The organism is Rhizobium halophilum, assembly GCF_021648825.1.
GTDB lineage: Bacteria > Pseudomonadota > Alphaproteobacteria > Rhizobiales > Rhizobiaceae > Neorhizobium > Neorhizobium halophilum.
Map to the genome: position 1 here is coordinate 113,395 of NZ_JAKJHS010000003.1, position 112,030 is coordinate 225,424.

Below are 112,030 nucleotides of genomic sequence, written 5' to 3' on the forward strand. Positions count from 1 at the left end.
TCGCTCCCTGGGTCGCCATCTCGCCGGCCTTAGATCCTTTCTGCGCCACCTCGAGAGACAGGGGCTGGTAAATGCCGCCGCGGCCGGCGCCATCCGGGCGCCAAAGCAGGGCAAGTCTCTGCCAAAACCGCTGACCGATCGCCAGGCGCTCAGGGTCACGACAGCGGATTCTCAACTCCATGACGAGCCGTGGATTGCGGCACGGGATGCCGCAGTCATGACACTCCTCTACGGATGCGGGCTTCGCATCTCCGAGGCGCTCGAGCTGACGCCTGCAGACATCCCTTCCCATGCGACGTCCCTGCGCATCACGGGTAAGGGCGGTAAAATGCGCATTGTCCCGCTGTTGCCGGCAGTGCACGTATCTGTGGACGCCTATAAGAGGCTATGCCCTTACGTGCTCCCGGCAGGCGAGGTGCTTTTCCGCGGGGCGCGGGGCGGCGCGCTGCAGCCCGCAATCATTCAAAGAGCCATGCAGAAGCTGCGCAGCGCCCTCGGCCTGCCGGATACCGCCACCCCTCACGCCCTTCGCCATTCGTTTGCGACACATCTTTTGGCAGGCGGCGGCGATCTGCGCACGATCCAAGAGCTGCTCGGTCACGCCAGTCTCTCCACCACGCAAATCTACACCGGCGTTGATTCCGCACGGCTGCTCGAGGTCTACGATCGCGCCCACCCGAGGGCATAGGACTGCCTTAACCATGGTTCTTAATCTGCCGTCTATGCCACGCCGACTAAGGTCTGCGTAAATCCTCGAGAGAACCCATGATCAGCCAGTCCTCCTTCCCCCTGCTGCCTGTACGACTGCTGCGCCGGCTGTCCGAGGTCTCACTCTGGCTCCTGGCTGGGCTTCACCTCCTGGTGTTGATGTCGCTGCTGCTGATTCTGGCTGCGATCTCTCCCGCCAAGGCCGCTGACGACTGCCGCGGCGAAGATCTGCTGGCAAAGCTTAAGCAGGAGGATCCGCAGCGTTACGCCGCAATCCTGGAGGAAGGACGGGCTGTCCCCAACGGGCAGGGGCTATTCTGGATGATCGAGCATCCGGGTGTCCGGCCCTCCTACCTCCTCGGAACCATGCACGTGACGGATCCGCGCGTTCTCAGGATGCCACCAGGTGCCGCCGAGGCACACGCCTCCTCACGCACGTTCGTTATCGAATCCGACGAGATCCTCGACGAGAAGAAGGCGACGGCGGCCATCCTGGCAAAGCCGGAGCTCACCATGTTCACCGACGGGCGCTCGATCGAGACGCTGTTGTCGACGGAGGATCGAAAGGTTCTGGAGGACGGACTACAGAAGCGCGGCCTCGCTCTGTCGGCAGTTTCCCGGATGAAGCCCTGGATGCTGGCAGGTTTCATTGCCAGTTCCGCCTGCGAATCCGCGCGCAAGGCCGAAAATGCGATCTTTCTCGACAAGAAGATTGCGGCGGACGCAGTGGCCGCCGGCAAGCCTGTAAAAGGTCTTGAAACGCTTGCAGAGCAACTTACCGCGATGGCCGCAATGCCCATCGACTTCCATCTTCAGGCGCTTGTCGAGACGGTGAGGTTAGGCGACGAGATGGACGACGTCGTCGAAACGATGACCCAGCTCTACCTCAACGGCGAAACTGGTATGACCATCCCCGCGCTGAAGGCGCTCACTCCGACCCATAGCGATGAAGACAAGAGCGCCTACGCCGCTTTCGAGGCTGCCGTCATCTCTGAACGCAATCATCGCATGGCCGAACGTGCCGCACCGATTCTTGCAGATGGCGGTGTCTTCGTCGCAGTCGGGGCACTGCACCTGCCCGGCAAAGAAGGTCTGATCGAGCTCCTGCGCCGGCAGGGCTTCACCGTCACACGCGTGGGCGGCTAGACCACCGTCATTCGCCGAAGCACATTGGTCTTCCAGTAGAACTGGTGAACCAGCACGCCGAGCACGTGAGCGACGATCACCAGCCACAGAAGCAGTTTCAGTGGACCGGCGTGGATCTCGCCCGCCTGCTCATTGCCGAAGTAGTAAGCGCCGATGCCGGTGAAGGGGAGCGCGATCGTCAGCAGATAAAGCAGGACATGGGCGATCTTGCCGCCAGGCGAAAAAATGGCGGTTCCTGGGTCGGTAGGGCCGGGCTCTTCATCGTCAGCCTCAACACGAGGCGACAGAGCGTCAGCACCAGGATCGCGATCCCGGCATACGCATGGAGATTGGCGCTCGCCAATTGCTCGGCCGTTGCCGCACCGCTGTGCTCGACGGCTTCCTTCCACTCCTCCATCCCGTCGGGGAGCAGAAGGTTGAAGAACACCAGCAGGACGACCAGCCAGTGCAGGATGCGTTGCGATGCGGAATAGGAGACGGTGTCGGAAGCCATGGTCCTGCCTTTCCTCGGTCTCTGAACGGCAGTTGCTCCCAAACGATAAAGGCCGCAGCTTGGCTGGCAAGCTGCGGCCTGGAAGATGAAGAAGATTTAATCCTGTTCTTGCGATTCTAGATGTGGATCGGCTTGAAGAAGGTCCCCAGCGCCGCTTCCTTCACCGCTTCCGACATAGTCGGATGCGCATGGCAGGTGCGGCCCAAGTCCTCCGAAGAACCACCGAATTCCATCAGTACCGCGATCTCATGGATCATTTCGCCGGCGCCGAAGCCGACGATATGGCCGCCCAGCACCCGGTCGGTCTCCTTGTCTGCGAGGATCTTGACGAAGCCGTCTGTCGCCAACATGGCGCGGGCACGGCCATTCGCAGTGAACGGGAACTTGCCGACCTTGTAGGCGATACCCGCGGCCTTCAGTTCCTCCTCGGTCTTGCCGACAGAAGCCACTTCAGGCTGCGTGTAGACGACGCCTGGAATGACGTCGTAATTCACGTGGCCATGCTGACCGGCGAGGATCTCTGCCAGGGCAACGCCTTCGTCTTCCGCCTTGTGGGCGAGCATCGGCCCCTTCACCACATCGCCGATGGCGTAGATGCCCTCGACATTGGTCTTGAACTGACCGTCGATCTCGACGCGGCCTCGATTGTCGAGGGCAACGCCTGCCTCTTCCAGCCCGAGGCCTGTAGTATAGGGCTTGCGGCCGGTGGAGATCAGCACCACATCCGCATCGATCGTCTGCGCCTCGCCGCCCTTCACGGGCTCAAAGGTCACCTTGGCGCCGTCGCCACTCTTCTCGACACCCGTGACCTTGGCTCCAAGATTGAAGGTCATACCCTGCTTGGCGAGCATCCGCTGGAACTGCTTGGAGACCTCGCCGTCCATGCCGCCGAGGATATTGTCCAGGTACTCGACGACCGTGACCTTTGCTCCAAGGCGCATCCAGACGGAGCCGAGCTCCAGACCGATCACACCGCCGCCGACGACCACCAGGTTCTGCGGCACCTTGTCCAGCGCGATAGCGCCGGTGGACGAGACGATCACCTTCTCGTCGATCTCGACATTGACGCCTGGGATGCCAGCGACGTCTGAACCCGTGGCAATGACGATGTTCTTCGTCTCAAGCTCCTGCGCTTTGCCGTCATCCCCCGTCACCGAGACCTTGCCCGCCGAGACGATCTTGCCGGTGCCCTGGAAGCCGTCGATCTTGTTCTTCTTGAACAGGAACGAAACGCCGTCGACGTTCGACTTTACCGTCGCATCCTTGTGCGCCATCATTTTTTCGAGGTTGAGCGTGGGTGCAGCAACCTCAACGCCGAGAGCGTCCATACCATGAGCGGCCTGATGGAACATCTCGGAGGCGTGCAGCAGCGCCTTCGAGGGGATGCATCCAACGTTGAGGCAGGTTCCGCCGTAGGTCGAGCGTTTCTCGACAACTGCGACCTTCAGGCCGAGCTGGGCCGCCTTGACGGCACAGACATAGCCGCCGGGGCCGCTTCCGATTACGACGAGATCATAAGCCATGGACAAATCCTTCTTGCTGAGCCCTGCGGGTCAGGCGAACAGGCCGAACATCATCATCAGGAGACCGACGATGCTGACGAGCCAGACGAGCGAGCGAATATAGGGGATACCGCTGAGATAGAGCGGGATGTAGATCACCCGCGCCACCAGCCAGAGGCTGGCGCCGAACAGTCCGACGCCGGAGGTGTCGCCGGCAAAGGCGAGCCCGAGCAAGAGACCGACGAAGGCGGGATAGGTTTCCTGGAAGTTCTTCGACGCGCGGGCCGCACGACCGGCCTGCGCACTCTGGGGCTCCCGCCCCTCGTCCCTTGGCCCCGCATTCCATGCGGAGCCGAGTTCCTTGGTGGCCAGCATGCCCTGCAGCCCGATATGAACGAGCAGCAGGACGACGCTCAGCGAAAGCAGCGTCAGGAGATAGGTGGCATCCGCCGAAGCAAGCTCCATGCTGCTCTCCCGTGCTTAGAGGTCGAGGACCAGGCGCTCCGGATCTTCCAGGCTTTCCTTGACGCGAACGAGGAAGGTGACGGCTTCCTTGCCGTCAACGATCCGGTGGTCGTAGGAGAGCGCAAGATACATCATCGGGCGGATGACGATCTGGCCGCCGACCACAACCGGGCGCTCCTGGATCTTGTGCATGCCGAGGATACCCGACTGCGGGGCATTCAGGATCGGCGAGGACATCAGCGATCCATAGACGCCGCCATTGGTAATCGTGAAGGTACCGCCCTGCATGTCGGCCATGCTGAGCGAACCGTCACGGGCAGCCTTGGCGAGACGCCCAAGTTCCTTTTCGATTTCCGCGATCGACATCTGGTCGGCATCACGGATGACCGGGACGACGAGGCCCTTGTCGGTACCGACGGCCATGCCGACGTGGCAGTAGTTCTTGTAGATGATGTCGGTGCCGTCGATCTCGGCATTGACCGCCGGCAGTTCCTTCAGCGCATGCGTAATCGCCTTGGTGAAGAAGCCCATGAAGCCGAGCTTCACACCGTGCTTCTTCTCGAAGACATCCTTGTACTTGGTGCGCAGGTCCATCACCGCCTTCATGTCCACCTCGTTATAGGTGGTCAGCATGGCGGCGGTGTTTTGCGCGTCCTTCAAGCGCTTGGCGATCGTCTGGCGCAGGCGCGTCATCTTCACGCGCTCTTCGCGCGCTGCGTCGTCGGCCGAGGAGACCGGGCGCGGTGCAGCCGGTGCGGCAGCAGGAGCGGCTGCCTGCGCAGAGGTACCCTTGGCAACGGCCGCCAGCACATCACCCTTCAGCACCTGACCGCGCTTGCCGGAGCCTTCGACGTCGGATGTGGAGATGTTGTTGTCTGCAGCCACCTTTGCGGCGGCCGGAGCCGGCGGCATTGAAGACCCGCCCGCTGCCGCGGCAGGTGCAGCCGACGGTGCAGGTTCTGCGGTCTTGGCCGGAACGGCGGCTTCAGCCGGCTTGGCGGCGGGAGCTGCCGTGCCTGCACCGGCGCCACCTTCAGTGATCTGGCCGAGAAGGGCATCCAGGCCGACCGTCTCGCCGTTCTGGGCGACGATCTCCGAAAGAACGCCCGAGGCCGGTGCCGGCACTTCGACGGTCACCTTGTCGGTTTCGAGCTCAACCAGCGGCTCGTCGGCCTTGACCGTGTCGCCGACCTTCTTGAACCAGGTGCCGACGGTTGCCTCGCTGACGGACTCGCCGAGTGTAGGGACGCGGATTTCGGTGGCCATGATCTGTTTCCGTGTTTGTCAGATTTCGTTTCGACTGAAAAATGAGCGGCTGACGATCAGCCGCCGAGTGCGTCTTCGAGGAAGGCTTCGAGCTGGGCCAGATGCTTTGACATAAGGCCCGTTGCCGGCGAGGCCGCTGCCGGACGACCGGTGTAGCGAACCCGCTGGTACTTGGCATCAATGTGAGCCAGCACCCACTCCAGATACGGATCGATGAACGCCCATGAGCCCATATTCTTAGGCTCTTCCTGGCACCAGACCATCTCCGCATTGCGGAAGCGCGAAAGCTCGTTGATCAGAGCTTTGGCCGGGAAGGGATAGAGCTGTTCGATGCGCAGCAGGTAGATATCGTCGATGCCGCGCTTTTCGCGCTCTTCGAGCAGATCATAATACACTTTGCCCGAGCACATCACCACGCGGCGGATCTTTGCGTCCTTCTGCAGCTTGATCGGTCCGTCCTTGATGACTTCGGCATCATCCCACAACAGCCGGTGGAAGGAGCTTTCGCCAGCCATTTCGGCAAGCGTGGAGGTCGCGCGCTTGTGGCGCAGCAGCGACTTCGGCGTCATCAAGATCAGCGGCTTGCGGAAGTCGCGTTTGACCTGGCGGCGCAGGATGTGGAAGTAGTTGGCCGGCGTCGACACATTGGCGACCTGCATGTTGTCCTCGGCGCACATCTGCAGCCAGCGTTCAAGGCGTGCGGACGAATGCTCCGGTCCCTGTCCCTCATAACCGTGCGGCAGAAGGCAGACGAGGCCCGACATACGTAGCCACTTGCGTTCGCCGGACGAAATGAACTGGTCGAAAACGACCTGCGCGCCGTTGGCAAAGTCGCCGAACTGAGCTTCCCACAGCGTCAGCGCATTGGGACGAGCGAGAGAATATCCATACTCGAAGCCGAGGACAGCTTCTTCAGAAAGCATCGAGTTTATGACTTCGTAGCGAGCCTGGTTCGGCGCAAGGTGGGCGAGCGGCACATACCGCTCTTCCGTTTCCTGATCATAGAGAACCGAATGACGCTGCGAGAATGTGCCGCGTTCGCAGTCCTGTCCGGACAGGCGGATCTTGGTTCCTTCAACCGCCAGCGATCCGAAGGCCAGTGCCTCGGCCATGGCCCAATCGATCCCCTCGCCGGTTTCGATCATCTGCGCCCGGTTGTCCATGAAGCGCTTGATCGTGCGGTGAGCGTTGAAGCCCTCCGGAATGGTTGAAAGCTTCCGACCGATCTCCTTCAACTGCTTCATCGGCATAGCCGTCTTGCCACGGCGCTGCTCATCGGCGTTGTCGGCGGAGCGGAGCCCGGACCAGACGCCGTCCAACCAGTCGGCCTTGTTCGGCTTGTAGCTCTGCCCTGCCTCGAACTCCTGCTCGAGGTGCGCGCGCCAGTCCGCTTTCATCTTTTCGAATTCGCCGTCGCTGATCAGGCCTTCTGCGATTAAACGCTCTGCATAGATCTGCGCCACCGTCTTGTGGCCACGAATGACCTTGTACATCTTCGGTTGCGTGAACGCCGGCTCGTCGCCTTCGTTGTGGCCGAAGCGGCGGTAGCAGAAGATGTCCAGAACGACCGGCTTGTGGAACTTCATCCGGTATTCCGTAGCGATCTTGGCGGCGTAGGTCACCGCCTCCGGGTCGTCGCCATTCACGTGGAAGATCGGCGCCTCGATCATCTTGGCCACATCCGACGGATAAGGCGAAGAGCGCGAGAAGGCCGGATTCGTCGTGAAGCCGATCTGGTTGTTGATGATGACGTGCATCGTTCCGGCGACGCGGTGACCGCGCAAGCCGGAAAGACCGAGAATTTCGGCTACAACGCCCTGGCCGGCGAAAGCAGCATCGCCGTGGAGAAGCAGCGGCAGTACCTTCGAGCGCTCCGCGAGTGGCACGATACCATCCTTGTCGGCGGTCTTTGCCAGCATGTCCTGCTTGGCGCGCGCCTTGCCCATGACAACAGGGTTGACGATTTCCAGATGAGACGGATTGGCGGTCAGGGACAGGTGAACCTTGTTGCCGTCGAACTCGCGGTCCGAGGAAGCACCGAGGTGGTACTTCACGTCGCCGGAGCCCTCGACGTCGTCAGGCTTGAACGATCCGCCTTTGAACTCGTGGAACACAGCCCGGTGCGGCTTGCCCATGACGTTGGTCAGCACGTTGAGGCGACCTCGGTGTGCCATGCCGAGCACGATCTCCTCGAGCCCATCCTGACCGCCGCGCTTGATGATCTGCTCCAGCGCCGGGATCAGCGACTCGCCGCCATCAAGGCCGAAACGCTTGGTGCCCTTGAACCGAACGTCGAGGAACTGCTCGTAGCCTTCGGCCTCGACCAGCTTCTGAAGGATCGCCTTCTTGCCGTTCGCCGTGAACTCCACACCTTTGTCCGGACCCTCGATCCGCTCCTGGATCCAGGCCTTTTCCTCCGGATTGGAGATGTGCATGAACTCGACACCCATGGTCGAGCAATAGGTACGCTCGAGGATCTCGATCATCTCGCGGATCGTCGCGTATTCGAGCCCGAGCACGTTGTCGATGAAGATCTTGCGATCGTAGTCGGCTTCCGTGAAGCCGTAAGCCGTGGGCGACAGCTCGTTGTAATCCTCGACGGGGATGGCAAGGCCCAGCGGGTCGAGCTTAGCGTGCAGGTGACCGCGCATGCGATAGGCGCGGATCATCATGATGGCACGCACGCTGTCGCGCGTCGCCTGCAAAACGTCGGTCTCGTTAACCGGTGTACCGCTTGCCTTCGCAGCGGTCTCGGCCTTCGCCTTGACCTTGCTTTCGATGGCCTTCTCGACCACCGGCCAATTGCCGTCGAGTGCAGCGACGAGATCGCCTGCCGGGGAAAGCGGCCAGTTCTTACGCTGCCAAGACGCCCCCTTGGCCGCCTTCTTCACGTCATCCGGATTGTCGGCCAGCGCCTTGAAGAACGACTGCCACTCGGCCCCGACCGAGTTGGGATCATCCTCGTAGCGCGCATAAAGCTGCTCGATATAGGAGGCATTTGCGCCATCGAGAAAGGATGTGATGAGGAACTGCTCGTTGGCTTCTTGCCGTGCCATGATTTCTTGCGGGTTCTAAACCCGCCTCCTGACGTAACTGAAGGCCGGAAGATCAGCGCCGGCCGCCGCCTTTGGTCACTCGCATCTGGCGCCGCCTTTGCTGCGCGCCAGCGCCGCTCAAGGCTGAACCCGGGAAGGCAAGAGGGGGTTCCGTCCTGCTTGCCGGAAAGGCCGACCGGCATGTGCCGGGCGGCCGACTTACGTGGCTTCAGCCCTTGAGAACTTCAACCAGGGTTGTGCCGAGACGAGCTGGGGACGGCGATACCTTGATACCGGCAGCTTCCATGGCCGCGATCTTGGACTCCGCGTCGCCCTTTCCGCCGGAAACGACAGCACCGGCATGACCCATGGTGCGGCCCTTCGGCGCGGTCCGGCCGGCGATGAAGCCGGCCATCGGCTTCTTTCGGCCCTTCTTGGCTTCGTCGATCAGGAACTGCGCTGCATCTTCTTCAGCCGAACCGCCGATTTCACCGATCATGATGATCGAGGTTGTCGCTTCGTCGGCGAGGAACATCTCCAGCACATCGATAAACTCGGTTCCCTTGACCGGGTCGCCACCGATGCCGACAGCCGTCGTCTGGCCGAGACCTTCGTTGGACGTCTGGAAGACGGCCTCATAGGTCAGGGTGCCGGAGCGCGACACGATGCCGACCGAGCCCTTGCGGAAGATCGAGCCCGGCATGATGCCGATCTTGCACTCTTCCGGTGTCAGGATACCCGGGCAGTTCGGTCCAAGCAGGCGCGACTTCGACTTGTCGAGCTTGGCCTTGACCCGCACCATGTCCATCACCGGGATACCCTCGGTGATGCAGGTGATGAAGGGGATTTCCGCGTCGATCGCTTCGATGATCGCATCCGCGGCACCTGCCGGCGGGACGTAGATCACGGTCGCGTCGGCGCCGGTCTTTTCCTTGCCTTCGGCAACGGTTGCGAAGATTGGCAGGCTTTCGCCCTTCGAGCCGGTCCAGGTTTCGCCACCCTTCTTCGGGTGGATGCCGCCGACCATCTGTGTGCCGTAGTAGGCGAGCGCTTGTTCGGTATGGAAGGTGCCGGTCTTGCCGGTCAGGCCCTGAACGAGGACCTTGGTGTTCTTGTTTACAAGAATAGACATCAGTTAGGTCCCTCAGATTAGCCGTTGATCGCCGCAACGATCTTCTTGGCAGCGTCGTCCAGATCGTCCGCTGCAGTGATCGCGAGCCCGGACTCGTTGAGGATCTTCTTGCCAAGCTCGACATTGGTGCCTTCGAGACGCACCACCAGGGGAACCTTCAGACCGACTTCCTGGACGGCCGCCACCACGCCTTCAGCGATGACATCGCACTTCATGATGCCGCCGAAGATATTGACGAGGATGCCTTCGACCTTCGGATCAGCCGTGATGATCTTGAAAGCAGCTGCCACCTTCTCCTTGCCGGCGCCACCGCCGACGTCGCAGAAGTTTGCCGGCTCCTTGCCGTAGAGCTTGATGATGTCCATCGTCGCCATGGCAAGACCGGCGCCATTGACCATGCAGCCGATATTGCCGTCGAGGGCAACATAGGCGAGGTCCCATTTGGAAGCCTCGATCTCCTTGGCGTCCTCTTCGGTCTCGTCGCGCAGCGCCTTGACGTCGTCGTGCCGGAAGATTGCGTTGCCATCGAAGGACATCTTCGCGTCAAGAACGCGAAGGTGACCGTCCTTCATGACGATCAGCGGATTGACCTCCAGCAGAGCCATGTCCTTCTCGCCGAATGCCTTGTAGAGCGCGGGGAACAGCGACTTGGCATCTTCGGCGGCAGCACCCGAGAGCTCGAGCGCCTTTGAGATTGCCGCAACGTCCGCATCCGTGACGCCGGCTTCCGGGTCGATTGCGATCGTGTGGATCTTCTCTGGCGTGTCGTGGGCCACAGCCTCAATGTCCATGCCACCTTCCGTAGAAACCACGAAAGCCACGCGCCCGACCGACCGATCCACCAGAAGCGAACAGTAAAGCTCCCGCTCGATATCGGCACCGTCTTCGATGTAAAGGCGATTGACCTGCTTGCCGGCATCACCCGTCTGCGCCGTTACCAGAGTATTGCCGAGCATGTCCTTGGCGTGAGCCACGACTTCCTCGATCGACTTCGCCAGGCGTACGCCACCCTTGGCGTCAGGTCCAAGCTCCTTGAACTTGCCCTTGCCGCGGCCGCCGGCGTGGATCTGGCTTTTGACCACGTAGAGCGGACCCGGCAGGGACTTTGCAGCTGCCTCGGCCTCCTCGACCTTCATGATCGCCACACCTTCGGCAACCGGAGCGCCATAACCCTTGAGCAGAGCCTTGGCCTGATATTCGTGGATGTTCATCAGCGTTTCCTTGGATGTAGCTGGCGCGATTACTTCAGCGCAGGAGCGATGTTGATGCAGGCTTCGCAAAGCCCGGCGACTGCGCCGACCGACTTCTGGAAGGCGGCCTCTTCGTCCTTGTTGAACTCGACCTCGATGACGCGCTCGACGCCGCCAGCACCGATGACGGTCGGAACACCGACATACATGTCCTTCACGCCATACTGGCCGGAGAGGTAGGCGGCGCAGGGAAGAACGCGCTTCTTGTCCTTGAGGAAGGACTCGGCCATCTCGATCGCCGAGGCGGCCGGAGCATAGTAGGCGGAACCGGTCTTCAGCAGGCCGACGATCTCAGCGCCGCCGTCGCGGGTGCGCTGGATGATTTCTTCAAGGCGCTCCTTGGTGCACCAGCCCATTTTCACGAGGTCGGTGAGGGGGATGCCGCCGACGGTCGAGTAGCGGGCGAGCGGCACCATCGTGTCGCCGTGGCCGCCAAGAACGAACGCGGTAACGTCTTGGACGGAGACGTCGAACTCTTCTGCGAGGAACAGCCGGAAGCGGGCGGAGTCGAGAACGCCAGCCATGCCGACGACCATGTTCTTCGGTAGCCCGGAGAACTTCTGCAGCGCCCAGACCATCGCATCAAGCGGATTGGTGATGCAGATGACGAAGGCATTCGGTGCATATTTCTTGATGCCAGCTCCAACCTGTTCCATCACCTTGAGGTTGATACCAAGCAGGTCATCGCGGCTCATGCCGGGCTTGCGGGCGACGCCGGCGGTGACGATGCACACATCTGCGCCTTCGATAGCGGAATAGTCGCTGGCGCCGGTGAGCTTCGCGTTGAAGCCTTCGACCGGAGAGGACTGTGCGATATCAAGGCCCTTGCCCTGCGGAATGCCGTCAGCGATGTCGAACAGGACGATGTCGCCGAGTTCCTTCAGACCGGCCAGATGCGCCAGCGTGCCACCGATCATGCCAGAACCAATTAGTGCGATCTTCTTGCGCGCCATCGAATAGCTTCCTCTCCAGATCATAATCTGCGGCAGAGGTCCGCTCGGCCGCCAAAGTCCCAACCGCCTTAGCCGAGATGGGTCAAAATAGCAATCGCTTCTTTTCAAAGTATATTTTTCAATCGGTTAGATATAAAATATCTTACGTAAAGGTAAGAACATCTGCGTCAGGAATTGTACTTCTGGCGATGCAGGGCCGCATAATCCTGGCTCTGCATCTCGAACAACCGCGACACTGTCCGATCGAATTCGAAGCCTTCCGTGCCACGCCGCTCCGTCAGAAGGTCCTCCGGCGCCACTGCCGCCGAGATGTAGACTCGGATGGCATTGTCATAGAACGTATCCACGAGATTGATGAAACGTTTCGTCTCGTTCCGCTTTTCCGGACCAAGCGTCGGCACGTTCTCAACAAAGATGGAGTCGTACCGCTTCGCGATCGCGAGGTAATCGGCCGCTCCTAGAGGCTTCTCGCAGAGATCGGCGAAGCCAAAACGCGCAACCCGCTCCGTCGCCGCTGGCACTGCAATCGTTCGACCTTTCCGCGGCACCTCCGCCGGCCCAGCCCGATGCCCATCTGTCACCTGATGCCAGGTCGCTTCCATCACAGCGTCAGCCTGCGGCCCAAGGGGTGTAATGTAAACCGGCAGATTGGCGAGCTTCTCCATCCGGTAATCCGTCGGTGAGTCCAGCGTCACCGTATCCACATGTTGCCGCAGTATCTCGATGAACGGAAGAAACAGGCCACGGTTGAGGCCATCCTTGTAAAGGTCCCCAGGCTCGACATTGGAGGTGGCGACCAGGGTGCAGCCAAGGGAGAAAAGTTCGTTAAACAATCGCGCGAGGATCATTGCATCGGTGATGTCCGTCACCGAGAATTCGTCGAAGCAGAGGAGTTCGGCGTCGGCAAAAAGCGCGGCAGCGACAGGCGGAATGGGATCGGCTTCCCGGGTGTCGCCGTTCTTGAGCCTCACCCGATGCTCATGAACACGTGAATGAACGTCGGCCATGAACTCATGGAAATGTGCCCGCCGCTTCTTATCGGTGGCGGCCTTCTTGAAGAACATCTCCATGAGCATGGTCTTGCCACGCCCGACACTGCCATGGATGTAGAGACCACGGACCGGCTCCGGCCGCGCGCCGCTTTTGGCAAAGAGCCACCCGAGCGCGCTTTTCTTCTTTGCCGGCCGTCGGTCGCGCAAATCACTCAGAACGCGATCAAGTTTGGACGCAACCTCCAACTGCCCTCGGTCCGGCGTCAACCGACCGCTCTCCGTCAGCGTCTTCAACTCTTCGACGACGCTGTGGGTATAGTTTGGGACAGCTTCCATGAAGGTGGAGGCGCTCCTTGGCGATCGGCTGCTTTGGATCGATCAGCGGCTCAGGCTGACGGGCTGACCAGAGTTCGTCGTGCCGTCAAAGCGGTTCTCTGCTGTCTTGTAGACCCGTCCGATGACGTTGCCCGCACGGTCCTTGAACTGCACCATCTTTCCAGAGACCTCCCAGGACCCCATCGCGGTCAGTTCGCCTGCACAACCACGGGTTCCTCCACGCGATCCACTGCCGAGGTTGGTGAGCGTCAGGAACATGTCGCAGGATGCGCCGGCATTGGACACACGCCAGTTTCCGACCATCTGCTCCTTGGTAACGTCCAGAGCCGACGTAGGTGCGGCCGAAGCATTGGGGTCAAGCGACGCGGTTTCCTGCGCCGGAGCGGTTGGGAACTGGCTCGCGCCCGCCGCCGGCGGCAGCTGACCCGACTGCACCGAAGGAACCGGCTGCGCCTGCAGCGGTGCGGGCTGCGACGGAAGATCGTTGTACGGATTATAAGAGGTGCGCTGGCAACCGGCGAGGGAGACGGCGACCATCAAGCCGGCGGCGACATACCTGAACTGCATCATCTACTCCGATCGTTTGCTGCACCCGGTGCTAGTGATGAAAGACGGCGGAATTATCGCGCAAGGCTGCGCCGAATCAACCGTGTAGTGTTCCCCGTCCTAGCATCACCTGCTTACGACGGCAAAAATGGTACAGCCGGCACCGACATCAACCGCGGCGGTACCGGAAATTCACTATACGCGGCGCTCGACCATCATCTTCTTGATCTCGGCGATCGCTTTGGCCGGGTTAAGGCCCTTCGGACAGGTCTGCGCGCAGTTCATGATCGTGTGGCAGCGATAAAGCCGGAAGGGATCCTCGAGATTGTCGAGGCGCTCACCCTTGGCTTCGTCGCGGCTGTCGATCAGCCAGCGGTAGGCCTGCAGCAGGACGGCGGGTCCGAGATAGCGGTCGCCGTTCCACCAGTAGCTCGGACAGGACGCAGAACAGCAGGCGCAGAGAATGCACTCGTAGAGGCCGTCAAGCTTCATGCGATCTTCGTGGCTCTGCTTCCATTCTTTAGCCGGCGGCGGCGACACGGTCTTGAGCCACGGCTCGATCGAGCGGTGCTGCGCGTAGAAGTTGGTCAGATCCGGCACGAGGTCCTTCACCACCGGCATGTGCGGCAGCGGATAGACCTTCACCGTCCCGTTGATGTCGTCCATGCCCTTGGTGCAGGCCAGCGTGTTTGCCCCGTCGATGTTCATCGCGCAGGAGCCGCAGATACCTTCGCGACAGGAGCGACGCAGCGTCAAGGTCGGGTCGATGTTGTTCTTGATGTAGAGAAGGCCATCGAGAACCATCGGGCCGCAGTCGTCGATATCGACATAGTAGGTGTCGATCCGCGGGTTCTGGCCATCGTCCGGATTCCAGCGATAGATCCGGTACTCGCGAACATTCTTCGCGCCTTCCGGCTTCGGCCAGACCTTGCCCTCAGTCATCTGAGAGTTCTTGGGAAGAGCGAGTTCAACCATGTCCGGTTCCTCTCAAAATCAGTAGACGCGGGCCTTGGGCTCGATCTTGGCGGGATCGATGCCTTCCGCAATGAGATCGGTGTGAACCGGGCGGTAGTCCAACTTCACGTCGCCCGCCTCGTTGACCCAGGCTAGAGTATGCTTGCGCCAGTTCACGTCGTCGCGGCCGCCGAAGGGACCCTCGGTGTAGTCCTCGCGGGCATGCGATCCACGGCTTTCCTTGCGCGCCTCGGCGCCGTAGACCGTGGTGATCGCGTTCGCCATCAGGTTTTCCAGCTCGAGCGTCTCGACAAGGTCGGAGTTCCAGATCATCGAGCGGTCTGTGACCTTCACGTCCTTCAGTTCGCCCCAGATCGCCGACATCCGCCGACAACCGGACTCCAGCGACTCCTGTGTGCGGAACACCGCTGCGTCTTCCTGCATGGTCCGCTGCATCTTGTCACGCAGCACAGCCGTAGGAGTGCCGCCATTGGCGCTCCTCAGGCGGTCGAAGCGGTCCATGATCTTGTCGCAGGCGGCGGTGTTGAGCGTCGGGACGGGTGCCGCGCGGTCGATGACCTGGCCGGCGCGTATCGCAGCCGCACGGCCAAAGACCACGAGGTCGATCAGCGAGTTTGACCCGAGGCGGTTGGCACCGTGAACCGATGCGCAGCCGGCTTCGCCGACAGCCATGAGACCCGGCGCGATCCGCTCCGGGTTGTCGCTGTCCGCATTCAGCACTTCACCCCAGAAGTTGGTCGGGATCCCGCCCATGTTGTAGTGAACGGTCGGCAGAACCGGGATCGGCTCGCGGGTCACATCGACGCCGGCGAAGATCTTCGCGCTTTCGGAAATGCCGGGCAGGCGCTCGTGCAGAACCGCCGGATCCAGGTGATCCAGATGCAGGAAGATGTGGTCCTTGTTCTTGCCGACACCGCGGCCTTCACGAATTTCCATCGTCATGCAGCGGGACACCACGTCACGCGATGCGAGGTCCTTCGCCGAAGGTGCATAGCGCTCCATAAAGCGCTCGCCTTCGGAGTTGACGAGATAGCCTCCCTCGCCGCGCGCACCTTCCGTGATCAGACAGCCTGAGCCGTAGATCCCGGTCGGATGGAACTGAACGAACTCCATGTCCTGCAAGGGCAAGCCGGCGCGGGCAATCATGCCGCCGCCGTCACCGGTGCAGGTGTGCGCTGAGGTTGCCGAGAAGTAGGCGCGGCCATAACCACCGGTCGCCAGCACCACCATCTTTGCGGCGAAGCGATGGATCGTGCCGTCGTCGAGGTTCCATGCCACGACGCCGGTGCAGCGGCCGTCTTCCGACATGATCAGGTCGAGCGCGAAATACTCGATGAAGAATTCGGCGTTGTTGCGCAGCGACTGGCCGTAGAGCGTGTGCAGGATCGCGTGGCCCGTGCGGTCGGCGGCAGCACAGGTGCGCTGCACCGGTGGGCCGGCGCCGTAGTTCTGCATGTGGCCACCGAACGGCCGCTGGTAGATCTTGCCTTCCTCATTACGCGAGAAGGGCACGCCGTAATGTTCGAGCTCGTAGACCGCCTTCGGCGCTTCCATGGCGAGATATTGCATGGCATCGACGTCGCCGAGCCAGTCGGAGCCCTTGACGGTGTCGTAGAGGTGCCACTGCCAGCTGTCCGGCGTCATATTCTGCAGCGAGGCGGCAATGCCGCCCTGAGCCGCCACCGTGTGCGAACGTGTCGGGAAGACCTTCGTGATGCAGGCCGTCTTGAAGCCCTGTTCGGCCATCCCGAGCGTTGCTCGAAGCCCGGCCCCACCGGCGCCCACGACGATCACGTCGTAGGAATGGTCGACATAGGTATAGGCCTTGCCGGCCTGAGATGTCCCTTGGGCGATGGGAGTGATCGATGCCATGGCGGGATTATCCTGCGAATGCGATTTTCAGGACGGCGACGAGACAGAGACCGCCGATCAGTAGCGAAAAGAAGGCGTTGAGCACGAGGCAGAGCAGCTTCATGCTTTCCGAATGGACGTAGTCCTGGATGACCTCTTCCATGCCGAGACGCATGTGGATCACGCTCGCGATCACCGTCAGCGCATTGATCGTCGCGACGAAGGGATTGGCAAGCGCGCCGACGACTTCTGCGTAGGGCCGTCCGACATACATCACCAGGAAGACGACGTAGAAGAGAAGCAGCGGAACAAGGGCGACGGAGGTGGTCCGGACTTTCCAGAAATGATCCGTTCCGCTTTTGGCTGAACCGAGACCACGGACCTTGCCGAGGGGTGTGCGCATGTCCATGACTGTTCCTCCTCAGCGAACCACGAGAACAACGATCCAGACGAGGATCGTAAGGCCGACGGATGCGGCAAGATTGGCCTTGGCGAGCATGGTGGAGAATTCCTTTTCGAAGCCATAGCCGAGGTCCCACATGATGTGGCGAAGGCCGCCGAGAAGGTGGTGAAGCAGCGCCCAGGTGTAAGCGAACAGGATGATCTGCCCGACCAGCGACCCGAAAAGTCCGTTGACCTGGTTGAAGCTTTCCTCACCGGAGGCAGCGGCAATCAGCCACGCCGCAACAAGGACCGTGCCGAAATAGAGTGCCGCACCAGTGATGCGGTGCATGATCGACATGGCCATGGTGGGGATGAATTTGTAAACCTGCAGATGCGGCGACAGGGGCCGGTTTTTTGTCACGTTCGCCATCAGGACCTCACGGCTTCGAAGCGTCTACGGGCCTTCTACCCGTCATGCCGAAGAAATGTGCATTGCATCAATCGGCGTGTGTAAAGCCCGATATACACTACGACAAGCGATTTCAAACGGATTTCAAATTTAAATCGATTGGGGTCGAAACCTTCAATCTCCACCTCTTCCGCCCGGCGGTTAACCAAACTCCGGATTCGCCCCACAGCCATGAGGACTTCCTAGAGTCACTGTGTTAACCTTCCGTTAACGCTTGAGCTGGAGGTCATGATGACCGGAAAACCATTCATCGTGGGTGCACTGGCATCCGCAGTCGCGCTGGCCGCGGCCTATCCCGTTTTTGCCGGAAACGGCTGGAACAGCTCCTCGCATGGTTTCGGCTACCGCCACTACGACGGGGGTGGCTCTTCCGTTGGCTATTCCGGCCCCGTCACCCATGTTCGCCGCGTTGGCACGTTCAGTCGTTCGGTCTGGGTGTTTCATCGCGACCGGGCAAGAGTGCCCGCACCGGTTCTCGCGCCAAAGGCCACCATCACCCACGTCGACAGCAACCTGAGGGTTCAAGGTGCGGCAAGTGCGTGTTCCTACGAAGCTGGCGTCTGCGTTATCCGCGGCAACTAGCTGAACTGCCACACCGTGGTCTTCTTGACCTCGCTGTCTTCAAGGGCACGCGTGACCGGCACCTCATAGGTCGCAGCCACCTTCAAGCAGTTTTTCGGAAGATAGCTCCGTCCGGGATCGCCAACCAGGACAACCACGTCTTGTCTCGCCAGTTGCTGGAACCATGGCACGAGCAGATCGGCGAGACTACGGTCATAGAACACGTCGCCGGCAAGAACTACGTCTGCCTCCACGGCGCGGCCAATCCAGTTCTCCGACCTGAACTCCACTGTCACCGCATTCGCCGCCGAATTCAAGGAGACGGCATGGGAGCTCCAGGGATCGATATCCGCCCCGAAAACCTTGGCTGCCCCTGCCAGGCACGCCGCTATCGCGACCAGCCCCGAGCCGGTCGCAAAGTCCAGCACACGCTTTCCTCGCACCGTTTCCGGATGATCGAGGATGTATCGGGCCAACCCTTGGCCGCCGGCCCAGGCAAACGCCCAGAACGGCGGCGGCAGACCGATTGCCTCCAGTTCCTCCTCTGTCTTATGCCAGAGGTCATGCGCCTCGTCGGCGAGATGCAGCCGGATCTCCGGCACATGCGGCGGCGCCTGCAGCGTGGTATTGGCAAGGATGAAGCTGCGCGGATCCGTCTTCACCAAAGCTCATTCCGGCGAACGAGGCGGGTTCTCCAACCCACCGAGGCGGCAGATCTCGAGGTATTCTTCATCCGTCACCGGCTGTACAGACAGTCGCATGGATGTCACCAGCGACATCGCCTCGAAGTTCGGGTTCGCCTTGATGTCCTTCAGCGTCACCGGCTTCGGCATATCGCATACGGCTCGAATGTCGACACAGTCCCAGCGCGCGTCATCCCCCGCGGTCGAATCTGGATGGCTGAGCGCGCAAACCTCAACGATCCCCACGATCTCCAGCCCCTCGTTCGAGTGGTAGAAGAAGCCCTTGTCGCCAAGCTTCATCGCGCGCATGTTGTTGCGGGCCTGATAGTTGCGGACGCCCGTCCACTCCTCGCCGGCGTCGGCTTTCGCCTTCTGCATTTCCCAGGACCAGACATTCGGCTCGGACTTGAAAAGCCAGTATGCCATCGCTTCAGGCCTCCGGCTTGTTGAAGACCCAGTTGTAGGGCTTCACCTCGACCTTCTCGAAAAGGCCCGCCTGATAATATGGATCCGCCTCGGCAAGCGCTCTCGCGGCAGCCATGTCTTCCGCTTCAACGATCACGAGGCTGCCGTTCGGCTTGCCGTCGTCGTCCAGGAAGGGTCCCGCCATCTTCAGCGTACCCTCGGCATTGAGCCTGTCGAGGTGATCGAGATGCGCCGGACGCGTCTCCATCCGCACGCTCAGATGGCCGGGCTTATCCGTGCAAAGGAAGGCAAAAAGCATTGAATCGTCTCTCCTTGAACTATTCGGTCGTGATCGGGCGCGTCATCAACTGCTCGACAGCGGCTTGGATGGAAAGCTTACCGCCAATGATGTTGGCAACAGCATTGGTGATGGGAAGATCGACGCCCTGCCTCTTCCCGAGCTCGGCTGCAATCGACGCCGCGAAGGCTCCCTCGACCAGATCCGGGCTTTCCCCAGCGTCCTGCCTGCCCAGTGCGATCCCGTAACGGAGATTGCGCGACTGATGACTGGTGCCGGTCAGGACGAGATCGCCAAGCCCGGAGAGCCCGCGCACCGTTTCTGCCCGTCCTCCCATGCGCTCCACGAGACGCGACATTTCGGCCAGTCCACGCGAAACAAGTGCCGCCCGCGCAGATTCACCAAGCCCTGCCCCTTCGACAATCCCGCAGGCGATCGCCAGCACGTTTTTCAGCGCCCCCCCCAACTGCACGCCGCTTCGATCATCTGAGGGATAGAGCCTGAACGTCCGGGTCGAAAGGGTCTGCGCAAGCGTCTCCGCAACGCTGGCGTCCTTGGCGGCAATCGTCATTGCCGTCGGCAGCCCTCGAGCGATGTCTGCGGCAAATCCCGGACCACTCAAAGCTGCTGCAAAATGATGCGGAAGCTCTCGTTCGAGCGCCTCTGTCAGAAGTAAGCCGGACCCGCGCTCCAGTCCCTTGGCACAGGTGATGACGGCCGCGTCGTCGGCAAGGTAAGGTCCATAATAGCGAGCAGCATCCGACTGCGCCTGGGAGGGCATGGCAAAGAGCACGAATCCTGCTTCGGAAACAACGTCCGGTTCCGCCGAAAACTCAAGTGCGTCCGGCAGCGGCACGCCCGGCAGCGCCGCATCGTGCGTTCGCAGGTCGCGTAGGTCGGCCATCAGAACTGGGTTGCGACCTAAAAGAATTACTTGCAGGCCGTCCTGCAGGGCCATGACCGTGGCAAGAGCGGTGCCGAAGGCCCCTGCTCCGATGACGACCACGTTCTGCCGCTTCCTCATGCCTTCGCTCCCCGCTTTCCCGACCCGAGGACGGTCTGGGCGCTGCTGTCCAGCGGCCAGCGCGACCGTGGCTGCACGTCCAGCGGATCCGGTGGAAGCTCGCCCGCCATACGCTCGAGCCCCGCCCAGGCGATCATCGCTGCGTTGTCCGTGCAAAGCCGCATGGGAGGTGCGATGAACCGGAAGCCATGCTCGAGGCACAGCGCCTGCAATGTGCGGCGGATTTCCTGGTTGGCGGCAACCCCACCGGCGACCACGAGCGCCGGCTGCACATCGACAGCCGCATATTCGGTGCGGAAGCGCGCAAGTCCTCGGCCGATCCGGTCCTGCAGCGTCCGCGAGATCGCCTTCTGAAAAGATGCGCAGATATCGTCGACGTCCTGATCGCTCAGCGGGGCGATTGCCGTGGCAGCTTGCCTCACGGCCGTCTTGAGCCCGGAGAAGGAAAAGTCCAGCCGCGCCTCGCCCACCAGCGGCCGCGGCAGCTTGAACCGATCCGGGTTGCCACGCAGTGCCGCCTGCTCGACGGCCGGACCTCCCGGATACGGCAGTCCCAGCAACTTGGCCGTCTTGTCGAAAGCCTCGCCGAGCGCGTCATCGATGGTCGTCCCCCAGCGTTCATACTCCCCGACCCCGCGCACCAGGATGAGTTGCGTGTGGCCACCGGAGACGAGCAGCATCAGGTAGGGAAACGCAAGTCCGTCAGTCAGTCGCGCGGTTAGCGCATGGCCCTCGAGATGGTTGATCGCGAAGAGAGGCTTGCCGGTGACCCGGGCGATCGCCTTGCCGGTCATCAGCCCGACGAGCAGCCCGCCGATCAGGCCGGGCCCGGACGTGGCGGCCACGGCATCGATTTCCGACAGGGAGACCTTCGCCTGCACCAGCGCCTCCTCGACCAGCCCATCCAACGCCTCCACATGCGCTCGCGCAGCGATCTCCGGTACTACGCCGCCGAAGGCGCTATGCTCCTCGAGTTGCGACAAAACGACATCCGAGAGGATCTCACCTCGCCCGTCGGCGTGCCGGCATACTACGGCGGCTGCAGTTTCGTCGCAGCTTGTTTCGATCCCGAGAATGCGGAGAAGGGACGCCATGAGCCTATCGTTGATTGCGGGAGTGGACAAAGCCGGTTACCAAGGCCTCCGGTTAACAATGGACGAAAGCGGATGCAAACGAAACCTTTCCGGATCGGTACGCGCGGTAGCCCGCTTGCTCTGGCGCAGGCGGCGGAAACGCGGGCACGGCTGATGGCCGCCCACAACCTGCCCGAGGAGATGTTCGAGATCGTCGTCCTGTCCACCACGGGCGACCGCGTGGTCGACCGGCCACTGAGCGAGATCGGCGGTAAGGGTCTTTTCACCCTTGAACTGGAAGAGCAGCTGACATCCGGTGAACTCGATTTCGCGGTTCATTCCTCCAAGGACATGCCGACAGTCTTGCCGGAGGGACTGCACATATCGGCATACCTACCGCGCGAGGATATCCGGGATGCCCTGATCGGGCGCACGGCACCCAGTCTAACCGCCCTTCCCGACGGCGCGACCGTGGGCACAGCTTCGCTTCGCCGGCAGGCCCTCGTCCGCCGGATCCGGCCGGACATCCAGGTGACCATCTTCAGAGGCTCGGTCGGCACGCGGCTGCGAAAGCTCGATGAAGGTCATGTCGATGCCACATTGCTTGCCTTCGCCGGGTTGAAACGGCTGGCGAGGGAGGAGGTGGTGACCGAACTGCTTGACCCGACAGAATTTCCGCCGGCACCGGCACAAGGCGCAATCTGCATCGAGAGCCGCATCGGCGACAAACGGATTGATGCCCTGCTGGAGGCCGTCAACCATCGACCGACCTATGACGCCGTAAGTTGCGAGCGCGCCTTCCTCCTCGCACTAGACGGTTCCTGCCGCACTCCGATCGCGGGCTATGCGCTTTGCGAAGGGGACAAGCTCCGCGTTTCCGGGTTGATCCTGACGCCTGACGGGCAGCAGGAATATGCGGTGGAACTGGAGGGTGAGCGTGCCGACGCCGAACGCATCGGCCGGCGGGCCGGCGAGACCGTCCGCACAGCCGCTGGACCCGGTTTCTTCGAAACCTGGACCTGACCCGCGTGCGCGTTCTTGTCACGCGTCCGCAACCGGCGTCACAACACACCGCGGGGCGCCTCTCGGCCCTTGGTCATGCGCCGGTCCAGTTGCCTCTGACGCAGGCCGAACACCATCCGGACGAGGTGTTGGAAGGGCTGCGGCTCCCCCATGCGGCGATCGCAATCACCAGCGCAGAAGCCGTGCGAGTGTTGCAGTCGCTGGGAACACGCATCCATGCATACTTGAGCGAACCCGTCTTTGCAGTTGGGGACGCGACGGCGACGGCCGCTCGGGAGGCAGGATTCACGTCCGTAGAGGCGGCGGATGGGACAGCGGTCAGCATGATCGCGCTCTTCGGCGACAGACTCCGCCAGCTCACGACCGATCTCCCCGTTGTTTACATTGCCGGCCGTCCCCGCAGCTCGACTTTCGAAGATGGCCTTGCAAAGCTTTGCATCCCCGCTGTCACGGTAGAGGGTTATCGGATGGAACCGATAGCTGTCGATCAAGCCACACTCTCGGCCACCCTCGGGCAGCAGCCGGTGGACGTTGTCCTGTTCCATTCACGAGCGACTGCGGATTGTTTCTTCGCGCTGCCACTCCAAGAGCGTGAACTGGATGTTCTGAGCCGAGCCCGCATTCTCTGTCTCAGCCCGAATGTGGCGCAAGCCGTGCCAGTTTCGTTGCGGGGCCGGGTGGCAATTGCAGAGCATCCGGACGAAGACAGCCTGTTTGCCCTCCTTTAGTCGGCCTCAACGGGTCAAATTGGCCCGCACCTCTTCCCATGATCAGTCTCGGCCCCTAGTTTCGGTCTATGAAGTTGCAGAACGAGGTCTCGATGGTCACGGATAAGCCGCCCCGCCGCACGAAGTCCAATAAGGAGCCTCTGACGATCGACGCGACCACCTCTGAGTCAGAGGCGGTTGCCGAACCTGTGCGGAGCAACGACACCGACAACATTTCGGACGCTGCGGTCGATGCCCAAGGTCTAGAAGCGCCGCCCAATGTCCCGGCAGAAAGCACCGCGGACGAAACATCTGAATCGACGGCCGAGAACATACCGGCGGGGACGCCGCCGTCGCCAGCCGAAGAAACCATTGCAGATGAGGCTCTTCCTCCATCAGAAAGTGGCTCCGCTGCTTCTCCCTCCACTCATCCAGACGAAGAGACAACCACGCATCCGCCATCAGCGGCGGGACAGGCGCGGCACGGGCCGGCCATCTCCACGCTTGTAGCGTCAGGCATCTTCGGCGGCATCGTCGCGCTCGCACTCGCCGGCAGCATGCAGTACGCGGGCTATCTACCGGGAGGAAGTGCGGAATCCGGCGCGTCGGAAGAGATCGCGGCCCTGCGCCAGCAAGTCGAAGCCTTGGGCCAGGACCAAGGGCCGGATCCAGACCTTCAGGCAAGGGTCGAAGCGCTGGAGACCGCAGCAGGAGAAAGCACGAGCGACGATACGCCCGAGCGAGTATCAACCCTGGAGCAAGACGTGCAGGCGATCCGCTCGACCGCCGAAACGGCATCCACTGAAACGGCAAGCCGGCTCGATCAGCTCCAGCAACGTCTCGACGCGCTGGAGGAGCACGTGAACCAGCCCGGCCCGGAGCAGGCTGCCGCTCGTGCCATCACGGCCGCGGCTTTGAAAGCGGCGGTGGACCAGGGCGGCGCCTTTGAAGGAGAGCTCGAAGCCTTCGCCGCGACAGCGCCAGACGACCCGGCCGTGGCTCAGTTGCAGCCCTACGGGCCGGAGGGCGTTCCGACGCAGGCAGAGCTCGCCGCGCGCTTCTCCGAAGTCTCGTCCGCAATCCTCGAGGCCGTCGATCAGCAGGACGACGAGGCGGGCATCGCCAGCCGGCTGATGTCGAGCGCCATGTCTGTCGTCAAGGTCAGACGCACTGGCGAGGTTGAGGGCGACAGTGCGGAGGCAACCGTTTCCCGCATCGAGACCGCCCTTAAAAGCGGAAATCTGCAAGCCGCGGCCTCTGCCTGGGAGACTCTTCCCGAGGAAGGCAAGACGGCTTCGCAGGACTTTAAGCAGGCGCTCGATGCGCGCATCGCAGTAGATGCGCTCATTGCCGATACGGTCTCCCGCGCCGTCAGCGAAACAACCCAGCAGAACTGAAGGAGGGCAGCATGATCAGATTGTTTGCGTTCATCCTTGTCGTCCTTGCACTCGGTTGGGGCTTTGCCTGGCTCGCCGACAGGCCCGGCTCGATTTCCATCGCTTGGCAGGACTACCTGATTGAGACCAGCCTCATTGTGGCGGCCACCGCCGTCGCCGTTCTCATCGGCGCGGTGATGTTGCTTTGGTGGTTGATCCAATTGATCTGGACCTCTCCCCACTCGGTCCGGCGTTATTTCCGCAGCCGTAAGCGGGACCGCGGCTATCAGGCGCTGTCCACAGGACTGATAGCGGCAGGGGCCGGCAATGCCACGCTCGCCCGCAAGATGAGCCTGCGCGCGCAGGGCTTACTGCGCGCCGACCAGGAACCCCTTCTGCAACTGCTCGACGCCCAGGCCGCCCTGATCGAAGGAAGGCACGACGATGCCCGGGCAAAGTTCGAGCGTATGGCCGACGACCCGGAGACGCGCGAGCTCGGCCTGCGCGGGCTCTACGTGGAGGCTCGCCGCCTGGGCGCCGACGGGGCTGCCCGTCAGTATGCCGAGCGCGCGGCCGAAAATGCCCCCTATCTCCCATGGGCGGCACAAGCAACATTGGAATACCGCTGCCGCGCTGGCCGCTGGGACGATGCTATCCGCCTGCTCGACCAGCAGCGGATCGCAAACGTCATCGAGAAGAAGCAGGCGGAGCGCTGGAAGGCGGTTCTGCTTACGGCAAAGGCCGGCGAGCGGCTGGAGGCTGATCCGAAAGGAGCGCGTGACGACGCTCTGGCTGCACTCAAACATGCAAAAGACCTTGTTCCCGCCGCTATCATCGCCGCCAAGGCCTATCTGCGCGAGGACAACATCCGCCGCGCTGCCTCCGTTCTCGAAGGCGTCTGGAAGACGGCACCGCATCCGGAGATTGCAACCAGCTACGTGCGGGCCCGCAGCGGCGACAGTGCTGTGGATCGGCTGAAGCGGGCAGAGAAGCTTGAGGCGATGCGGCCGAACAATGTCGAATCGCTGATTGCCGTGGCAGAGGCCGCTCTGGACGCAAGGGAACTGGAGAAGGCGCGTTCGAAGGCGGAGGCCGCCGCCCGGATGAGCCCGCGCGAGAGCATTTATCTTCTGTTGGCCGACATCGAGGAGGCCGACACTGCCGACCAGGGTCGTATCCGCCACTGGATGGGGCAAGCGCTCCGTGCGCCGCGTGATCCAGCCTGGGTCGCCGATGGCATCGTATCTGAACGATGGCTGCCGGTTTCGCCGACCACCGGGCGCATCGACGCCTTTGAATGGAAGGTGCCATATGGCCAGTTGGAAGGACCGATCGAGGAAGGTGATCTGGCGGAGCGAGCGATCGCCGAACTTCCCCCTGTCGACGAGCCACCTGAACCGGAGCTGACGGAAGAGGAACCTCGAGAAGAGCCTCTGCAGCCGCAACAACCCGATGTGAAAGCTGCCCCTACGGAGACGCCCGCGGCTGCGCCAGACGTGGCCGAAAAGGCCGAGCAAAAAAAAGAGATGATCACGCTTCCTGCAGCAGCGCCGGCCAAGCCCGACGCGACCCAGCGCGACGCAGCCAATGTGGATGAAACGGAGGAAGATCCGTTCTTCCACCGCCGGCCTGACGATCCGGGTGTTAAGGACCCCAATGCTTCTCGGGAGCCTTCCAACCGGCTTCGCCTCTTTTGAAGGGAGCGATGATGTTAGACCGGCTCCAGGCCTTCATCCAGAATTTGTCTGCGCGTCAGCCTGAGGGAGATTTTCCGCCGGGGGACCCGCGCGTTGCCTTTGCCGCACTTTGTTTCCAGGTCATGGAAGCCGATGGAACCATATCCGAAGACGAACAGGAGAAGCTGCACGACTTGCTGCGGGAACGTTACAGCCTGGCAGGGGAAGAACTCGCATCCCTGATCCACGCCGGTCGCGAGGCTGGACAGGAGGCGGTTGACTACTATCGTTTCACCTCCGATCTTAATCGGCATCTTGACCCTGACGAGCGGGTCGAACTGATGGGCGTCCTTTGGGATCTCGTGCACGCCGATGGCGAACGCAGCGAGATGGAGGATCATGTCATCTGGCGGATTGCAGATCTGATGGGGGTGTCGGCGCGCGATCGGGTTCTGCAGCGCCAAGAGGCTGCAGCGCGACAACCGGGAGGAGACGCGGGAGGCGAATGAGAAGGTAACTGATGCTGATGACACCGCCCCAGGGCACGAAGAAGCTCCCGGTTCTAGTCGTGCTCCACCAAGAAACCTCCTCCCCCGGCCGCGTCGGTCAGATGCTGGTTGAAAAGGGCTATCCGCTCGATATTCGTCGGCCGGTTCTGGGAGATCCTCTCCCGCCCACCTTGGCGCAGCATACCGGCGCGGTCATATTCGGCGGCCCGATGAGCGCCAACGACCCGGATCCCTTCGTCAAGGCGGAGACGGATTGGGTCAGCGTTCCACTGAAGGAGAACAAACCCTTCCTCGGCATCTGCCTTGGCGCCCAAATGATGGTGCGCCATCTCGGCGGCACGGTTGCTGCGGACAAGGACGGCATGACGGAGATCGGCTGGTATCCTTTGCGCGCAACAGAGCATGGAAGGCTGCTGATGCCGCACTGGCCCGCGATGGTTTATCACTTCCACCGCGAAGGCTTCAGCCTACCGCACGGCGCACGGTTGCTGGCAGAAGGGGATGTTTACCCCAACCAGGCGTTCCGCTACGGCGACAATGCCTGGGGCGTGCAGTTTCACGCGGAACTGACGCGTGCGATGATGCAGCGCTGGGTCGTGCGCGGTGAGCACCGTTTCATCATGCCAAATGCCCAGAAGGGCAGCGCGCATCTCGAAGGCCGGATGATCTTCGACGCGCCGCTCAAGCGGTGGCTGTCTGACTTCCTGTCGCTCGTCTTCGAGCGTGAAGACCAGCAAAAGACGGTTGATGCTTGCGCGCCGCCGGCTTTTTGTTATTCGTGACCGCATGCCGATAAAAATTCCCGACACGCTTCCCGCTTTTGAGACCCTCATGCATGAAGGCGTGCGGGTGATGACCGAGACGGTCGCGGTGCGGCAGGACATCCGTCCGTTGCAGATCGGGCTTCTCAACCTCATGCCCAACAAGATCAAGACAGAGCTGCAGATGGCGCGTCTGGTCGGCGCCACGCCCCTGCAGGTGGAGCTCTCGCTCATTCGCATCGGCGGCCACAAGGCGAAGAATACGTCTGAGGAGCATCTGCTCTCCTTTTACGAGACCTGGGAGGAGGTGAGGCATCGCAAGTTCGATGGCTTCATTATCACCGGAGCTCCGGTAGAGACGCTTCCGTTTGAAAGCGTGACCTATTGGGACGAGATGCAGCAGATCCTCGACTGGACGACCACCAACGTCCATTCGAGCATGAATGTCTGCTGGGGTGCCATGGCGGCGATCTACCACTTCCACGGCGTGCCGAAGCATGAGCTCAAGGAAAAGGCGTTCGGCGTCTATCGCCACCGCAATCTTTGCCCCTCCTCCGTGTTCCTTACGGGCTTTTCGGACGATTTTCAGGTTCCGGTCTCGCGCTGGACAGAGGTGCGCCGCGAGGACATCCAAAAGATACCGGACCTCAAGATCCTGATGGAATCCGAGGAAATGGGTGTCTGCCTGGTCGAGGAGAAGAATGGCCGCCGGCTTTATATGTTCAATCATGTGGAATACGACTCCACCTCGCTCGCGGAAGAGTATTTCCGCGACTTGGATGCAGGCGTGGCGATCAAGCTGCCCCACAATTATTTCCCGCAGGACGACGCATCGATGCCGCCCCAGAACCGCTGGCGGAGCCACGCACACCTCCTGTTCGGCAACTGGATCAACGACATCTACCAGACGACGCCCTACGATCTCGACCAGATCGGCAGGGTCGAGGCGGCCTGAAGAAACGTCCTGCCACGATCTGAGACCTTCACCGTTGCTCGGATGGCGCAAATCATCCAGGTTCGGCCCACTTGAATTTGAGGAGTTGCAATGGCTGAGCGTGAAGTGTTCGGAACGACGGCAAAGGGTGAAACCGTCCATCGTGTGAAGATCTCCGGTGGCGGCCTGACGGCATATGTCATGACCTGGGGCGCGGTAATTCAGGATCTGCGGCTTGAGGGACACGAGGCGCCTCTGGTGCTCGGTTTCGAGCGCTTCGAGGATTATCCCCAGCATTCGTCCTACTTCGGCGCCACGCCCGGCCGCTGCGCCAACCGGATCACCGGCGGACGGTTCGAGCTCGACGGCAAACAGGTTCAGCTGGAGCTGAATGAGAAAGGTGTCACGCACCTCCACGGCGGCAGCGACGGAATGGCGAAGCGCAATTGGGAGATCATTGAGCTTGTCGACGACCGGGTGGTGCTGCAGATCGTCGATCCCGACGGTCGTGCCGGCTATCCCGGCAACTGCACCGTCACCGCCACCTATCATCTTCACGGCGATGGCGTTCTAACGGTCCTGTACGAGTCGAGCGCCGACCAGCCGTCACCCTGCAGCATCTGCCAGCATACCTATTTCAACCTCGACGGCAGCGACACGGCACTCGGCCACGACATCCAGATCGCCGCCGACCGCATCACTGCCGTGGACGAGCATCAGTGCCCGACCGGCGTCCTGCTTCCCGTTGAGGACACAGTCTTTGACCTGCGCGGAATGGGCCCGATGGACCGGCAGGAGAACGGCGAACGGGTGTTGTTCGACCACAACTTCTGCCTTTCCGACCAGCGGGTGGAAAAACGACACGTAGCGACGGCCCGTAGCGACCGCTCCGGTGTTTCTCTGGAGGTGCTTACGACAGAGCCTGGCGTACAGTTCTATTCCGGCTACAAGCTCAATGTTGCCGTACCCGGCCACGGCGGCCGCCGCTACGGTCCGTTCGCCGGCTTCTGCCTAGAAACCCAGATCTGGCCGGACGCGATCAACCACAACAACTTTCCCGAAGCGGTACTGCGCCCAGGCGAAATCTTGCGTCAGGAGACGGAGTACGTCTTCAGGAGGAACTGAGGATCTGGGAGGAGGCGCTTCGGCTCGGGCCGGAGCGCCGGCCAATGCTCCTGCACGAGCGCCAAGGCGCCGCTGCAGACGTTTTCATCTTCAAGTTTGGGAGAAATGGAGCGGGTGAAGCGATTCGAACGCTCGACCCCAACCTTGGCAAGGTTGTGCTCTACCCCTGAGCTACACCCGCTCATAACCGCGATCCGGGGGTAGTCGGTGGATCGTGGGCCGTCCGCGTCGCGGCGACGGGCGGTATATGGCCTAACTGATTTTTGAATGCAACAGAGAAATGAAGGGCGGAAAAGAAAAATTGCACGGCCTCGCTCTTCCGCGGACTGCGCCCAAATCGGCGCCTCCGGCTGCTATCCCAGCAAGCTTCTGGCGCCGCGTCTGTGGCTTGCGAAGGGCTCCGCTGCGCGCTAAGCCTCGGCCCGACACGCTGCGGCCGCACCTTCTCGACGAAGAGAACCCATGAACGACCTTTCCTCCACGCCAAGAACAGCCAACGACTTCCATGCTTTTCTGGATGGGCTCGGGATCGCCTACAAGACGCACCACCACGAACCGGTCTTCACCGTGGCTGAATCGGTCAACCTACGCGACGAGATCCCCGGCGGACACACGAAGAACCTCTTCGTCAAGGACAAGAAGGATCGTTATTTCGTGCTGACGGTCGAGGAGAACGCTGTTGTCGACCTGAAGACCGTCCACAAGATCATCGGCGCGGCGAGCCGGGTATCCTTCGGCCGGCCGGAGAAGATGCTGGAATATCTTGGCGTGGCTCCGGGATCCGTGACTGTCTTCGGCGCGATCAACGACACCGGCGGCAATGTCACCTTCGTGCTCGACGAAGACCTGATGCGCCATGAGATCATCAACGGACACCCGCTGTCGAACGATGCGACGACGTCCATCAGACGAGATGATCTCTTGCGTTTCCTCGAGGCAACGGGACACACCCCGCTTGTCTTGAAAGTGACCGACTGACATACGATGTTCCACGCCAGTGGATAGGTCAGCACCAGAACCGGGAGAGAGAAATCATGAGCGGCTCAGACAATCCCTATGGCGGCGGCGCCTATGGCGGCCAAATGACCGGTTCGGCGCAATTCGGCGGCGGTGCATCTGCCCCGCCTCCTGCGGGCGGATTCATCAAGGATACGAGCACCGCAGCCTTCGCAGCCGATGTCATCGATGAAAGCCGCCGCCAGCCGGTGCTGGTGGATTTCTGGGCGCCCTGGTGCGGTCCGTGCAAACAGCTGACGCCGGTTCTCGAAAAGGTGGTCAACGAGGCGCAGGGCCGCGTCAAGCTGGTCAAGCTCAACATCGACGACCATCCGGCGATCCCCGGACAAATGGGCGTCCAGTCAATCCCTGCGGTCGTGGCCTTTGCCGATGGCAGGCCGGTCGATGGCTTCATGGGCGCGGTTCCGGAAACGCAGCTTCGCCAGTTCATCGACAAGGTGGCCGGGCCAGCAGGGGCAGATCAGGCTGCGGCGATCGAGGCCGCGATTGGCGACGCGGACAACCTGCTGGCAAGCGGCGACATCCAGGGCGCAGCACAGCTTTACGGCGCCGTGCTGCAGGCCGATCCGGAGAATGCAAAGGCCGCGGCCGGCATGATGCGCTGCCTGATCGAGCTTGGCGACATGGCTCGCGCCTCGCAGATGCTGCAATCGCTGCCGCCGGAACTTGCCGGCGATCCGGCCGTGCAGGCCGTGGCGAAGAAGCTCGAGCAGTTCGAGGAAGCCCGCAAGCTTGGTGATCCGGCCGCTCTGGAGCACGAGCTGTCGCTCCATCCAGACAATCACGAGGCGCGGATGAAACTCGCCAAGATCCGCAATGCGGAAGGCAAGCACGAGGAAGCAGCAGAGCACCTCTTGATCATTATGCGCAAGGATCGTGAATTCGAGGAGGATGGTGCGCGCCGTCTGCTCCTCGAATTCTTCGAGGCATGGGGTCCCAAAGATCCGGCTACCACCGCGGCGCGTCGACGGATGTCTTCCATCTTGTTTGCCTAGAATCGGCAAATCGATCCCGTAAATCGGCCTTGCGATCCCCGTCGGGTGCCCCACATTAGACTGCCATGGGCGGCGCATTTTGGTGCGTGCGGTCCTGGAGGTTGGGGCCTATGATTGTGGGAAATGCAAGATATGTGAAGCGTGAGGACCTGCCGGAAACGGTGCGTGTCTTCCCTCTGACAGGGGCGCTTCTGCTGCCGGGCGGACAATTGCCGCTCAACATCTTTGAACCCCGTTATCTTGCCATGTTCGATGCGGCGCTGTCGGGAGATCGTCTGATCGGCATCATCCAGCCGACGCTGACGGAGTATGCGAGTTCGGGAGACATCACACGGCCGGCACTCAGCAGTATCGGCTGCATCGGCAGGATAACTTCCTTCGCTGAGACCGGCGACGGGCGCTATATTACGTCACTCAGCGGAGTGTGCCGTTTTCGGCTCCTCGAGGAGCTCGGCACCGGGCACCCGTATCGCACTTTCAAGGCTGCGCCGCTTCTTGCTGATCTGTCCGCCGAAGACGACGAGGGCAAAGTTGATCGGGCTGAGCTTCTGCGCGTCTTTCGCGCTTACCTTGAAGCCAATAAGCTGGAGGCGGACTGGGAAAGCGTGGAGCGGGCCGGAAACCGGACCCTGGTCAACTCGCTTTCGATGATGTCTCCCTTCGGCCCAGCTGAAAAACAGGCGTTGCTCGAGGCGCCGGACCTCAAGACGCGGGCCGAGACACTGATCGCCATCACCGAGATTCTTTTGGCGCGGGGTGCAGGGGAAACCGACACGAGGCTGCAGTAGATCCATGGACGAAAGACTGAGCAAGGTCGATCCAAAGCTTCTCGAGCTCCTGGTCTGCCCGGTATGCAAGGGACGGCTAACCTTCAACCGCGAAACGAACGAACTGGTTTCGGAAAAGGCCAGGCTTGCCTATCCCGTCCGCGACGGTGTGCCGATCATGCTCGTTTCCGAGGCGAGACGTCTGGAAGGCTAGCTGCTCAGATCGCCTCGCCAGCCAGCAATTTCGGCTGTTCGCTGCCGGCGGTTCCGGCGGCCTGCCCGATGAAGTAGGATTTCAGGGCGGGAACCCGCTCCACGAGGCCCAGACCGAAGTCGCGGACGAAGCGAACGGGTGTAATGTCATTGGAAAACAAGCGGTTCAGGACGTCGGTGGTAACGCCCATCCGGAAGGTATCGAAGCGGCGCCAGGACTGGTAGCGCTCAAGAACATCCAGCCCTCCGATATCTAGCCCCAGACGATCCGCATCGACGATCGTCTCTGCGAGAGCCGCGACATCCTTGAACCCCAGATTCAGTCCTTGGCCGGAGATCGGATGAATGCCGTGGGCCGCGTCCCCAGCCAGCGCGAGCCTTGGAGCGACAAATGCGCGCGACAGCGTGAGCCCGAGTGGAAAGGCCTTGCGCCCCCCTTCAACGCTAATCTCGCCGAGCTTATGTCCGAAGCGGCGCTGAAGCTCAGCCTCGAATACGAGAGCATCGGATTGAACGAGGCGATCCGCATCGGCCGTCCGCTCCGTCCAGACGAGCGAGGAGCGGTTGCCGGTCAGCGGCAGGATGGCGAAAGGGCCGGCAGGCAGGAAATGCTCTTCGGCAACGCCCCCATGCGGCCGTTCATGCACAACGGTGGCAACGATACCCGACTGACCGTAACTCCAGGTTACGGTCTTGATCCCGGCCATGTCGCGCAATTTCGAGCGGACGCCGTCACACGCCACGAGGAGGCGCGTGTCGATCGTGCTTCCATCGGCCAGCGTGATCGTGGTCTTCGCCCCTGCTGTGTTGAAGCCGGCGGCGGAGAGCCCGTGGCGGATGGTGATGCCGAGGCGCTTGCAGGCGCCGCGCAACGCGCGGACCATGGCGACATTGGGGATCATATGGGCGAAGGGCCGCCCCTCCTCCACTGTGCCGTCGAAGGTCAGGAAAATCGGACGAACGGGGTCGGACGTGCGCGAATCAGTCACGATCATCCGATTGATCGGCTGGGCTTCAGGCAGGATCTCGTCCCAGACCTTCAGCACCTGAAGCATCTTGCTCGCCGCGGCGATAATGGCCGAGGCGCGCTCGTCCTTCTCCCAGACATGCTCCGGTGCGGCCTCGATCACTTCGACATTGAGGTGCGGAGCAGATTGCTTGACCGCCACGGCTACCGAAAGCCCGACGTAACCGCCGCCGACCACCAAGATATTAAGCATTTCCCTGCACTCCCGTCTCACTTGAGAAGATGTCACCGTCCATATAGATCATCCGGCATCTGCTTCCTATTGCCGGAGTCCGCCTTAATGTCGCGCCCGCCTGAATCTCAAGCCGCCATGGACCAGCTCTTGTCCACGCTCAACCTCGAGAAGCTCGAGGAAAACCTCTTCCGAGGGCTGAGCCCGCAGGTTGGCTGGCAGCGCGTGTTCGGCGGCCAGGTCATCGCACAGGCTCTCATGGCGGCACAGCGGACGGTAGAGAAAGATCGCTATGTTCATTCGCTGCACGCCTACTTCATGCGTCCAGGCGACCCGTCGGTTCCGATCGTCTATCAGGTGGAGCGCATTCGCGACGGATCAAGCTTTGCGACGCGCTGGATCGTTGCCATCCAGCATGGTCGGCCGATCTTCTCGATGTCCGCCTCGTTCCAGTTGGAGGAGCAGGGCCTCGATCACCAGGTGGCCATGCCGCCGGTGACACAGCCTGACAAGCTGATGGGGGAGAAGGAATTCAAGGAACTCTTCCTTGCGCAGGCCCCGGCGGTCGTACGCAAGTACTGGAACCAGGACCGGCCCATCGAGGTGCGGCCGGTGTCGCTGGTGCATTATCTGACCAAGGACAAGCTGGAGCCGCGCCAGGACATTTGGGTTCGGGCCGTCGGCGAAGTGCCGGCAGACCGCCACTACCAGGCCTGCGTCCTGGCCTATCTGTCCGACATGACCCTGCTCGACACCTCCCTCTATCCGCACGGGACTTCGATCTTCGATCCGAAGCTGCAGGTAGCAAGTCTGGATCACGCCATGTGGTTTCACCGCCCCTGCACGCTCGACGACTGGTTGCTCTACACCCAAGACAGCCCCAGTTCATCCGGCGCTCGCGGTATGACGCGAGGCAGTCTCTATACCCGCTCCGGCACCCTGATCGCGTCCGTCGCGCAAGAGGGTTTGATCCGCAAACGGGCAGATGAATAAATATTCGGCAGAAGCAACAAATTGCCTGCAGATTGAGCAGGCGCTGCATTTTTCACTGCCCTCACTTTAGGCGACCTAATTTTTTACTCGATATTTCAACCAGATACTCCTCCATCTCAAATCTGGCACGGCCTTTGTATGTAGAGCCCCAGTCGCTCACCTGATTAGGAAGCGATGAGGGACGTCGGCTCCGGCCGAGCAAACAAAGGATGGGAAGCCAGATGAAAATCGTGATGGCCATTATCAAGCCGTTCAAGCTGGATGAGGTGCGTGAAGCCCTTACGGCAGTCGGTATCCAGGGCCTCACCGTAACCGAAGTCAAAGGCTACGGGCGGCAGAAGGGACATACCGAGATCTACCGCGGCACCGAGTATGCGGTGAGTTTTCTGCCAAAGCTGAAGATCGAGATCGCGGTCGCCGCAGATCTCGTGGAGAAGGCCGTCGATGCGATCGCCTCCGCCGCCAAGACCGGCCAGATCGGTGATGGCAAGATCTTCGTCTATTCGATCGAGCAGGCCGTGCGCATCCGGACCGGCGAGACCAGCACAGAAGCGCTTTGATAAACGGCTGATTGGGGAGCTACCAATGCAATTTTCCAGAATTTCAACCTCGCTGGGACATTTCAGCGCTGCCACTGCAGCCCTGTTCTCGCCCGTCGTTGCCTTCGCCCAGGATGCAGCCGCACCCGCCGCCGAGGCTGCCGCTGCGGCACCCGTGCCGGACAAGGGCGACACCGCCTTCATGTTCCTGTGCACCCTGCTCGTTCTCTTCATGCTGATGCCGGGCCTCGGCCTGTTCTACGGCGGCCTCGTACGTGCCAAGAACATGCTGTCTGTGCTGATGCAGTGCACGGTGGTCGGCGCGGCCATGATGCTCGTCTGGGTCATCTACGGCTATTCGTTCGCCTTCGGCGGTTCGGAGAATGCCTATTTCGGCGGCACAGCAAAACTCTTCCTGTCCGGCATCACGATGGATTCCACCGCCGCGACCTTCTCGGATGCGGTCATCCCGGAATACATCTTCATGCTGTTCCAGATGACGTTTGCGGCGCTGACGCCGGCGCTCATCGTCGGCGCCTTCGCCGAACGCATCAAGTTCTCCGCGGCGATCCTGTTCTGCATCCTCTGGGCCACCTTCGTCTATTTCCCGGTCGCTCACATGGTGTGGGACGCCAATGGGCTTCTGTTTGGCATGGGCGCGCTTGACTTCGCCGGCGGCACCGTCGTGCACATCAACGCCGGCGTGGCTGGCTTGATCGGCGCGATGATGGTCGGCAAGCGGACGGGCTTCGGCAAGGACATGATGGCTCCGCATTCGATGACGCTGACGCTCGTCGGTGCGGCCATGCTCTGGGTCGGCTGGTTCGGCTTCAACGCCGGCTCCAACCTGGAAGCCTCCGGCGGTGCAATGCTGGCGACGGTCAACACCTTCATCGCAACCGCAGCTGCCATCGTCTCCTGGTGCATCGTGGAAAGCTTCGCCCGCGGCAAGGCTTCCATGCTGGGTGCCGCTTCCGGCATGATCGCCGGTCTCGTCGCCATCACGCCGGCGGCCGGTATCGCCGGGCCGATGGGTGCGATCGTCATGGGTCTGCTCGTTTCGCCGATCTGCTACTTCTTCATCGCCGTGATCAAGAACAAGTTCGGCTACGACGACACGGCAGACGTATTCGGCGTCCATGGCGTTGGCGGCTTCTTCGGTGCGCTTGCCACCGGTATCTTCGCCTCCTCGTCGCTAGGCGGCATCGGCTATGCCGAAGGCGTCACCATGGGCGGCCAATTCATGACGCAGCTCACCGCCGTCGTCATCACCATCGTCTGGTGCGGCATCGTCTCGGCGATCCTCTACAAGGTCGTTGATGTGATCGTCGGCCTGCGCGTCACCGTCGAAGCCGAACGCGAAGGTCTCGACCTCGCGACCCACGGCGAAGCGGCTTACCATTCGTAAGCAATCGATAGCTTTCGGCGGCAACCTGCCGCCGAAGGACCTCCCGTCGTGATTGCCCTATGGGCACCGTATGTTGCCCGGGCCCTGGTTCGGGCTTTTTTGTGTCTCATCACCACAGGCGCCGACCATCGTGGTTAAAGCCACGTTAACTAAGCCCGCGCTACCTTCCGGCCACCATGGCGGATATCGTCTTCAAAAAGCCGCCACATCGGAATGTAGTTGGAACGGGCAGAAGAGATGGGCAGAAGCACTTCGGCAACGATGGGCCACGGATCGGCGAAGGCGATGCTGACCGCCTTTGTGCTGCGGCAGGCGATGGCTCTGGCGGGCTTCGCCATCTTCATTGGCCTGGCGCTCGCCGTCGTGGCTCTCGCCACCTGGAACGTTGCGGATCCGAGTTTCTCCTACGCCACTGACAACGAGCCCACCAACTTGCTCGGCTATGGCGGCGCGGCATTCGCCGACCTGATGATGCAGTTCCTCGGACTGGCAAGCCTTGTTGCCCTACTACCCGCACTGGCACTGGCGCTGGCGTTGATCTCCGGCCGAGACTTCAATCGCGTTCCCGCTCGCCTTGCCGCCTGGGGCGGCGGCACACTTCTCGCTTCTGCGTCGCTTGGGTGTTTTCCCGCTCCCGTCACCTGGCCTATCCCCAACGGCATCGGCGGCGTGATCGGCGACATGATCCTGCGCTTCCCCGCCCTTTTCGTAGGCGCTTACCCCACCGGCACCTTGGCAACCGTTCTCGGTTTCGTCGCCGCCGTTCCGGCCGTTTGGCTGCTCCTGTTCGCGTCCGGCCTTGTCGGCGAGGCCTTCGACGACCATGACGAAGACATGCTGCCAATAAAGGCATCCGCCCACGCGCGGCACCCTGAAGACGAGGAAGACGACGACGAAGACAGCGGCTTTGCTGGCTTCCTGGCACTCGGCGCCTTGGCGCATCTTTGGTACATTGCCCAAGCCCGCACACGTCGGCTCTTCGGCATCAAGCGGGCATCCCGCAATTCCTTCGACCAACCCTACGATTTCAACGAGGACGAGTTTGGCACGCTCAACGAGCCGGTCCGGCCAAAAGCCGCAGCTCCCGGGTACCGGGTGGAGCCATCCCTTGACGGTCCTGCCGAAGGCCTCGCTCGGCGCTCGATCGCCGCACCCCCGATGGCCATTGACGACGATGATGACGAAGAGGACACCTTCGCTCGCCCCGCAGGCATCCTTCCGGATGACGACGATGTTCCCTTCGCCGTTTCGCGCGCCCCGGCAGCGGCTGGAGCACCGGCACGGCCACGGGTGGTCGCGCCGCCTCCACCACCGAAACCCAGTGCCAGGGTGGCTCGTGAAGCGCAGGCCTCCTTCATCGACGCAGATGGCTTCCAATTGCCGTCCGTCCACCTGCTGGCCGAGCCGAAAGCCGTTGCACGCGACGCGACCCTGTCGGCCGATGCGCTGGAACAGAATGCCCGCATGCTGGAAGGCGTTCTGGAAGATTTTGGGGTCAAGGGCGAGATCATCCATGTCCGGCCGGGTCCCGTGGTTACCCTCTACGAACTGGAGCCGGCCCCTGGCATCAAGTCGTCGCGCGTCATCGGCCTCGCAGACGATATCGCCCGCTCGATGAGCGCCATCGCGGCCCGCGTCGCTGTCGTTCCGGGCCGCAACGCCATCGGCATTGAGCTGCCGAACCGCACCCGCGAAACAGTCTATCTGCGCGAGATGATCGGCTCGAAGGATTTCGAGGCCAGCAAGGCGAAGCTCGCCATGGCGCTTGGCAAGACCATCGGCGGCGAGCCCGTCGTTGCCGACCTTGCCAAGATGCCCCACCTGCTGGTGGCAGGTACAACGGGTTCGGGTAAATCCGTCGCGATCAACACCATGATCCTTTCGCTTCTCTATCGCTACACGCCGGAGAAGTGCCGCCTAATCATGATCGACCCGAAGATGCTGGAACTCTCCGTCTATGACGGCATCCCGCACTTGCTTTCGCCCGTCGTCACCGATCCGAAGAAGGCCGTTGTCGCGCTCAAGTGGACCGTTCGCGAAATGGAAGAGCGCTACAAGAAGATGTCGAAGATCGGCGTGCGCAACATCGACGGCTTCAACAGCCGGGTCGAACAGGCGCTGGCCAAGGGCGAGGTGCTGACCCGCACGGTGCAGACCGGTTTCGACCGTCAGACGGGCGAGGCGATGTACGAGACGGAGGAATTCGATCTCCAGCCGATCCCCTATATCGTCGTCATCATCGACGAGATGGCCGACCTGATGATGGTTGCCGGCAAGGACATCGAAGGCGCTGTCCAGCGCCTGGCGCAGATGGCCCGTGCGGCGGGAATCCACGTCATCATGGCAACCCAGCGCCCGTCGGTCGACGTCATTACCGGCACGATCAAGGCGAACTTCCCGACCCGCATTTCCTTCCAGGTCACTTCCAAGATCGACAGCCGAACGATCCTTGGCGAGCAGGGCGCCGAACAGCTGCTCGGCATGGGCGACATGCTCTACATGGCCGGCGGCGGTCGCATCCAGCGCGTGCATGGGCCGTTCGTCTCGGACAATGAAGTCGAAGAAATCGTCGCCTACCTGAAGAGCCAGGGCGCCCCACAATATCTTGAGGCTATCACGGCAGACGATGACGAGGAGAACGACGGTGGCGGACCCGCCGGTACCGCAAACCTCTCGGAGTCGGAAGATCCTTATGACCATGCGGTCGCGATTGTTCTGCGTGACGGTAAGGCATCGACCTCCTATATCCAGAGGCGGCTCGGCATTGGCTACAACCGCGCCGCCTCGCTGATCGAGCGAATGGAAAAGGAAGGGCTGATCGGTCCCGCCAACCACGCAGGAAAGCGCGAGATCCTGGTGCCCACGGAAGCCGACATCCTGGAACGCTGACCCCGCATTCCGCGTTGGCCATCAAGCCGCCGCCTTTGGCGCCCAGAAAGCGGTGGAAGGAGACTAGAGAAGATGACGAAGAAGACTGCCAACTCCCCTTGGACCGGATCACTCGGCCGCCGAGGCTTTTCTCTCGGCCTTGTTGGGTTCGCGGCTGCCGCAGCACTCCCGCTTCCGGCGACGGCGCAAGGTTCGGCCGGATCGGCTGCCGCGCAGAAGATCGCCGACCACTTCTCCTCGGTACGGACGATGATGGGGGAGTTCGTGCAGTTCGGTCCGCGCGGCGAGCAGACGGGCGGCAAGTTCTTTATCGAGCGCCCTGGCAAGCTGCGCTTCAATTTTGAGGACCCTTCGCCGATTCGCGTCATCGCCGACGGCTCCAACGTCGTTATCGGCAATATGAAGCTGAAGACCTGGGACGTTTATCCGCTATCGAAGACTCCGCTCAGCCTGCTCCTCGCCCAGCGGATCGATCTTTCCGACCAGATGGTCAGGAGTGTGCGCGAAGAGCCGGATCTGACCACAATCGTACTTGGGAACCGCACCGTCTTCGGCGACTCGACGATCACGATGATGTTCGATTCGAGCACCCATGAGCTCCGCCAGTGGACGATCACTGACGCGCAGAACAAGGACACGACAGTGATGATCTACAACGTCAAGAACGGCGTCAGCTTCGACGACAAGATCTTCCGCATTCCTTATGACGAGGTCCGCAAGATCTAGTTGCCCGCTGTCTGGAACTCCGGCTCCCTTTTTGCTTCACCCTTCGGGCTAAATCTCCTAAACCTCGGGCATCCCGCCTGAGGTTCATGCATGACATTCTCGATCACCACTTGGAACATCAATTCGGTGCGGCTTCGCATGCCCATCGTGCAGCAGTTCGTCGTCCGCCACCAACCGGACATCCTGTGCCTGCAAGAGATCAAGTGCCAGCAGCACGAATTCCCGCTGCAGCCGCTGAAGGATCTCGGATACCAGCACATCATCATTCACGGTCAGAAGGGCTACCATGGCGTTGCCATCGTATCGCGCGTGCCGCTGACGGAGGACCATCGGCAGAACTATTGCGGCGTCGGAGACGCACGTCATATTTCCGCGGTCTTCGAGCGCGGCTCCCGCCGCATCCGCCTGCACAATTTCTACGTTCCAGCCGGTGGAGATGAGCCGGACCGAGCCGTCAATCCGAAGTTCGGCCACAAGCTCGATTTCGTGGAGGAGATGAAGTGCCTGAAGGCGGACCTCATGCCAGGGGTCTCTTCCATCTTGGTCGGCGACCTTAACATCGCCCCGCTGGAGCATGACGTTTGGTCGCACAAGAAGATGCTCAAGGTCGTCAGCCATACCCCCGTCGAAACGCAAGGAATGCTGGAGATCATGGAGAAGGGAAACTGGCTCGACCTCATGCGCCAGCACGTGCCCCAGGACCAAAAGCTCTATACGTGGTGGAGCTACCGCGCCAAGGACTGGGAAGCAGCAGATCGGGGGCGACGGCTCGACCACATCTGGTCTTCACACGACCTGGGACCGTTTCTTGACCGCGTCGACGTGCTGAAGGAAGCCCGAGGCTGGAACCAGCCTTCCGATCACGTGCCGGTCACGGCCGTCTTCAAGTTTTAACCGTCAGCGTTCGCTTAGTTGAATCGGCTTTGCATCGCCGTAGCGGCGCTCGCCATGGCGATGATGTTGTCGCGGATACGGGCCTCCACGATCCGCCCCACCTGAGGATACTCCTCAAGCAGCCGTTGAAAAAGGCTCCTGCTTATGCGCAGCGCTTCCGAATCTTCGGCCGCCACGGCCGTGAATTTCCGCTCCACCATTGTGACCAGTGCCAGTTCGGAAAGAAGTGTCCCCGGCGATGCCACCACTTCCAGCCGCGCGGAACCGTCCCTATTCAGTGCCAGAAGCTCGAATTTCCCCCGCGTGACCACGAAGGCGGATTCGGCCGGCGATCCTTCGCGAAACAGTTCCTGACCTGCCGCCAGCGAACGGCGCTCGGCGCCGAATGCCAGCAGCCGCAGCTGGTCGCTGTCCAACTCCCGAAACAGCGGCATTTCTGATAAAATGCGAATGTCGTCGTTGAGCGACATCGGCGCTACGGCACGATCTTGTAGCCGCCATTCTCGGTCACGAGGATAGCGGCGTTGGAGGGATCGCGCTCGATTTTCTGGCGCAGCCTGTAGACGTGGGTCTCCAGCGTGTGGGTTGTGACGCCGGAGTTATAGCCCCACACCTCTTCGAGAAGCACGTCGCGGGTCACGACCTTCTGGTCAGCCCGGTAGAGGTAGCGGATAATGGCTGCCTCCTTCTCGGTTAAACGGATCTTCTTGCCATCTTCGGTCGTCAGCAGCTTCTGGCTCGGCTTGAAAATGTAAGGTCCAACTGTGAACGTCGCATCCTCGCTCTGCTCGTACTGGCGCAACTGGGCCCGGATACGAGCCAGAAGCACGGCGAAGCGGAAAGGCTTGGTCACATAATCATTGGCGCCGGCTTCGAGCCCAAGAATGGTGTCAGAATCGGTGTCATGCCCGGTCAACATGATGATCGGGGCCTTGAAGCCGTTCTTGCGCATCAGCTTTACCGCTTCCCGGCCATCCATGTCCGGCAAGCCGACATCCATGATCAGGAGGTCAACCTGGCTGCTCTTCGCGGTCTGCATCGCTTGCGTGGCGTTCGCCTCCTGCAACAGCGAAAACTCCTCGTAGAGCGACAACTGCTCCATCAGCGTTTCGCGCAGATCCTCGTCATCATCCACCAGTAGAATCGTGCGAGCAGCCATGCTTTCTCCTGCCTTTTGTTGGTCTCGCCCGATCTCTGTTACGTCAGGAGAGGGCAATTGGTTCAGGCACTTGATCTAAGTCTCTTCGTGCTATGAATTCAAACCAAATCATCTTCAAAGCAAAAACTCGTGAGGAAAAATGGCTGTTTTGTGCAGGCACTGGGCCAATCGAGCCGGTGCGGTAACCGTTCGACCCTCGCCCGGCGATCCCCGAAGAGGGCTTCTGTCCTTTGGTGGCATCACCGTTCCTGCCGCGCTTGGCCGTTCCGGCCGGACGGTCTTCAAACGCGAAGGCGATGGCGCAACGCCGATTGCCACCATGCGCCTACTCTGCGGGTTCTACCGCGGCGACCGGGCGCTCGGCCTGCACACAGCCCTGCCGATGCGGCGGATCCGCAAGGACATGCTCTGGTGCGATCAGCCGGAGCACGCGAGCTACAATCGGCTGGTACGCACACCCTTTCGGCCCAGCCATGAGGAGATGATGCGCCAGGACGGCGTCTACGACATCTGCCTCGTGCTCGACTGGAACATCACCTCGCGCCGGCGTCACCGCGGCTCGGCCATCTTCTTTCATCTCATCAAGCCAGGTTATCAGCCGACAGCCGGTTGCGTTGCCATCAGCCTCAAGCACATGCGGCGATTGCTTCCCCACTTGCGTCGCGGAACGATCGTCCGGGTGCTGTAACGGCCTGCGGTGTCTCATAACCGTAATGGAGGAACCCTAGTGTTGCGCGGATAAAGATCCCACCCCGCCAGCAGGAGGCTGCCATGACCGAAGAACTCTGTCCCAAGATGTTCCCCACCACCCAGCTCGAAGAGGCCGATGGCGAAGGTCACAATGCCAGCGCCAATCCGACCATGGGCGAGATCATCAGCCGGCGCTTTTCCCGCCGCAACTTCCTGCAGGGTTCGCTCGCCGTTTCCGCCATCGCAGCGACCGTCAGCCCCGTCGCCCTGATGACGGCCGAGAAGGCGAGGGCAGCCACCGGCTCGGCCTTCTCCTTCCCGGAAGTGGAAGCCGGGGTCGATGCCCACCACCATGTGGCGGAAGGCTATGATGCCGATGTCCTGCTGCGCTGGGGCGATGCTCTGTTTCCCGACTCCCCCGACTTCGACCCCGCCAACCAGACGGCGGAGGCCCAGGCCAAACAGTTCGGCTACAATAACGACTATGTCGGCTTCATTCCGATCGATGGCGCCGCCGATCACGGCTTCCTCGTCGTCAACCACGAATATACAAACCCGCACCTGATGTTCCCAGGCCTGGTGAAAGTGGTCGACGGCAAGGTGGAGCAGGGCCCGCTTAGCAAGGAGCAGGTGGATGTCGAGATGGCAGCCCACGGCGGCACCATCGTCGAGATCCGTCGCGTCGATGGCAAGTGGCAGGTGGTTCGCGATGGCGCCAACAACCGCCGCATTACGGTCAACACCGAAATGCAGCTGACCGGCCCCGCGGCCGGCCACGACCGTCTGAAGACCTCCGCCGACGAAACCGGCACCAAGGTTATCGGCACGGTCAACAACTGCGCCGGCGGCGTCACGCCCTGGGGCACCTACATCATGGCCGAGGAGAACTTCCACGGCTACTTCATGGGCGACCTGCCGGCGGACCATCCGGAGGCGGCGAACTACGAGCGCTACGGCGTGCCGGAAGGCAGCTATGAATGGGGCCGTTTCTACGACCGCTTCGACCTGTCGAAAGAGCCAAATGAGCCGAACCGCTTCGGCTGGGTCGTCGAAGTCGATGTGATGGACCCGAGTTCGACGCCGAAGAAGCGCACTGCGCTTGGCCGTACCAAGCACGAAGGCGCGGAATCGATTGTCGCCGACAATGGCAAGGTGGTCTTCTACCTCGGTGACGACGAGCGTTTCGACTATGTCTACAAGTTCGTGACCGACGGCACCTACAATCCGGATGACCGTGCCGCCAATATGGACCTGCTCGACGCCGGCACGCTCTATGTCGCAAAGTTCGAGGAAGACGGCACCATGGAATGGCTGCCGCTCGTCCATGGACAGGGGCCGCTGACGGAAGAAAACGGCTTCGCCAGCCAGGCCGATGTTCTGATCGAGACCCGCCGCGCAGGCGATGTTCTCGGCGCCACGAAGATGGACCGCCCGGAAGATATCCAGCCGAACAGTGTCAACGGCAAGGTCTACGTGATGCTGACCAACAACACGAAGCGCAAGCCGGATCAGGTCAATGCGGCAAACCCGCGGGCGGAGAACGCCTTCGGCCACATCATCGAGATTTCAGAAGCCGATGGTGACTTCTCCGCAACCAAGGGCAAGTGGGAAGTGATGCTGAAGTGCGGCGATCCTTCGGTGGCGGAAGTCGGCGCAACCTTCTCGACGGAAACGACGAAGAACGGCTGGTTCGGCATGCCGGACAACTGTGCCGTCGATTCCGCCGGCCGCCTATGGGTTGCCACTGACGGCAACAGCAACAAGGCAACCGGTCGCACCGATGGTCTCTGGGCCGTCGACACGGAAGGCGATGCACGGGCAACGTCGAAGCTCTTCTTCCGCGTTCCAGTCGGCGCGGAAATGTGCGGCCCGCTCTTTGCGCCGGATGACGAGACGGCCTTCGTCGCCGTCCAGCATCCGGGCGATGGCGGCGAGGACTGGGACGGCCATGGCCGCCCGTCCTATTACGAGGATCTGTCCACCCGCTGGCCGGATTTCAAGGACGACATGCCGGTCCGCCCGTCGGTGCTCGCCATCACCAAGATTGGCGGCGGCAAGATCGCCGTCTGACACCGTTTGATCTGTACGATGGAAGCTCTGCCCGCCAGGCGGGGCTTCTTCTATTTGAGAGAGCGTGGCGCCACGAACTGCGCAAGATAGCCGGAGCCGGGCTCGATGTCCTTCCAGTCGAAGGCCGGGAAATCGATCACCGCCAAAGCGCCCGTCGGATATTTTTCCGCCATGGCGGCGCGCGCACTGGCCTTGCCGTCACCGACCAGGAGCAGCGCCACTTCCTGTAGACCGGGATTGTGCCCGACGATGACAACGGTATCGGCGCTCGCTTCAGCCCGGCGCAACACCTGGAGCATGTTTGCCGCGGTTGCATCATAAAGCTCAGGTGTGACCCGCGTCTCGATCTCCCCCGGCAGCCGTTTCCGCACCAGCTCCCAGGTCTCCTGCGTCCGCGTCGCATCAGAGACGAGCGCCAGGTGCGGCACGAGATGCTCGCGCGCCATGTGGTTGCCCATGGCCGGGGCTGCCTTGAGCCCGCGCTCCGCCAGCGGCCTCTCGTGGTCCTCCACGCCTTCCGGCCAATCGGACTTCACATGGCGCAGGAGAAGCAGCCGGCGTTGCCGGGGAAAAGGCTCTTTCGTGGGATGTTCGGCCATCGCTGTCCTCCCGTTGTCGCTGCTCTCCTCATTATGGGGCGCACGGGAGGTCAGGACCAGTCGCTCTTCCCGGCACGTTTGTCAGGAGAAAGCAAAATGCCGCCGAGAACACCCCGACGGCACTTTAAACTGATCAATCGAGCAGAAGGCTTACTGCCATTCACGGATGTCGACGAAATGTCCGGCCACCGCCGCCGCTGCCGCCATGGCGGGCGAGACGAGGTGCGTCCGGCCCTTGTAGCCCTGGCGCCCTTCGAAGTTTCGGTTCGAGGTCGAGGCGCAACGCTCGCCGGGCTTCAGCCGGTCGTCGTTCATCGCCAGGCACATGGAGCAGCCCGGCTCGCGCCATTCGAAGCCTGCCTCCTTGAAGATCTTGTCGAGACCTTCCGCCTCTGCCTGTTCCTTCACGAGACCCGAGCCCGGCACGATCATCGCCGACACGGTGGGCGCGACGGTGCGGCCCTCGACCACCTTGGCGGCAGCCCGCAGATCCTCGATGCGGCCGTTGGTGCAGGAGCCGATGAAGACGCGGTCGACGGCGATGTCGGTGATCTTGGTGCCCGGCTTCAGGCCCATGTAGTCGAGCGCGCGCCACTTGGAGGTCCGCTTCGTTTCGTCCTTGATGTCGTCCGGATTCGGCACCACGCCCTGCACCGAGATCACGTCTTCGGGAGAAGAGCCCCAGGAAACGATCGGCGGCAGGTTGGCGGCATCGAGTACGACCACCTTGTCGAAATGCGCACCTTCATCCGTGTGCAGCGTCTTCCAGTAGTCCAGCGCCATGTCCCAGGCAGCACCCTTCGGCGCGCGCGGCTTGTCCTTGATATAGGCGAAGGTGGTCTCGTCGGGCGCAATCAGGCCGGCGCGGGCGCCGCCTTCGATCGTCATGTTGCAGATCGTCATGCGACCTTCCATCGAGAGCGAACGGATCGCCTCGCCGGCAAACTCGATGACATGGCCGGTGCCGCCGGCGGTGCCGATTTCGCCGATGATCGCAAGGATGATGTCCTTGGCGGTGACGCCGTCCGGAAGCTTTCCGTCGACGCGCACCAGCATGTTTTTCGCCTTCTTCTGCACCAGCGTCTGGGTCGCCAGGACATGCTCGACCTCGGACGTGCCGATGCCGTGCGCCAGCGCTCCGAAAGCGCCGTGGGTCGAGGTGTGGCTATCGCCGCAGACGATGGTCATGCCCGGCAGGGTAAAGCCCTGCTCCGGCCCGACGATATGGACGATGCCTTGGCGCTTGTCCTTTTCGGAATAGTATTCGACGCCGAAGTCGTGGGCGTTCTGTGCCAGCGCCTCGACCTGGATGCGGCTTTCCTCGTTCTTGATGCCGATATGACGGTCGGGCGTCGTCGGCACGTTGTGGTCGACCACGGCCAGCGTCTTCTGTGGTGCGCGAACCTTGCGGCCGGCCAGGCGCAGGCCCTCGAAGGCCTGCGGGCTCGTCACCTCATGCACGAGGTGACGGTCGATGTAGAGAAGACAGGTGCCGGTCTCGTCGGTGGAGACGACGTGGTCGTCCCAGATCTTGTCGTACAGGGTGCGGGGTGCGCTCATGGCTGCCATCCATTGGAACTGTCGAGAAAGGAAGATTGCCGGCTTGTATCGCGGCCGGTGCGATTGGATCGGCTTAGCTAAGTCGGCTGTTCAGAGCGCCGGAGACGCGCGCGAAGAAGCGTGCCGGCAGACGCTTGTGGTCCTGCAGCACGATGAACTGGTTCGCGAGGCATCCGAATTTCGATCCCATGGCGCGCTATTTATCAGTTTCGCGACGCCCGTTCAATATCGATAGGTTCGGATGCGGCCCTCAGCCGCGAACGCGGGCGGCGAGCAGATGGTCCAGCGACAGTCGCCCGGGGCCCCGAGCGATGATGATCAGCAGGCAGGCGGCCCATGTCCCGTGCGTTGGCCAGGCGCCGGGGTAGACGAAGATCTGGATCACCAGCGTCATGGCGAGCAGCCCGAGTGCGGCAAGCCGGCTGCCGAGGCCAAACACCAGCAGGAGGGGAAACAGATGCTCCGCCAGCGCCGCCAGATGGGCGGCAATCACGGGGCTGATCAGCGGCAGTGCGTATTCGTGCTCGAACAGGTAGATGGCGTTTTCCGAAACCTGCCAGCCGTCCAGCTTCGTTTGTCCTGACTGCCAGAAAACGGCGGCAATGGAGAGGCGTGCGACGACGGCGATCAGGTCGTGGGGGATGCGCTCCAGCAACATGACACCCTCCTGCAGGCGGCGCGATAGGCTGTGATCTGCGGAAACAATGGCGGGCGTGCTCATGGCTGGTCTCCCGGTTGGGTTTGGATGGTTGAGAAGGCGCCGCCGCTCAAGGCACAGGCGAGAGTGGCGGTGAGGTCAAAATCAGGATGCGCCGCTGCACCGGCCTCGGCTGCGTCTGCCAAGGGCCCGCCAGCCGCCAATGCGTCGAGGAAGACAGCGCCGGCTGGCGGCAAGCGCAGGACCTCCACCGTCAGATGCGGGCGGATCACCAGCGCATCCTCCGGCGTCCAGTCGCTGATCGGTGCCACAGGCGCCTCGCCGGCATTCATCGCCCAGATGGTGACGACGGGAAAGGCGGAGCGGAGAACCGTCGCGGAGGGGTGGAGAGTAAAACGCACCGCCGCCAGATCATCCGGTGCCACTGCCGCAAGCCGTGCGGGATCAAGCGGCGCGACATCGGCTGCATGATAGGCACGGCCACGGCCGATTTCCAGCCGCATCACATCGGCCAGATAGGGAACGGACTGGGCGGGCGGAAAGGCCGCGGCGAAATCGGGAAAATCGTCGCCGTAGAGAAAGAGCAGCGGCGAGCGCGGCGGGTGTTCGCAGATGAAGATGTCCGCCATCGCCGCGAAGAAGTCCTCCCCGACGATCATTTCTGCAGCCGGAAAGCGGCTGGCAAGTGCGCGGCGCAGACTGACCATGACGTTGTTGCGGTAGACATCGTAGCGCACCTTCGGCTGTCGACAGTTCCACGATGTCAGGCCCTCCGGCAGCGCACTCTCCGGCTTCATCAGGCCCGCCGCAAATCTCTGCTGCATCGTCGACATCGCCGCCTCCTATGCTGCAAGTGCCGAGCGCTGGAGAATAGCTTGCGCCGCCTGGGCTTCCGCCCGCAGCACCGGCCAGTCCGGCACGTCGTTGTCCCATTCGATCAGCGTCGCCACCGGCCCGATGCGCCGAACCACGTCGGCATAAAGCGCCCAGACAGGATCGCGCACCGGCGTATCGTGCGAGTCGATCAGCAGCGTTGCGCCAAGGTCATCTTCCGTCTCCGAATGGCCGCCGAGGTGGATCTCGCGCACGTGTAGGACGGGAAAGCGTGCGAGGTAGCTGGCCGGGTCGGTGTTGTGGTTCGTGGAGGCGACGAAGACGTTGTTGACGTCGAGCAGAAGGCCGCAGCCGCTGCGCTTCACCACCTCGTCGAGGAAGTCAGTCTCTTCGTAGGTGCTTTCCTCAAAGAGCAGATAGGTTGCCGGATTCTCCAGCAGCATCTGTCTTCCCAGCGCCGTCTGCACCTCATCGATATGCCGGCACACCTGCGCAAGCGTCTCTTCCGTGTAGGGGAGGGGCAGCAGGTCGTTCAGGAAGGTCGTGTCATGGGTGGACCAGGCGAGATGCTCCGAAAAGCTCTCCGGCTGGTAGCGATCACAGACCTGCTTCAGCCGCTGCAGGTGATCCTGGTTAAGCGGCTGTATGGAACCGATCGAAAGGCCAACGCCATGGACGGACAGGACATAGTCTTCCCTGAGCCGGCTAAGCTGAGCATGAGGCGGCCCGCCGGCACCCATGTAGTTTTCGGCGTGAACCTCAAAGAACCCAACTGGCTGCCGCTCTTGATCGATGCTGGCGAAATGTTCGGGCTTGAAACCGACGCCCGCCTGGGCGGGGAGCTGTGAAGGGCGCATGTCTCTCTCCTGAGAAAATCGGCGCCGCAACCCTTGCGACGCCGAGCTGCACATCGACCTCAGGCCGGTGCCGGTCCGGCTTCCAGCATGCCGTGGCCGTTCGGCGTCATCATCGCTTCGCAGGTGCCGGCGGGCACGAGCTTCCAGGCGTTCTGCTGGTAATCGACGGTGGAGGTTCCGGCGCAGGTGGTGCCGGGGCCGGCGGCGCAATCGTTCTGGCCCTTCAGCGCGACGCCGTAGCATTTTTCCTTGCCATCCTGCTGGGCAAGGGCCGGCGATGCGATGGCGGCAAGAGCCGAGGTGACGGACGCCGCGACGGCAAGCGAAATGATGCTGGTCTTCATGTTCGATCTCCCTGGTAAGCAAACCCCGTTGGCTTGCATGGAGACCTACGCCGGGCGACGGAGCGGCGTTACAGCGCGGAGCACGATTTTTTTCTGAGCCGGCCGGACTTGTCGGTGAAGGGCAGCGGCGAGCACATGGCATTGTTGTGGTAGAAACTCTCCGGGGGCGCTTGCGTAAAAAAGATGAAGGCAGGCGTAACGATCGACCCATCCTCTGCGTAGGGCTCTACAGAATGAGTGATCTGGCGCGCGAAGAGCAATGGTCCGCATGGATGCGGGCGGCGATCGGCGGTGATGCGCAGGCGTATCACCGCTTTCTGACGTCGGTCACGCCCCATCTGCGGGTCATGGCCCGCCGGCGTTGTGCCCAGTTCGGTGCGCCTGCGAGTGAAGCGGAGGACGTCGTGCAGGAAGTCTTGCTGTCGATCCACCTGAAGCGCGGCACCTGGGATCCGTCCCGCCCGATTGCACCATGGATATCCATCATGATCCGCAACAAACTGATCGACAGCCTGCGCCGGCGCGGGCGCCATGTGGATGTGCCGCTTGAGGATGTCATGGCGGTGCTTGAGATCGATGATCAGAGCCAGACGCAGGAGCGCCTCGATGTCGACCGGATCCTCAAGACGCTGAAGGAGCCGCAGCGGACCATCGTGCAGGCAATCTCCGTGGAGGGCAGCAGCGTGCGCGAAACGGCAGGACGCGTGAACATGACCGAGGGAGCGGTGCGCGTCGCGCTGCATCGCGCTCTCAAGGCGCTAAGCCTCACCTATCGGAGCCAATGACGTGAAGACAGACGAACTCATCAACATGCTGTCCGAGGATTCCACCGTCCGCTTCCGGCTCGGCCATGCACTGACGCTGGCCTTCGTCGCCGCCATCCTGCTGGCGGGTACGCTGTTCTTTGCCCTGATGGGCTTTCGGCCGGACATCGAGACGGCCCTCACCAGCCTGCGCTTTGTGTTCAAGCTGCTGGTGACGATCGTTTTCTTCCTGGTGGCAGCAAACCTGATGGTTCGCATCGGCCGTCCGGGCGTCCGGGTTCTTCCGTGGGAGCTGGCGCTGCTGCTGGTGCCTGTCCTGATGACCGTCTCCGTGCTGGCGGAACTTGCGGTGCTCCCGGCAGGAGACTGGGCGGCGCAGATGATCGGGCACAACGCACACGAATGCCTATCGCTGATCCCGCTTCTGTCGACGGGACCGCTGGCGGCCTTCATCCTCGCACTTCGCCAAAGTGCCCCGGAAAACCCCGGCCGCGCCGGCGCAGTGGCAGGACTTGCGGCGGGCGGCATCGCCGCAGCCTTTTACGCCTCCAACTGCACGGACGACAGCCCGCTCTTTGTGGCCCTCTGGTACACGGTGGCAATCGGTATTGTTACCGGTGCCGGCTATCTTGCCGGCCGTCGCTGGCTCGCCTGGTAGGTCAACCAGCCGCTTGAGAAGCGGCAACAAAAAAGGCGGCTCGAGAGCCGCCCTTTTCGTGTTCCTGTGAGGAGGCTTATTCTGCCGAGCCCTCAGCAGCCTTTGCTTCTTCTGCGGCCTTTGCCTCGGCGGCGTCAGCTGCTGCCTTCTCGGCAGCAAGCGCCTGAGCTGCTGCGACCTTCTCAGCCTCGAGACGCGCCTTTTCCTCGGCGATCGCGGCGCGCTCTGCTTCGTTCAGCTTGCGTGCGCGGGTGCCGGTGTTCTCGACAATACGAGCCGACTTACCGCGACGGTCGCGAAGGTAGTAAAGCTTTGCACGACGAACCTTACCACGGCGAACCACTTCGACGCTCTCGACGAGCGGGGAGTAGACAGGGAATACGCGCTCGACGCCTTCGCCGTAGGAGATCTTGCGAACCGTGAAGCTCTCGTTGATCCCGCCGCCGGAACGTGCGATGCAGACGCCTTCGTATGCCTGGACGCGGGTCCGGGCGCCTTCACGGACGCGAACGTTGACGCGAACGGTGTCGCCGGCTTCGAACTCGGGGAGCTTGCGCTGGGCTTCGATCTTGGCGGCCTGTTCGGCTTCCAACTGCTGAATGATGTTCATGGTCAAACCTCTATATTCTTCTGAAACAGCCAGAGCGCTCGTGTCTGTCCTTCGGTCACGCCTTTAGGCCATGCCTCTGGAGTCTGACCCTTCGGGCCAAGAGCGGGTTCGCCATTCTTTGTTGCTGGTCGACGGGGATCTCCCCATGTCCGGGTGCGCCAATACACGAAAGAAACTGCTTTGTCATCCCGTCCCGCCCTATTTTCTAGCGTACCGGAGTGCAACCGACCGTCCTTGTCGACCGTGTGCCATCCCGCTATGTGCACTGCGTCGTCACGGAGGAAGTCAATGACCGTTGCTACTATGCTGATGCTTTTCGTTTCAGCCTTTCTCGCCGGTGCGGTCAATGCCATTGCGGGCGGCGGCACGTTTCTGACTTTCGGTGCGCTCACCGTCGCCGGTCTACCGCCGATCACCGCCAATGCCACCTCCTCCATCACCCAGTTTCCGGGCTACATCACGTCGACGCTCGCCTACCGCGACGAAATCGCCAAGAGCTGGAGGAGCGCGATCGCGCTTTCGATCGTCTCGATTGTTGGTGCCGTCGGCGGCTCGCTGCTGCTTCTATCCCTCGACAACCCGTCCTTTCGGCAGATCGTCCCATGGCTGCTGGCGGCAGCAACGATCATCTTCGCCGCCGGGCCATGGCTGAAGCCGAAGGCGTCGGCGGAGCGGCCGGTCAATTCGCCGCTCAGCGTCATCGCGCAGTTCTTCACCTCGATCTATGGCGGCTTCTTCGGCGCCGGCATGGGAATCATGATGCTCGCCGTGCTGGGGATCACCTCCGGCGGCACCTACCATCACCTCAATGCGCTGAAGAACCTGCTGTCGATCCTGATCGCTGCCGTCGCCATCGTGATCTTCGTCTCCGGCGGCGTCGTCGCCTGGCTGCAGGCCCTGGTGATGATCCCGGGCGTGGCACTGGGCGGCTATGCCGGCGTCTGGATGGCGCGACGTGTTTCGCAGACGGTGATGCGGGTCATCGTTGTCGGTGTCGGGATCGCTTTGACCGCCTACTACTTCATCTATTGAGCGACCTGCCGATGCGCCCGAGGTGAGTGTCGGCAAAGCCGCTTTCGTACTTCAGGCCGTAGCCGAGCGCCCTGTCCAGGGCGATGTGGAAGGTCCAGATGAGGGCGATGGGAACGGCGAGGCTCCAGCCTGCGGCATAGCCTGCCGCCGACAGCAGGCCGACGCTGATGAAGCTGTGGAAGGTGTTGTAGCCGATCGCCCCGGCGCGCAGGCCAAAGACATAGGCCAGCATCGAGATGTCCGGTGCCAGGACGAGCAGCAGGAACAATCCCCAGCCGTCGCCCCACTGCCAGTAGGCGCCCAGGGCCAGGAGCGCGATCGCAAGGTTCTCGAGCCGGAGTAGCAGCGTCATCAGGTTTTCGCCGAACCATCCAGGAGGTCAGGGCGGCGTTCCGCCGTCAGCTTCAGCGCCTGCTCCCGCCGCCACCGATCGATTTCTGCATGATTTCCAGACGTCAACACGGCCGGGATCTCGCGGCCTTCGAAGACCTGCGGTCGCGTGTAATGCGGATATTCGAGCAGCCCGTCCTCGAAGCTCTCATGCGTACCGGAAAGTGCATTGCCCATCACGCCCGGGAGAATGCGCACGACGGCATCGAGCAGCGTCAATGCCGCCGGTTCTCCGCCGGAGAGAATGTAGTCGCCGATCGAGACCTCTTCGAGCTGGCGTGCCTCGATCACGCGCTGATCCACCCCCTCAAAGCGGCCGCAGACGATCACGACGCCCTCCCCGGTTGCCAACTCGCGAACCCGCTTCTGGGTAAGCGGCCTGCCGCGCGGGCTCATCAGCAGCCGAGGCCGATGATCGTCAGCCGAGATATGATCGATCGCCTTTGCCAGGATGTCGGGCTTAAGCACCATGCCCGCGCCGCCGCCGGCCGGCGTGTCATCCACCGTGCGATGGCGATCCTCGGCCAAGTCGCGGATCTGCACAGGCTCGATCGCCCATTGCCCGCGCTCCAGTGCCTTTCCGGCAAGCGAATGGCCGAGGTGGCCTGGAAACATCTCCGGGTAGAGGGTCAGGATGGTGGCGCGAAAGGTCATCTTGAACTACCGGCCGCGGCCTTTGGGCGGAATTCGATCGTCCTTCTCGCCTGGATCATCGATCAGGCCCGCCGCCCGTGGATCGATCAGGATGCGCCCCCCTTCCAGATCGATTTCCAGCACGGCCGCCTCCGAGAAGGGAATGAGCGTCGGGCGACGTCCAGGGCCCTTCAGCTCCAGAAGGTCGCCGGCGCCGAAGTCGTAGACGCCGCTCACGGTGCCGTAGCTCTTGCCTGTCTCGTCGATAGCCTCGAGCCCCTCGAGGTCGGCATAATAGAACTCATCGTCGTCCAGCTCGTCGTCAGGCAGGTTCTCGCGCTCGATGAAGAGCTCCAGCCCATTCAAAGCTTCGGCGGCATTGCGGTCGTTGATGCCGCGGAAACGGACGATGACGATGGTCTTCGCCTCCCGGATCTCCAGGATCTCGAACATGCGGCCATCTGCGCTATGCAGCTTGCCGTAATCACCGAGGGCCAAGGGGTCGTCTGTATAGGAACGAACCCGCACTTCTCCACGCAGTCCTTGCGCGGCGCCGATGGTCGCCATCAGGATCGGATTCTGGAGCTTGCCCATACGTGCCTCGTCCCGCAACATTGCGTGGCGCGCTTTTACCCACAGCGCGCATAAATGAAAACACAAAACGGGCGGCACGTCGCCGTGCCGCCCGTCGTCCGCTGTCAGAGCGGTTTAAAATTATTCCGCAGCAGCTTCGGCTGCAGCAGCCTTGGCGTCTTCTTCGCGCTGGGCGCGCTCGGCGGCACGCTCCTGAGCCCTCTTGCCGGGCTTTGCCTTTTCCGGATTGTTGCGGGCTTCGCGCTGCGCAACGCCGGCATCGGCGAGAAAGCGCAGGACGCGATCGGTCGGCTGCGCACCCTTGGCAATCCATTCCTGGATGCGCTCGATGTTCAGCTCGACGCGCTTTTCATTGTCCTTCGGCAGCATCGGGTTCCACGAACCGAGCTTCTCCAGGAAACGACCGTCGCGCGGGGCGCGGGCGTCGGCAACGACCACGTGGTAGTATGGGCGCTTCTTGGAACCACCACGGGCGAGACGAATCTTCAGGGACATCTTGTTACTCCTTCAAGTCTTTTGTCGGTTTGCCTGATCTCAGGCGGGTTGTTTCATACCGCCGTGTTCGGCGGCGATGGCTTCATGATGCCGGATGACTTCCTTGATGACGAAGTTCAGGAACTTCTCGGCGAAATCCGGGTCCAGATGAGCATCCTTCGCCAGGCGGCGGAGGCGTTCGATCTGGTATTCTTCGCGCGCCGGGTCGGCCGGCGGCAAATCGTACTGGGCCTTCAGGAGGCCGACTTCCTTGGTGCAGCGGAAGCGTTCGGCGAGCATGTGCACCAGCGCCGCGTCGATGTTGTCGATCGACTGCCGATAGCTTGCGAGCTTCTGCTTGACGTCCTCGGCCATGGTTCCCCCTCTTTACTTCTTCTTCGGCAGGCCGGGCAGACCCGGGAAGCCGCCGCCGCCGAGGCCCGGCAAACCACCACCACCCATGCCCGGCATGGAGCCCGGCTTGAAGCCTGCGGCTTCCGCCTGCTTCTGCAGTGCTTCGAGCTGCTTCGGATCGAGCTTGGAAAGGTCGGGCATGCCGCCCATTCCCCCCATGCCGCCGCCCATGCCACCAAGGCCCATCTTGCCGGCAAGGCCGCCCATCATCTGCTTCATCATGCCGCCGCCTTTGCCCTTGCCGCCCATGGCTTTCATCATGTCGGCCATCTGGCGATGCATTTTCAGGAGCTTGTTGATCTCGGCAGCGTCGGTGCCGGAACCGGCGGCGATGCGCTTCTTGCGGGAGTGCTTCAGAATATCCGGATTGGCGCGTTCCGCCTTGGTCATAGACGAGATGATGGCGATCTGGCGGTCGAACACCTTGTCGCTCATGCCGGATGCGGCGAGCTTGTCCTTCATGCCGGCCATGCCGGGCATCATGCCCATGATCCCGCCCATGCCGCCGAGCGACTTCATCTGGCGCAACTGGTCGGCCAGATCATTCAGATCGAACTTGCCCTTGGCCATCTTCTCGGCCATGGCGCGCGCCTTTTCGGCGTCGATGTTCTCCGCGGCCTTTTCAACGAGCGAGACGATGTCGCCCATGCCGAGGATGCGGTCGGCGATGCGGCGGGGGTGGAATTCCTCCACCTCCGTCATTTTCTCGCCGGTCCCGATCAGCTTGATGGGCTTGCCGGTCACGGCACGCATGGAAAGGGCGGCACCGCCACGGCCATCGCCGTCCATGCGGGTCAGGACCAGGCCGGTGATGCCGACGCGTTCGTCGAAATTGCGGGCAAGGTTGACGGCATCCTGACCGGTCAGCGCGTCGGCGACCAGCAGGATCTCGTGCGGATTGGCGCGCCGCTTGATCTCGGCCATCTCGGCCATCAGCGGCTCGTCGATATGGGTGCGGCCGGCGGTATCGAGGATGACGACGTCGTGGCCGCCGAGCTTGGCTGCCTGCACGGCGCGCGCAGAAATGTCGGTTGGCGACTGGCCGGCAATGATTGGCAGCGTGTCGATGCCCGTCTGCACGCCCAACTGGCGAAGCTGTTCCTGGGCGGCAGGGCGGCGCGTGTCGAGCGACGCCATCAGCACCTTCTTGCGGTCGCGATCCGTCAGCCGCTTGGCGATCTTGCCGGTGGTCGTGGTCTTGCCCGAGCCCTGGAGGCCGACCATCATGATGACGACGGGGGCAGGTGCATGCAGGTCGATGCCGACGCCTTCGGCGCCCAGCATCTCGACCAGTTCGTCATGGACGATCTTGACGACCATCTGGCCGGGCTTGATCGACTTCACGACATCGGCGCCGACGGCCTTCTCGCGCACGCGGTCGGTGAAGGATCGGACGACCTCAAGCGCCACGTCCGCTTCCAGCAGCGCACGACGAACCTCGCGCAGCGCTGCGGAGACATCCGCCTCGGAGAGCGCGCCACGGCCGGTCAGTCCATTCAGGATGGAGCCAAGACGGTCCTGGAGGTTTTCAAACATCGTGTCTTCCTTCTTCGCTTCCGGGGGATCCCAGAAACGTCGTCATCCCGACCGGCAAAAGCAAGACGCCCGAGAACGAGCAAAGCCAAAAAGCACCCGAGGGCGCATCGCGCTGTCGGGTGTTGACCTCCGGGCTCAGTATCATCGGCCCCGGTCGGCGGCTCCAAGTCTTGTCACTTGTCAGCAGATGCGGGCGATAAACAGGAAAAGGGCACGGAAGTCAAGGGATGGGGAATCAGACCAGAGCTTGCGCGAATATTCCTTATGCCTATATTGAATATTCACCCTTATGGAAGGCAGTGACGCGATGTCTCTCTATATTCGCGATGCCAAGGTCAACGAGCTCGCAGATGAGCTAATGCACCGGCTTGGCACAAAGACAAAGACGGAAGCCGTGCGGGTGGCGCTCGAGAACGAACTCAAGCGCTCTGGCGAGGAGTTGACGCTGGAAGAGCGGGTGCGAAAGATCCAGGATCGCGTGGCAAGCAGAATGGGGCCGCATCCGGTGGAATTTGACGAGAAAGCCTACATGGACGAGATGTGGGACGACTGATGTTCTTAGATGCTTCTGCAGTTGTCGCAATCATGACCCGAGAGGAGGGGGCAGATGCTCTGCTGGGCAAGATCAAGATGTCACAGACCTCTATCTGCTACTCGTCGCTCACTGTCTTCGAAGCCGTCATAGCGATTGCCCGCAAGACATCCATCAGTCTCAATGGTGACCAACGGCCTACGCCCCCAAGCGTAATCGCGGACGCGCAAGCTGATGTTAGAGCATTTCTCGAGAACATTGGCGCTGTGGAGGCGCCACTTCCCGCAGGCCTCCACGATACCGCTCTTGAAGCCGCGCGAACCTATGGCCGCTTTGTCGGCCATCCTGCTCGCCTCAACTTCGGCGACTGCTTCTCCTATGCCGCGACAAAGGCTTTGAAGCTGCCGCTTCTCTTCGTCGGCGACGATTTCAGCTATACCGATATCAAGATCGCGTAATTGTGCGGGCGCGGCCTCCCGTTCAGGTGCACAGCCTGCTACACAATCTTCATGAACCGTCGAAATTTCCTCAAATGGTCCGGCCTCGCAGCCCTCGTCGCGCTTGCCGGCGGCGTTACGGCAAGGAGTGCCATGGCTGGCAACAAATACTATTCCGGGCCCGTCAGTGACCATTTCGACGGCAAGCTCTTCTTCAACCCGAACGGAGAGGAGCCGAGTGGTTTCCTGAACCTCATCCGCTGGAAGCTCGGCAATGGCAACAAGCCCTGGCCGGAAAGCTTCCCCAGTCCCTTTCCGCAGGCTGTGCCGGAAGAGCGTGTCTCCGGTGATCGTCTCGTAGTCACCCTGGTCGGTCACGCCTCCTTCCTGATTCAGGTCGCCGGCCTCAATATCCTGACTGATCCGGTGTGGGACGAGCGTGCGAGCCCCCTGCGGTTCGCAGGTCCGAAACGAGTCAACCAGCCGGGCATCAACATGGGCGACCTGCCGCCCATCGATCTCGTCATCGTCACCCACAACCACTACGACCACATGGACCTGGAAACGCTCTGGGTCCTCCAGGGCCGCGACAAGCCGCATTTCGTCACGCCGCTCGGCAATGACGATATCATCCGCGACCGCGTCCCCGATGCCCGCATCGATGTGATGGATTGGGGCGGGCGGCTTGATCTCGGCCGCGACATCACCCTGCATTGCGAGCCCTGCCACCATTGGTCGGCTCGCGGGCTCGGCGACCGCCGCATGGCGCTCTGGGCTGCCTTCGTCATCGAAACGCCGGTCGGCAAGATCTACCACATCGGCGATACGGGCTTTCACAGCGGCATCAACTACCGTGCCGCGCGGGAGAAGCACGGCGGTTTCCGTCTCGCCAACCTGCCTTTCGGTGCCTATGAGCCGCAGTGGTTCATGAAGGCGCAGCACCAGAACCCCGACGAGGCGGTGGAAGGCATGCTCCTTTGCAATGCAGCGCATGTGGCCGGGCACCACTGGGGCACCTTCAAGTTGACGGACGAGGGCATCGAGGAGCCGGTGGAGGCATTGCATGCGGCCCTCGACAAGCGCAGCCTGCCGCGCGATCGCTTCCGGCCGATGCGACCCGGCGAGGTGTTCGATGTGCCTGCGGCAACAGCCTGATCCGAGGACATGAGGCCTCGTTTTTGCACACCTGCCTCAACGGTCTCAAAGACTTAAGCCACTCGACATTCACCTGGTCCGACGTGGAGCGACAATGCTCCCGCTTCCGTCGCCGGAGTGTTTCGCGAGACGTTCGCGGGCAGGCGGGAGCCGGCGCTCTGTCTCGATGCCGTAACGTGCGGTGAGAGGCAGGGAGGCGGAAGTCATGGCGGTGCTGTCGCAAGATGCCGCTGCCTATCAAGTCTCCCCCGGGCTGCCAGGTTCCGGTTCGGTTTAGCCGTGCAAGTGCGAGCGCTGCTCGCACGCAGCGAGACGAGATGACTGCCTGTAGGGACCGGAAGTCCCGAGAGAACGCCGAAGGCCACGCACATGCGGAGCCACACTTTATTACTTTGAGAGGTTTCGCATGTGCGTGGGCTCTCCTTGGAACGTATTTGCAACCGCGCCGGCGTCCGGTGGCGGCGGCTCGGCATGTCCAAGCACTGGTAATTATCCTTGGTTTCCGCCATATACGGCGGCAAGCGGCAAAGGCCGAACGGGATCGAAGGCGATGGCAGATCAGGTCGAATTTGCAAGGATGAACGGGCTTGGCAACAAGATCCTCGTCATCGACATGCGCGGCCGGGCGGACAAGGTCACGCCTTACGCGGCGATTGCCTTGAATGCCGATCCTGCCACGCAGTTCGACCAGATCATGGCCATCCATGATCCAAAGGCCGAAGGCACGGATGCCTGGATCGACATCCTGAATTCGGATGGCTCGAAGGCGCAGGCCTGCGGCAATGGCACACGCTGTGTCGTGCAGGCGCTCGCCGCTGAAACGGGCCGCAAGTCCTTCACCTTCCAGACGGTTGCCGGCATCCTGAACGCGAGAGAGCACGACGACGGCTCGATCTCCGTCGACATGGGCAAGCCGGTGTTTGCCTGGAACCGCATCCCGCTGTCGGAGGAGTTCTTCGACACGAGCCGCATCGAGCTGCAGATCGGCCCGATCGACGCGCCGATCCTCCACTCGCCCTCCGCCATGTCGATGGGCAATCCCCATGCCGTCTTCTGGGTGGACAAGGACCCGATGGACTTCGACCTGGAACGTTTCGGCCCGCTGCTCGAGAACCATCCGATGTTCCCGGAAAAGGCGAACATCACGCTGGCGCAGGTGACGTCGGACCAGTCGCTGCGAACGCGGACGTGGGAGCGCGGCGCCGGCCTGACGCTGGCCTGCGGTTCTGCCGCCTGCGCCGCCGCCGTCTCCGCCGCCCGCACCGGCCGTACCGGTCGCAAGGTCGAGATCGACGTCGCCTCCAGCCCCATCCGTCAGCCGCTGGTGATCGAGTGGCGCGACGACGATCATGTCATCATGACCGGGCCTGCGGAATGGGAATGGTCGGGCAAGGTCGATCCCGCCACCGGCAGTTTCAACCGCGATGTGGAGCCGGAAAACCACGGGCAGGGGGCTCAGGCGCATTGAGCGGCGTCGAGGTCATCACCTTCGGCTGCCGGCTGAACACCTACGAGTCGGAGGTGATGAGGGCCGAGGCGGAGAAGGCGGGGCTGAACAACGCCGTGCTCGTCAACACCTGCGCCGTAACTGGCGAGGCGGTGCGCCAGGCACGCCAGGCCATCCGCCGTGCGCGGCGTGAAAATCCGCACGCCCGCATCATCGTCACCGGCTGCGCGGCGCAAACCGACAAGAAGACCTTCGCCGACATGGCCGAAGTGGATGCGGTGCTCGGAAACGAGGAGAAGCTGACCGCCACGTCCTACCGCGCCCTCCCAGACTTCGGCGTTTCGGCAGAAGAGAAGCTGCGCGTCAACGACATCATGAGCGTCAAGGCCACCGCGCCCCAGATGGTGAAGCACATCGACGGACATGTGCGCGCCTTTATCCAGGTGCAGAACGGCTGCGACCATCGCTGTACCTTCTGCATCATTCCCTATGGCCGCGGCAATTCGCGATCGGTGCCCATGGGTGCGGTCGTCGATCAGGCGCGCAAGCTGGTGCAGAGCGGCTATCGCGAGATCGTGCTGACCGGCGTCGATGCCACCAGTTACGGCGCCGATCTTCCGGGGGAGCCGACGCTCGGGCTCCTGGCCAAGACCTTGCTGAAGCAGGTGCCGGAGATTCTCCGGCTGCGCCTGTCCTCGATCGACAGCATTGAAGCGGATAGCCATCTGTGGGACCTGATCGCTGATGAACCGCGCTTCATGCCGCATCTGCACCTGTCGCTGCAGCACGGCGACGACCTGATCCTGAAGCGGATGAAGCGCCGGCACAGCCGCGCGGATGCACTGGCCTTCGTGGAGCAGGCACGGCAGTTGCGGCCCGAGATCACCTTTGGCGCAGATATGATTGCCGGCTTCCCGACGGAGACCGAGGAGATGTTCGAGGGCGCTGCAACGCTCGCGGAAGAAGCGGATATTTCCTTCCTGCACGTCTTCCCCTACAGCCCCCGCCCTGGCACGCCGGCTTCGCGCATGCCGCAGCTCGACCGGAAGCTGGTGAAGGAGCGGGCGTCGCGGCTTCGCGTCCGCGGCGAGGCACTTCTGAGCCGGCACCTTGACCGGATGGTCGGAACGCAACAGATGATCCTGGTGGAGAACAACGGTTTCGCTCACACCGAGAACTTCGCGCTCGTAGCAGCCCCCGGGCTTGCACCGCGCGAGTTCAGGCAGGCGACGATCACCGGCCACAACGGCAGACATCTCGAAATGCAGCTTGCAGAAGCGCAGGCGGCGTAAGGAAAGCACATGGCGCTCGGCTTCATCAAAAAGGTCTTCACCTTCGGCAAGGACAAGCCGGTCGAGGAGCAGCAGGTCTCGGAAGAGCACCTGACGCCGGCAGAGGCTGCCGCGCTTGAAGCGGAAAGCGAACCGCACTCCCGCGAGGAGGATTTGCCGGTCTCGCCGGTCGACCCGGTTGCAACTGTGGAGATGGAAACCGCTGGCGGGCCGGCTGCCGACGATTTTGCCGAGGTGTCCGAGCGCGAGATGGAGTCCGAGGTTGAGCCAGAGCCCGAGGCCGTCGAAGAGGACCTGCCTCCGATCCTGCCCGGTGCCGATGACAATACCGAGATCGGCATCGTCCCGCTGTCGCTGCTGGAGGCGGAAGGCGAAGCCGGGACGGAAGCTTCCCCTGTCAGCGAGCCGGTTCTGCCGAAGGGATTTGCCACGCGCGCGGAGGTCGTTGCGCAGCCGGAGGTGCCGGCGCCGCGGCTCAGCTGGTATCAGCGTCTGCGCGCCGGCCTTGCTCGCACCTCGTCGCAGTTGACGGGCCAGATCACGGCGCTGTTTACCAAGCGCAAGCTCGACGACCAGACGCTGGAGGACCTCGAAGACCTGCTGATCCAGTCGGATCTCGGCGTGGAAACCGCCATGCGCATTACCGGCGCCCTGTCTTCTGAGCGTTACGGCAAGGATGTGACCGGCGAAGACGTCTCGCGGATCATGGCGGCCGAGATCAGCAAGGTGCTGACACCGGTCGCTAAGCCGCTGCAACTCGACCTCAACCACAAGCCGCACGTCATCCTGGTGGTCGGCGTCAACGGCACGGGCAAGACGACGACGATCGGTAAGCTTGCTGCAAAGCTATCAGGTTCGGGGCTCAAGGTCATGCTGGCGGCCGGCGACACATTCCGCGCTGCCGCTATCGAACAGCTAAAGATCTGGGCGGATCGCACCGGCTCGGAATTCATCGGCACCAAACTCGGCGCCGATGCCGCCGGTCTTGCCTATGACGCCTTCGAACAGGCGCGGGCGAAGAAGTCGGACGTGCTGATCATCGATACCGCCGGACGCCTGCAGAACAAGGCGGAGCTGATGGCGGAACTGGAGAAGATCGTCCGCGTGCTTGGCAAGCTCGATCCGGAAGCGCCGCATACCGTCCTGCAGACGCTCGATGCCACTACCGGCCAGAATGCCCTGCAGCAGGTGGAGATCTTCCGCAATGTCGCAGGGGTCAGTGGCCTGATCATGACCAAGCTTGACGGCACGGCGCGCGGCGGCATCCTGGTCGGCATCGCTGCCAAGCACAAGCTGCCGGTCTATTTCATCGGTGTCGGTGAAGGCGTCGACGATCTGGAGCCGTTCGAGGCAGATGATTTCGCCAAGGCCATTGCCGGCCTGACGCATTGATGCCACAGAAACAGCGTTTCCAGCCGAACCCCATCAGCAGAAGTTGAATCGATGCAGATCGAAAGCGATACCAAGGCCACCCCAGAAGAAAAGCATCACCCGATGCTGAAGTTCGCGCTCGAGATCGGGCCGCTGCTGGTCTTCTTCTTCGGCAATATCCGGGGCGAGTGGCTGGCGGAAACCTTCCCGGCCCTGGGCGTCGTCGGCGGTCCGCTCCTGATTGCGACAGCGCTCTTCATGGTCGCGACGGTGATCTCGCTGATCGTGTCGAAGATCGTCTTCAAGCACCTGCCGGTCATGCCCTTCGTGTCGGGTGTCGTCGTCATGGTTTTCGGCACGCTGTCCATCTGGCTGCAGGACGAAACCTTCATCAAGATGAAGCCAACGATCGTGAACACGCTCTTCGGTGTGGTTCTGCTCGGGGGCCTCTTCTTCGGCAAGTCGCTGCTCGGCTATGTCTTCAACGCCGCCTTCAATCTCGATGAACTGGGCTGGAAGAAGCTGACCTTTCGCTGGGGTATCTTCTTCCTTTTCCTCGCCGTGCTGAACGAAGTGGTCTGGCGCAACTTCTCCGACGACTTCTGGGTCAACTTCAAGGTGTGGGGCACGATGCCGATCACCCTCGCCTTCACCTTCTCCCAGCTGCCGCTGATCATGCGGCATACGATCCCGGATGCGGCGGCGGAAGCCAAGAAGTGAGTTCTGTAACGGCTCGTTCTTCCTCGTCTTCGGGGCGCTGGCTTGTTGCAGCAGTCGCGCTGTTCGTGCTGCAGATCGTCGTGCTCTACGCCATGGGCCGCCTACCGATCTGCGAGTGCGGCTATGTGAAGCTCTGGGAAGGCGGGGTGAACTCCAGCGGCAATTCCCAGCACCTGTCGGACTGGTACACGCCCTCCCACATCATCCACGGCTTCCTGTTCTACGGCCTCGCCTGGCTGCTGTTCCGCCGCGCGCCGCTGACGGCGCGGCTGTCCTTCGCAGTCCTCATCGAGGCGGCGTGGGAGGTGCTGGAAAACACGCCGATGGTGATCGACCGCTATCGCACGACGACGATGGCGCTCGGCTATACGGGCGACAGCATTCTCAACTCGGCGATGGATACCGTCTTCATGGCGCTCGGTTTCTTCGCTGCTGCGCGTCTGCCGGTCTGGCTGACGGTTACAATTGCGCTCGGCTTCGAGCTCCTGACCGGCTGGATCATCCGCGACAACCTGACTCTCAACGTGCTGATGCTGCTCTGGCCGGTCGATGCGGTGCGCGACTGGCAGGCGGCGCTGGGCTGACCGTTCAGGCCCCGGCGGCCGCTTTCTCGATGGCCGGCAGCAGTTCCTGGGTCAGCGTCCGCTCGTCGAACGGACCGACCTTTTTGTAAAGGATGGTGCCGTCGGGGCCGACAAGATAGCTCTCCGGAATGCCGTAGACACCCCAGTCAATCGCGGCCTTGCCGTTCGGATCGACGCCGATCGCATCATAGGGATTGCCGAGTTCACCGAGGAACCGCAAGGCGTTGTCGTTGCGGTCCTTGTAGTTGATCCCAACCACCGTCAGCCGCTCGTCCTTCGCCAGTTCCTTAAGGAGCGGATGCTCCTGCCGGCATGGTACGCACCATGAGGCGAAGACGTTGACCAGCGTCAGCTTCCCGTCGACGGCAGCATCTGTGAGCGCCGGCGTATTGGAGCCTTCAAGCTGTGGCAAGGCGAGCGACGGCGCCTTCTGCCCGATCAACGCGGAAGGAATGGCAGAGATGTCGCGGCCGTTGACGTCCTGATCGTAGAGCATCTTGCCAGCAACGAAGGCAAAGCCCGCGAAGACGAGCAGCGGCAGGAGGGCAAGCACGTAGCGGCCAAGGCCGCGGCGGCGGGTCGGTGATTCGCTGTCGGTGGTCATTGCGCTTCCCCCGCGGGGGCGGAGGAGCGGCGACGGACCCCTGCCCGTTCCAGTTCCGCCAGTTCCTTCTGGCGCGCCTTGCCGTCCCACCAGACCCAGCCGATTAGCACAGCCACGATCAAGGCCGAAACGGCGTAGGAAAGACCGATGTAGAATCCGTGGCTCATCTCACGCCTCCCTGCTGGCCATCCGGGCGGCCAGGCGGCGTTGCGCGCCAACGCGCCGGCGCCAGATCTCGTTGCGCATCGCCATCAGATGCAGCGTGAAGAAGAGGAGTGTGAAGGCGACTGCCATGACCAGCAGCGGGGTCAGGAATTCCGGGTCGATCGTCGGACCATCAAGCCGCACGACACTTGCCGGCTGGTGCAGCGTGTTCCACCACTCCACCGAGAACTTGATGATAGGAATGTTGACAAAACCGACGAGAATGAAGACCGCGCTGACGCGGGCAGCCTTGGACGGATCGTCCATGGCCCGGTTCAGCGCGATCAGGCCGAGATACATCAGGAACAAGATGAAGACGGAGGTCAGGCGCGCGTCCCAGACCCACCAGGTGCCCCACATCGGCTTGCCCCAGAGCGAACCGGTGGCGAGCGCGATCAGCGTGAAGGCTGCACCGAGCGGAGCGGCCGCCTTGTGGCTGACATCCGCGAGAGGATGGCGCCAGACCAGCGTTCCGATCGCCGAAAGCGCCATCACCGTGTAGCACATCATTGACAGCCAGGCCGCTGGGACATGCACATACATGATGCGCACCGTGTCGCCCTGCTGGTAATCGCCTTCGGTGGTGAAGCTCAGGTAGAGGCCAATCGCGAAGAGACAGAGGGTCAGGCCGGCAAGCCACGGGATGATGCGGCCTGTCAGCGATAGGAACCGCGCCGGATTGGCGAGATCGCTGAACTTGGTGATGGCGAGGCTTTCGGTCATGGCGTCTTTCTAGGCGATCACGGCTGCGGCAGACTTGATTCTAGTCAATCGCCGGCGTTTCGCAAAGCCAGCGCCGCACCCAGCGGACCGATGACGGCAAAAAACAGCGTGATGGCCGACAATATCAAGAAAGGCGGCATAAACGGGGCAGGATCCTCGACGGCGGCATAGGAGGCGCTGACACCGAAGATCAGCACTGGAACGGCGAGCGGCAGGACGAGGATCGAAACCAGCAGCCCACCCCGTGGTAACGCAACGGCCACGGCCGCGCCGACTGCGCCGATAAAGGTCAAAGCCGGGGAGCCGACCAGCAGTGTAAGAGCCACCGCGCCGATGGCGACCTCGCTCATGTTCATGAACAGCCCAAGCAGCGGGGAGGCAATGACCAGCGGCAGGCAATTGGCGAGCCAGTGCGCCAGGCATTTAACCAGCACCGTCAACACCAGCGGGTGTTCCTGCATCAGGATCAGATCCAGCGAGCCGTCCTCCCGCTCCGTCTGGAAAAGGCGGTCGAGCCCCAGCAAAGCGGACAACAGCGCCCCAATCCAGACGATCGCCGGGCCGATGCGCGACAGTAGGTTGAGGTCGGGACCGACACCGAAGGGGATGACGGCGACAACCGTCATGAAGAACAGGACCCCGATCAGGGCTCCGCCACCAGCGCGGACGGAGAGTTTCAGGTCTCGGAGGAGAAGCGCCATCATCAGAGCAGGCTCTCCGGCAGATCCGAAAAGCCGGTCATCTGCAGTTCCTGTGCATTATCTAGGCCGAGCGGTTGATGGGTTGCCGCCAGAAGCAGCCCTCCGGACCGGAGGTGCCGCTTGATCAGGTCGGTGAAGGTTTGTTCGGCGCGGATATCGAGCGCGGCCGTCGGCTCGTCCAAGATCCAGATCGGTCGGTAAGCGACGAGCAATTTGGCGAAGGCCATCCGTCGCTGTTGGCCCGCTGACAGGTAGCCAAAGGGAAGATGCGCGATCCCGCCGAGCCCGACCATGTCGGCGGCTTCGGCAACGGAGGCACCAGCGCCGCCAGCGGAGTCACGGAAGAAGGTCTTCCAGAAGGAAAGATTTTCCGCCACGGTCAGTTCCGCCTTCATGGCATTACGGTGGCCGAGATAGTGGCAGGCCTCACCCGGACGGCCCGCTTCACCTGAGCCGCTCCAGGTGACGCGGCCGGCATCGAGATGCAGGAGCCCGGCGACGGCGCGAAGCAGGGTCGACTTGCCCGAACCGTTGCGTCCCGTCAGAACCAGTGCATCGCCCGCGCCGAGATCAAAGGAAATGTTGGAGAAAAGCAGGTCTTCGCCACGCCTTGCGGCCAACCCTTGCGCCTTCAGCCGCATGCGCGATGCCTTTGTTAGGATTTTAATTACCGGACCGAAAAAATTTGCGCGATTGCCACTTTAGCAGTCTGGAACCCTTCTTAGAAACAATCTATATGCTTCGCAACCACGCCAGCGACCGGCGTGATTATCATCTTGCGCCGAACCTGAAGACAAAAATCTTCTCGTGCGGACAGCGGAAATGGTCGTACCCGCATCCTGATGTGCAGTAGTGCATAGGCGTCCGCACGCGCGTGTTGGCTCTATAATCAGCGGGGTTTTCCGTGACCAAATCTCTCGACAGCTTCAATTGTCGCTCCGTCCTCACCGTCGATGGCAAGGACTATGTCTACTACAGCCTGCCCAAGGCGGAAGCGAACGGTCTCCCCGGCGTCTCGAAACTCCCCTTCTCCATGAAGGTTCTGCTCGAAAACCTGCTGCGCCACGAAGACGGCGTTTCTGTTACCAAGGACCAGATCCTGACAGTGGCCGACTGGCTGAACAACAGGGGCTCGGTCGAAAGCGAAATTGCCTATCGTCCCGCACGCGTCCTGATGCAGGACTTCACCGGCGTTCCTGCCGTGGTCGATCTTGCCGCCATGCGTGACGCAATGGTGTCGCTCGGCGGCGATCCAGAAAAGATCAACCCGCTCGTGCCAGTCGATCTCGTGATCGACCACTCGGTCATCGTCGACGAATTCGGCACCCCAACCGCGTTTGCCCGCAACGTCGAACTCGAATACGAGCGTAACGGCGAGCGCTACCGCTTCCTGAAGTGGGGCCAGCAGGCGTTCAAGAACTTCCGCGTCGTGCCGCCCGGCACCGGCATCTGTCACCAGGTCAATCTGGAATACCTCGGCCAGACGGTCTGGACCAAGGATGAGGACGGCGAAACGATTGCCTACCCCGACACCTGCGTCGGCACCGATTCGCACACGACGATGATCAACGGCCTTGGCGTTCTCGGCTGGGGCGTCGGCGGCATCGAAGCAGAAGCGGCCATGCTCGGCCAGCCCGTCTCCATGCTCCTGCCGGAAGTCATCGGCTTCAAGCTGACCGGCAAGCTTCGTGAAGGCGTGACCGCAACCGACCTCGTGCTGACGGTCGTGCAGATGCTGCGCAAGAAGGGCGTCGTCTCGAAGTTCGTCGAGTTCTTCGGTCCGGGCATGGACAACATGCCTCTCGCAGACCGTGCGACGATCGGCAACATGGGCCCGGAATACGGCGCCACCTGCGGTTTCTTCCCGGTCGATGGCGAGACGATCAACTACCTCAACATGTCTGGCCGCACCAAGGATCGAATCGCGCTTGTTGAAGCCTATTCGAAAGCTCAAGGGATGTGGCGGGAAGGCGACGGGTCAGACCTCGTTTTCACCGACACGCTCGAACTCGATCTGGGCGACGTTGTTCCGTCCATGGCCGGTCCGAAGCGTCCGGAAGGTCGCATCTCGCTGGAGAACATCGCATCCGGCTTCGCCAGTTCCATGGACGCGGACTACAAGAAGCCCGGTCAGCTTGCCAACCGCTACCCGGTCGAGGGCACGGAGTTCGATCTGGGCCATGGCGACGTGGCGATTGCCGCCATCACATCCTGCACCAACACGTCAAACCCCAGCGTTCTCATCGCAGCCGGCCTGCTGGCCCGCAATGCTGTCGCCAAGGGGCTTAAGACCAAGCCGTGGGTGAAAACCTCGCTGGCACCGGGATCTCAGGTGGTAGGTGAATATCTCGCCAAGTCCGGCCTGCAGGAAGATCTCGACAAGCTCGGCTTCAACCTGGTCGGCTTTGGCTGCACAACCTGCATCGGCAACTCAGGGCCACTCCCGGGCCCGATCTCCAAGACGATCAACGACAAGGGCCTAATTGCGGCCGGTGTGCTGTCCGGCAACCGCAACTTCGAAGGCCGCATTTCGCCGGATGTCCAGGCGAACTACCTGGCGTCCCCGCCGCTCGTCGTCGCTTACGCGCTGGCCGGTTCGGTCCAGAAGGACCTGACCTCGGAGCCGATCGGTGAGGACCAGAACGGCAACCCGGTCTACCTGAAGGACATCTGGCCGACCTCGCAGGAAGTGCAGGAGTTCATCCTCAAGTACGTCACGCGCGAGCTCTACGAGACGAAGTATGCCGACGTCTTCAAGGGCGACGAGAACTGGCAGGCCGTGCAGATCCCGCCGGGTCAGACCTATACCTGGGACGACGAGTCCACCTATGTCCAGAACCCGCCCTATTTCGTGGGCATGGGCAAGAGCGGCTCCGGTCTCAAGGACATCAAGGGCGCCCGCGTGCTGGGCCTCTTCGGCGACAAGATCACCACCGACCACATCTCGCCGGCCGGTTCGATCAAGGCGGCTTCGCCTGCCGGTGCGTATCTGATGGATCATGGCGTCGGCGTCGCCGACTTCAACCAGTACGGCACGCGCCGCGGCAACCATGAAGTGATGATGCGCGGCACGTTTGCCAATATCCGCATCCGTAACTTCATGCTCGGCCCGAACGGCAAGGAAGGTGGATACACGATCCACTATCCGTCCAAGGAAGAGATGTCGATCTACGATGCGGCGATGAAGTACAAGGCGGAGGGCGTTCCGCTCGTGATCTTTGCCGGCGTCGAATACGGCAACGGTTCTTCGCGTGACTGGGCTGCCAAGGGTACGAACTTGCTTGGGGTCAAGGCCGTGATCGCCCAGTCGTTCGAGCGCATCCACCGCTCCAACCTCGTCGGAATGGGCGTTGTGCCCTTCGTGCTCGAGGAAGGCACCACCTGGGCAAGTCTCGAGCTGAAGGGTGACGAGACGGTGACCATCGAAGGCCTCGAAGGCCCGATCAAGCCGCGTGAATGGAAGACGGCGAAGATCACCTATGGCGACGGATCGGTGAAGGAGGTCAACATCCTCTGCCGCATCGATACGCTCGACGAGGTCACCTACATGAACAATGGCGGCATCCTGCAGACCGTTCTTCGCGATCTCGCAGCCTGACCTGATCGGAACACCCGCCGGCCATGCCGGCGGGTGTTTTCGACCATTGAGGTGTCTCCACCAGGAGCCGATCTTTGAGCGCCGCCATCCTCTTCGGCATGGCATGCACCGTCTTCCTGACGTCGCTCCTTTCCGGCGTGTTCGGGATGGCCGGCGGCCTCATCCTGCTCTGGGTGCTGCTTTTGCTGATGCCGGTCGGGACGGCGATCGCGGTTCACGGCGTCATTCAGATGGTGGCGAATGGGTCGCGGGCATGGTTTTCCCGCGAGCATGTCGACTACCGCATCCTCAGCATCCTCTGCCTGGGACTTGCCTTGTCGGCAGTGGCGCTGCTTTTCCTCAACTACAAGCCGAACATCATCGTGGTCTCGATTGCCATCGGGCTGATGCCGATCCTGGTCTGGCTGCCGGTGCAGCGGCTGCACCTCAATGCGTCGCGCCCCTCTCATGCGCTGGTCTGCGGGCTGATTGCCGGCGCGCTGACCGTTGGTGTCGGCGTGTCCGGCCCGACGATCGACATCTTCTTCATCCGGACGATGATGGACCGGCGAACGGTGATCGCCACAAAGGCCGCCACGCAGCTGGTCTCGCATGCCACGAAGGTTGTGTTCTACTGGAATGCAGCAAGCCTGCTGCCGGCGGCGGACTGGCTAGCCATCGCGCTTGCGGCGCCGATCGCCATTCTTGGCACACGTGCAGGCAATGTCATCCTGCAACGGCTTACGGACGCCAACTTTCGAGCCTGGACGCGTTGGATCGTCACCGGGATCGGCCTCGTCTACCTCGTGCAGGGCCTGAGTCCGCTGATGTTGTAGATCACGGATCGGTTTCCCGGTCACATCTGAGCCGACTTCAGTCCTCACCCCATCGTGACTTCCTCTTTAGGTCCCTGTCCAGTTACTTTCGGCCCTCCCCGCGTTAGTCCTTGATCCTCGCGCTCAAGCGTGGCTAACAGGCTGCAATCGAAGAGGTCCGCGTTCATGCCCCTGATTATCCGCAGAGCTATCTTTCTTGTAGCGCTGGCGCTTGCGGGAACTGCTCTCGCCCAGGAGAGCAGCGCGCCAAAGGGCGTGGTGGAATTGTTCACCTCTCAGGGATGCTCATCCTGCCCCCCGGCCGATACCGCGCTGAAGGAACTTGTCCAGCAGGGAGACGTCGTCGCCCTGTCTTACCACGTCGACTACTGGAACTACCTCGGCTGGACCGATACCCTCAGTTCCAAAGAAAACACCGATCGCCAGTATGGCTATGCGCATTCCCTAGGCCGAAGCGGTGTCTATACGCCACAGGCCGTGATCAACGGGCGCGACCATGTCAAAGGGACGGATCTTGCTGCGATCAACAACAAGATTGCCAGCCTCGCAAGGTCGGGCGAAGGGCTGACCGTCCCGGTCCAGGCGCACATGCGCGGCAAGGAGATCGAGATCAAGATCGGCGCCGGCAAGGGCGACGCGGAAGTAGTTGTTGCTTACTTCACGAAGCGTCAGCACGTGGAGGTCGACAAGGGTGAGAACGCTGGAAAGCGGATGGAGTATTGGCACAGCGTCTACGACGTGCAGTCGATCGGCATCTGGGACGGCAAATCCCTGACCCTGACGATCCCGGGCAAATTCATGGGAAAAGGCAAGAAAGACGGATGCGCTGTTCTGCTTCAAACATCCGGACCCGAAGGAGAACCTGGTGCCATTCTCGGCGCAACGGTGCTTATGGCGGGGCGCCACAAACGCTAGCAAAGGCGGATTAGATCCGGCCCGGAGCATTGGGGGCTGGGGGTAAGGGTCAATGCACCGGACCGGATCATGATGGCCACCAGAAGAGGCCAATCAACAACCGGACTGTCGCCCTCCAATTCGGCGGTCTTTTGTTCGAATTGAGGCGAGAATAAATCCGCTTCTCTCAGCACCGCAGCGTCCCCTGAAGGTTGCATTTTGTGCACCGTGAGGCAAACTGCCGTCTCATTGACATCATAGGGAGCCGTGATGACCGATGCATCAGATTTTTCTGGGAGCAAGAGCAACCAGGACAGCGTGGTCGTCAGCCTCACGGAGTACCGACACAACAGAGATCCTGCACCGATCATGTTCCACCGGCGCGAGCTTGACGCGATCCTGCGGATCTACGGGCGCATGGTCGGCGAAGGGGAATGGAAGGACTACGCGATCGACCAGCTGAAGGATCGCGCGGTCTTTTCGGTGTTCAAGCGATCCGGCGAGATGCCGCTCTACCGCATCGAGAAGATCCCCAAGCTTGCCGCAAAGCAGGGCGCTTACTCAGTGTCCAATACACATGGCATGATCCTGAAGCGTGGACATGAGTTGCCGCAGGTGCTCAAGGTCTTCGACAAGGCGCTGAAGCTGATCGACTAGACGGCGTAGAGTGTGCCCGGATAGATCTGGTCGTCGGGCTCCGAGGCCGTGCCATCTCCAAGGGCGATCTGCATCAGTACCGTATCGAGCCAGCGGCCGTGCTTGAAGCCGGTGCCCTTGAGGGTGCCGGAGAGCTCGAAGCCGAGCGCCTGGTGAAGCGCAATGGAAGCCGGGCTTGCACCACCGATAACGGCGACCATCTGGCGGAACCCGAGTTCGGTGGCGCGGCGCAGGAGTTCCGCCAGCAGAGCCTTCCCTATCCCCTTCCCGCGCGCGCTCCGCGCAAGGTAGATGGAATCCTCCACCAGCCATCGGTAAGCTGGCCTTGTGCGGAAGGCGGATACGTAGGCGTAGCCAACCAGAGTACCCTCGGCGTCCTCGGCCACGATGTAGGGGTATCCCTTCGCGATGATCGCGGCGAAACGTTCCGCCATCTCCAATTCGTCTGGAGGCGACAATTCGTAGCTCGCAGTGCCGTTGAGCACGCTGTCGGCGTAGATGTCAGTGATCTCGGCAAGATCGGCGGGGCGGGCGTCGCGGAGGGAAACGTGCATGGGAAGGCGTCTGGTTGCGGTTGGCGAAGCCTAGTCCGCGCCTTGACCCCCGGCAACAAAAAAGGCGGAGCCGAAGCCCCGCCTTTTGGTGTCGAACAGACCTGTTCCGTTACTCGTTGCGGTTGCCCATGAACTGCAGGAGGAACATGAACAGGTTGATGAAGTCGAGGTAGAGGGTGAGGGCGCCCATGATGGCCTTGCGGCCAGCAACCACGGCTTCGTCGCCTTCCCAGTACATTTCCTTGATCTTCTGCGTGTCGTAGGCGGTGAGGCCAGCGAAGATCAGCACACCGATCACCGAGATGGCGAAGCCCATCGCGGACGACTGCAGGAAGATGTTGACGATCGACGCGATGATCAGGCCGAACAGACCCATGATCAGGAACGTGCCGAAGCCGGAAAGGTCCTTCTTCGTCGTGTAGCCGTAAAGCGACAGCGCGCCAAAGGAGGCGGCCGTCACAAAGAACGTCTGCACGATGCTCTGCCCGGTGAACACGATGAAGATCGAGGACAGGGAGAGGCCCATCAGGGCGGCATAGACCCAGAAGGTCGTCTGCGCGGCAGAGACGCTCATCTTGTTAATACGGAAGCTCAGGAAGAAGACCATGCCAAGCGGTGCGAGCATGATCACCCAACGGAGCGGGGATGCGAACAGAAGGTTCGCGAAGGCCGGGTTGGAGACCGCCAGAGCGTAGGTGCCGTAAGCAGCGACGCCGGTGATCGCCAAGCCGAGTGCCATAAGGTTGTAAACCTTGAGCATGTAGGCGCGAAGGCCCTCATCAATCATCGCGCCCGTCTGCGCGCGGTTTTGCGCCATACGGTTCTGGTAGTTGTGTAGGTCAGCCATTGTTTCCTCATTAAGCTCCGTAATTGGTACGGTGTCGGGATCGAAATCCCAGGCGCCGCTGCGGAGCTCCAGCAAGCCTGCTTGAAATATGATGTGATATCGCGCGCCGTACAAGTGTGCGGCACCGCAAATGCGACGATTCGACAAGGCCTCTACGCCTTCAAGTCGCTATTCTGACGCGGATGTGATCACGCCGCCGCTGTTTAGAGTTCCCGCAGCACCGGCGCCGCCTTCTGCCCGAGGATACGCCAGGTGCCGATCAGGCCGATCCCGACCGTCAGGACCAGCGCCGCCACAATCGTCATCACCGCGACGTCGGGAAGGAAGACCGACTGCAGGTTCATGATCCGGCTCACGATATACCATGCCGATATGCCGCCGGCGGCAAGCGCGAAGACGGCGGTTGCCGCACCAAGGATCACGTACTCGTAGCTGAAGGCGCGGATCAGGAGGCTGCGCGTGCCGCCCAGGGTCTTCAGAATCACGGCGTCATGGGTTCGGGCACGGTTGCCCGCCGCCAGTGCACCGGACAGAACCAGGACCGACGCCACCAGCGCCACCGCAGCTGCGGCGCGAATGGCGGTCGCCAGCTGGCCCATCAACCGGTCGACGATGTCAATCGCGTCCTTCACCCTGACGCTGGTGATGGTCGGATAGGCGTTCGTCACGTCACGCAGGATGGCCGCCTCCTCGGCGGTCGACGCAGCGGGATCGCTGAGCGTTGCCAGCCAAGCATGCGGGGCGCCGCGGAAGGTGTTGGGTGAAAACACCATGACGAAGTTGATGGAGAGCGATTCCCACTCGACCTGCCGAAAGTTCGCGATGCGGGCTGTGATGTTTCGGCCGAGCACGTTGACGGTGACGGTGTCCCCGAGCTTCAGGCCAAGTTCACCGCCCTCTTCCGCCGAGAAAGAAACCAGCGGTTCGCCCTCGTAGTCCGCCGGCCACCAGTCGCCCTGGGTCAAGCTCGAGTTTTCCGGCAGGGTCTCCTCGTAGGTGATGCCGCGGTCGCCGCGGAGCACCCAGCGCCCGCCGGGCGGCACCTCGATCCGACTCACATCCTCACCGTTCAGTGCGGTGATCCGGCCGCGCAGCATCGGGACCTGGTTGATCGTCCCGTCGGGGGAGTGGCGGCGGAGGATGTCGAGGAAGCCGTCGCGCTCACTGCTCTGGATGTCGACGAAGAAGAAGTTCGGTGCCTGCTCGGCCATGCGACCGGTTAGCTGGCGACGCAGGTTGCCGTCGATCAACGCGAGCGTCACCAGAAGGGCAAGCCCAAGTCCCAGTGAAAGGACCACGGACGGCGTCAGCGCGCCGGGGCGGTGGATGTTGCCTATCGCCAGCCGTAGCGCCGGCGAATGAACCCGAGGACTGCGGCGGGCCAATGCCGCGATCCCCCAGGCGACGAGGCGCAAAAGCAGAAAGGCGAAGGCGACGGCACCAAGGAAGATGCTGGCGACGAAGCGATCTTCGGCGGTGAAGATGGCAATCGCTGCAAGCGCTGCAAGGGCTGCTGCGGCGGCCAGTACATAGGGCCAGGACGGCAGTCCGCTGCCTTCAAAGCTTTGCTCGCGAAACAGCGCCGTCGCGGGTACCTCCCGCGAATGGCCGAGCGGGAGGATCGAGAAGGCAAATGTGATCAGCACGCCAAACAGGGCCGCCGTGGCAAGCGCTCCGGGATAGAAGGCGATCTCGCGCGGGACCGGAAGGACGCCATCCAGGAAACGGATGGCAACGAAGGGGGCGATCGTGCCGATCACCAGGCCGATCAGGATGCCGACGGCCGCAAGAAGCAGGATCTGGATCAGGTAGATCGTGGTTACGGTTCCGGCGGGCGCGCCGAGGCACTTGAATGTCGCGATCGTGGTTCGCTTGGAATCGAGATAGGCCCGCACAGCATTGGCCACGCCGACACCGCCGACGATCAGGGCCGTCAGGCCTACAAGGGTCAAGAACTGGGAGAAACGCTCGACATTCTCGGTGAGCGAGGGTGCAGCCCGATCGCTGGTGCGGATTGACCATCCGGCATTGGGGAAGTCTGATGCCGCTCGCGCCTGTATCGCTGCCGGCTGTTGTACACCGTCGAGCCTGATCTTGTAGGCGTGCTCCACGAGGCTTCCGGTTTGAACCAGCCCGGTGGCGACCAGCGCCTCACGGCTGATGAGCAGTCGCGGGGCGAAGCCGAATCCTTCCGAAGCCAGGTCCGGTTCGGATACGACGATGCCGGTCAGCCGCAGACGGGCGTTTCCGACCAGAACTTCGTCACCTAGCGCTACGCCCAGCCGGTCGAGAAGGAGCGGTGCCGCAACGACGCCGAAGACGTCGCCATCCTGCCGCAGAAGATCGTCGAGCGGCCGATCGGGCTGCGCCTCGAACGCGCCGTATAGGGGGTAGGCATCATCCACGGCCTTCAGCTCAACGAGCCCCTGTTCGGATCCGTCGGTGACGCGCGCCATCGACCGCAGGCTTGTCGAGACCGAAATGTCGCCGAGGCTTTGGAGGAAGTTCATCTCCTGCGCTGTCGCTTCCCGATTGTCGAGTTCGAAACGGATGTCACCTGCGAGGATCTCCTGACCCTGGCTGGCAATGGCGCCCGTGATGGCCTGGGACACGGAGTTTACGGCCGCGATGGCACCGGTTCCGAGCGCGATGCAGGCCAGGAAAATGTGGAAGCCCGACAGGCCGCCGCGCATCTCGCGCAGGGCCAGTTTCCAGGAGATCGCAAGGTGCGAGCCGCCCCAGCTCATGCCCGGACCGCCTCGCGGGAGGTCGCTTCTCCTGGTTCGCGGACGATTTCACCCGAACGAACGCGGATCTGCCTCGAACAGCGGCCTGCCAGCGAATTGTCATGCGTGACGAGCAGCATCGTCATGCCGCGCTCGGCCTGCTTTGCGAACAGAAGGTCGGCAATCTGGCGGCCCGTTTCCGTGTCGAGATTGCCTGTCGGTTCGTCGGCGATCAGCACAAGGGGAGATGGCGCAAGCGCCCGGGCAATCGCCACCCTCTGCTGCTCGCCGCCCGAGAGCTGGCCGGGGTAGTGATTGAGGCGCTCGCCGAGCCCCACCGCAACGAGCTCCTGACGGGCGAGGTCGAACGCATTCGGGACGTTTGCAAGCTCCAGCGGCACGGCAACGTTTTCAAGCGCCGTCATGTTGGCGATGAGGTGGAAGGACTGAAAGACGATGCCGATGTTGCGGCCGCGGAAGTCCGCAAGCGCATCCTCGGAAAAGCTATGCAGCGGCTGGCCGGCGATATGTATCTCGCCAGCGTCGAGCCGCTCCAGGCCCGCCAGAACCATGAGCAAGGTGGATTTGCCGGACCCTGAGGGGCCGACGATGCCGACCGCTTCGCCCTTAGCGACCTGAAGATCGATCTGCTTGAGAACATGGACGGAGGCCGCAGCGCTTCCGAGGGTGAGATCTGCCTGCTTCAGCTCGATGATGGTTTCAGTCAACGAAAGCTTCCTATATTGGCTTGAACGCAAGGAGCGAGGCCGCATGCGGCAGCGCAAGATCTAGGAAGCAAGCCTTGAGATTTAAAGCAATCCTCCTTCACGTCCTCGTCATGACGAGCCTCCTCGCCGCTCCCGTCGCGGCCCAGCAGGAGGAAATCCAGCTGGTCGGCTTCGGCGACAGCCTGATGGCCGGCTATCAGCTCGACCCTAACCAATCTTATCCGGCGCAGCTGGAGGCGGCGCTGAAGGCGAAGGGCTACAACGTGACCGTTGCCAATGCGGGTGTTTCGGGAGACACGACCTCCGCAGGGCTTTCCCGTGTTGACTGGTCGGTGCCGGACGGGACGGATGGGGTTATCCTCGAGCTCGGCGCCAACGATGCGCTGCGCGGCGTGCCGCCTGAGCAGACCGAGAAGAATCTCGACGCGATCATCAGTAGGCTCAAGGAGCGCGGGATCCCGGTGCTGCTGGCCGGCATGATGGCGCCGCCAAACATGGGGAGCCAATACTCCACCCGCTACAACGATATCTATCCGCGCCTAGCCGAGAAGCACGACCTTCCGCTCTACCCCTTCTTCCTGGATGGCGTCGTTGCCGCGGCGGGGACGCAGCTGGAGGATGGGATGCATCCGAACGCCCGCGGCGTCGGCATCATGGTGGAGCGATCGCTGCCGGCGGTAGAGCGCTTTATCGGGGAGATCCGGAACACGGCGAAATAATCGCTTGCGCGGAACCGGCACCCATGATTCGCTATTGATAATCGCGAGAGATTCGAGGAGGTTCGCAATGCCGAGACTTTTCACCGCCCTCGAAGTTCCGCGCAATGTCGCCATGAGCCTCTCGCTCCTACGGGGCGGACTTCCGGGCGCGCGCTGGATTGACGTCGAAAACTACCACATCACCCTGCGCTTCATCGGCGACGTGGACGGTCGCACGGCCGACGAGCTCGTCGATCGCCTGGATCGGATAGAACGACCGGAATTCCAGATCAGCCTCAACGGAATCGGCTCCTTCGGGTCGAAGAAGCCGCACTCGATCTGGGCGGGCGTTTCTCCGTCTCAGGAAATGTCGGCGCTGCAGGCGGAGATCGAGCGCATCTGCCAGAGGATCGGCTTGCCGGCGGATCCTCGCAAGTTCATGCCGCATGTTTCACTGGCACGGCTCAAGGCCTGTCGACTGGACGACGTCGTTCGATATCTTTCCGGCCGCGGCGACTTCCATACCCTTCCCTTCAAGGTTTCCCGCTTCGTCCTGATGTCCTCCAAGGAGTCCGTCGGAGGAGGCCCTTACCTCACGGAAGAAGGCTTCCCGTTGATGGAGGTTGGTGCCGGCACAAACAGATCCTCGATCGAGCCGATGAAAAGCTACGTCTGACGAGGAGGCCGGCATGACCTATGAGAGGGTCGCTGCCGAAGATCTCGACCAGGTTCTGGCAGAGCTTCCTGGCTGGGAGTTGCGCCAGGATGGCAAGGCAATCACGAAAACGTTCAAGTTCCGCAACTTCGTCCAGGCCTTCGGCTTTATGACCGAGTCCGCCCTTGCGGCAGAGCGGCTGAACCACCATCCCGAATGGTTCAACGTCTACAACCGCGTTGACGTCACGCTCACCACGCACGCCGTTTCCGCTCTCACCAGCCACGACCTCGAGCTTGCGAAGGCCATGGATCGCGCCGCTCGCAGCCGCGGCAATTGAAGTCTCGCCGCTGGCGCCCCAAATTGGTGGACGGTTCTACGGATGAGGAATGCTTGATGGACGACGTGAAGATCGGCGAGATCCTGCTGCCGGGGGACGAGAAAACCCAGGACCGGCGCGAGAAGCAGGTGCGGGCGAAGTTTTGGCCGAAGCTCAAACGCGCTGCCGGCTACATCCCGTTCAGTCGCGACCTCGTGGCCGCCTACTACTGTGCAATGGACCCGAAGACTCCAACGCGCGTCAGAGGCGTTCTGCTTGCCGCCCTCGCCTATTTCGTCCTGCCGCTCGATCTCCTTCCGGACGTATTCGCATTTGTGGGTTTCACCGATGACATGGCCGTGCTTGCGGCAGCGCTCAAGATGATCCAGGGGCATATTTCCGACCGGCATTACCTGGCGGCCGACAAGGCGCTTGCCGCCGACGACGATCTGGATGCAGCCCAGAAAACCTAGTCGTTCAACCGGTTGAGGTTTCTGTGCGGGCGTGGCTTCGGGGTCGCGGACAAACTCTTGCCCAAATCGCCCTGTCAGTGAGAACCGACGCGCAGTTTCTCGGCCGCAGTCAGTGGATCCGGGGCATCCTGAGAGCTATCGACCTCAAAATGCCTCGCCGTTGACGGTTTGGTAACCGCAATTAAGTCAAATTAAACCGAATCGTGATGATGCCTGACCAGGCTTGCCTTTTTGGCGTAAAGTAGAGAAGCGGCAGGAGACCATGTCTGTAAAAACCGTAGCAACCGCATTGGCATTCATGCTGGCAGCCGCCAGCGCCGCATCCGCCCAGTCGCCGACGCGCATCCAGCAGTTCAAAGCCTGGGGCGCTTATTCCTACCAGTCCCCAAACGGCACCGTCTGCTATGTGCTGTCCGTGCCGACGGCCAAGGAGCCGGCAAACGTCGATCACGGCGATATCTTCTTCATCGTGTCGCAACGCCCGGGCCAGAACATCTCCTACGAGCCGCAGGCGATGATGGGCTACCCGCTGCAGTCGAACTCCAAGGTCAACGTCACCATCGACGGCAAGACCTTTGTGATGTTCACCAAGGACAAGGCGGCCTGGGTCGAGAATGCCGCGGAAGAGCCGGCGCTGGTCGCCGCCATGAAGGGCGGCTCGGAAATGACCGTCAAGGCGACTTCCGGGCGCGGTACGAGCACCTCCTACGCCTATTCGCTGTCCGGCATCTCGGCTGCGCTGAAGCAGATCGAGTCCTGCAAGTAAGTTCGCCTCAGCCGAAGTGTTCAGAAGGCCGGTTTTGCGACCGGCCTTTCCTGCGTCTTCAAGAATGGTGACGCAGCGCCGATTTGATGCTATGTGCGGCGCCAAAGATCGGCCGGCCTTGAGTGCCGGCACGACAAACCTCAAGCCAAACATGCCCGACCAGCCCTCCGCCGCGGCGGGCGCATGCGTTCGAACAGGACAAGGTAATGCCCGTTTCTGAAGCCGTTCTCGATCCTGAGGTCAAGGCGCCGCTCGTCGCGCGACCCGAACTCCTGGGCGTCAAGCCGTCGCTGATCGGGCTCACGCGCGAGCAGATGGCCGAGGCGCTGAAGGAAAAAGGCGTGCCGGAAAAGCAGGTGCGCATGCGCGTCAGCCAGCTGTGGCACTGGCTTTATATCCGCGGCGTCTCAGATTTCGACGCGATGACCAATGTCGCCAAGGACATGCGGCAGATGCTCAAGGAGCATTTTACCATCGCCCGTCCCGAAGTGGTGGAGGAGCAGATCTCCAGCGACGGTACGCGCAAGTGGCTGCTGCGCTTTCCGCCGCGTGGCGCCGGTCGGCCGGTCGAGGTGGAAACGGTCTACATTCCAGAAGAAGGCCGCGGGACGCTCTGCATTTCCAGCCAGGTCGGCTGTTCGCTCACCTGTTCCTTCTGCCACACAGGGACCCAGCGTCTTGTGCGCAATCTGACAGCGGAGGAGATCCTGGCGCAGCTGCTTCTGGCGCGCGACAGGCTCGGCGACTTCCCGGACCGGGACGTGCCGCAGGGGGCGATGATCCCGTCGAGCGACCGCAAGGTCACCAACATCGTGATGATGGGCATGGGCGAGCCGCTCTACAATTTCGAGGCGGTGAAGACGGCGCTGCTGATTGCGACGGACGGTGACGGGCTTTCGCTTTCCAAGCGCCGCGTGACCCTTTCTACTTCGGGCGTCGTTCCGGAAATCTACCGCACCGGCGAAGAGATCGGCGTGATGCTGGCAATCTCGCTGCACGCGGTGCGCGACGAGCTGCGCGACATGCTGGTGCCGATCAACAAGAAGTATCCGCTGAAGGAGCTGATCGAGGCCTGCCGCGCCTATCCTGGCCTTTCGAATGCCCGCCGCATCACTTTCGAATACGTGATGCTGAAGGACGTCAACGACAGCCTGGAAGATGCGAAGGAGCTGGTGAAGCTCCTGAAGGGCGTGCCGGCAAAGATCAACCTGATCCCGTTCAACCCGTGGCCGGGCACCAACTACCAGTGCTCCGACTGGGCGACGATCGAGAAGTTCGCCGACTTCATCAATCAGGCGGGCTATGCCTCGCCAATCCGCACCCCGCGCGGGCGCGACATTCTGGCGGCCTGCGGACAGCTAAAGTCGGAGTCGGAACGGATGCGCAAGACCGAACGCCTCGCCTTCGAGGCGATGATGATCGCCGGTCACGGCGAGGATGACTGATCGGCAGCGGATACAGAGATTCTGTTGATCTCTTCCGTCCGGGTCCATAAGAAGCGCGTGAGACACCATCATCTGGAGGAGATCATGCGCGCTTTCATTCTCGCTCTTGCGACGGCGACCATCATGCTGCAGCCGGCAAAGGCCCAGGAGGCAACGGTTGCGGTGACGGCGATCGTCGAGCATCCCGCGCTCGACGCCGTCCGTGACGGCATCAAGGAAAAGCTTGCCGAAGCCGGATACAAGGAAGGAGAGAACCTGACCTTCCTGTACGAATCCGCTCAAGGCAATCCCGGCACGGCGGCGCAGATCGCGCGCCAGTTCGTCGGCGAGGAGCCGACGGTGATCGTGCCGATCTCCACGCCCTCTGCGCAGGCGGTCGTTTCTGCGACGCGCGACATTCCTGTGGTCTTCACGGCCGTCTCCGATCCCGTTGGCGCGCAGCTGATCAAGGACATGAAGGCGCCGGGCGGCAACGTCACGGGCATTTCCGACATGTCGCCGGTTGCCGACCATGTGGCGCTGATCAAGGAGATCACGCCGGAGGCAAAGTCCATCGGGTTCATCTACAACACGGCGGAAGCCAATTCGGTGTCGACGCTCGCCGCTCTCAAGGAAGAAGCCGCGAAAGCGGGCCTGGAGGTCATCGAGTCGGTTGCGACGAAGTCCGCCGAGGTTCAGGGTGCCGCCCGCGCGCTCGTCGGACGCGCCGATGTCATCTACATCCCGACCGACAACACCATCGTGTCTGCCTTCGAGGCGGCTGTGGGCGTGGCAGAGGAAGCCAAGCTGCCGCTTTACGCGGGGGACACGGATTCGGTTGCGCGCGGCGCGGTGGCCGCACTCGGCTTCAACTATTTCGACGTTGGCAAGCAGACGGGCGAGGTCGTGGTGCGGGTGCTGAAGGGTGAGGCACCGGGCGACATCCCCGTTTCCGTCGCAACCGGCACCGACCTCGTGATCAACAAGTCGGCAGCCGAGAAGATGGGCGTGACTTTCCCGGAATCGGTGCTGTCGCGGGCGACCCGCGTCGTCGAGTAACAGAACCTAAGCAGCTGGATGCCTGACGTAGCGGGCGTCCAGCTATGAAGGCCAGCCGCCCTTGCGGCGGCCAGAGGGGAGAGCAAAGGTGCTCAGTCAAATCGCCTTCTGGGGCGCGGTCGAGCTCGGTCTCGTTTTTGCCTTCGTTGCCGTCGGCGTCCTTCTTGCCTTCCGCGTGCTCGACTTCCCCGACCTGACGGTGGACGGCTCGTTCCCGCTCGGCGCAGCGGTCACGGCCGTCCTCATCACCAGCGGCGTCAATGCCTGGCTGGCAGCGGCGGTCGCGATGCTGGCGGGCGGAGGAGCCGGTCTGGTGACCGCCTTTCTCAATGTGCGGTTCCGGATCCTCAACCTGCTCGCGTCCATCCTGACGATGATCGCGCTGTTTTCGGTAAACCTCAGAGTGATGGGCAAGCCGAACGTCGCGCTGATCAACGCCGACACGATGCTGAGTCCCTTCTTTGGGCTGGGCCTGCGGGAGGTCTATGTCCGCCCGCTCTTCGTCGGCGTGCTCGTGATCCTCGCGGTCGTCTTCGTCTGGCGGTTCCTGGAGAGCGATGCTGGCCTCGCCATGCGCGCCACGGGCGCCAATCCGCGCATGGCGCGGGCGCAGGGGGTCGACACGCGCTGGCAGATCTATCTGGGACTGGCACTGTCGAACGCTCTGGTGGCGCTTGGCGGCGCGCTGTTTGCGCAGACGAACGGTTTTGCCGACGTGACTTCGGGCGTCGGCACGATCGTGGTCGGCCTTGCGGCCGTTATCATTGGCGAGACGCTGTTCGGCGCGCGCGGCATCCTGCTGGCGCTGATCGGCTGCGTCGTCGGCTCCATCCTTTATCGCATTGCGATCCAAGTCGCTTTGTCGACGGACGTGTTGGGACTGAAGGCTTCGGACCTCAACCTCGTGACGGCGGTCCTGGTTGCGGTGGCGCTCGTCCTGCCGCGCCTGCGCCGTGGAGGAGCGACGTCGTGATCAATCTGAAGAACATCCACGTCACCTTTGGCAGAGGAACGCCGCTTCAGAAGGAGGCGCTCAAGGGCGTCGACCTCACGATCGAAGAGGGCTCCTTCGTTACCGTGATCGGCTCCAATGGAGCCGGCAAATCGACACTCCTTGGCGTTCTGGCGGGCGACGTGTTGCCGACGGAAGGGCAGGTGACGATCGGGACGGCTGACGTGACCCGCAAGCCGACGGCGGCGCGAGCGGGCCTCGTGGCGCGCGTCTTCCAGGATCCGCTGACCGGGAGCTGCGGTGCGCTGTCGATCGAGGAGAACCTGGCGCTGGCGGCAAGGCGCGGCGAACGGCGCGGGCTTGCGGCCGCACTCGGGCTGCAGCGGCGCGCGCTGTTTCGCGACCGCATCGCAGAACTCAACCTTGGCCTCGAGAACCGGATGAAGGACCGCATGGACCTGCTTTCCGGTGGACAGCGGCAGGCGGTTTCGCTGGTGATGGCGACGCTGGCGGGGTCGGAGGTGCTGCTGCTCGACGAGCACACCGCAGCACTCGATCCCGGCATGGCAGAATTCATCATGAAGCTCACCCAGCGCGTCGTTTCCGAGCGGAAGCTGACGACGCTGATGGTGACCCACTCCATGCGTCAGGCGCTGGATTTCGGTCACCGTACGATCATGCTGCATGGCGGAGAGATCGTCCTCGACGTCAGCGGCGACAGCCGCAAGGATCTGCAGGTCGAGGATCTGATCGCCATGTTCCGCAAGATGCGCGGCGAGACGCTGGACGACGATGCGCTTCTGATCGGCTAGATCCCTACAGGCGAAGAGCGCCTACACGACGGAGGAGACATGGCTAGCCCCTTCGAGGCCCTGAAAGCGCGCAGCGCTGAAGACTGGCAGCGCTACTGTGAGCATCGGTTCGTGCGGGAACTTGCCGCCGGAACACTGCCCGAAGCGTCTTTCAGGCACTACCTGAAGCAGGACTACCTGTTCCTCGTCCAGTTTGCCCGCGCCTGGGGCCTCGCGGTCTACAAGAGCCGGGATCTCGCGGAGATCCGGCAGGGCCTCGAAGCCCTGAAGGCCATCGTGGATGTGGAGATCGGCCTCCATGTTCGATATTGCGCCACCTGGGGGATCGACGAGACGGAACTGGCGGGACTGCCGGAATCCCGCGCAACCCTGGCCTATACGCGGTATGTCCTCGATGCCGGGATGAGCGGCGATCTCCTCGATCTGCACGTCGCGCTGGCGCCTTGCATCATCGGCTATGGGGAGATCGCGCAGTGGATCCTGAGCCAGCCATCCACCAGGATCGCAGGCAATCCCTATTCCGACTGGATCGAGATGTATGCCGGAGAGGAATACCAGACGGCGGTGGCATCGGAACTCGACTGGTTGAACCAGCGGCTATCCCAAGTGGACAAGACGCGACTCGACCGGCTCTCCATCGTCTTCCGGGACGCGACGCGTCTGGAGGCTGATTTCTGGCAAATGGGCCTTGATCTGTCTTGACTTAGGACTCAGCGCGCCTGGGTCATGAAGATCTTGAAGGCGAAGACGGAGAAGACGCCGGCAAAGGTGTAGTCGATGCTGCGCAGAACCTTCGGGTTCGCCTGCAGCCAAGCCGCCAGCTTGTCCGCCAGCAGGATGACGACGACGTTGACCGGCGAGCCGACGAGGATGAAGAAGACGCCGAGAAAAATCAGCTTCTGCGTGACGTCCGGATCGCTTGCGGTGACGAACTGCGGCAGGAAGGTCATGAAGAAGATGATGACCTTGGGATTGAGCAGGTTCACCCCCAGCCCGGTGGAGATGTTGGCGAGTGCCGATGCCTTTTGTCCGTCCACCCGTTCCACCGACAGACTGGATCCGGATCGCACCGCCTGGATGGCCAGCCAGAGCAGATAGCCGGCGCCGCCTGTCTTCAGGATGAAGAAGGCGGTTGGCGAAGCCGTGATCAGCGCAGAAATACCGAAGGCAACCAGAAGAGTATGGATTAGGATGCCCGTCGAGGTTCCGACCACGACGAAAAGCGCTGGCCCGCGGCCCTGCGCCAGCGCGCGGCTGATCGACAGTGTCATGTCGGGACCGGGCGTGACCGCCAACAGCAGGCTGGCCGCCGTGAAGGCAAGTAGCGTCGGCAGGCTCGGCAGGAAATCCATGGGTAACTCGGAAAGCGGAGTATGAACAGTGCTTCCTTACTCCCGTTTCCCGCCGCTGCCAATCATTCCCGCTGCGCGATGAATGCCTTCGACGCCTCCGCAAAATCTGGATGCCAGCGCGACAATGGCGGCCGGTTCTCGATGATGTCGCCGGCTGCCCAGAGGATGCGCCGCTCATCCGTCCTGCGGTCCACATCGTTGTCGGGGCAGAGGATGTAGAAATTGCCGCGGCCAAGGCTCTCCAGCATGTATTGGACTGTTTGATCGGGTGTCCACGCGCCTTCAGGCTTCTCCGTACGGCCATTCGCGGTCAGCGGAGTGAAGACGAAGCCGGGGATCAGCAGATGAGCGCTGACACGGCAGTTCTCGGTGCTGCGCAATTCATGCTGAAGCGCCTCGGTAAAGGCCTTCACACCCGCCTTGGAGACGTTGTAGGCGGGATCGCCCGGCGGCGTCGTGATGCCTTGCTTGGAGCCGGTGTTGATGATGAGCGAGGGCTCTCCATGAGCGATCATGCCGGGGCCGAAGATGCGGCTGCCGTTGATCACGCCCATCAGGTTGACGGCAAGCACGTTGTCCCAGTTGGACTGCGACCCGAAAAGGGAACTTCCCGGCTGAATGCCGGCATTGTTCATGAGCACGTGGACGCGCCCGCACTTCTGCATGACCGCCCGCTCCAGCGACACCAGCTCACCGGGCTGCGAGACGTCGGTGCCGATCGGGGTGACATCCGCCTCGCCCCCTTCGGCTATGGCTGCGACTTCGCGGCAGGCGCTGGCCAATGCCTCGCCTTCCAGGTCGGCCAGCACCACGCACAGGCCCAGTTCGGCGAAACGCTTTGCGGCGGCAAGGCCGATGCCCGAGGCGGCACCGGTGACGACGGCCACGTTACCCTTCTTCAAGGCGGGATGAATGTCGGCCATGGGGCCTCTCCTTTGCTCGCTCTCTGCCAGCCGGCGAATCTGGTGCAGCATCAGAACCCGTCAACATGACAAGCGTGCCACATCGGGCGTCACATCTTGCACGACAGGGCAAACTGGCTAAAAGTGCCGCGCATCCCAAGCCTCTTGGCGCAAGCGCCAGCATCCCGAACGGACCAAAGACATCATGGCACTCCCCAAAGACGTGAAGAAAGTCGTTCTCGCCTATTCCGGCGGACTTGACACCTCGATCATCCTCAAGTGGCTGCAGACCGAACTCGGCGCCGAAGTCGTCACCTTCACCGCCGACCTGGGTCAGGGCGAGGAGCTCGAGCCCGCACGTAAGAAGGCAGAGATGCTGGGGATCAAGGAGATCTTCATCGAGGACGTGCGCGAGGAGTTTGTTCGCGACTTCGTCTTCCCGATGTTCCGCGCCAATGCGGTCTATGAAGGCGTCTACCTGCTCGGCACCTCCATCGCTCGCCCGCTGATCTCCAAGCATCTGATCGAGATCGCGAAGAAGACCGGCGCAGACGCGATCGCGCACGGCGCGACCGGCAAGGGCAACGACCAGGTTCGCTTTGAGCTTTCCGCCTATGCGCTGAACCCGGACATCAAGATCATCGCGCCCTGGCGCGACTGGGCGTTCAAGAGCCGCACCGATCTTCTGAACTTCGCCGAGCAGCACCAGATCCCGGTGGCGAAGGACAAGAAGGGTGAGGCGCCCTTCTCGGTCGACGCCAACCTGCTGCACTCCTCCTCCGAGGGCAAGGTGCTCGAGGATCCCTCCGTCGAGGCGCCGGAATATGTGCACATGCGCACGATCTCGCCGGAAGCTGCCCCGGACAAGGCGACGGTCATCAAGGTCGGCTTCGAAAAGGGCGATGCCGTCTCCATCAACGGCGTGCGCATGAGCCCGGCGACGCTGCTGGCGGCTCTGAACGACTACGGCCGCGACAATGGCATCGGCCGTCTCGATCTCGTGGAAAACCGCTTCGTCGGCATGAAGTCGCGCGGCGTCTACGAGACGCCCGGCGGCACGATCCTCTTGTCGGCGCACCGGGCAATCGAGTCGATCACCCTCGACCGGGGCGCCGCGCACCTCAAGGACGAGCTGATGCCGCGCTATGCGGAACTCATCTACTACGGCTTCTGGTTCTCGCCGGAGCGCGAAATGCTGCAGGCTGCCATCGACCGGAGCCAGGAGCATGTCGAGGGTGAGGTCACGCTGAAGCTCTACAAGGGCAATGTCATGGTCATCGGCCGCGAATCTGAGAAGTCGCTTTATTCCGACCAGCTCGTCACCTTCGAGGACGACCAGGGTGCCTATGACCAGAAGGATGCGGCGGGTTTCATCAAGCTCAACGCGCTGCGCCTGCGCACGCTCGGCAAGCGCAACCTGAAGGGCTGATCGCAGCTCCCGGATTTGCAAACCCGCTCTCGCTGATGCGAGGGCGGGTATTTCATGCCCGCCGATCGAGCGCCAGATAGGCGAGGTAGCTGCCGACGGCCATGAACTCCATGAACGGGATCACCGTGCCAAAGGACAGCAGGGGCGATCCGATCAGGGCCGCAGCGAGGCCGCCGAGAAAGCCGCAGCCCATTTGGATGAAGCCCATCATCGCCGACGCTGATCCTGCGATATGCGGGAAGGGCGCCATGCCGACCGTGATGATGTGCGGGCTGACGAAGGCGATGCCGAAGGTGCAAATGCCGACGGGGAGCATGATCGACAGAAAGCTCGCCGGTAGAAGTGCAACCGACAGTGCCATGACAACACCGCCCGTTGCCGAAAAGCAGAGGCCGATGACGACGGCGCGGTGGCCCGAGATCCCGTGCGAAACCTTTCGGAGCACGAGCGAGCCGGCGAGGTAGGAGCCGGTCTGGACCAGCATGCCAAGTCCGAACTCTGTGGGAGTCAGGCCCACCTCGCCGATCAGCACGAAAGGCAGCATGGTGGACTGCGCATACAGCGCGCCGATGGAGCCGCCGATGACGAGGGAGGCGAGCGTGAAGTGCGGATTGGACAGGACTTCCCCATAGCCCCTGACCAGCCTGGCCGGGCGAAGCCGGGTGCGATCCGGCGTCGTTGTCTCGCGCAGGAAGAGGGCGACGCTGCCGATGGAGATCACGCCGAAGCCGAGCATCAGCAGGAAGACCGATTTCCAGCCGAAGGCGGCAAGCGAAAGGCCGCCGAGTGTCGGCCCGAGCGCCGGCGCCACCGTCAGCATGATGGCGATCAGGTTCATGATGCTCGCCGCTTCCTTGCCGACGAACTGGTCTCGAACCACCGCACGGGCGACCGTGATGCCGACCGAGGCGCCGATGCCCTGGATCAGGCGGCCGGCCAGGATCAGCTCGATGCTCGGTGCCATGGCGGCGATAACGGAGCCGAGGAGGTAGACCAGCAGGAAGCCGATGGTGGAGGCCTTGCGCCCGAACGCGTCTGAGGCCGGCCCAGCGAGAAGCTGCGCGACGGCAAAGCCGGCGAAATAGAGCGAAAGCGACATCTTGATTGCGCTCTCGGTGGTCGAGAAGGCTTGCACGAGTTCCGGCATGGCTGGGGTGTAGATCGCCATGGAAACGGGGCCGAGCGCGGTCAAGAGTGCGCCGAGAAGCGATGTCCGGCGCGCAGTCATTATCGGTGTCGGAAGAAGATTGTCGGCTTTCATCATGTGCCAGGGGCGGCGAAGGCGAGCTTGCCGGTTTAGCTTCGTCTTGTCCGGGTGCAAGCGGTGCTGCAGGCGAACGGCTGAGGGAGAGATACTCCCTTTCCAGCGCAGGGCAAGACGTGCGGCGGAGCCGTGCATCAAGATGAGCGGATTTCGGCTTGGCTGGTTGTACGGATCGGCTAACTTCCCAGATAAACGTCATCGCCATTGCCGGCGCTTTCGAGCGCCCGTTACGAAGGATCCTTGTATGCCGCAGCTTCACATCAACCCTGCCCTGATCGACTGGACCGGGCATGCGGGCCTGCCGCGCTTCGACCTGGTGAAGGACGAGGATTTTGCCGGCGCCTTCGACGCGGCGATGGCCAAGCACGACGCGGAGATCAACGACATCACCTGTGACCCGCGCGAGCCGACGATGGAAAACACCATCGTCGCATTGGAGATCGCCGGCGACGAGCTGTCTCGGATCTCGGCGCTGTTCTGGAACAAGGCGGGTGCCCATACCAACGAAGTGATCCAGGCACTGGAGCGGGAGATCGCGCCGAAGATGTCGCGGCACTATTCGAAGATCGCGATGAACGAGGCGCTGTTCAAGCGGGTCGACGATCTCTGGGAAAAACGCGATACGCTTGGTCTTTCGGTCGAGGAGGAGCGGGTTCTCGAGCGCCACTGGAAGGGTTTCGTACGCACGGGCGCGAAGCTTGCGAAGCCGGAACAGGAACGGCTGGCGGCGATCAATGAGAAGCTCGCAGGCCTTGGCGCCCAATTCGGGCAGAACGTGCTCGCCGACGAGAAGAGCTGGGAGCTTCATCTCTCGGAGGAGGCTGATCTTGCTGGCCTTCCTTCTTTCCTTAGAGATGCGATGGCCTCGGCCGCGCGGGATCGCGGACATGAGGATGGCTATGTGGTGACGCTGTCGCGTTCGATCATCGAGCCCTTCCTGACCTTTTCCGAGCGCCGGGACCTGCGCGAGCAGGCGTTCACCGCCTGGACCGCACGTGGCGCAAATGGCGGCGCGACGGACAATCTTGCGATCGTGAAGGAAACGCTGGCACTGCGCGCCGAGCGAGCCCAACTACTCAGCTATGACAGCTTTGCTGCCTTCAAGCTCGACAACACCATGGCGAAGACGCCGGAGGCGGTAAACCACTTGCTGATGACGGTCTGGGAGAAGGCACGGAACCGCGCTCTGGAAGAAGAGGCAAGCCTTGCCGGATTGATTGCGGAAGAGGGCGGCAATCACGAGGTGATGCCCTGGGACTGGCGCTTTTATGCCGAGAAGCTGCGGCACCGCACTTTCAACTTCTCGGAATCCGAGCTGAAGCCTTACCTGCAGCTGGAAAAGATCATCGAGGCCTGCTTCGAAGTGGCAGGGCGGCTCTTCGGCATCCGGGCGATCGAAGTCAACGATGTGCCGGCCTATCACCCGGATGTGCGGGTTTTCGAGATCCGCGACGAGGACAACAACCTCAAGGCACTCTTCCTTGGCGACTATTTTGCCCGGTCCTCCAAGCGCTCCGGCGCTTGGATGAGCTCGTTCCAGTCGCAGCACAAGCTGGCGCTGAAGAACGGCCGGCAAGGCGAGATCCCGATCATCTACAATGTCTGCAACTTCGCCAAGCCCGCGGCGGGCAGGCCGGCACTGCTGTCGCTCGACGATGCGCGCACCCTCTTCCACGAGTTCGGGCATGCGCTGCACGGCATGCTTTCGAACGTCACCTACCCGTCCGTCTCCGGGACGGGTGTCGCCCGCGATTTCGTCGAACTGCCCTCGCAGCTCTACGAGCACTGGCTCACGGTGCCGGAGATCCTCGAGAAATACGCGGTCCACTACGAGGCCGGCGAGCCGATGCCGAAGGCCTTGCTGGACAAGGTTCTGGCGGCGCGAACCTTCAATGCCGGCTTTGCCACGGTGGAGTTCACCTCCTCGGCCCTCGTCGACATGGCCTTTCACACGCGTGGTGGAGTGGAGGATCCCATGGCGGTGCAGGCGCAGGTTCTGAAGGAGATACGCATGCCGCAGTCCATCGCCATGCGTCATGCGACCCCGCATTTCCAGCACGTCTTCTCCGGCGACGGCTATTCGGCAGGCTACTATTCCTACATGTGGTCTGAAGTTCTCGATGCCGATGCCTTTGCGGCTTTCGAGGAGGTGGGTAACGCCTTCGACCCGGTCATGGCGCGCAAGCTGAAGAACAACATCTACTCGGTGGGTGGCTCCCTCGATCCCGAAGACGCCTACAATGCCTTCCGCGGAAAGCTCCCTGATCCGGAAGCAATGTTGAAGAAGAAGGGTCTGGCGATGGTGGAGGAGCTGTCCGGCAGCGACGCTTGATCGACCGCGCATAGCTGCCATTCGCCTGCGATTTCCCGCTCCCCCTTTCGCAAATGCGAAAAACAGGGTATGAGCGCGCCAACGAGAACATTGGCGCCTCTATTCCGTTTCGCGCCCTGAACCAGAGATCCAAAATATGAAACTTCGCAACATCGCGATCATCGCGCACGTTGACCATGGAAAAACGACGCTCGTTGACGAGTTGTTGAAGCAGTCCGGCTCCTTCCGCGAAAATCAGCGCGTTGCCGAGCGCGTGATGGATTCCAACGACCTCGAAAAGGAACGTGGCATCACCATTCTGGCGAAGGCAACTTCGGTCGAATGGAAGGGCGTACGGATCAACATTGTCGATACCCCCGGCCACGCCGACTTCGGTGGTGAGGTCGAGCGTATTCTGTCCATGGTGGATGGCGCGATCGTTCTCGTAGACTCCTCTGAAGGACCGATGCCGCAGACCAAGTTCGTGGTTTCCAAGGCCCTCAAGGTCGGCCTTCGTCCGATCGTGGCGATCAACAAGATCGACCGTCCGGACGGCCGGCACGAGGAAGTCATCAACGAGGTCTTCGATCTCTTTGCCAACCTCGACGCAACCGACGAACAGCTCGACTTCCCGATCCTATACGGTTCGGGCCGCGATGGCTGGATGAATGTCAATCCGGAAGGCCCGAAGGATCAGGGTCTTGCGCCGCTGCTCGATCTGGTACTGGAACATGTACCGGAGCCGACGGTCGAAGAAGGCCCGTTCCGCATGATCGGGACAATCCTCGAAGCCAACAACTTCCTGGGCCGTATCATCACCGGCCGCATTGCTTCTGGCTCCATCAAGCCGAACCAGGCCGTCAAGGTCTTGGGCCAGGACGGTCGCACGATCGAGACAGGCCGCATTTCCAAGATCCTTGCCTTCCGCGGCATTGAGCGGACGGCAATCGAAGAGGCTCACGCAGGCGACATCGTTGCCATTGCAGGCCTCTCCAAAGGCACGGTTGCTGATACCTTCTGTGATCCTTCTGTTACCGAAGCCATGACGGCGCAGCCGATCGATCCGCCGACCGTGACGATGTCCTTTATCGTAAACGACAGCCCGCTGGCCGGCACCGAGGGCGACAAGGTAACAAGCCGCGTTATCCGCGATCGCCTGCTCAAGGAAGCTGAAGGCAACGTCGCGCTGAAAATTGAGGAAGCCGAGGGCAAGGACTCGTTCTACGTTTCCGGCCGAGGCGAACTGCAGCTCGCCGTTCTGATCGAAACCATGCGCCGCGAAGGGTTCGAACTGGCCGTTTCACGTCCGCGCGTCGTCATGCACAAGGACGAAGCCGGCAATCTGATGGAGCCGATCGAGGAAGTCGTCGTCGACGTCGACGAGGAGCATTCCGGCGTCGTGGTCCAGAAGATGTCCGAGCGCAAAGCCGAGATGACGGAACTACGTCCATCGGGTGGCAACCGCGTTCGCCTGAAGTTCCTGGCGCCGACGCGGGGTCTGATCGGCTATCAGTCCGAACTGCTGACCGACACGCGCGGCACGGCGATCATGAACCGCCTGTTCCACGACTACCAGCCCTACAAGGGGCCGATTGGCGGCCGCACCAATGGCGTTCTGTTGTCGAACGGCTCGGGAGAGGCCGTCGCCTATGCCATGTTCAACCTGGAAGACCGCGGTCCGATGATCATCGAGCCGGGCGAGAAGGTCTACCAGGGCATGATTATCGGCATCCACTCTCGTGACAACGATCTTGAAGTGAACGTGCTGAAGGGCAAGCAGCTGACCAACATCCGTGCCGCCGGCAAGGACGAGGCGGTCAAGCTGACCCCGCCGATCCGCATGACGCTCGACCGGGCGCTGTCGTGGATTCAGGACGACGAGTTGATGGAAGTCACGCCGAAGTCGATCCGTCTTCGCAAGATGTACCTCGATCCGAATGATCGCAAGCGATTCGACAAGGCAAAACTAGCCGGCTGAACGCAGTCGAGCGCGTAGAGTGAACCCGGCCAACAAGCCGGGTTTTTCTTTTGTGTCCTTAATCGAGGCAGGGTTGTGGAAGAGGTTAAAAAGGCGTTAACGTAGATATCGGAGCGTCAGAACCGTCACTGGGGAAAGATGTTCCGATGGAGTATCATGTCTCGCGCTACCCGATGATTGGGTCCAGAGTGACGTTATGAAGACGTTGTCAATAGATGTTCGGCCCGCGGAGCCGAACGACGCCTATGCCATATCGGAGGCCCACCGCGTTTCGTGGACGCAAGCCTACGCCGGTCTCATCCCGCACAGGCCCCTGACGCAGATGATCGAGCGCCGTGGCGAGACCTGGTGGCGCAAGGCGACGCGCGGCCCTGCAACGCTTCTCGTGCTCGATGTTGCCGGGAGCATTGCAGGTTATGCGACGATCGGGCTCAATCGCGCCAAGGCGCTTCCCTATGATGGCGAAGTCTACGAGATCTACCTCCGCCCCGAATTCCAGGGCATAGGACTGGGTCGACGCCTCTTCGGTGAAAGCAGACGGCTTCTGAAGTCGCTCGGCTGCAGCGGCCTTGTCGTCTGGTGCCTCGAGGACAGTGAGCACGCCTCCCGCTTCTTTCGTCGCCATGGCGGTCTGGACATGGTCGAGGGAATGGAGGACTTCGGCGGGACCGCTCTTCGCAAGATCGGCTTCGTCTGGCCGCGCTAGCAGCGCAGCATCTCCGTCCTCCGCAGACGAAAGGCGTGTTGCCTCTCGTCACGTTTCCCAGTATCGAAGCGGCCATCGTCAAACCTCATCCGGGGACAAGAATGCGCATCGATGCTATTTCCATAGGAAAGAACCCGCCCGAAGACGTCAACGTCATTGTTGAGGTCCCGGTCGGTGGCCATCCGATCAAGTACGAGATGGATAAGGAGGCCGGCGCACTGATCGTCGACCGCTTCCTTTATACGCCGATGACCTATCCCGGGAACTACGGTTTCGTGCCGCACACGCTGTCCGAAGACGGCGACCCGATCGACGTTCTCATCTGCAACACTCGTCCGCTGGTGCCGGGCTGCGTCATCAACGTGCGCCCGATCGGCGTGATGGTCATGGAGGACGATGGTGGCAAGGATGAAAAGATCATTGCCGTGCCGGTGCCCAAGCTGACCCGTCGCTACGACAAGATCGAGAACTACAGCGACCTGCCGGAGATCACGCTCAAGCAGATCGAACATTTCTTCGAGCACTACAAGGATCTGGAGCCCGGCAAGTGGGTCAAGATCGGCGGCTGGCAGGATGTCGGCGTTGCCAAGACCCTGATCGTCGAGGCGATTGAGCGGTACAAGGCCGAGAAATAATCAGAGACGACCAAGCGTCTCGAGTTTCGCACACACGTCCTCCGGTTCGCCATCGAGCCGGAGGATTTTCTTTCTGCTGGTCTCGCCGGAAAGGATGGTCAACGCGCTCTTCGGCACTCGAAGGCGTTTCGCCAGAAGCGCGATCAGCGCCTTGCTGGCCTTGCCACCTTCGGGCACCGCCGTCACCCGCACCCTCAGATAGAGCGCGCCGTCGTCAGCCTTCTCCATGCCGTCGACAGCGTCACGGCCTGCCGCCGGCGTTAGCCTCACCGAAAGGCGGACGTGATCCTCATGACGGCTAAAGGCGTGGCTCACGCAAAGAGCGGGTAGATGCTCGTCCAGAGCAGCGAACGCAGGAAGAAGATGATCAGCAACACGATGATTGGCGAGATGTCGATCCCGCCGAGATCAGGCATGATGCGCCTGATCGGCCGCAGCACCGGTTCCGTCACATTGTAGAGGAAGCTACCGATCGCGTTGACGAACTGGTTGCTCGAATTGATGACGTTGAAGGCGTAGAGCCACGAGAAGATGGCGCTTCCGATCAGCACCCAAGTATAGAGGCTCAGGGCAAGGTCAATCGTCTGGAACAGCGCGAGCATTCGGGTCTCCATTTCTAGTTGACAGACATGTAGACATTGGGGGACTAACGAGCAAGTGCCGTGCCTGCACAGGATCCGAAACATGTTTAACGGGTATCTTGGATCCTGTTCGGCGTGTTGAAAGTCCCTCTTCGATGTCCATCTCCACCCCTGGTGATCGGTTCGCGGCCTTCCGGCACGCCTCCTACGCCCGTTTCTTCACCTCCCGCTTCCTCGCCGCTTTTGCCATCCAGATCATCAGCGTCTCGGTCGGCTGGCAGATGTATGACCAGACGGGCAGCGCCCTTTATCTGGGCTTGATCGGGCTCTTCCAGTTCTTGCCGTCGTTGCTCCTGATCCTCGTCACCGGCTCGGTCGCCGACCGGTACAATCGGCGGGCGATCGTAGCAATATGCATGGGGGTGGGTTCAACCTGTGCGCTGGCCCTGCTCGCCTTGACGCTTGCTGACCTGTTCATCCCGTGGCTGGTTTTCGCAATCCTGACGGTCTTCGGCATCGAGCGGGCCTTCATGGGGCCGGCAGTGCAGTCGCTTGCTCCCAACCTCGTTCCCGAACGCGACCTCGCAAATGCCATCGCTTGGAATTCCTCCTCCTGGCAGACCGCGTCGATCGTCGGACCGGTCGCCGGCGGCCTGCTGTACGGTGTCAGCGCCGTCGCAGCCTATTCGGTCGCGCTCGGCATGATGGTGCTGGCGGCCCTGCTGGTTCTACTGATCCCGAAGCCCACCCAGCGGACGCGATCGCGAACCGTCAGCTGGGGGGAGATCCTCGCGGGCTTTCGCTTCATCGGTAGGGAAAAGGTGGTGCTGGGGGCGATATCTCTCGACCTGTTCGCTGTCCTTCTCGGCGGCGCAGTAGCTTTGATGCCGATCTTTGCCCGCGATATCCTGGTTCTCGGACCCTGGGGTCTTGGTCTTCTGCGCGCAGCTCCCGGAATCGGGGCGGTTGCGGTCGCGCTCTGGCTTGCCTTCTACCCGATCCGGCATAGGGCCGGCGCAGCGATGTTCGTCGGCGTTGCTCTGTTCGGCGCCGGCACCGTTACCTTCGGGCTCTCAGAAACCACCTGGCTTTCCATTGCCGCGCTGATGCTGATGGGTGCCTCCGACATGATCTCCGTCTATGTACGTGAAACACTGATCGTGCTGTGGACGCCGGACGAGGTGCGTGGCCGCGTCAATGCGGTCAACATGGTGTTTGTCGGAGCGTCCAACGAACTGGGAGAGTTCCGCGCGGGTACAATGGCATCGATCTTTGGTGCGGTGCCGGCGGTCGTCATCGGCGGCGTCGGAACACTTGCTGTGGCGGCGATATGGGCAATGGGGTTCCCCCAGTTGCGCAAGATCGACACGTTGGATGCGCCGCCCCGCTGACGCTGGTGAGCCATTCATCCGACGGGCCGTCCGTGGGTGGTTTATGCGCTGGAGTGGCGGCGGCGGACGCCAGCGCGGCCATGCGGTCCCGGCTGACATGCCAACTGATTGATGGTCTCGGAGGCTCCCAGTCGACTGCTTCCGGTCCTTCCGCTGAGCGCTGCTTGTTCGCGTCCACCTTGATCAGGCTCGCATCGACGGCGAAGCCTTCGCCGCCGACAAGGTCTTCTTCGATACAACGTCCTACTGTCGTTTCGAACAGTTCGCGCAGCAGATCGCTCTTGCGGAACGACCATGCCGGTTCTTGGAGAAGGTCGAGTGGACCGGGACATCGCCTTCAAGGCCAAGGCTGCAAAACCAGCGATAGGCGAGGTTCAGATGTATCTCCTCACACAGCCAACGCTGCGAACGGATTCCGAAGCAGTAACCAACGATCAGCATGCGGATCCTCAGTTCCGGATCGACGCAATTCAACGTGCGAACACCGAGTGGTTCACGAACCGTCGGTGCACGATGGCGACGGTGACGCGGGACCATCAATGGGTCGATAGCCGAACCGCGCGTCGAAGAAGGAGGCTTGGTTAAAAATGTGATCTTGAGATGTGGCCGTTGCGCTGCGCCAGGTACGCACCTGGTTTCGAAGCGGCCAGACGTCGAGGCCTCATAACCGTTTCCAGCTTTTCATATGAGCGGCGGCTCAAGGTCCTGCGCAGATTACCGCCTGCGCTGTCGGAACCTCTCCTACGTCAACGGAAAAGGCATGGAAGCCACGCTTGCTCAGCGTGACGATGCGGTAGCAGGGATGACCGCCGGTCCAGAGCGGTGCGGGAGCGTCGAGATCGGTGATGAAGCGGTGGGCGCAGGCCTGGCCGGAACTAAAGGCGATGCCCTCCGCGGTCGTTCCTGCAAGCAGCACATGGATGTGGCCGAAGACGATGTGGCGGACGCCCGCCGGATGAGCCGTCAACCGCTGCATGAGCCGTCCGCCGTCATGCATCCCGATATGCTCAAAGTGCGCAATGCCACAATCCATCGGCGGATGATGGATGAAGACAGTCACCGGCTGCTCACCCGCCCCTTCCAGAGCATTCTCAAGCCATCCAAGACGGTCCTTGCCATACATTCCTCCGATGGTCCTAGGCTCGTGGCTGTCCAGAAACAGCAACCGTCCATAAGGTGTGTCCAGAGCCGATTGGATGAAGCCTTGGTCGTCCACCGGATGGTCGGAAAAAGCTGCACGGAAGTTGCGCCGGTCGTCGTGATTGCCTAGCAGAAGGCGCATTTCGAAGGGCACGGGCGCCAGGATGTCCTTCAGCAGGGTATAGGCTTCCGGATCGCCGAAGTTGCAGAGGTCACCGGTCATGACACCCAGGTCGGCATCGGAATGCTTCTCGATGATATCGGCCACCGCGGCACGAAGCTGTTTCTCAGGATCAACGCCGTTAACGACCATGCCAGGGGGCATGAGGTGGGTGTCTGTGATCTGGATGATCTTCATTCGAGCTTTCCTGCATTACGAAATTGCGGGGTGCTTGGCCCCGCAATTCCAATTGCCTTCGCTATGGCTTCAGTTCATCAGAGCGTTGGTCTGCTCGACTAGCTGCTTCAGTCCATCTTCCGGCGATACTTCGCCTCGCATCACAGTGCCGATGATGTCGCGCTGCGTGCGCCAGATGCGAACGGAGTCACCACCTGGATAGCCAGCCCAGGGAAGCGAGCGATCCGCCTGCAGCGAGGCCGTCTTCACATTCGGATGTTCTGCGTAATAGGGCTCAAGATAATTTGGGCCGGTGGCGAGCTTGTTGGTGGGCAGATAGCCGGTGATGCGAACGATGGTGTTCTGCGCTTCCGGACCCGTGACCCACTTCAGGTACTTCCAGGCCGCATCCTGCTTGGCCTCGTCCTGGGTGAGGATGACGGCCGAATTGCCGCCCGTCGGAACGCCGCCTTCGTCCTTGTTGTCCAGCGGGAAAGTCGCCGTCTTCAGCGGGAAACGGTCGCCGACGAGCCCCTCGATCGTCTGGACATGGGCTGGCGTGGAGAAGATGAAGCCGGTAAGTCCCGCACCGAACTGCTGGCGCGACTGGTCCCAGTCGAGCAGGCTTTGACCGCCTTCGGTGACGAACTGGCGCGTCAGCTTCAGTGCGTTGAGGCCGATCTCGTTGTCGAAGGCGACCGTCTTGGTTCTCTCGTCGACGAGCTTGCCGCCCTGCTGGAAGATCAGCGCCTGCCACAGCCAGTCGTCCGGCCAGCCATTGATGTCATAGCCCATGCCGGCGATCTTCGGATCGAGCGCATGGATCTTCTTGGCAAGCTCGATCAGCTCCGGGAAGGTCTTCGGCATGTTGTCCGGGTCGCTGCCTGCCTTCTTCACCAGGTCGGCGTTGATGTACATGATCGGCGAAGAGGCATTGACCGGCAGGCCGTATTGCTTGCCGTCGATCTGGCCGAGCGCCACCATCTTGGGCGAGTAGTTCTTGTCGAGGAAGGACTGACCGCCTTCTGCCTCGATGAACGGCGTGAGGTCCGTAATCTGGTCGCGCGGAGCGAGCGCATGCACGAGTTCCGCCGTCAGGTTGTAGCCGGAGAAGTAGACATCCGGAAGGTTGCCGGTCACGGCGGCGCGCAGAACCTGCTGCTGGCCTTCATTGTAGCCTGCGGCCGGAGCAAGGAAGTTGATCTTGATGTCCGGGTTGTTCTTCATGAATTCATCGGCCAGTGGCTGATGGAATTTTGTGAAGCCCGGCAGGTTGTACAGAACTTCGAGCGTGATCTCGTCGGCGAAGACGGGCTTTGCAAGTCCCGACAAGGCAAGCGTGGCGACAAGCCCGCTCATGAGTGTACGACGGTAGAGCTTCATGATGATCTCCATCATTGGTGGGAGGGTGAGGTGGAAAGACTTACTTGACGCCGGTCATGGTGATGCCTGCGATGAAGTGACGACGTGCAAGAAGGAAGCAGACGATCATCGGTGCCGTGATCAGGGCAGCACCGGCCATCAGGGCGCCGTAGTTTGCGCCCGATTCAACGTCCGAGAAAAACAGCATGCCGAGCGGCGGCGGAGCGAGATTGATGTCCGTCACCACGATCATCGGCCAGTAGAGATCGTTCCAGTGAGCGACGACCGAGAACACGGAGAAGGCGGCCAGCGACGGCAACGAGCCGCGCAGAACGAGGCCCCAGCAGATTTCCATCTCGGAAAACCCATCCATGCGCGCCGCCTCGATGATCTCGTCCGGATAGCTGCGGAAGGATTGGTGGAAAAGGAAGATGGCGAAGACCGACAGGAAAAACGGGGCCATCATCGCAAAGTAGGTGTTCAGCAGATCAAGCTTCGCAAGGCCCACGAAAAGCGGCAGCGCAAGTGCCTGGATGGGCACGCAGAGCGCCGCGATCACCAGGGTGAGAAGAAGCTTGCGGCCGGGGAAATTCAGCTTGGCCAGCGCATAGGCCGCCGGGACGGCGGTTGCGACCTGTACAATGAGGATGCCGAGGCAGACGATCAGGCCATTCAGCATGAAGCGCATCATCGGAACCTGACTGGCGGCACGCTCATAATTCACGGCCATGTCGAACTGCTTCGGGATCGGCCAGAGCGAAACGTCGAAGATTTCGGCCGGCGAGCGGATCGACGTCAGGAACATCCAGTAGAACGGCAGCAGGACGATGAAGGCACCGGCGCCAAGCACGAGGTGAGGCAGGAATTGACGAACTCTAGCCATCAGTAGTGGACCTTCCGGTCGAGATGGAGCGTCTGGCCGATTGACAGGACAAGAATGATGACGAGGAAGATCAGCGTCAGCGCCGCCGCATAGCCTGTGTTGGAATACTCGAAGCCCTCAAGGTAGAGGTCAAAGAGCAGCGTTTCGGAGCCAAAGCGACCTTTGGTCAGCACGGCGACGGTCTCGAAGACTTTGAAGGCGGAAATAGACGTCGTCACCACAACGAAGAGGGTCGTCGGCCCGAGCATCGGCCAGGTCACGGTGACGAAGCGGTCGAACGGATGGCGCGCTCCGTCCAGACGTGCGGCTTCATAAAGATCTTTGGGGATTGCCGTCAGCCCGGCAAGAAAGAGCACCATGTTGAAGCCAAGGATCTGCCAGACACCGATCATCGCCATGGTCGGAATGAGGAGCGTGGGGTTGGACAGGAACGCAACCGGCTCGAAGCCCAGCCATTTGATGGCGGCGTTAACGGGACCGATCGATGGATGCAGCAGGAATTGCCAGACGGTCGCCATGGCGACCAGGGTCGCCGTGACAGGCAGGAAATAGGCGGCTTCCCAAAAGGCACGGCTGCGCTTGCGGCCGTGGACGAGAAGCGCCAGGCCGAGGGCGAGGAAGACGCCAAGCGGAATGACGATTACCGCGTAGATAACGGTATTCTTCAGCGACCGCAGGAAGACCGGATCATCGAAGGCTTTGGCGAAGTTCTCCAGGGCGATGAAGCGCGTCGAAAGCGCGCCCAGTTGGTAATCGGTCAAGGAGAAGCCGGCGAGAACCACGACTGGGATAATGTAGATTGCAGCGAGCAGCAGGACGGCAGGCGCAACGAAAAGAAGCGCTTTCCACATCATCCGGCGCTCGCCCTTCGAGCGTACCCTCGTTCCTCGTCCGGCGGCCGCTGAGCTCGCTTCCAGGATCAGCGTCATGCCGCCACCCGGTCAGTCGGGAAGGCCGCAAGCCGCGATCCGTCACGGCCGAAAAGATGGGCGCGCTCCGGCGGGAAAGACACATATATGACGTCGTCGGAATTGACGGCAACAGGCGCACCTATGGAGAGTCGAAAGGTTACCGGCAGCGCCTCGTCCGCCTGAAGGTGACCATGAACAAAACGGTCGGCGCCGTGCGTTTCCGTGCGCTGCACCCGAAGCGGCAGACCTTCCGGAGTGATGCTCACATCCTCCGCACGCACACCAAGGGTGGCCGGTCCGGCATTGTGACCTGCCGCAGCAAGCCCAAGCGCCTGACCGAAGAGGCTCACGCTTCCGTTGGGCAACACCTCGACCGGCACGAGATTGATCGAAGGCGTGCCAATGAAGCGGGCAACCGTCAGGGTCGCCGGATGCTCATAAAGCTCGCTAGGCGTCCCGAGCTGCTCGATCCGCCCCTCGCTCATCAGCGCGATGCGGTCCGACATGGTCATCGCTTCGGTCTGGTCGTGGGTGACATAGATGAAGGTGGCACCCAGGCGGCGATGCAGTGCCGCCAGCTCGTTGCGCATATGGGCCCGGAGCTTGGCGTCGAGATTGGACAAGGGCTCGTCCATCAGGAAAGCGGCGGGAGAACGCACAAGTGCTCGGGCAAGCGCTACGCGCTGGCGCTGGCCGCCAGAAAGCTGGGCGGGCTTGCGGTCAAGCAGGTGGGAGATATGCAGCGTTTCTGCCGCCTGCTCGACGCTCTTGTTGATCTCCCGCAGGACCTCTGCAGAGGCCGCGAGTGCTCCAATCAGCGGCAGGCGACTCGCCAGCGAAAGGCGCCGCATCCGAAGTGGCGTCGCGATGTTCTGGCGCACGCTCATATGCGGGTACAGAGCGTAGGACTGGAACACCATCGCAAGATTTCGCGCGCTTGGGTCAAGCTCTGTCACATCGGCACCACCGATCGCGACGCTCCCACGGTCCGGCCGCTCCAGCCCCGCAATGATCCTGAGGAGCGTGGACTTGCCGCAGCCCGACATCCCGACGAGCGACAGGAACTCCCCCGGCTTCACGGACAGATCGATGTTCTTCAAAACATCGTCTGCGCCGAAGCCTTTGCCTATACCGGTGAGTTCGACAGATTTCTGCATTGCACTACTCCTGGGCCGGAGCGGCTAATGGAGCGCGCGGATGACAGCGCAACGACACATCCGTGAACGTTAGATGACGTATCGCCAGTTTCTCAAATGGGAGCGTTGCAGATCAGGAGGAAAGAGAGACGCCTCAAGATAGATTGGTTGATCATTGTCGACTCATGGAAAGCCGGACGGTAGCAATCTCATTCACTAGACTGGCGGGTATCCGCGAACTCTAAGCCCGCCCGCAAAACGAACCGCTGCAATGGGAGCATCGCTGACGAAGCCGACTGCTCCCCAGCATAAGCGAAGCGGCGCCCGCCCAGGTAGATGCCACCTCCCAGAACGCCCACGGTTCCGTCGTAGAAGGATCTAGCCGGTGATGTAAGGTTAACTTGGGAGACGATTTCAGGAATGCCTATCTCGGTCAAACCGCTGCCCCGATGATCGTTTTCCAATGTACCATCGCTGAAAGGCGATGCAGGTGAAGGTCGATAGCTGAGCGTTTGGAGCGGGGGGCGACGAAGAGGTTGCGGATCGCGGAGAAGACGCAGACGAAACGTTGCAGTGCTCCCGGTGAACGGAACCGCTGCATGACCCGCTCCCGTTTCCGCAGCGGGAGGTGCGAGTTCTCGGCAGGGTCGCTTGATCCCTTGTGAGAGCGATGTTCGACAGTTGGCATCAGCTGCCGTGCGGCACCATAGGAGCGGAGCTTGTCCGTGACGATCCGCTTTGGCAGGCAACCCTGGGTTCTTCATCAGCCTGCCCAGCAGACGGCTATGCATATTGTATTTGGTCGGAATGTGACGAGGTTGGGAAGCTACGTGCCATGGCATTCTCGCCGGCGCACCCAGCTAATTCATGTTCAGCGAGATTTTTGATGGGCGATTTCAAAGGGCGGCAGTTTTAGGGCGAGGTCATCTTGTGGGCGGTTCGCTGGTATTGCCGGTACGGGGTGAGCTAACGTGATCTGGAGCAAATGATGGGCGAACGGGGCGTGGCTGTGGATCATTCCACGATCTACCGCTGGGTCCAGAAATATGCGCCTGATTGAAAAACGGCTGCGTTGGCATTGGCGCCGACCGCAATCGACGATTTGGCGCTTCGATGTAACCTATGTGAAGGTCCATGGCAGATGGACATATCTGTACCGGGCTGTCGACAGGTTCGGCATCACGATCGATTCTATCTGTCGCCGCAAGAGGTCGCCGGGCTGCCATCAGCAGGCGGCAGGGGCCATCTGCATTGCGACTTTGTCCGTCAGTTCGGCGGACACGTAGGGTGGCGGCTTAACCTTAAGTGGCTTTGCCTGGGCCGAGCTTTGGGCTAAGGGCTGCCTCATGACCCCTTCGATCTTCACCATACTGCTAGGCGGCGAACTCACCGTGACCGATCGTGTTCGGGAGGCGATCGTCGGAAGCCGCTTCATCGCCGCCGACAGTGGCATGCGTCATGCCCACCCTCTGGGGGTCGTGCCGGAGCTATGGGTGGGCGATTTTGATTCCGCACCAGCGGCGCTCCTGAAGGCGTGGCCACAGGTGGAGCGTCAACCCTACGCCGCCGCGAAAAACGAGACGGACGGAGAGATTGCGACGGCCGAAGCAATCGCTCGAGGCGCGAGTCGTCTGGTACTGGCGGGAGCGCTCGGCGGCGAGCGAGGCGATCACGCGCTTCAGCATCTCCTGCATGGACTGAGCCTCGCCGAGCGGGGGCTGGACGTACTTCTGACGTCGGGCTCGGAAGAAGCAACTCCGCTGATGGCGGGGCGGCCGCTTCGGCTCGATCTGCCACGCGGTTCGCTGTTCTCGGTGATTGGATTCTCCGATCTTGAGGGTCTGACAATTGGCAACGCCCGTTACCCTCTCGACCGCTTCTCTTTGCGGTTCGGCTCCTCACGCACCATATCAAATGTCGCTGAGGGCTCCGTTCGCGTTTCCCTCGATCAGGGCAGGGCGATGGTCCTTGCTCGCCCTTATGACATGACTGGAGCCTGAAGCCTTGGCACCACCGATCCTTAAACTCGACGACATCCGACTAAGCTTTGGAGGGACGCCCCTTTTGGCGGGCGCTGGCCTGCAAGTGGAACTGGGGGACCGGATCTGCCTCGTCGGCCGCAACGGCTCCGGCAAGTCAACGCTGATGAAGATTGCGGCCGGCTTGGTTGAGCCGCAATCCGGCGAAGTGTTCCGTCATCCGGCGTCGACGATACGCTATCTGGAGCAGGCTCCCGACTTTGCAGGCCACACGACCGTGCAGGCCTATGCCGAGGCCGGACTTGCGCCCGGAGATGACGCGTATAGGGTGACCTATCTGCTGGAGCATCTGGGGCTCACGGGTGAGGAGGATCCTGCCAGGCTTTCCGGTGGCGAGGCGCGACGCGCAGCGCTTGCCCGCGTCATGGCACCAGAGCCGGACATCCTGATGCTCGATGAGCCGACCAATCATCTCGATCTGCCGACGATCGAGTGGCTGGAAGAGGAACTCAGGAAGACCCGCAGTGCGCTCGTTCTGATCTCGCACGACCGGCGTTTCCTGGAAAAGGTCTCCACTGCGACCGTCTGGCTCGATCGCGGCGTCTCACGCCGCCTCGACCGCGGCTTCGGCCATTTCGAAAGCTGGCGGGACGAGGTGCTGGAAGCAGAGGAGCTGGAGCAGCACAAACTCGGCAAGGCAATCGAGCGCGAGGAACACTGGTTGCGTTACGGGGTGACGGCACGACGCAAACGCAATGTACGCCGCCTCGGGGAACTACAGACAATGCGCTCGGCTTATCGTGGCCACCAGGGTCCGCAGGGGTCGGTACAGGCAAAGGTTTCCGAGGCGCAGGAATCGGGGAAATTGGTCATTGAGGCCGAAGCAATCACGAAGAGCTATGAAGGCCGGGCGATCGTTTCTTCCTTCTCGATGCGCGTTCATCGGGGTGACCGGATCGGTTTGGTCGGTCCGAACGGCGCCGGCAAGACGACTTTGTTGAAGATGCTGATCGGAGAGCTTGAACCGGACTCCGGCACGGTCGGGCTGGGGACCAATCTCGACATCGCGACGCTGGATCAGAAACGCGAAGACCTGAACCCCGAAGACACGCTATCCCATTACCTGACAGATGGACGAGGCGAGACGCTGCTGGTCAACGGTGAGCAACGTCATGTGGCCGGCTACATGAAGGACTTCTTGTTCCAGCCGGAGCAGATCCGAACCCCGATCAAGAACCTCTCGGGCGGCGAACGGGCAAGGCTGATGCTGGCGCGCATCATGGCCAAGCCCTCAAACCTCCTGATCCTTGACGAGCCGACCAACGATCTCGACCTAGAAACGCTAGATCTCTTGCAGGAGATCGTGTCGGGCTACAACGGTACCGTCATCCTTGTCAGCCACGACCGCGACTTCCTGGATCGCACCGTAACCTCCACACTTGCTCCCGCCAGTCCCGAGACACCCGACGGTCGCTGGATCGAATATGCCGGTGGCTATTCTGACATGCTAACGCAACGCAAGGGGGCCCAGGACGAACGGCGGCGACTGGGAAAACAGGAGAAATCGCGGTCGGATGCAACACCCACCGCCCCCGAAGCTGGGAAGAACAAGAGCAAGCTCTCGTTCAAGCAGAAGTTCGCGCTGGAGAATCTCCCTCAGGAGATGGCAAAGGCGGAGGCGGATATTGCAGCACGGGAACAGAAAATGGCGGACCCGGCTCTCTTCACAAAGGATCCCACAGGCTTCAACAGGCTCGCCAAGGAGTTGGAGAAGCTGCGCGAAGATCTGACGCGAATGGAAGAGGAATGGCTGGAACTGGAGATGCTGCGCGAAGAGATCGAGGGAGCGGGTTAACCATCCGTTATCCATAACGGCAGCCTTTCAGCGGGTTCCGCCGGCGGAACGGAACATTAGCTGCAGACCCTCGTTCGGTGACCAGTGCCATTCTGATACAACAGAACCGCACGACGCAGCAAACCCGCAGGAGAGGTTTCACATGCTGGCAAATGTATCGAGTCGTCGGCTTTCCCCGCAACCGCCGGAGCAGCGTATTCTCATCGTTGAAGACGAATTCCTTATTGCGTTGGATGTTGCCGACACTGTCGAGGCGATGGGCCTTCAGGTGGCCGGTCTTGCCAGCGGACGAAGCCACGCGCTGGCACTGGCGCAGGCCGCGGATATCGCCTTCGTCGACGTCAACCTCGCCGACGGGCGCACCGGACCGGCTTTGGGGCAGGAGTTGGCGAGCAAGTACGGCCTGACGGTCATCTACATGACGGCGAATCCCGAGGAAGTGGAGAGGATCGCAACCGGGCCGCTGGGCGTGCTGACGAAGCCTGTCATGCCGCATGTCGTAGAACAATCGATCGGTTACGCGGTTGCCAGCCGAATGGGCGGCATCGCCCCTGTCCCACGCGAACTGCGCGTGTTCCAACGTCCCCACTAGTCTTCGCCGACCCGCATGCGCTTGCCAACGTTCGGGGAGCCCGCTATTGCTAGAGCCGATCTAACGGGGTGCCGCTCGATGCGGCTGAGAGGCGATGCCAACCCGCGGAACCTGATCCGGCTAAGACCGGCGGAGGGATTAGACGGCTCCTGATTCACGCCGACCTCCCTCTTCAAGCAATGTGTGGAGGCGCAATGTATAAGTCCTACCTTTTCCTCCCCTTTGTATTCAGCTTTGCCTTTACCCATGTCGCGGCGGCGCAAGACAAATCTCTTACGATCTACACCTATGAGAGCTTCACGGCTGAATGGGGCCCAGGTCCGAAGGTCAAGGAGGAATTCGAGAAGACCTGCGACTGCATGGTCAACTTCGTCAGTGTCGCTGACGGCGTCGCTCTGCTGTCGAGGCTGAAGCTTGAAGGTGAGGCAACGGACGCCGACCTTGCTCTCGGTCTCGATACGAATATTGCGGCAGAAGCGAAAGCCACCGGCCTGTTCGAGGAGCATAGGGTAGATATCGCCGCAGTCGAGGTTCCCGGCGCCTACCGCGACGATGTGTTCGTTCCCTATGACTACGGCCATTTCGCGCTGGTTTATGATACCGAGGTCTTGTCGGCGCCACCGTCCAGTATGAAGGAGCTTGTGGAAGGCGACCCGGCGCAGAAGATCGTTATCCAGGATCCACGCACCTCGACGCCTGGCCTGGGATTTCTTCTTTGGGTGAAGTCGGTCTATGGAGATCAGGCGCCCGAGGCATGGCGTAAGCTGCGCCAGCGCATCCTGACGGTAACGCCGGGCTGGTCGGAGGCCTATGGACTCCTCACAAAGGGCGAGGTGCCCATGGTTCTTTCCTATACCACATCCCCCGCCTACCATATGGTTGCCGAAGGCACGGAAAGATATCAGGCAGCATCCTTCGCCGAGGGCCATTATATCCAGATTGAGCTCGTGGGCCTGCTGAAGACGTCCGATAGCAAGGAGCTGGCGCGTCAATTCCTACAGTTTGTGACAACACCGGCTTTCCAAAATGTGATACCAACCAACAATTGGATGATGCCCGCTGCAGCAATGTCCGAGCCATTGCCCGAGGCATTCAGCCGGCTCGTCAAGCCGCAAAAGACCTTCCTCATGGACCCACAGCACGTGGCCGACAATCGCCATGCCTGGATTGACGAATGGCTTGCGGCCATGAGTGGGCAATAGAGTCGCCATGCTGACACCGCGGGAGCGGCGATTAGGCGTCGCTGGCGGCGCAATTGCTCTGGCAGCCGTCCTGGCCTTCATGATGTTGGCCCTTCTGGCTCTTCTCGCCTTCCCATCCGCGCCACCCGGCGGTACGATCGTCACAGCCTACACGTGGCAAATCCTGCAGTTCACGCTCCTTCAGGCAGCTCTCTCGACGGCACTTTCCGTCCTGCTGGCAGTTCCGGTGGCGCTGGCACTGGCGCGCCGTCCGAATTTTCCTCTGCGGACATGGATCCTGCGCCTGATGGTACTGCCGATGGGCTTGCCTGTCCTTGTGGTGGCCTTGGGGCTGATTGCGGTGTGGGGACGGCAGGGCGTCGCCAACAGCCTGTTGATGATCCTCGGCATGGACCAACCGATCAGCATATACGGCTTGGGCGGCATTCTGCTGGCCCACGTCTTCTTCAACCTTCCGCTTGCATGTCGGCTTGCAGTGGCGGCGCTAGACCGGCTACCGGGTGAGTACTGGAAGCTTGCCGGCAGCCTCGGCATGGGCCCTCTCTCCGTTCTTCGGTTCCTGGAGTGGCCGGCGATCGCCCGCGTCCTCCCAGGCATCAGCAGCCTTGTCTTTATGCTGTGTGCCACCAGCTTCACCATCGTCCTCGTCTTGGGCGGCGGCCCGGCGGCGACAACACTCGAAGTGGCAATCTACCAGTCGCTGCGCTTTGATTTTGATCCTCCCAGAGCGATCGCACTCTCCCTGCTACAGGTCGCCGTGACCGCATCCGTTCTCTGCCTTCTCGGCCTGATCGGATCAACCGATCCTACCGGAAGCAGTTCGAGCGCACCAAGCCGACGCTACGATGGAACGAGCCTTGCCGCCCGTCTTTGGGATGCCCTTGTTGTCCTGCTAAGCGTCTTTTTCCTGCTACTGCCGCTGGCGGCCATCGTTATTGAAGGCTTGCAGGCAGATCTCGGTCGGCTGCTGACCAGTGACGCCTTCATCGAAGCAGCGACGAGCAGCGCCATAATTGCCGTTGCCTCAGCCGTACTGGCTCTGAGCGCCTCCACCCTCCTCATCCGAGGACGCCTGGCCGCGATCGACAGCCGCAGGCCCGGCGTAGCAGCCGTTGCCTACCGGCAGCTTCTCGGGGCTTCCTCGTTGCTCGTCCTGCTCGTGCCACCGGTGGTTCTCGGTACCGGCTGGTTTCTGTTGCTAAGACCATTGGGCGAGGTGGCGCGATTCGCCCCCATTCTCATCGTAGCAATCAACGCGCTCATGGCCCTGCCCTTCGTCATGCGAGTACTTGAGCCAACGTGGGAGGCCCATCACGCCAGAACCACCCGTTTGGTTGCCAGCCTTGGCTTACGCGGGTTCCGGAAATTCTGGTACGTTGACCGTCCAATCCTTGTGAAGCCTGCCGCGCTGGCACTCTCCTTTGCCATGGCACTTTCCCTGGGAGACCTCGGAGCGATCGCGCTCTTCGGATCGAACGACCTGGTTACGCTCCCCTGGTTGCTCTACAGCCGTCTCTCGAGCTACCGCACGGCCGACGCCGACGGATTGGCGCTGATCCTGGGCATGATCTGCCTGGCGTTAACAGTCACCGGCACTTTCCACCAAACCGACAGGAGCCGGCGTGCAGCAGACTGAACCAGGCCCGAATATTCACCTGAAGGAGATTCATTTGACTCTGGGAGCGTCCCGCTTCCACTTCGAGGGCTTGATCCGCGGCGGTCGTATCACAGCGGTCATCGGGCCTTCCGGCTCCGGGAAAACAACCCTGCTGAATACGGTGGCGGGCTACGATCAACCGGACTCCGGGAAGCTTGTCTTCGACGGCGAAAGCATGGCGGCGAAGCATCCTGCCCAACGGCCGGTCTCGATGATTTTCCAAGAGCACAATCTGTTCGGTCACCTGGATCTCTTTACCAATATCGGGCTCGGCATTCACCCCGCGCTCAAACTAGACAAGGACGCGCGCCTTGCCGTCTCTGCCGCATTGGCGCGGGTAGGTCTTGGGGGGATGGAGCGGAGGAAGCCAGCGACCCTTTCTGGCGGGGAAAAGCAGAGGGCGGCATTCGCCCGGGCGTTGGTTCGCAACAAGCCGGTACTGCTCATGGATGAACCCTTCGCGGCACTGGATCCAGGTCTTCGCCTCACCATGGCTTCGCTGTTGAGGGATCTGCATCACGAAACCATGAGCACGGTGCTGATTGTCACTCATGATCCCGACGAAGTGCGGCGCCTGGCACAGGACGTTATCTTCGTCGAGAACGGTCGCATCGTCTTTCATTCAGAGGCCGCCGATCTTCTCGCGCAGCCGCACCTCCCTGCCATTGCGCAATTCCTGAAAGGCTAGTTCTGCTGCCACAATTTGGTCGTGCCATAGTGGCATCGCAGCAACAGCACCTCGCTGGTTGCATCGGGGGCTCCTATTTAGAACAGAAGCCCTGTGATCGTGGCGTCGGAATCGCTAAATCGTCAGGCATGCTGGCATTGTCTTTCCCGCTTCATTCGGATCGGGCGAGCGGCGGATCGGATAGCGAATCTTGGTGATGACACATCGCATTAGGACGATGAGCCCGCATTGGTCACTGCTAGCGCCTTCTGCTGCGTGGACTGGCGGCATCCGCAGAACGAGCGTGTGGGCGCTCGTTCTGGCCGCTAGCCTTGCCTTGTCCAGCTGCCAGTCTGTTCTCGATCAGGCCTATCAGCCGAATGTAGCCCCCTCCAAATCTCCGCAGATTGTCGACGAGGTCCAGAAGAATGACCCTCGTGCGCAGATGGGCGCACGGGAACATCCACGGATCGTCGCCAGCTATGGTGGCGAGTATCACGACGCCAAGACGGAAAGGCTGGTCGCTCGCATCGCCGGCGCACTTACCGCCGTATCGGAGAACCCTAACCAGTCCTACCGCATCACCATTCTTGACTCCCCGGCGATCAATGCATTTGCCTTGCCAGGCGGTTATCTCTACGTGACGCGCGGGTTGCTGGCCCTGGCCAATAATGCGTCCGAAGTTGCGGCGGTGCTATCGCACGAAATGGCGCACGTGACTGCGAACCACGGCATTGAACGGCAACGGCGGGAAGAGGCGGAAGTCATCGCCAGCCGTGTGGTGGCTGAGGTTCTTTCCAGCGATTTGGCCGGCAAGCAGGCTCTCGCACGTGGAAAAC

114 protein-coding genes, 1 tRNA gene, 4 pseudogenes and 1 riboswitch (2 of these 120 running past the window's edge) are annotated in these 112,030 nt (G+C 61.8%); of the genes and pseudogenes, 62 read left to right on the forward strand and 57 right to left on the reverse strand.

What is annotated here, in order from left to right; genetic code table 11:
* Both LXM96_RS08195 and LXM96_RS08200 read left to right on the forward strand, forming a co-directional pair.
* Window positions 1-688, forward strand: the 3' portion of a protein-coding gene (locus tag LXM96_RS08195) for a tyrosine recombinase XerC (RefSeq protein ID WP_239997910.1). It extends 248 nt beyond the left edge of the window; the window shows 688 of its 936 coding nt (coding positions 249-936); its start codon lies off the left edge, out of view; it ends in the stop codon at window positions 686-688.
* Window positions 689-765: 77 nt separating this feature from the next.
* Window positions 766-1,854: a TraB/GumN family protein gene (locus LXM96_RS08200; protein ID WP_239997911.1), complete on the forward strand. Its 1,089-nt coding sequence runs from the start codon at window positions 766-768 to the stop codon at window positions 1,852-1,854.
* Here LXM96_RS08200 and LXM96_RS08205 read toward each other — a convergent pair.
* From LXM96_RS08205 to sdhC, 14 genes and pseudogenes are all read right to left on the reverse strand, one after another.
* Window positions 1,851-2,347 (reverse strand): annotated as a pseudogene (locus tag LXM96_RS08205) (cytochrome b). The gene LXM96_RS08200 and the pseudogene LXM96_RS08205 sit on opposite strands and share 4 nt — an antisense overlap.
* 116 nt (window positions 2,348-2,463) lie before the next feature.
* The gene (gene lpdA, locus LXM96_RS08210; RefSeq protein ID WP_239997912.1) at window positions 2,464-3,870 is read right to left on the reverse strand and encodes a dihydrolipoyl dehydrogenase; all 1,407 of its coding nucleotides are present in this window, start codon (window positions 3,868-3,870) and stop codon (window positions 2,464-2,466) included.
* Between the two features lie 30 nt (window positions 3,871-3,900).
* Complete coding sequence (locus LXM96_RS08215; protein WP_239997913.1) at window positions 3,901-4,314, reverse strand: MAPEG family protein; 414 nt, start codon at window positions 4,312-4,314, stop codon at window positions 3,901-3,903.
* A 15-nt stretch (window positions 4,315-4,329) separates the two neighbouring features.
* Complete coding sequence (gene odhB / locus LXM96_RS08220) at window positions 4,330-5,580, reverse strand: 2-oxoglutarate dehydrogenase complex dihydrolipoyllysine-residue succinyltransferase (RefSeq protein ID WP_239997914.1); 1,251 nt, start codon at window positions 5,578-5,580, stop codon at window positions 4,330-4,332.
* A gap of 56 nt (window positions 5,581-5,636) precedes the next feature.
* Window positions 5,637-8,636, reverse strand: a complete 3,000-nt coding sequence (locus LXM96_RS08225) for a 2-oxoglutarate dehydrogenase E1 component (protein WP_239997915.1) — start codon at window positions 8,634-8,636, stop codon at window positions 5,637-5,639.
* A 208-nt stretch (window positions 8,637-8,844) separates the two neighbouring features.
* On the reverse strand, window positions 8,845-9,747 hold the full coding sequence (gene sucD, locus LXM96_RS08230; RefSeq protein WP_239997916.1) for a succinate--CoA ligase subunit alpha: 903 nt from the start codon (window positions 9,745-9,747) through the stop codon (window positions 8,845-8,847).
* Between the two features lie 17 nt (window positions 9,748-9,764).
* On the reverse strand, window positions 9,765-10,958 hold the full coding sequence (gene sucC, locus LXM96_RS08235) for an ADP-forming succinate--CoA ligase subunit beta (RefSeq protein ID WP_239997917.1): 1,194 nt from the start codon (window positions 10,956-10,958) through the stop codon (window positions 9,765-9,767).
* 29 nt (window positions 10,959-10,987) lie between these two features.
* A complete protein-coding gene (gene mdh / locus LXM96_RS08240; protein WP_239997918.1) occupies window positions 10,988-11,950 on the reverse strand; it encodes a malate dehydrogenase in 963 nt (320 codons plus the stop codon).
* 167 nt (window positions 11,951-12,117) lie between these two features.
* The gene (gene zapE / locus LXM96_RS08245; RefSeq protein ID WP_239997919.1) at window positions 12,118-13,278 is read right to left on the reverse strand and encodes a cell division protein ZapE; all 1,161 of its coding nucleotides are present in this window, start codon (window positions 13,276-13,278) and stop codon (window positions 12,118-12,120) included.
* Between the two features lie 42 nt (window positions 13,279-13,320).
* Window positions 13,321-13,845 (reverse strand): protease inhibitor Inh/omp19 family protein, encoded by a 525-nt coding sequence (locus LXM96_RS08250; protein ID WP_239998219.1) that lies wholly within the window; start codon window positions 13,843-13,845, stop codon window positions 13,321-13,323.
* Between the two features lie 174 nt (window positions 13,846-14,019).
* Window positions 14,020-14,799, reverse strand: coding sequence for a succinate dehydrogenase iron-sulfur subunit (locus tag LXM96_RS08255; RefSeq protein ID WP_239997920.1), 780 nt, complete (start codon window positions 14,797-14,799; stop codon window positions 14,020-14,022).
* A gap of 18 nt (window positions 14,800-14,817) precedes the next feature.
* Window positions 14,818-16,671, reverse strand: coding sequence for a succinate dehydrogenase flavoprotein subunit (gene sdhA, locus LXM96_RS08260; RefSeq protein WP_239997921.1), 1,854 nt, complete (start codon window positions 16,669-16,671; stop codon window positions 14,818-14,820).
* A gap of 7 nt (window positions 16,672-16,678) precedes the next feature.
* Window positions 16,679-17,059 (reverse strand): succinate dehydrogenase, hydrophobic membrane anchor protein, encoded by a 381-nt coding sequence (gene sdhD / locus LXM96_RS08265; protein ID WP_239997922.1) that lies wholly within the window; start codon window positions 17,057-17,059, stop codon window positions 16,679-16,681.
* A gap of 12 nt (window positions 17,060-17,071) precedes the next feature.
* On the reverse strand, window positions 17,072-17,464 hold the full coding sequence (gene sdhC, locus LXM96_RS08270; protein WP_239997923.1) for a succinate dehydrogenase, cytochrome b556 subunit: 393 nt from the start codon (window positions 17,462-17,464) through the stop codon (window positions 17,072-17,074).
* Between the two features lie 270 nt (window positions 17,465-17,734).
* On the opposite strand from sdhC, the gene LXM96_RS08275 reads away from it, so the two are divergent.
* Complete coding sequence (locus tag LXM96_RS08275) at window positions 17,735-18,085, forward strand: hypothetical protein (RefSeq protein ID WP_239997924.1); 351 nt, start codon at window positions 17,735-17,737, stop codon at window positions 18,083-18,085.
* On the opposite strand, the gene LXM96_RS08280 is transcribed toward LXM96_RS08275, so the two are convergent.
* Genes LXM96_RS08280 through tsaD form a run of 5 tightly spaced genes read right to left on the reverse strand, consistent with a single transcriptional unit; the run spans window position 18,082 to window position 21,568 of the window.
* Window positions 18,082-18,726 carry a class I SAM-dependent methyltransferase gene (locus tag LXM96_RS08280; RefSeq protein WP_239997925.1) on the reverse strand — a complete coding sequence of 215 codons (645 nt, stop codon included), beginning with the start codon at window positions 18,724-18,726 and terminating at the stop codon, window positions 18,082-18,084. The genes LXM96_RS08275 and LXM96_RS08280 overlap by 4 nt on opposite strands.
* A gap of 6 nt (window positions 18,727-18,732) precedes the next feature.
* Complete coding sequence (locus LXM96_RS08285; RefSeq protein WP_239997926.1) at window positions 18,733-19,173, reverse strand: EVE domain-containing protein; 441 nt, start codon at window positions 19,171-19,173, stop codon at window positions 18,733-18,735.
* Between the two features lie 4 nt (window positions 19,174-19,177).
* Window positions 19,178-19,471 carry a YciI-like protein gene (locus tag LXM96_RS08290; protein ID WP_239997927.1) on the reverse strand — a complete coding sequence of 98 codons (294 nt, stop codon included), beginning with the start codon at window positions 19,469-19,471 and terminating at the stop codon, window positions 19,178-19,180.
* Between the two features lie 19 nt (window positions 19,472-19,490).
* Window positions 19,491-20,474, reverse strand: a complete 984-nt coding sequence (locus LXM96_RS08295) for an NAD(P)H-dependent glycerol-3-phosphate dehydrogenase (protein ID WP_239997928.1) — start codon at window positions 20,472-20,474, stop codon at window positions 19,491-19,493.
* Window positions 20,471-21,568: a tRNA (adenosine(37)-N6)-threonylcarbamoyltransferase complex transferase subunit TsaD gene (gene tsaD / locus LXM96_RS08300; protein WP_239997929.1), complete on the reverse strand. Its 1,098-nt coding sequence runs from the start codon at window positions 21,566-21,568 to the stop codon at window positions 20,471-20,473. The genes LXM96_RS08295 and tsaD overlap by 4 nt, the downstream gene beginning before the upstream one ends.
* 72 nt (window positions 21,569-21,640) lie before the next feature.
* Here tsaD and hemC point away from each other — a divergent pair, with 72 nt between their 5' ends.
* The 8 genes from hemC to LXM96_RS08340 all read left to right on the forward strand — a co-directional run bounded on the left by hemC (window position 21,641) and on the right by LXM96_RS08340 (window position 29,658).
* Window positions 21,641-22,570 carry a hydroxymethylbilane synthase gene (gene hemC / locus LXM96_RS08305; protein WP_239997930.1) on the forward strand — a complete coding sequence of 310 codons (930 nt, stop codon included), beginning with the start codon at window positions 21,641-21,643 and terminating at the stop codon, window positions 22,568-22,570.
* 5 nt (window positions 22,571-22,575) lie between these two features.
* On the forward strand, window positions 22,576-23,298 hold the full coding sequence (locus LXM96_RS08310; protein WP_239997931.1) for a uroporphyrinogen-III synthase: 723 nt from the start codon (window positions 22,576-22,578) through the stop codon (window positions 23,296-23,298).
* Window positions 23,299-23,390: 92 nt separating this feature from the next.
* On the forward strand, window positions 23,391-24,674 hold the full coding sequence (locus tag LXM96_RS08315; protein ID WP_239997932.1) for a COG4223 family protein: 1,284 nt from the start codon (window positions 23,391-23,393) through the stop codon (window positions 24,672-24,674).
* An 11-nt stretch (window positions 24,675-24,685) separates the two neighbouring features.
* The gene (locus LXM96_RS08320) at window positions 24,686-26,350 is read left to right on the forward strand and encodes a heme biosynthesis protein HemY (RefSeq protein WP_239997933.1); all 1,665 of its coding nucleotides are present in this window, start codon (window positions 24,686-24,688) and stop codon (window positions 26,348-26,350) included.
* A gap of 11 nt (window positions 26,351-26,361) precedes the next feature.
* Window positions 26,362-26,838 carry a tellurite resistance TerB family protein gene (locus LXM96_RS08325; protein ID WP_239998220.1) on the forward strand — a complete coding sequence of 159 codons (477 nt, stop codon included), beginning with the start codon at window positions 26,362-26,364 and terminating at the stop codon, window positions 26,836-26,838.
* 11 nt (window positions 26,839-26,849) lie between these two features.
* The gene (locus LXM96_RS08330; RefSeq protein ID WP_239997934.1) at window positions 26,850-27,620 is read left to right on the forward strand and encodes a glutamine amidotransferase; all 771 of its coding nucleotides are present in this window, start codon (window positions 26,850-26,852) and stop codon (window positions 27,618-27,620) included.
* A gap of 4 nt (window positions 27,621-27,624) precedes the next feature.
* On the forward strand, window positions 27,625-28,554 hold the full coding sequence (metA, locus tag LXM96_RS08335; protein ID WP_239997935.1) for a homoserine O-acetyltransferase MetA: 930 nt from the start codon (window positions 27,625-27,627) through the stop codon (window positions 28,552-28,554).
* A gap of 90 nt (window positions 28,555-28,644) precedes the next feature.
* Window positions 28,645-29,658: an aldose epimerase family protein gene (locus LXM96_RS08340; RefSeq protein ID WP_239997936.1), complete on the forward strand. Its 1,014-nt coding sequence runs from the start codon at window positions 28,645-28,647 to the stop codon at window positions 29,656-29,658.
* A 106-nt stretch (window positions 29,659-29,764) separates the two neighbouring features.
* Here LXM96_RS08340 and LXM96_RS08345 read toward each other — a convergent pair.
* A tRNA-Gly gene (locus LXM96_RS08345) sits at window positions 29,765-29,839 on the reverse strand.
* A gap of 281 nt (window positions 29,840-30,120) precedes the next feature.
* Here LXM96_RS08345 and LXM96_RS08350 point away from each other — a divergent pair.
* The 4 genes from LXM96_RS08350 to LXM96_RS08365 all read left to right on the forward strand — a co-directional run bounded on the left by LXM96_RS08350 (window position 30,121) and on the right by LXM96_RS08365 (window position 32,651).
* Complete coding sequence (locus tag LXM96_RS08350) at window positions 30,121-30,636, forward strand: prolyl-tRNA synthetase associated domain-containing protein (protein WP_239997937.1); 516 nt, start codon at window positions 30,121-30,123, stop codon at window positions 30,634-30,636.
* A 56-nt stretch (window positions 30,637-30,692) separates the two neighbouring features.
* Entirely contained in the window at window positions 30,693-31,670 is a 978-nt protein-coding gene (gene trxA / locus LXM96_RS08355) for a thioredoxin (protein WP_239997938.1), read from the forward strand.
* 110 nt (window positions 31,671-31,780) lie between these two features.
* The gene (locus tag LXM96_RS08360; RefSeq protein ID WP_239997939.1) at window positions 31,781-32,458 is read left to right on the forward strand and encodes an LON peptidase substrate-binding domain-containing protein; all 678 of its coding nucleotides are present in this window, start codon (window positions 31,781-31,783) and stop codon (window positions 32,456-32,458) included.
* A gap of 4 nt (window positions 32,459-32,462) precedes the next feature.
* Window positions 32,463-32,651, forward strand: coding sequence for a Trm112 family protein (locus LXM96_RS08365; protein WP_239997941.1), 189 nt, complete (start codon window positions 32,463-32,465; stop codon window positions 32,649-32,651).
* A gap of 4 nt (window positions 32,652-32,655) precedes the next feature.
* Here the strand turns inward: LXM96_RS08365 and LXM96_RS08370 are convergent, their stop codons facing one another.
* A complete protein-coding gene (locus LXM96_RS08370) occupies window positions 32,656-33,891 on the reverse strand; it encodes a ubiquinone biosynthesis hydroxylase (protein WP_394801923.1) in 1,236 nt (411 codons plus the stop codon).
* Window positions 33,892-33,957: 66 nt separating this feature from the next.
* Here LXM96_RS08370 and tesB point away from each other — a divergent pair, with 66 nt between their 5' ends.
* The 6 genes from tesB to LXM96_RS08400 all read left to right on the forward strand — a co-directional run bounded on the left by tesB (window position 33,958) and on the right by LXM96_RS08400 (window position 41,298).
* Window positions 33,958-34,842: an acyl-CoA thioesterase II gene (tesB, locus tag LXM96_RS08375; RefSeq protein ID WP_239997947.1), complete on the forward strand. Its 885-nt coding sequence runs from the start codon at window positions 33,958-33,960 to the stop codon at window positions 34,840-34,842.
* Window positions 34,843-35,051: 209 nt separating this feature from the next.
* Entirely contained in the window at window positions 35,052-35,402 is a 351-nt protein-coding gene (locus tag LXM96_RS08380; RefSeq protein WP_281433332.1) for a P-II family nitrogen regulator, read from the forward strand.
* A 25-nt stretch (window positions 35,403-35,427) separates the two neighbouring features.
* Entirely contained in the window at window positions 35,428-36,789 is a 1,362-nt protein-coding gene (locus tag LXM96_RS08385; protein ID WP_239997950.1) for an ammonium transporter, read from the forward strand.
* Window positions 36,790-37,026: 237 nt separating this feature from the next.
* Window positions 37,027-39,678 (forward strand): FtsK/SpoIIIE family DNA translocase, encoded by a 2,652-nt coding sequence (locus tag LXM96_RS08390; RefSeq protein ID WP_239997952.1) that lies wholly within the window; start codon window positions 37,027-37,029, stop codon window positions 39,676-39,678.
* 72 nt (window positions 39,679-39,750) lie between these two features.
* Complete coding sequence (locus LXM96_RS08395; protein WP_239997954.1) at window positions 39,751-40,404, forward strand: outer membrane lipoprotein carrier protein LolA; 654 nt, start codon at window positions 39,751-39,753, stop codon at window positions 40,402-40,404.
* A 90-nt stretch (window positions 40,405-40,494) separates the two neighbouring features.
* Window positions 40,495-41,298 (forward strand): exodeoxyribonuclease III, encoded by an 804-nt coding sequence (locus tag LXM96_RS08400; protein ID WP_239997956.1) that lies wholly within the window; start codon window positions 40,495-40,497, stop codon window positions 41,296-41,298.
* A gap of 14 nt (window positions 41,299-41,312) precedes the next feature.
* Here the strand turns inward: LXM96_RS08400 and LXM96_RS08405 are convergent, their stop codons facing one another.
* Entirely contained in the window at window positions 41,313-41,768 is a 456-nt protein-coding gene (locus LXM96_RS08405) for a cyclic nucleotide-binding domain-containing protein (protein WP_239997957.1), read from the reverse strand.
* 5 nt (window positions 41,769-41,773) lie between these two features.
* Complete coding sequence (locus tag LXM96_RS08410; RefSeq protein ID WP_239997958.1) at window positions 41,774-42,457, reverse strand: response regulator transcription factor; 684 nt, start codon at window positions 42,455-42,457, stop codon at window positions 41,774-41,776.
* Between the two features lie 139 nt (window positions 42,458-42,596).
* Here LXM96_RS08410 and LXM96_RS08415 point away from each other — a divergent pair, with 139 nt between their 5' ends.
* Together LXM96_RS08415 and LXM96_RS08420 are read left to right on the forward strand one after the other, a co-directional pair.
* Window positions 42,597-43,145 carry a L,D-transpeptidase family protein gene (locus tag LXM96_RS08415; protein WP_239997959.1) on the forward strand — a complete coding sequence of 183 codons (549 nt, stop codon included), beginning with the start codon at window positions 42,597-42,599 and terminating at the stop codon, window positions 43,143-43,145.
* Between the two features lie 83 nt (window positions 43,146-43,228).
* Entirely contained in the window at window positions 43,229-45,217 is a 1,989-nt protein-coding gene (locus tag LXM96_RS08420) for a PhoX family protein (RefSeq protein ID WP_239997961.1), read from the forward strand.
* Window positions 45,218-45,267: 50 nt separating this feature from the next.
* Here LXM96_RS08420 and LXM96_RS08425 read toward each other — a convergent pair whose 3' ends face one another.
* The 6 genes from LXM96_RS08425 to LXM96_RS08450 form a co-directional block, all read right to left on the reverse strand.
* Entirely contained in the window at window positions 45,268-45,816 is a 549-nt protein-coding gene (locus tag LXM96_RS08425) for a SixA phosphatase family protein (protein ID WP_239997963.1), read from the reverse strand.
* A gap of 150 nt (window positions 45,817-45,966) precedes the next feature.
* Window positions 45,967-47,376, reverse strand: coding sequence for a 3-isopropylmalate dehydratase large subunit (gene leuC / locus LXM96_RS08430; RefSeq protein ID WP_239997968.1), 1,410 nt, complete (start codon window positions 47,374-47,376; stop codon window positions 45,967-45,969).
* Between the two features lie 250 nt (window positions 47,377-47,626).
* Window positions 47,627-48,034, reverse strand: coding sequence for a DoxX family protein (locus LXM96_RS08435; protein WP_394801924.1), 408 nt, complete (start codon window positions 48,032-48,034; stop codon window positions 47,627-47,629).
* A gap of 59 nt (window positions 48,035-48,093) precedes the next feature.
* Window positions 48,094-48,867, reverse strand: a complete 774-nt coding sequence (locus LXM96_RS08440; RefSeq protein ID WP_239997970.1) for an HvfC/BufC N-terminal domain-containing protein — start codon at window positions 48,865-48,867, stop codon at window positions 48,094-48,096.
* A gap of 9 nt (window positions 48,868-48,876) precedes the next feature.
* On the reverse strand, window positions 48,877-49,725 hold the full coding sequence (bufB, locus tag LXM96_RS08445) for an MNIO family bufferin maturase (protein WP_239997971.1): 849 nt from the start codon (window positions 49,723-49,725) through the stop codon (window positions 48,877-48,879).
* A 59-nt stretch (window positions 49,726-49,784) separates the two neighbouring features.
* The gene (locus LXM96_RS08450) at window positions 49,785-50,069 is read right to left on the reverse strand and encodes a BufA1 family periplasmic bufferin-type metallophore (protein ID WP_239997973.1); all 285 of its coding nucleotides are present in this window, start codon (window positions 50,067-50,069) and stop codon (window positions 49,785-49,787) included.
* A gap of 233 nt (window positions 50,070-50,302) precedes the next feature.
* Between LXM96_RS08450 and LXM96_RS08455 the strand changes: the two genes are divergently transcribed.
* Entirely contained in the window at window positions 50,303-50,854 is a 552-nt protein-coding gene (locus tag LXM96_RS08455) for a sigma-70 family RNA polymerase sigma factor (RefSeq protein ID WP_239997975.1), read from the forward strand.
* Between the two features lies 1 nt (window position 50,855).
* Window positions 50,856-51,491, forward strand: coding sequence for an NrsF family protein (locus tag LXM96_RS08460; RefSeq protein WP_239997977.1), 636 nt, complete (start codon window positions 50,856-50,858; stop codon window positions 51,489-51,491).
* Between the two features lie 76 nt (window positions 51,492-51,567).
* Here the strand turns inward: LXM96_RS08460 and rplS are convergent, their stop codons facing one another.
* Window positions 51,568-52,101, reverse strand: coding sequence for a 50S ribosomal protein L19 (gene rplS, locus LXM96_RS08465; RefSeq protein WP_239997979.1), 534 nt, complete (start codon window positions 52,099-52,101; stop codon window positions 51,568-51,570).
* A 288-nt stretch (window positions 52,102-52,389) separates the two neighbouring features.
* Here rplS and LXM96_RS08470 point away from each other — a divergent pair, with 288 nt between their 5' ends.
* Window positions 52,390-53,133: a sulfite exporter TauE/SafE family protein gene (locus tag LXM96_RS08470; protein WP_239997981.1), complete on the forward strand. Its 744-nt coding sequence runs from the start codon at window positions 52,390-52,392 to the stop codon at window positions 53,131-53,133.
* Here LXM96_RS08470 and LXM96_RS08475 read toward each other — a convergent pair.
* From LXM96_RS08475 to ffh, 6 genes are all read right to left on the reverse strand, one after another.
* On the reverse strand, window positions 53,123-53,485 hold the full coding sequence (locus tag LXM96_RS08475) for a DUF4260 domain-containing protein (RefSeq protein ID WP_239997983.1): 363 nt from the start codon (window positions 53,483-53,485) through the stop codon (window positions 53,123-53,125). The genes LXM96_RS08470 and LXM96_RS08475 overlap by 11 nt on opposite strands.
* Entirely contained in the window at window positions 53,485-54,177 is a 693-nt protein-coding gene (gene trmD / locus LXM96_RS08480; RefSeq protein ID WP_239997984.1) for a tRNA (guanosine(37)-N1)-methyltransferase TrmD, read from the reverse strand. Before trmD ends, LXM96_RS08475 begins: the two co-directional genes overlap by 1 nt.
* Before the next feature lie 6 nt (window positions 54,178-54,183).
* Window positions 54,184-54,750, reverse strand: coding sequence for a ribosome maturation factor RimM (gene rimM / locus LXM96_RS08485; RefSeq protein WP_239997985.1), 567 nt, complete (start codon window positions 54,748-54,750; stop codon window positions 54,184-54,186).
* A gap of 120 nt (window positions 54,751-54,870) precedes the next feature.
* Entirely contained in the window at window positions 54,871-55,245 is a 375-nt protein-coding gene (rpsP, locus tag LXM96_RS08490; protein ID WP_239997987.1) for a 30S ribosomal protein S16, read from the reverse strand.
* A 39-nt stretch (window positions 55,246-55,284) separates the two neighbouring features.
* Window positions 55,285-55,599 (reverse strand): chorismate mutase, encoded by a 315-nt coding sequence (locus tag LXM96_RS08495; protein WP_239997988.1) that lies wholly within the window; start codon window positions 55,597-55,599, stop codon window positions 55,285-55,287.
* A gap of 12 nt (window positions 55,600-55,611) precedes the next feature.
* Entirely contained in the window at window positions 55,612-57,174 is a 1,563-nt protein-coding gene (ffh, locus tag LXM96_RS08500) for a signal recognition particle protein (protein WP_239997993.1), read from the reverse strand.
* 307 nt (window positions 57,175-57,481) lie between these two features.
* Between ffh and LXM96_RS08505 the strand changes: the two genes are divergently transcribed.
* The 8 genes from LXM96_RS08505 to LXM96_RS08540 all read left to right on the forward strand — a co-directional run bounded on the left by LXM96_RS08505 (window position 57,482) and on the right by LXM96_RS08540 (window position 64,712).
* The gene (locus LXM96_RS08505) at window positions 57,482-57,727 is read left to right on the forward strand and encodes a type II toxin-antitoxin system VapB family antitoxin (RefSeq protein ID WP_239997999.1); all 246 of its coding nucleotides are present in this window, start codon (window positions 57,482-57,484) and stop codon (window positions 57,725-57,727) included.
* Window positions 57,727-58,164, forward strand: a complete 438-nt coding sequence (locus tag LXM96_RS08510; RefSeq protein ID WP_239998000.1) for a type II toxin-antitoxin system VapC family toxin — start codon at window positions 57,727-57,729, stop codon at window positions 58,162-58,164. The genes LXM96_RS08505 and LXM96_RS08510 overlap by 1 nt, the downstream gene beginning before the upstream one ends.
* A 51-nt stretch (window positions 58,165-58,215) precedes the next feature.
* A complete protein-coding gene (locus tag LXM96_RS08515) occupies window positions 58,216-59,298 on the forward strand; it encodes an MBL fold metallo-hydrolase (protein WP_239998001.1) in 1,083 nt (360 codons plus the stop codon).
* 550 nt (window positions 59,299-59,848) lie between these two features.
* Entirely contained in the window at window positions 59,849-60,766 is a 918-nt protein-coding gene (dapF, locus tag LXM96_RS08520; protein ID WP_239998006.1) for a diaminopimelate epimerase, read from the forward strand.
* Window positions 60,763-62,037, forward strand: coding sequence for a tRNA (N(6)-L-threonylcarbamoyladenosine(37)-C(2))-methylthiotransferase MtaB (gene mtaB, locus LXM96_RS08525; protein ID WP_239998011.1), 1,275 nt, complete (start codon window positions 60,763-60,765; stop codon window positions 62,035-62,037). Before dapF ends, mtaB begins: the two co-directional genes overlap by 4 nt.
* Before the next feature lie 9 nt (window positions 62,038-62,046).
* Window positions 62,047-63,429, forward strand: a complete 1,383-nt coding sequence (ftsY, locus tag LXM96_RS08530; RefSeq protein ID WP_239998013.1) for a signal recognition particle-docking protein FtsY — start codon at window positions 62,047-62,049, stop codon at window positions 63,427-63,429.
* A 51-nt stretch (window positions 63,430-63,480) separates the two neighbouring features.
* On the forward strand, window positions 63,481-64,128 hold the full coding sequence (locus LXM96_RS08535) for a septation protein A (RefSeq protein ID WP_239998014.1): 648 nt from the start codon (window positions 63,481-63,483) through the stop codon (window positions 64,126-64,128).
* Window positions 64,125-64,712 (forward strand): DUF2585 domain-containing protein, encoded by a 588-nt coding sequence (locus LXM96_RS08540; protein WP_239998015.1) that lies wholly within the window; start codon window positions 64,125-64,127, stop codon window positions 64,710-64,712. Before LXM96_RS08535 ends, LXM96_RS08540 begins: the two co-directional genes overlap by 4 nt.
* Before the next feature lie 4 nt (window positions 64,713-64,716).
* On the opposite strand, the gene LXM96_RS08545 is transcribed toward LXM96_RS08540, so the two are convergent.
* Genes LXM96_RS08545 through ccmA form a run of 5 tightly spaced genes read right to left on the reverse strand, consistent with a single transcriptional unit; the run spans window position 64,717 to window position 67,585 of the window.
* Window positions 64,717-65,316, reverse strand: a complete 600-nt coding sequence (locus LXM96_RS08545; RefSeq protein WP_239998016.1) for a DsbE family thiol:disulfide interchange protein — start codon at window positions 65,314-65,316, stop codon at window positions 64,717-64,719.
* Window positions 65,313-65,483 carry a heme exporter protein CcmD gene (gene ccmD / locus LXM96_RS08550; RefSeq protein ID WP_239998018.1) on the reverse strand — a complete coding sequence of 57 codons (171 nt, stop codon included), beginning with the start codon at window positions 65,481-65,483 and terminating at the stop codon, window positions 65,313-65,315. The genes LXM96_RS08545 and ccmD overlap by 4 nt, the downstream gene beginning before the upstream one ends.
* Before the next feature lies 1 nt (window position 65,484).
* The gene (locus tag LXM96_RS08555; protein WP_239998020.1) at window positions 65,485-66,243 is read right to left on the reverse strand and encodes a heme ABC transporter permease; all 759 of its coding nucleotides are present in this window, start codon (window positions 66,241-66,243) and stop codon (window positions 65,485-65,487) included.
* A 44-nt stretch (window positions 66,244-66,287) separates the two neighbouring features.
* Entirely contained in the window at window positions 66,288-66,947 is a 660-nt protein-coding gene (gene ccmB / locus LXM96_RS08560; RefSeq protein WP_239998021.1) for a heme exporter protein CcmB, read from the reverse strand.
* Complete coding sequence (gene ccmA / locus LXM96_RS08565) at window positions 66,947-67,585, reverse strand: heme ABC exporter ATP-binding protein CcmA (RefSeq protein WP_239998023.1); 639 nt, start codon at window positions 67,583-67,585, stop codon at window positions 66,947-66,949. Before ccmA ends, ccmB begins: the two co-directional genes overlap by 1 nt.
* A gap of 263 nt (window positions 67,586-67,848) precedes the next feature.
* Between ccmA and acnA the strand changes: the two genes are divergently transcribed.
* The 4 genes from acnA (at window position 67,849) to LXM96_RS08585 (ending at window position 72,908) form a co-directional block, all read left to right on the forward strand.
* Window positions 67,849-70,542: an aconitate hydratase AcnA gene (gene acnA, locus LXM96_RS08570; protein ID WP_239998024.1), complete on the forward strand. Its 2,694-nt coding sequence runs from the start codon at window positions 67,849-67,851 to the stop codon at window positions 70,540-70,542.
* Between the two features lie 74 nt (window positions 70,543-70,616).
* The gene (locus LXM96_RS08575; RefSeq protein ID WP_239998026.1) at window positions 70,617-71,357 is read left to right on the forward strand and encodes a sulfite exporter TauE/SafE family protein; all 741 of its coding nucleotides are present in this window, start codon (window positions 70,617-70,619) and stop codon (window positions 71,355-71,357) included.
* 165 nt (window positions 71,358-71,522) lie between these two features.
* The gene (locus LXM96_RS08580) at window positions 71,523-72,272 is read left to right on the forward strand and encodes a DUF1223 domain-containing protein (protein ID WP_239998027.1); all 750 of its coding nucleotides are present in this window, start codon (window positions 71,523-71,525) and stop codon (window positions 72,270-72,272) included.
* Window positions 72,273-72,521: 249 nt separating this feature from the next.
* On the forward strand, window positions 72,522-72,908 hold the full coding sequence (locus tag LXM96_RS08585; protein ID WP_239998028.1) for a DUF2794 domain-containing protein: 387 nt from the start codon (window positions 72,522-72,524) through the stop codon (window positions 72,906-72,908).
* Here the strand turns inward: LXM96_RS08585 and LXM96_RS08590 are convergent.
* The 4 genes from LXM96_RS08590 to LXM96_RS08605 form a co-directional block, all read right to left on the reverse strand.
* Complete coding sequence (locus tag LXM96_RS08590) at window positions 72,905-73,462, reverse strand: GNAT family N-acetyltransferase (protein ID WP_239998030.1); 558 nt, start codon at window positions 73,460-73,462, stop codon at window positions 72,905-72,907. The genes LXM96_RS08585 and LXM96_RS08590 overlap by 4 nt on opposite strands.
* Window positions 73,463-73,571: 109 nt before the next feature.
* Entirely contained in the window at window positions 73,572-74,309 is a 738-nt protein-coding gene (locus LXM96_RS08595) for a Bax inhibitor-1/YccA family protein (RefSeq protein WP_239998032.1), read from the reverse strand.
* A 203-nt stretch (window positions 74,310-74,512) separates the two neighbouring features.
* Window positions 74,513-77,056: an ABC transporter permease gene (locus tag LXM96_RS08600; RefSeq protein WP_239998037.1), complete on the reverse strand. Its 2,544-nt coding sequence runs from the start codon at window positions 77,054-77,056 to the stop codon at window positions 74,513-74,515.
* Window positions 77,053-77,763: an ABC transporter ATP-binding protein gene (locus LXM96_RS08605; RefSeq protein WP_239998039.1), complete on the reverse strand. Its 711-nt coding sequence runs from the start codon at window positions 77,761-77,763 to the stop codon at window positions 77,053-77,055. Before LXM96_RS08605 ends, LXM96_RS08600 begins: the two co-directional genes overlap by 4 nt.
* Before the next feature lie 74 nt (window positions 77,764-77,837).
* On the opposite strand from LXM96_RS08605, the gene LXM96_RS08610 reads away from it, so the two are divergent.
* From LXM96_RS08610 to tenA, 10 genes are all read left to right on the forward strand, one after another.
* Window positions 77,838-78,482, forward strand: coding sequence for an arylesterase (locus LXM96_RS08610; protein WP_394801918.1), 645 nt, complete (start codon window positions 77,838-77,840; stop codon window positions 78,480-78,482).
* Window positions 78,483-78,549: 67 nt separating this feature from the next.
* Entirely contained in the window at window positions 78,550-79,137 is a 588-nt protein-coding gene (thpR, locus tag LXM96_RS08615; RefSeq protein WP_239998040.1) for an RNA 2',3'-cyclic phosphodiesterase, read from the forward strand.
* 13 nt (window positions 79,138-79,150) lie between these two features.
* Window positions 79,151-79,456 carry a 4a-hydroxytetrahydrobiopterin dehydratase gene (locus LXM96_RS08620; RefSeq protein ID WP_239998042.1) on the forward strand — a complete coding sequence of 102 codons (306 nt, stop codon included), beginning with the start codon at window positions 79,151-79,153 and terminating at the stop codon, window positions 79,454-79,456.
* A gap of 56 nt (window positions 79,457-79,512) precedes the next feature.
* The gene (locus LXM96_RS08625) at window positions 79,513-79,908 is read left to right on the forward strand and encodes a YkvA family protein (RefSeq protein WP_239998043.1); all 396 of its coding nucleotides are present in this window, start codon (window positions 79,513-79,515) and stop codon (window positions 79,906-79,908) included.
* 262 nt (window positions 79,909-80,170) lie between these two features.
* Window positions 80,171-80,674 carry an invasion associated locus B family protein gene (locus LXM96_RS08630; protein WP_239998045.1) on the forward strand — a complete coding sequence of 168 codons (504 nt, stop codon included), beginning with the start codon at window positions 80,171-80,173 and terminating at the stop codon, window positions 80,672-80,674.
* Between the two features lie 206 nt (window positions 80,675-80,880).
* Entirely contained in the window at window positions 80,881-82,119 is a 1,239-nt protein-coding gene (gene rlmN / locus LXM96_RS08635) for a 23S rRNA (adenine(2503)-C(2))-methyltransferase RlmN (protein ID WP_239998047.1), read from the forward strand.
* A gap of 84 nt (window positions 82,120-82,203) precedes the next feature.
* The gene (locus tag LXM96_RS08640) at window positions 82,204-83,157 is read left to right on the forward strand and encodes an ABC transporter substrate-binding protein (protein WP_239998048.1); all 954 of its coding nucleotides are present in this window, start codon (window positions 82,204-82,206) and stop codon (window positions 83,155-83,157) included.
* Window positions 83,158-83,245: 88 nt separating this feature from the next.
* Complete coding sequence (locus LXM96_RS08645) at window positions 83,246-84,130, forward strand: ABC transporter permease (RefSeq protein ID WP_239998050.1); 885 nt, start codon at window positions 83,246-83,248, stop codon at window positions 84,128-84,130.
* Window positions 84,127-84,921, forward strand: coding sequence for an ABC transporter ATP-binding protein (locus LXM96_RS08650; RefSeq protein WP_239998052.1), 795 nt, complete (start codon window positions 84,127-84,129; stop codon window positions 84,919-84,921). Before LXM96_RS08645 ends, LXM96_RS08650 begins: the two co-directional genes overlap by 4 nt.
* Before the next feature lie 39 nt (window positions 84,922-84,960).
* Window positions 84,961-85,623 carry a thiaminase II gene (tenA, locus tag LXM96_RS08655; RefSeq protein WP_239998054.1) on the forward strand — a complete coding sequence of 221 codons (663 nt, stop codon included), beginning with the start codon at window positions 84,961-84,963 and terminating at the stop codon, window positions 85,621-85,623.
* Window positions 85,624-85,631: 8 nt separating this feature from the next.
* Here tenA and LXM96_RS08660 read toward each other — a convergent pair whose 3' ends face one another.
* Window positions 85,632-86,273 (reverse strand): LysE family translocator, encoded by a 642-nt coding sequence (locus tag LXM96_RS08660; RefSeq protein ID WP_239998056.1) that lies wholly within the window; start codon window positions 86,271-86,273, stop codon window positions 85,632-85,634.
* A gap of 62 nt (window positions 86,274-86,335) precedes the next feature.
* On the reverse strand, window positions 86,336-87,196 hold the full coding sequence (locus tag LXM96_RS08665) for an SDR family NAD(P)-dependent oxidoreductase (RefSeq protein ID WP_239998058.1): 861 nt from the start codon (window positions 87,194-87,196) through the stop codon (window positions 86,336-86,338).
* A gap of 184 nt (window positions 87,197-87,380) precedes the next feature.
* Between LXM96_RS08665 and LXM96_RS08670 the strand changes: the two genes are divergently transcribed.
* Window positions 87,381-88,604: an argininosuccinate synthase gene (locus tag LXM96_RS08670; RefSeq protein WP_239998059.1), complete on the forward strand. Its 1,224-nt coding sequence runs from the start codon at window positions 87,381-87,383 to the stop codon at window positions 88,602-88,604.
* Window positions 88,605-88,656: 52 nt separating this feature from the next.
* Here LXM96_RS08670 and LXM96_RS08675 read toward each other — a convergent pair whose 3' ends face one another.
* Entirely contained in the window at window positions 88,657-89,832 is a 1,176-nt protein-coding gene (locus LXM96_RS08675; protein ID WP_239998061.1) for a multidrug effflux MFS transporter, read from the reverse strand.
* Window positions 89,833-90,112: 280 nt separating this feature from the next.
* Here LXM96_RS08675 and LXM96_RS08680 point away from each other — a divergent pair, with 280 nt between their 5' ends.
* The 4 genes from LXM96_RS08680 (at window position 90,113) to ppa (ending at window position 95,498) form a co-directional block, all read left to right on the forward strand.
* Window positions 90,113-92,200 carry a M3 family metallopeptidase gene (locus tag LXM96_RS08680; RefSeq protein WP_239998062.1) on the forward strand — a complete coding sequence of 696 codons (2,088 nt, stop codon included), beginning with the start codon at window positions 90,113-90,115 and terminating at the stop codon, window positions 92,198-92,200.
* Between the two features lie 136 nt (window positions 92,201-92,336).
* Window positions 92,337-94,157 (forward strand): translational GTPase TypA, encoded by a 1,821-nt coding sequence (gene typA, locus LXM96_RS08685; RefSeq protein ID WP_239998064.1) that lies wholly within the window; start codon window positions 92,337-92,339, stop codon window positions 94,155-94,157.
* A 196-nt stretch (window positions 94,158-94,353) separates the two neighbouring features.
* Window positions 94,354-94,863: a GNAT family N-acetyltransferase gene (locus LXM96_RS08690; protein ID WP_239998066.1), complete on the forward strand. Its 510-nt coding sequence runs from the start codon at window positions 94,354-94,356 to the stop codon at window positions 94,861-94,863.
* 101 nt (window positions 94,864-94,964) lie between these two features.
* Window positions 94,965-95,498, forward strand: coding sequence for an inorganic diphosphatase (gene ppa, locus LXM96_RS08695; protein ID WP_239998068.1), 534 nt, complete (start codon window positions 94,965-94,967; stop codon window positions 95,496-95,498).
* Here ppa and LXM96_RS08700 read toward each other — a convergent pair whose 3' ends face one another.
* Window positions 95,499-95,813, reverse strand: a complete 315-nt coding sequence (locus LXM96_RS08700; protein ID WP_239998069.1) for a DUF167 family protein — start codon at window positions 95,811-95,813, stop codon at window positions 95,499-95,501.
* Window positions 95,810-96,100: a YggT family protein gene (locus tag LXM96_RS08705; RefSeq protein WP_239998070.1), complete on the reverse strand. Its 291-nt coding sequence runs from the start codon at window positions 96,098-96,100 to the stop codon at window positions 95,810-95,812. Before LXM96_RS08705 ends, LXM96_RS08700 begins: the two co-directional genes overlap by 4 nt.
* 134 nt (window positions 96,101-96,234) lie before the next feature.
* Between LXM96_RS08705 and LXM96_RS08710 the strand changes: the two genes are divergently transcribed.
* Window positions 96,235-97,470 carry an MFS transporter gene (locus LXM96_RS08710; RefSeq protein WP_239998072.1) on the forward strand — a complete coding sequence of 412 codons (1,236 nt, stop codon included), beginning with the start codon at window positions 96,235-96,237 and terminating at the stop codon, window positions 97,468-97,470.
* Between the two features lie 133 nt (window positions 97,471-97,603).
* On the opposite strand, the pseudogene LXM96_RS08715 reads toward LXM96_RS08710, so the two are convergent.
* From LXM96_RS08715 to LXM96_RS08745, 7 genes and pseudogenes are all read right to left on the reverse strand, one after another.
* Window positions 97,604-97,935: pseudogene (locus LXM96_RS08715) on the reverse strand (transposase); the annotation flags it as partial.
* Window positions 97,936-98,167: 232 nt separating this feature from the next.
* Entirely contained in the window at window positions 98,168-98,968 is an 801-nt protein-coding gene (locus LXM96_RS08720; protein WP_239998073.1) for a phosphodiesterase, read from the reverse strand.
* Between the two features lie 69 nt (window positions 98,969-99,037).
* Complete coding sequence (locus LXM96_RS08725; RefSeq protein WP_239998075.1) at window positions 99,038-100,330, reverse strand: ABC transporter substrate-binding protein; 1,293 nt, start codon at window positions 100,328-100,330, stop codon at window positions 99,038-99,040.
* Window positions 100,331-100,370: 40 nt separating this feature from the next.
* Window positions 100,371-101,192, reverse strand: coding sequence for a carbohydrate ABC transporter permease (locus LXM96_RS08730; protein WP_239998076.1), 822 nt, complete (start codon window positions 101,190-101,192; stop codon window positions 100,371-100,373).
* The gene (locus LXM96_RS08735) at window positions 101,192-102,121 is read right to left on the reverse strand and encodes a carbohydrate ABC transporter permease (protein ID WP_239998077.1); all 930 of its coding nucleotides are present in this window, start codon (window positions 102,119-102,121) and stop codon (window positions 101,192-101,194) included. Before LXM96_RS08735 ends, LXM96_RS08730 begins: the two co-directional genes overlap by 1 nt.
* Complete coding sequence (locus LXM96_RS08740) at window positions 102,118-103,260, reverse strand: ABC transporter ATP-binding protein (RefSeq protein ID WP_239998078.1); 1,143 nt, start codon at window positions 103,258-103,260, stop codon at window positions 102,118-102,120. The genes LXM96_RS08735 and LXM96_RS08740 overlap by 4 nt, the downstream gene beginning before the upstream one ends.
* Window positions 103,261-103,672: 412 nt before the next feature.
* A pseudogene (locus LXM96_RS08745) lies at window positions 103,673-104,021 on the reverse strand (DDE-type integrase/transposase/recombinase); the annotation flags it as partial.
* 143 nt (window positions 104,022-104,164) lie between these two features.
* Between LXM96_RS08745 and LXM96_RS08750 the strand changes: the two are divergent.
* From LXM96_RS08750 to LXM96_RS08785, 8 genes and pseudogenes are all read left to right on the forward strand, one after another.
* Window positions 104,165-104,429, forward strand: a pseudogene (locus LXM96_RS08750) (DDE-type integrase/transposase/recombinase); the annotation flags it as partial.
* A gap of 156 nt (window positions 104,430-104,585) precedes the next feature.
* Window positions 104,586-105,239, forward strand: coding sequence for a thiamine diphosphokinase (locus tag LXM96_RS08755; RefSeq protein WP_239998079.1), 654 nt, complete (start codon window positions 104,586-104,588; stop codon window positions 105,237-105,239).
* A 4-nt stretch (window positions 105,240-105,243) separates the two neighbouring features.
* A complete protein-coding gene (locus tag LXM96_RS08760; RefSeq protein ID WP_239998080.1) occupies window positions 105,244-107,073 on the forward strand; it encodes an ABC-F family ATP-binding cassette domain-containing protein in 1,830 nt (609 codons plus the stop codon).
* Between the two features lie 142 nt (window positions 107,074-107,215).
* A complete protein-coding gene (locus LXM96_RS08765) occupies window positions 107,216-107,665 on the forward strand; it encodes a response regulator (RefSeq protein WP_239998081.1) in 450 nt (149 codons plus the stop codon).
* Window positions 107,666-107,719: 54 nt separating this feature from the next.
* Window positions 107,720-107,820: riboswitch (TPP riboswitch) on the forward strand.
* Between the two features lie 39 nt (window positions 107,821-107,859).
* Complete coding sequence (gene thiB, locus LXM96_RS08770; RefSeq protein WP_239998082.1) at window positions 107,860-108,867, forward strand: thiamine ABC transporter substrate binding subunit; 1,008 nt, start codon at window positions 107,860-107,862, stop codon at window positions 108,865-108,867.
* Between the two features lie 7 nt (window positions 108,868-108,874).
* Window positions 108,875-110,503 carry a thiamine/thiamine pyrophosphate ABC transporter permease ThiP gene (locus LXM96_RS08775; protein WP_239998083.1) on the forward strand — a complete coding sequence of 543 codons (1,629 nt, stop codon included), beginning with the start codon at window positions 108,875-108,877 and terminating at the stop codon, window positions 110,501-110,503.
* Window positions 110,490-111,212 carry a thiamine ABC transporter ATP-binding protein gene (locus tag LXM96_RS08780; protein ID WP_394801919.1) on the forward strand — a complete coding sequence of 241 codons (723 nt, stop codon included), beginning with the start codon at window positions 110,490-110,492 and terminating at the stop codon, window positions 111,210-111,212. Before LXM96_RS08775 ends, LXM96_RS08780 begins: the two co-directional genes overlap by 14 nt.
* 196 nt (window positions 111,213-111,408) lie before the next feature.
* A protein-coding gene (locus LXM96_RS08785; protein ID WP_239998084.1) for a M48 family metalloprotease crosses the window boundary here: on the forward strand, window positions 111,409-112,030 show its 5' end (the start). Its footprint extends 917 nt past the window's final position; only the first 622 of its 1,539 coding nucleotides appear in the window; its start codon is at window positions 111,409-111,411; the stop codon falls past the right edge of the window.

Coding starts and splice junctions, on each gene's coding strand:
- LXM96_RS08470 (WP_239997981.1), top strand. CDS start 52,390: ATGACCGTTGCTACTATGCTGATGCTTTTCGTTTCAGCCTTTCTCGCC.
- rplS (WP_239997979.1), bottom strand. CDS start 52,101: ATGAACATCATTCAGCAGTTGGAAGCCGAACAGGCCGCCAAGATCGAA.
- LXM96_RS08690 (WP_239998066.1), top strand. CDS start 94,354: ATGAAGACGTTGTCAATAGATGTTCGGCCCGCGGAGCCGAACGACGCC.
- LXM96_RS08330 (WP_239997934.1), top strand. CDS start 26,850: ATGCTGATGACACCGCCCCAGGGCACGAAGAAGCTCCCGGTTCTAGTC.
- LXM96_RS08705 (WP_239998070.1), bottom strand. CDS start 96,100: ATGCTCGCGCTGTTCCAGACGATTGACCTTGCCCTGAGCCTCTATACT.
- LXM96_RS08675 (WP_239998061.1), bottom strand. CDS start 89,832: ATGACTGCGCGCCGGACATCGCTTCTCGGCGCACTCTTGACCGCGCTC.
- metA (WP_239997935.1), top strand. CDS start 27,625: ATGCCGATAAAAATTCCCGACACGCTTCCCGCTTTTGAGACCCTCATG.
- LXM96_RS08450 (WP_239997973.1), bottom strand. CDS start 50,069: ATGAAGACCAGCATCATTTCGCTTGCCGTCGCGGCGTCCGTCACCTCG.
- LXM96_RS08660 (WP_239998056.1), bottom strand. CDS start 86,273: ATGGATTTCCTGCCGAGCCTGCCGACGCTACTTGCCTTCACGGCGGCC.
- LXM96_RS08505 (WP_239997999.1), top strand. CDS start 57,482: ATGTCTCTCTATATTCGCGATGCCAAGGTCAACGAGCTCGCAGATGAG.
- LXM96_RS08400 (WP_239997956.1), top strand. CDS start 40,495: ATGACATTCTCGATCACCACTTGGAACATCAATTCGGTGCGGCTTCGC.
- tenA (WP_239998054.1), top strand. CDS start 84,961: ATGGCTAGCCCCTTCGAGGCCCTGAAAGCGCGCAGCGCTGAAGACTGG.
- rlmN (WP_239998047.1), top strand. CDS start 80,881: ATGCCCGTTTCTGAAGCCGTTCTCGATCCTGAGGTCAAGGCGCCGCTC.
- sucC (WP_239997917.1), bottom strand. CDS start 10,958: ATGAACATCCACGAATATCAGGCCAAGGCTCTGCTCAAGGGTTATGGC.
- trxA (WP_239997938.1), top strand. CDS start 30,693: ATGAGCGGCTCAGACAATCCCTATGGCGGCGGCGCCTATGGCGGCCAA.
- LXM96_RS08295 (WP_239997928.1), bottom strand. CDS start 20,474: ATGAGGAAGCGGCAGAACGTGGTCGTCATCGGAGCAGGGGCCTTCGGC.
- ccmB (WP_239998021.1), bottom strand. CDS start 66,947: ATGATGGCGCTTCTCCTCCGAGACCTGAAACTCTCCGTCCGCGCTGGT.
- LXM96_RS08535 (WP_239998014.1), top strand. CDS start 63,481: ATGCAGATCGAAAGCGATACCAAGGCCACCCCAGAAGAAAAGCATCAC.
- LXM96_RS08580 (WP_239998027.1), top strand. CDS start 71,523: ATGCCCCTGATTATCCGCAGAGCTATCTTTCTTGTAGCGCTGGCGCTT.
- bufB (WP_239997971.1), bottom strand. CDS start 49,725: ATGCGCCCTTCACAGCTCCCCGCCCAGGCGGGCGTCGGTTTCAAGCCC.
- LXM96_RS08515 (WP_239998001.1), top strand. CDS start 58,216: ATGAACCGTCGAAATTTCCTCAAATGGTCCGGCCTCGCAGCCCTCGTC.
- sdhA (WP_239997921.1), bottom strand. CDS start 16,671: ATGGCATCGATCACTCCCATCGCCCAAGGGACATCTCAGGCCGGCAAG.
- dapF (WP_239998006.1), top strand. CDS start 59,849: ATGGCAGATCAGGTCGAATTTGCAAGGATGAACGGGCTTGGCAACAAG.
- ppa (WP_239998068.1), top strand. CDS start 94,965: ATGCGCATCGATGCTATTTCCATAGGAAAGAACCCGCCCGAAGACGTC.
- LXM96_RS08340 (WP_239997936.1), top strand. CDS start 28,645: ATGGCTGAGCGTGAAGTGTTCGGAACGACGGCAAAGGGTGAAACCGTC.
- LXM96_RS08495 (WP_239997988.1), bottom strand. CDS start 55,599: ATGGCCGAGGACGTCAAGCAGAAGCTCGCAAGCTATCGGCAGTCGATC.
- LXM96_RS08435 (WP_394801924.1), bottom strand. CDS start 48,034: ATGTTGCTGGAGCGCATCCCCCACGACCTGATCGCCGTCGTCGCACGC.
- ffh (WP_239997993.1), bottom strand. CDS start 57,174: ATGTTTGAAAACCTCCAGGACCGTCTTGGCTCCATCCTGAATGGACTG.
- LXM96_RS08585 (WP_239998028.1), top strand. CDS start 72,522: ATGACCGATGCATCAGATTTTTCTGGGAGCAAGAGCAACCAGGACAGC.
- thiB (WP_239998082.1), top strand. CDS start 107,860: ATGTATAAGTCCTACCTTTTCCTCCCCTTTGTATTCAGCTTTGCCTTT.
- LXM96_RS08360 (WP_239997939.1), top strand. CDS start 31,781: ATGATTGTGGGAAATGCAAGATATGTGAAGCGTGAGGACCTGCCGGAA.
- LXM96_RS08730 (WP_239998076.1), bottom strand. CDS start 101,192: ATGGCTAGAGTTCGTCAATTCCTGCCTCACCTCGTGCTTGGCGCCGGT.
- rpsP (WP_239997987.1), bottom strand. CDS start 55,245: ATGTCCCTGAAGATTCGTCTCGCCCGTGGTGGTTCCAAGAAGCGCCCA.
- ftsY (WP_239998013.1), top strand. CDS start 62,047: ATGGCGCTCGGCTTCATCAAAAAGGTCTTCACCTTCGGCAAGGACAAG.
- LXM96_RS08350 (WP_239997937.1), top strand. CDS start 30,121: ATGAACGACCTTTCCTCCACGCCAAGAACAGCCAACGACTTCCATGCT.
- LXM96_RS08275 (WP_239997924.1), top strand. CDS start 17,735: ATGACCGGAAAACCATTCATCGTGGGTGCACTGGCATCCGCAGTCGCG.
- LXM96_RS08380 (WP_281433332.1), top strand. CDS start 35,052: ATGGGAAGCCAGATGAAAATCGTGATGGCCATTATCAAGCCGTTCAAG.
- LXM96_RS08455 (WP_239997975.1), top strand. CDS start 50,303: ATGAGTGATCTGGCGCGCGAAGAGCAATGGTCCGCATGGATGCGGGCG.
- LXM96_RS08590 (WP_239998030.1), bottom strand. CDS start 73,462: ATGCACGTTTCCCTCCGCGACGCCCGCCCCGCCGATCTTGCCGAGATC.
- LXM96_RS08225 (WP_239997915.1), bottom strand. CDS start 8,636: ATGGCACGGCAAGAAGCCAACGAGCAGTTCCTCATCACATCCTTTCTC.
- LXM96_RS08630 (WP_239998045.1), top strand. CDS start 80,171: ATGTCTGTAAAAACCGTAGCAACCGCATTGGCATTCATGCTGGCAGCC.
- LXM96_RS08670 (WP_239998059.1), top strand. CDS start 87,381: ATGGCACTCCCCAAAGACGTGAAGAAAGTCGTTCTCGCCTATTCCGGC.
- LXM96_RS08385 (WP_239997950.1), top strand. CDS start 35,428: ATGCAATTTTCCAGAATTTCAACCTCGCTGGGACATTTCAGCGCTGCC.
- leuC (WP_239997968.1), bottom strand. CDS start 47,376: ATGAGCGCACCCCGCACCCTGTACGACAAGATCTGGGACGACCACGTC.
- LXM96_RS08200 (WP_239997911.1), top strand. CDS start 766: ATGATCAGCCAGTCCTCCTTCCCCCTGCTGCCTGTACGACTGCTGCGC.
- LXM96_RS08740 (WP_239998078.1), bottom strand. CDS start 103,260: ATGCAGAAATCTGTCGAACTCACCGGTATAGGCAAAGGCTTCGGCGCA.
- LXM96_RS08765 (WP_239998081.1), top strand. CDS start 107,216: ATGCTGGCAAATGTATCGAGTCGTCGGCTTTCCCCGCAACCGCCGGAG.
- odhB (WP_239997914.1), bottom strand. CDS start 5,580: ATGGCCACCGAAATCCGCGTCCCTACACTCGGCGAGTCCGTCAGCGAG.
- LXM96_RS08640 (WP_239998048.1), top strand. CDS start 82,204: ATGCGCGCTTTCATTCTCGCTCTTGCGACGGCGACCATCATGCTGCAG.
- mdh (WP_239997918.1), bottom strand. CDS start 11,950: ATGGCGCGCAAGAAGATCGCACTAATTGGTTCTGGCATGATCGGTGGC.
- tesB (WP_239997947.1), top strand. CDS start 33,958: ATGTCGCGCCCGCCTGAATCTCAAGCCGCCATGGACCAGCTCTTGTCC.
- LXM96_RS08315 (WP_239997932.1), top strand. CDS start 23,391: ATGGTCACGGATAAGCCGCCCCGCCGCACGAAGTCCAATAAGGAGCCT.
- ccmA (WP_239998023.1), bottom strand. CDS start 67,585: ATGCGGCTGAAGGCGCAAGGGTTGGCCGCAAGGCGTGGCGAAGACCTG.
- zapE (WP_239997919.1), bottom strand. CDS start 13,278: ATGGAAGCTGTCCCAAACTATACCCACAGCGTCGTCGAAGAGTTGAAG.
- typA (WP_239998064.1), top strand. CDS start 92,337: ATGAAACTTCGCAACATCGCGATCATCGCGCACGTTGACCATGGAAAA.
- LXM96_RS08595 (WP_239998032.1), bottom strand. CDS start 74,309: ATGGCTGACCTACACAACTACCAGAACCGTATGGCGCAAAACCGCGCG.
- LXM96_RS08475 (WP_239997983.1), bottom strand. CDS start 53,485: ATGACGCTGCTACTCCGGCTCGAGAACCTTGCGATCGCGCTCCTGGCC.
- thpR (WP_239998040.1), top strand. CDS start 78,550: ATGCCGAGACTTTTCACCGCCCTCGAAGTTCCGCGCAATGTCGCCATG.
- LXM96_RS08710 (WP_239998072.1), top strand. CDS start 96,235: ATGTCCATCTCCACCCCTGGTGATCGGTTCGCGGCCTTCCGGCACGCC.
- LXM96_RS08320 (WP_239997933.1), top strand. CDS start 24,686: ATGATCAGATTGTTTGCGTTCATCCTTGTCGTCCTTGCACTCGGTTGG.
- rimM (WP_239997985.1), bottom strand. CDS start 54,750: ATGGGCAAGCTCCAGAATCCGATCCTGATGGCGACCATCGGCGCCGCG.
- LXM96_RS08735 (WP_239998077.1), bottom strand. CDS start 102,121: ATGACGCTGATCCTGGAAGCGAGCTCAGCGGCCGCCGGACGAGGAACG.
- LXM96_RS08680 (WP_239998062.1), top strand. CDS start 90,113: ATGCCGCAGCTTCACATCAACCCTGCCCTGATCGACTGGACCGGGCAT.
- LXM96_RS08325 (WP_239998220.1), top strand. CDS start 26,362: ATGTTAGACCGGCTCCAGGCCTTCATCCAGAATTTGTCTGCGCGTCAG.
- tsaD (WP_239997929.1), bottom strand. CDS start 21,568: ATGGCGTCCCTTCTCCGCATTCTCGGGATCGAAACAAGCTGCGACGAA.
- LXM96_RS08545 (WP_239998016.1), bottom strand. CDS start 65,316: ATGACCACCGACAGCGAATCACCGACCCGCCGCCGCGGCCTTGGCCGC.
- LXM96_RS08250 (WP_239998219.1), bottom strand. CDS start 13,845: ATGCAGTTCAGGTATGTCGCCGCCGGCTTGATGGTCGCCGTCTCCCTC.
- LXM96_RS08390 (WP_239997952.1), top strand. CDS start 37,027: ATGGGCAGAAGCACTTCGGCAACGATGGGCCACGGATCGGCGAAGGCG.
- LXM96_RS08665 (WP_239998058.1), bottom strand. CDS start 87,196: ATGGCCGACATTCATCCCGCCTTGAAGAAGGGTAACGTGGCCGTCGTC.
- LXM96_RS08555 (WP_239998020.1), bottom strand. CDS start 66,243: ATGACCGAAAGCCTCGCCATCACCAAGTTCAGCGATCTCGCCAATCCG.
- sucD (WP_239997916.1), bottom strand. CDS start 9,747: ATGTCTATTCTTGTAAACAAGAACACCAAGGTCCTCGTTCAGGGCCTG.
- LXM96_RS08255 (WP_239997920.1), bottom strand. CDS start 14,799: ATGGTTGAACTCGCTCTTCCCAAGAACTCTCAGATGACTGAGGGCAAG.
- LXM96_RS08440 (WP_239997970.1), bottom strand. CDS start 48,867: ATGTCGACGATGCAGCAGAGATTTGCGGCGGGCCTGATGAAGCCGGAG.
- hemC (WP_239997930.1), top strand. CDS start 21,641: ATGCAAACGAAACCTTTCCGGATCGGTACGCGCGGTAGCCCGCTTGCT.
- LXM96_RS08720 (WP_239998073.1), bottom strand. CDS start 98,968: ATGAAGATCATCCAGATCACAGACACCCACCTCATGCCCCCTGGCATG.
- LXM96_RS08725 (WP_239998075.1), bottom strand. CDS start 100,330: ATGAAGCTCTACCGTCGTACACTCATGAGCGGGCTTGTCGCCACGCTT.
- sdhC (WP_239997923.1), bottom strand. CDS start 17,464: ATGGCGAACGTGACAAAAAACCGGCCCCTGTCGCCGCATCTGCAGGTT.
- LXM96_RS08215 (WP_239997913.1), bottom strand. CDS start 4,314: ATGGAGCTTGCTTCGGCGGATGCCACCTATCTCCTGACGCTGCTTTCG.
- LXM96_RS08395 (WP_239997954.1), top strand. CDS start 39,751: ATGACGAAGAAGACTGCCAACTCCCCTTGGACCGGATCACTCGGCCGC.
- LXM96_RS08755 (WP_239998079.1), top strand. CDS start 104,586: ATGACCCCTTCGATCTTCACCATACTGCTAGGCGGCGAACTCACCGTG.
- trmD (WP_239997984.1), bottom strand. CDS start 54,177: ATGACCTTTCGCGCCACCATCCTGACCCTCTACCCGGAGATGTTTCCA.
- LXM96_RS08410 (WP_239997958.1), bottom strand. CDS start 42,457: ATGGCTGCTCGCACGATTCTACTGGTGGATGATGACGAGGATCTGCGC.
- sdhD (WP_239997922.1), bottom strand. CDS start 17,059: ATGGACATGCGCACACCCCTCGGCAAGGTCCGTGGTCTCGGTTCAGCC.
- LXM96_RS08775 (WP_239998083.1), top strand. CDS start 108,875: ATGCTGACACCGCGGGAGCGGCGATTAGGCGTCGCTGGCGGCGCAATT.
- LXM96_RS08405 (WP_239997957.1), bottom strand. CDS start 41,768: ATGTCGCTCAACGACGACATTCGCATTTTATCAGAAATGCCGCTGTTT.
- LXM96_RS08510 (WP_239998000.1), top strand. CDS start 57,727: ATGTTCTTAGATGCTTCTGCAGTTGTCGCAATCATGACCCGAGAGGAG.
- LXM96_RS08625 (WP_239998043.1), top strand. CDS start 79,513: ATGGACGACGTGAAGATCGGCGAGATCCTGCTGCCGGGGGACGAGAAA.
- LXM96_RS08620 (WP_239998042.1), top strand. CDS start 79,151: ATGACCTATGAGAGGGTCGCTGCCGAAGATCTCGACCAGGTTCTGGCA.
- LXM96_RS08420 (WP_239997961.1), top strand. CDS start 43,229: ATGACCGAAGAACTCTGTCCCAAGATGTTCCCCACCACCCAGCTCGAA.
- LXM96_RS08365 (WP_239997941.1), top strand. CDS start 32,463: ATGGACGAAAGACTGAGCAAGGTCGATCCAAAGCTTCTCGAGCTCCTG.
- LXM96_RS08415 (WP_239997959.1), top strand. CDS start 42,597: ATGGCTGTTTTGTGCAGGCACTGGGCCAATCGAGCCGGTGCGGTAACC.
- LXM96_RS08600 (WP_239998037.1), bottom strand. CDS start 77,056: ATGAGCTGGGGCGGCTCGCACCTTGCGATCTCCTGGAAACTGGCCCTG.
- LXM96_RS08425 (WP_239997963.1), bottom strand. CDS start 45,816: ATGGCCGAACATCCCACGAAAGAGCCTTTTCCCCGGCAACGCCGGCTG.
- ccmD (WP_239998018.1), bottom strand. CDS start 65,483: ATGAGCCACGGATTCTACATCGGTCTTTCCTACGCCGTTTCGGCCTTG.
- lpdA (WP_239997912.1), bottom strand. CDS start 3,870: ATGGCTTATGATCTCGTCGTAATCGGAAGCGGCCCCGGCGGCTATGTC.
- LXM96_RS08290 (WP_239997927.1), bottom strand. CDS start 19,471: ATGCTTTTTGCCTTCCTTTGCACGGATAAGCCCGGCCATCTGAGCGTG.
- LXM96_RS08285 (WP_239997926.1), bottom strand. CDS start 19,173: ATGGCATACTGGCTTTTCAAGTCCGAGCCGAATGTCTGGTCCTGGGAA.